Annotated in this window: 121 protein-coding genes, 1 tRNA gene and 1 pseudogene (1 of these 123 cut by a window edge); 88 read left to right on the forward strand and 35 right to left on the reverse strand. The window is 44.7% G+C overall.

Going from position 1 to position 114880, the window contains the following annotated elements:
* The first annotated feature begins 1 nt into the window (after position 1).
* The 4 genes from R7040_RS17610 to nspC all read left to right on the forward strand — a co-directional run bounded on the left by R7040_RS17610 (position 2) and on the right by nspC (position 6353).
* Positions 2 to 77 (forward strand) — tRNA-Gly (locus R7040_RS17610).
* An 899-nt stretch (positions 78 to 976) separates the two neighbouring features.
* A complete protein-coding gene (locus R7040_RS17615; RefSeq protein ID WP_318081372.1) occupies positions 977 to 3853 on the forward strand; it encodes a pyridoxal phosphate-dependent class III aminotransferase in 2877 nt (958 codons plus the stop codon).
* 18 nt (positions 3854 to 3871) lie between these two features.
* On the forward strand, positions 3872 to 5116 hold the full coding sequence (locus R7040_RS17620) for a carboxynorspermidine synthase (protein WP_012841628.1): 1245 nt from the start codon (positions 3872 to 3874) through the stop codon (positions 5114 to 5116).
* A 103-nt stretch (positions 5117 to 5219) separates the two neighbouring features.
* Complete coding sequence (nspC, locus tag R7040_RS17625) at positions 5220 to 6353, forward strand: carboxynorspermidine decarboxylase (protein WP_318096916.1); 1134 nt, start codon at positions 5220 to 5222, stop codon at positions 6351 to 6353.
* A gap of 77 nt (positions 6354 to 6430) precedes the next feature.
* Here nspC and R7040_RS17630 read toward each other — a convergent pair whose 3' ends face one another.
* Positions 6431 to 6943: a glycine cleavage system protein R gene (locus R7040_RS17630; protein WP_064354133.1), complete on the reverse strand. Its 513-nt coding sequence runs from the start codon at positions 6941 to 6943 to the stop codon at positions 6431 to 6433.
* Between the two features lie 221 nt (positions 6944 to 7164).
* Positions 7165 to 8067: a DUF3943 domain-containing protein gene (locus R7040_RS17635; protein WP_064354132.1), complete on the reverse strand. Its 903-nt coding sequence runs from the start codon at positions 8065 to 8067 to the stop codon at positions 7165 to 7167.
* A gap of 191 nt (positions 8068 to 8258) precedes the next feature.
* On the opposite strand from R7040_RS17635, the gene R7040_RS17640 reads away from it, so the two are divergent.
* On the forward strand, positions 8259 to 9491 hold the full coding sequence (locus R7040_RS17640; RefSeq protein WP_213913655.1) for a CinA family nicotinamide mononucleotide deamidase-related protein: 1233 nt from the start codon (positions 8259 to 8261) through the stop codon (positions 9489 to 9491).
* A gap of 96 nt (positions 9492 to 9587) precedes the next feature.
* Here the strand turns inward: R7040_RS17640 and yfaE are convergent, their stop codons facing one another.
* The 4 genes from yfaE to ubiG form a co-directional block, all read right to left on the reverse strand.
* Entirely contained in the window at positions 9588 to 9869 is a 282-nt protein-coding gene (gene yfaE / locus R7040_RS17645; protein ID WP_005376817.1) for a class I ribonucleotide reductase maintenance protein YfaE, read from the reverse strand.
* Positions 9869 to 11002, reverse strand: coding sequence for a class Ia ribonucleoside-diphosphate reductase subunit beta (gene nrdB, locus R7040_RS17650; RefSeq protein WP_005376818.1), 1134 nt, complete (start codon positions 11000 to 11002; stop codon positions 9869 to 9871). Before nrdB ends, yfaE begins: the two co-directional genes overlap by 1 nt.
* Before the next feature lie 83 nt (positions 11003 to 11085).
* Entirely contained in the window at positions 11086 to 13368 is a 2283-nt protein-coding gene (nrdA, locus tag R7040_RS17655) for a class 1a ribonucleoside-diphosphate reductase subunit alpha (RefSeq protein WP_005376819.1), read from the reverse strand.
* 501 nt (positions 13369 to 13869) lie between these two features.
* Positions 13870 to 14577 (reverse strand): bifunctional 2-polyprenyl-6-hydroxyphenol methylase/3-demethylubiquinol 3-O-methyltransferase UbiG, encoded by a 708-nt coding sequence (ubiG, locus tag R7040_RS17660; protein ID WP_054577035.1) that lies wholly within the window; start codon positions 14575 to 14577, stop codon positions 13870 to 13872.
* A 475-nt stretch (positions 14578 to 15052) separates the two neighbouring features.
* On the opposite strand from ubiG, the gene gyrA reads away from it, so the two are divergent.
* The 3 genes from gyrA to R7040_RS17675 all read left to right on the forward strand — a co-directional run bounded on the left by gyrA (position 15053) and on the right by R7040_RS17675 (position 19117).
* Positions 15053 to 17773 (forward strand): DNA topoisomerase (ATP-hydrolyzing) subunit A, encoded by a 2721-nt coding sequence (gene gyrA / locus R7040_RS17665; RefSeq protein ID WP_053306578.1) that lies wholly within the window; start codon positions 15053 to 15055, stop codon positions 17771 to 17773.
* Between the two features lie 123 nt (positions 17774 to 17896).
* Complete coding sequence (locus R7040_RS17670) at positions 17897 to 18520, forward strand: tetratricopeptide repeat protein (protein ID WP_053306577.1); 624 nt, start codon at positions 17897 to 17899, stop codon at positions 18518 to 18520.
* Positions 18521 to 18562: 42 nt separating this feature from the next.
* Entirely contained in the window at positions 18563 to 19117 is a 555-nt protein-coding gene (locus R7040_RS17675) for a hypothetical protein (RefSeq protein ID WP_009706900.1), read from the forward strand.
* A 121-nt stretch (positions 19118 to 19238) separates the two neighbouring features.
* Here the strand turns inward: R7040_RS17675 and nrfA are convergent, their stop codons facing one another.
* Positions 19239 to 20666 (reverse strand): ammonia-forming nitrite reductase cytochrome c552 subunit, encoded by a 1428-nt coding sequence (gene nrfA, locus R7040_RS17680; RefSeq protein WP_182039491.1) that lies wholly within the window; start codon positions 20664 to 20666, stop codon positions 19239 to 19241.
* A 450-nt stretch (positions 20667 to 21116) separates the two neighbouring features.
* Between nrfA and nrfB the strand changes: the two genes are divergently transcribed.
* From nrfB to R7040_RS17755, 15 genes are all read left to right on the forward strand, one after another.
* The gene (gene nrfB / locus R7040_RS17685; protein ID WP_064354129.1) at positions 21117 to 21719 is read left to right on the forward strand and encodes a cytochrome c nitrite reductase pentaheme subunit; all 603 of its coding nucleotides are present in this window, start codon (positions 21117 to 21119) and stop codon (positions 21717 to 21719) included.
* Position 21720: 1 nt separating this feature from the next.
* Positions 21721 to 22407: a cytochrome c nitrite reductase Fe-S protein gene (gene nrfC / locus R7040_RS17690; RefSeq protein WP_017636123.1), complete on the forward strand. Its 687-nt coding sequence runs from the start codon at positions 21721 to 21723 to the stop codon at positions 22405 to 22407.
* Positions 22404 to 23375, forward strand: a complete 972-nt coding sequence (gene nrfD / locus R7040_RS17695) for a cytochrome c nitrite reductase subunit NrfD (RefSeq protein WP_042522790.1) — start codon at positions 22404 to 22406, stop codon at positions 23373 to 23375. The genes nrfC and nrfD overlap by 4 nt, the downstream gene beginning before the upstream one ends.
* A gap of 9 nt (positions 23376 to 23384) precedes the next feature.
* Entirely contained in the window at positions 23385 to 25292 is a 1908-nt protein-coding gene (locus tag R7040_RS17700; RefSeq protein ID WP_213891802.1) for a heme lyase CcmF/NrfE family subunit, read from the forward strand.
* On the forward strand, positions 25270 to 25803 hold the full coding sequence (locus tag R7040_RS17705; RefSeq protein WP_064354127.1) for a DsbE family thiol:disulfide interchange protein: 534 nt from the start codon (positions 25270 to 25272) through the stop codon (positions 25801 to 25803). Before R7040_RS17700 ends, R7040_RS17705 begins: the two co-directional genes overlap by 23 nt.
* On the forward strand, positions 25790 to 26200 hold the full coding sequence (locus R7040_RS17710) for a cytochrome c-type biogenesis protein CcmH (protein WP_318096917.1): 411 nt from the start codon (positions 25790 to 25792) through the stop codon (positions 26198 to 26200). Before R7040_RS17705 ends, R7040_RS17710 begins: the two co-directional genes overlap by 14 nt.
* 146 nt (positions 26201 to 26346) lie before the next feature.
* On the forward strand, positions 26347 to 26523 hold the full coding sequence (locus R7040_RS17715; RefSeq protein ID WP_020480909.1) for a hypothetical protein: 177 nt from the start codon (positions 26347 to 26349) through the stop codon (positions 26521 to 26523).
* A gap of 271 nt (positions 26524 to 26794) precedes the next feature.
* Complete coding sequence (locus R7040_RS17720) at positions 26795 to 27391, forward strand: GTP cyclohydrolase II (RefSeq protein WP_025767283.1); 597 nt, start codon at positions 26795 to 26797, stop codon at positions 27389 to 27391.
* 174 nt (positions 27392 to 27565) lie between these two features.
* On the forward strand, positions 27566 to 28828 hold the full coding sequence (locus R7040_RS17725) for an imelysin family protein (protein WP_005376847.1): 1263 nt from the start codon (positions 27566 to 27568) through the stop codon (positions 28826 to 28828).
* 92 nt (positions 28829 to 28920) lie between these two features.
* Positions 28921 to 30303 carry a di-heme oxidoredictase family protein gene (locus R7040_RS17730; protein WP_005376848.1) on the forward strand — a complete coding sequence of 461 codons (1383 nt, stop codon included), beginning with the start codon at positions 28921 to 28923 and terminating at the stop codon, positions 30301 to 30303.
* Positions 30304 to 30313: 10 nt separating this feature from the next.
* Entirely contained in the window at positions 30314 to 31351 is a 1038-nt protein-coding gene (locus R7040_RS17735; protein WP_054866138.1) for an imelysin family protein, read from the forward strand.
* Complete coding sequence (locus R7040_RS17740) at positions 31332 to 32414, forward strand: DUF1513 domain-containing protein (RefSeq protein WP_213963906.1); 1083 nt, start codon at positions 31332 to 31334, stop codon at positions 32412 to 32414. Before R7040_RS17735 ends, R7040_RS17740 begins: the two co-directional genes overlap by 20 nt.
* 153 nt (positions 32415 to 32567) lie before the next feature.
* Positions 32568 to 34109, forward strand: a complete 1542-nt coding sequence (locus R7040_RS17745; RefSeq protein ID WP_005376852.1) for a L,D-transpeptidase family protein — start codon at positions 32568 to 32570, stop codon at positions 34107 to 34109.
* Positions 34110 to 34275: 166 nt separating this feature from the next.
* Positions 34276 to 34824, forward strand: a complete 549-nt coding sequence (locus R7040_RS17750) for a DUF882 domain-containing protein (protein WP_025998732.1) — start codon at positions 34276 to 34278, stop codon at positions 34822 to 34824.
* A gap of 129 nt (positions 34825 to 34953) precedes the next feature.
* Positions 34954 to 35610, forward strand: coding sequence for an MBL fold metallo-hydrolase (locus R7040_RS17755; RefSeq protein WP_005376855.1), 657 nt, complete (start codon positions 34954 to 34956; stop codon positions 35608 to 35610).
* A gap of 18 nt (positions 35611 to 35628) precedes the next feature.
* Here the strand turns inward: R7040_RS17755 and R7040_RS17760 are convergent, their stop codons facing one another.
* The gene (locus tag R7040_RS17760; RefSeq protein ID WP_005376857.1) at positions 35629 to 36294 is read right to left on the reverse strand and encodes a DUF2982 domain-containing protein; all 666 of its coding nucleotides are present in this window, start codon (positions 36292 to 36294) and stop codon (positions 35629 to 35631) included.
* Positions 36295 to 36567: 273 nt separating this feature from the next.
* On the opposite strand from R7040_RS17760, the gene R7040_RS17765 reads away from it, so the two are divergent.
* From R7040_RS17765 to R7040_RS17790, 6 genes are all read left to right on the forward strand, one after another.
* Positions 36568 to 36972 carry a MarR family transcriptional regulator gene (locus R7040_RS17765; RefSeq protein WP_318096918.1) on the forward strand — a complete coding sequence of 135 codons (405 nt, stop codon included), beginning with the start codon at positions 36568 to 36570 and terminating at the stop codon, positions 36970 to 36972.
* A 414-nt stretch (positions 36973 to 37386) separates the two neighbouring features.
* A complete protein-coding gene (locus R7040_RS17770) occupies positions 37387 to 38478 on the forward strand; it encodes a TRAP transporter substrate-binding protein (protein WP_017636112.1) in 1092 nt (363 codons plus the stop codon).
* A 115-nt stretch (positions 38479 to 38593) separates the two neighbouring features.
* Positions 38594 to 39133: a TRAP transporter small permease subunit gene (locus tag R7040_RS17775; RefSeq protein ID WP_258469851.1), complete on the forward strand. Its 540-nt coding sequence runs from the start codon at positions 38594 to 38596 to the stop codon at positions 39131 to 39133.
* 12 nt (positions 39134 to 39145) lie between these two features.
* The gene (locus R7040_RS17780) at positions 39146 to 40432 is read left to right on the forward strand and encodes a TRAP transporter large permease (RefSeq protein WP_005376871.1); all 1287 of its coding nucleotides are present in this window, start codon (positions 39146 to 39148) and stop codon (positions 40430 to 40432) included.
* Between the two features lie 151 nt (positions 40433 to 40583).
* Positions 40584 to 41939 (forward strand): cache domain-containing protein, encoded by a 1356-nt coding sequence (locus R7040_RS17785; protein ID WP_053306569.1) that lies wholly within the window; start codon positions 40584 to 40586, stop codon positions 41937 to 41939.
* The gene (locus tag R7040_RS17790) at positions 41932 to 42570 is read left to right on the forward strand and encodes a response regulator (protein WP_005376875.1); all 639 of its coding nucleotides are present in this window, start codon (positions 41932 to 41934) and stop codon (positions 42568 to 42570) included. Before R7040_RS17785 ends, R7040_RS17790 begins: the two co-directional genes overlap by 8 nt.
* A gap of 40 nt (positions 42571 to 42610) precedes the next feature.
* Here R7040_RS17790 and R7040_RS17795 read toward each other — a convergent pair whose 3' ends face one another.
* Positions 42611 to 43087, reverse strand: coding sequence for a MarR family winged helix-turn-helix transcriptional regulator (locus R7040_RS17795; protein WP_005376877.1), 477 nt, complete (start codon positions 43085 to 43087; stop codon positions 42611 to 42613).
* Positions 43088 to 43474: 387 nt separating this feature from the next.
* On the opposite strand from R7040_RS17795, the gene R7040_RS17800 reads away from it, so the two are divergent.
* A complete protein-coding gene (locus R7040_RS17800) occupies positions 43475 to 45046 on the forward strand; it encodes a BCCT family transporter (protein WP_005376879.1) in 1572 nt (523 codons plus the stop codon).
* A gap of 231 nt (positions 45047 to 45277) precedes the next feature.
* On the forward strand, positions 45278 to 47161 hold the full coding sequence (locus tag R7040_RS17805) for a methyl-accepting chemotaxis protein (RefSeq protein ID WP_005376880.1): 1884 nt from the start codon (positions 45278 to 45280) through the stop codon (positions 47159 to 47161).
* Positions 47162 to 47230: 69 nt separating this feature from the next.
* On the opposite strand, the gene R7040_RS17810 is transcribed toward R7040_RS17805, so the two are convergent.
* Both R7040_RS17810 and R7040_RS17815 read right to left on the reverse strand, forming a co-directional pair.
* Positions 47231 to 47950, reverse strand: coding sequence for a 3'-5' exonuclease (locus tag R7040_RS17810; RefSeq protein ID WP_213961915.1), 720 nt, complete (start codon positions 47948 to 47950; stop codon positions 47231 to 47233).
* Between the two features lie 8 nt (positions 47951 to 47958).
* Positions 47959 to 49848 carry a DUF294 nucleotidyltransferase-like domain-containing protein gene (locus R7040_RS17815; RefSeq protein ID WP_033905640.1) on the reverse strand — a complete coding sequence of 630 codons (1890 nt, stop codon included), beginning with the start codon at positions 49846 to 49848 and terminating at the stop codon, positions 47959 to 47961.
* Positions 49849 to 50162: 314 nt separating this feature from the next.
* Between R7040_RS17815 and R7040_RS17820 the strand changes: the two genes are divergently transcribed.
* Complete coding sequence (locus R7040_RS17820; RefSeq protein WP_138940460.1) at positions 50163 to 50804, forward strand: outer membrane beta-barrel protein; 642 nt, start codon at positions 50163 to 50165, stop codon at positions 50802 to 50804.
* Positions 50805 to 50893: 89 nt separating this feature from the next.
* Here the strand turns inward: R7040_RS17820 and R7040_RS17825 are convergent, their stop codons facing one another.
* The 3 genes from R7040_RS17825 to R7040_RS17835 all read right to left on the reverse strand — a co-directional run bounded on the left by R7040_RS17825 (position 50894) and on the right by R7040_RS17835 (position 53192).
* Positions 50894 to 52084 (reverse strand): amino acid aminotransferase, encoded by a 1191-nt coding sequence (locus R7040_RS17825; RefSeq protein WP_017636105.1) that lies wholly within the window; start codon positions 52082 to 52084, stop codon positions 50894 to 50896.
* A gap of 332 nt (positions 52085 to 52416) precedes the next feature.
* Complete coding sequence (locus R7040_RS17830; RefSeq protein WP_005376885.1) at positions 52417 to 52716, reverse strand: hypothetical protein; 300 nt, start codon at positions 52714 to 52716, stop codon at positions 52417 to 52419.
* A gap of 245 nt (positions 52717 to 52961) precedes the next feature.
* The gene (locus R7040_RS17835; RefSeq protein WP_017636104.1) at positions 52962 to 53192 is read right to left on the reverse strand and encodes a hypothetical protein; all 231 of its coding nucleotides are present in this window, start codon (positions 53190 to 53192) and stop codon (positions 52962 to 52964) included.
* Positions 53193 to 53451: 259 nt separating this feature from the next.
* Here R7040_RS17835 and R7040_RS17840 point away from each other — a divergent pair, with 259 nt between their 5' ends.
* Entirely contained in the window at positions 53452 to 54843 is a 1392-nt protein-coding gene (locus R7040_RS17840; protein WP_115386143.1) for a PLP-dependent aminotransferase family protein, read from the forward strand.
* A 98-nt stretch (positions 54844 to 54941) separates the two neighbouring features.
* Complete coding sequence (locus R7040_RS17845; RefSeq protein ID WP_017636102.1) at positions 54942 to 55166, forward strand: hypothetical protein; 225 nt, start codon at positions 54942 to 54944, stop codon at positions 55164 to 55166.
* A 90-nt stretch (positions 55167 to 55256) separates the two neighbouring features.
* Here R7040_RS17845 and asnS read toward each other — a convergent pair whose 3' ends face one another.
* Positions 55257 to 56657 carry an asparagine--tRNA ligase gene (asnS, locus tag R7040_RS17850; RefSeq protein WP_017636101.1) on the reverse strand — a complete coding sequence of 467 codons (1401 nt, stop codon included), beginning with the start codon at positions 56655 to 56657 and terminating at the stop codon, positions 55257 to 55259.
* 189 nt (positions 56658 to 56846) lie between these two features.
* Positions 56847 to 58472, reverse strand: coding sequence for a methyl-accepting chemotaxis protein (locus R7040_RS17855; protein ID WP_005389247.1), 1626 nt, complete (start codon positions 58470 to 58472; stop codon positions 56847 to 56849).
* A 293-nt stretch (positions 58473 to 58765) separates the two neighbouring features.
* Between R7040_RS17855 and queD the strand changes: the two genes are divergently transcribed.
* Positions 58766 to 59128 carry a 6-carboxytetrahydropterin synthase QueD gene (gene queD / locus R7040_RS17860; RefSeq protein ID WP_054577701.1) on the forward strand — a complete coding sequence of 121 codons (363 nt, stop codon included), beginning with the start codon at positions 58766 to 58768 and terminating at the stop codon, positions 59126 to 59128.
* An 89-nt stretch (positions 59129 to 59217) separates the two neighbouring features.
* Here the strand turns inward: queD and R7040_RS17865 are convergent, their stop codons facing one another.
* From R7040_RS17865 to R7040_RS17885, 5 genes are all read right to left on the reverse strand, one after another.
* Complete coding sequence (locus R7040_RS17865; protein ID WP_025767296.1) at positions 59218 to 59685, reverse strand: GNAT family N-acetyltransferase; 468 nt, start codon at positions 59683 to 59685, stop codon at positions 59218 to 59220.
* Between the two features lie 94 nt (positions 59686 to 59779).
* The gene (locus tag R7040_RS17870) at positions 59780 to 61495 is read right to left on the reverse strand and encodes an EAL domain-containing protein (protein WP_031778938.1); all 1716 of its coding nucleotides are present in this window, start codon (positions 61493 to 61495) and stop codon (positions 59780 to 59782) included.
* Between the two features lie 211 nt (positions 61496 to 61706).
* Entirely contained in the window at positions 61707 to 63068 is a 1362-nt protein-coding gene (locus R7040_RS17875) for an L-serine ammonia-lyase (RefSeq protein ID WP_258461332.1), read from the reverse strand.
* Between the two features lie 97 nt (positions 63069 to 63165).
* Positions 63166 to 64419, reverse strand: a complete 1254-nt coding sequence (locus R7040_RS17880) for an aromatic amino acid transport family protein (RefSeq protein WP_005388284.1) — start codon at positions 64417 to 64419, stop codon at positions 63166 to 63168.
* A gap of 345 nt (positions 64420 to 64764) precedes the next feature.
* Positions 64765 to 65364, reverse strand: coding sequence for a CoA pyrophosphatase (locus R7040_RS17885; protein WP_005376901.1), 600 nt, complete (start codon positions 65362 to 65364; stop codon positions 64765 to 64767).
* A 231-nt stretch (positions 65365 to 65595) separates the two neighbouring features.
* Between R7040_RS17885 and R7040_RS17890 the strand changes: the two genes are divergently transcribed.
* Both R7040_RS17890 and R7040_RS17895 read left to right on the forward strand, forming a co-directional pair.
* Positions 65596 to 66135, forward strand: a complete 540-nt coding sequence (locus tag R7040_RS17890) for a heme NO-binding domain-containing protein (protein WP_005388282.1) — start codon at positions 65596 to 65598, stop codon at positions 66133 to 66135.
* A 7-nt stretch (positions 66136 to 66142) separates the two neighbouring features.
* Positions 66143 to 67843, forward strand: coding sequence for an ATP-binding protein (locus R7040_RS17895; RefSeq protein ID WP_005388280.1), 1701 nt, complete (start codon positions 66143 to 66145; stop codon positions 67841 to 67843).
* Between the two features lie 364 nt (positions 67844 to 68207).
* Here R7040_RS17895 and pabB read toward each other — a convergent pair whose 3' ends face one another.
* On the reverse strand, positions 68208 to 69572 hold the full coding sequence (gene pabB / locus R7040_RS17900) for an aminodeoxychorismate synthase component I (RefSeq protein ID WP_258469911.1): 1365 nt from the start codon (positions 69570 to 69572) through the stop codon (positions 68208 to 68210).
* A gap of 270 nt (positions 69573 to 69842) precedes the next feature.
* On the opposite strand from pabB, the gene R7040_RS17905 reads away from it, so the two are divergent.
* The 9 genes from R7040_RS17905 (at position 69843) to R7040_RS17950 (ending at position 79137) form a co-directional block, all read left to right on the forward strand.
* The gene (locus tag R7040_RS17905; protein ID WP_258469910.1) at positions 69843 to 71360 is read left to right on the forward strand and encodes a fumarate hydratase; all 1518 of its coding nucleotides are present in this window, start codon (positions 69843 to 69845) and stop codon (positions 71358 to 71360) included.
* A 174-nt stretch (positions 71361 to 71534) separates the two neighbouring features.
* Entirely contained in the window at positions 71535 to 71720 is a 186-nt protein-coding gene (locus tag R7040_RS17910; RefSeq protein ID WP_005376906.1) for a hypothetical protein, read from the forward strand.
* 255 nt (positions 71721 to 71975) lie between these two features.
* A complete protein-coding gene (locus R7040_RS17915) occupies positions 71976 to 73352 on the forward strand; it encodes a YcjX family protein (RefSeq protein ID WP_318081361.1) in 1377 nt (458 codons plus the stop codon).
* A complete protein-coding gene (locus tag R7040_RS17920; RefSeq protein WP_005388274.1) occupies positions 73349 to 74389 on the forward strand; it encodes a YcjF family protein in 1041 nt (346 codons plus the stop codon). Before R7040_RS17915 ends, R7040_RS17920 begins: the two co-directional genes overlap by 4 nt.
* Before the next feature lie 100 nt (positions 74390 to 74489).
* A complete protein-coding gene (gene tyrR / locus R7040_RS17925; protein WP_017820442.1) occupies positions 74490 to 76034 on the forward strand; it encodes a transcriptional regulator TyrR in 1545 nt (514 codons plus the stop codon).
* A 36-nt stretch (positions 76035 to 76070) separates the two neighbouring features.
* Positions 76071 to 76655 carry a ribosomal protein S5-alanine N-acetyltransferase gene (gene rimJ / locus R7040_RS17930; protein WP_005376916.1) on the forward strand — a complete coding sequence of 195 codons (585 nt, stop codon included), beginning with the start codon at positions 76071 to 76073 and terminating at the stop codon, positions 76653 to 76655.
* A gap of 1 nt (position 76656) precedes the next feature.
* Positions 76657 to 77244 (forward strand): HD domain-containing protein, encoded by a 588-nt coding sequence (locus R7040_RS17935; protein WP_005376917.1) that lies wholly within the window; start codon positions 76657 to 76659, stop codon positions 77242 to 77244.
* Positions 77245 to 77257: 13 nt separating this feature from the next.
* On the forward strand, positions 77258 to 77731 hold the full coding sequence (locus R7040_RS17940; RefSeq protein WP_064354115.1) for a DUF2947 domain-containing protein: 474 nt from the start codon (positions 77258 to 77260) through the stop codon (positions 77729 to 77731).
* 746 nt (positions 77732 to 78477) lie between these two features.
* Positions 78478 to 79137 (forward strand): hypothetical protein, encoded by a 660-nt coding sequence (locus tag R7040_RS17950; protein ID WP_318081360.1) that lies wholly within the window; start codon positions 78478 to 78480, stop codon positions 79135 to 79137.
* Between the two features lie 266 nt (positions 79138 to 79403).
* Here the strand turns inward: R7040_RS17950 and R7040_RS17955 are convergent, their stop codons facing one another.
* The 9 genes from R7040_RS17955 to R7040_RS17995 all read right to left on the reverse strand — a co-directional run bounded on the left by R7040_RS17955 (position 79404) and on the right by R7040_RS17995 (position 85353).
* Entirely contained in the window at positions 79404 to 80639 is a 1236-nt protein-coding gene (locus tag R7040_RS17955) for a site-specific integrase (RefSeq protein ID WP_318096919.1), read from the reverse strand.
* Positions 80639 to 80869 (reverse strand): excisionase family protein, encoded by a 231-nt coding sequence (gene xisR / locus R7040_RS17960; protein ID WP_140144377.1) that lies wholly within the window; start codon positions 80867 to 80869, stop codon positions 80639 to 80641. Before xisR ends, R7040_RS17955 begins: the two co-directional genes overlap by 1 nt.
* 124 nt (positions 80870 to 80993) lie before the next feature.
* Complete coding sequence (locus R7040_RS17965) at positions 80994 to 81257, reverse strand: hypothetical protein (RefSeq protein ID WP_140333105.1); 264 nt, start codon at positions 81255 to 81257, stop codon at positions 80994 to 80996.
* A 10-nt stretch (positions 81258 to 81267) separates the two neighbouring features.
* A complete protein-coding gene (locus R7040_RS17970; protein WP_005376930.1) occupies positions 81268 to 81480 on the reverse strand; it encodes a hypothetical protein in 213 nt (70 codons plus the stop codon).
* 52 nt (positions 81481 to 81532) lie between these two features.
* Positions 81533 to 82351: a DUF2303 family protein gene (locus R7040_RS17975; RefSeq protein WP_318081358.1), complete on the reverse strand. Its 819-nt coding sequence runs from the start codon at positions 82349 to 82351 to the stop codon at positions 81533 to 81535.
* Between the two features lie 40 nt (positions 82352 to 82391).
* Positions 82392 to 82787 carry a hypothetical protein gene (locus R7040_RS17980; protein WP_005376932.1) on the reverse strand — a complete coding sequence of 132 codons (396 nt, stop codon included), beginning with the start codon at positions 82785 to 82787 and terminating at the stop codon, positions 82392 to 82394.
* A 136-nt stretch (positions 82788 to 82923) separates the two neighbouring features.
* Positions 82924 to 83718 carry a hypothetical protein gene (locus R7040_RS17985; protein WP_213907193.1) on the reverse strand — a complete coding sequence of 265 codons (795 nt, stop codon included), beginning with the start codon at positions 83716 to 83718 and terminating at the stop codon, positions 82924 to 82926.
* The gene (locus R7040_RS17990) at positions 83711 to 84607 is read right to left on the reverse strand and encodes a DUF4747 family protein (RefSeq protein WP_213907194.1); all 897 of its coding nucleotides are present in this window, start codon (positions 84605 to 84607) and stop codon (positions 83711 to 83713) included. Before R7040_RS17990 ends, R7040_RS17985 begins: the two co-directional genes overlap by 8 nt.
* A 23-nt stretch (positions 84608 to 84630) precedes the next feature.
* Positions 84631 to 85353 (reverse strand): XRE family transcriptional regulator, encoded by a 723-nt coding sequence (locus tag R7040_RS17995; RefSeq protein ID WP_213907195.1) that lies wholly within the window; start codon positions 85351 to 85353, stop codon positions 84631 to 84633.
* 97 nt (positions 85354 to 85450) lie between these two features.
* Here R7040_RS17995 and R7040_RS18000 point away from each other — a divergent pair, with 97 nt between their 5' ends.
* The 10 genes from R7040_RS18000 (at position 85451) to R7040_RS18045 (ending at position 90213) form a co-directional block, all read left to right on the forward strand.
* Positions 85451 to 85717, forward strand: coding sequence for a helix-turn-helix transcriptional regulator (locus tag R7040_RS18000; protein ID WP_318081357.1), 267 nt, complete (start codon positions 85451 to 85453; stop codon positions 85715 to 85717).
* Positions 85707 to 86159 carry a YmfL family putative regulatory protein gene (locus R7040_RS18005; protein WP_213907197.1) on the forward strand — a complete coding sequence of 151 codons (453 nt, stop codon included), beginning with the start codon at positions 85707 to 85709 and terminating at the stop codon, positions 86157 to 86159. Before R7040_RS18000 ends, R7040_RS18005 begins: the two co-directional genes overlap by 11 nt.
* Entirely contained in the window at positions 86156 to 86425 is a 270-nt protein-coding gene (locus R7040_RS18010) for a hypothetical protein (protein ID WP_193278548.1), read from the forward strand. The genes R7040_RS18005 and R7040_RS18010 overlap by 4 nt, the downstream gene beginning before the upstream one ends.
* Before the next feature lie 157 nt (positions 86426 to 86582).
* Positions 86583 to 86783 carry a hypothetical protein gene (locus tag R7040_RS18015; RefSeq protein ID WP_318096920.1) on the forward strand — a complete coding sequence of 67 codons (201 nt, stop codon included), beginning with the start codon at positions 86583 to 86585 and terminating at the stop codon, positions 86781 to 86783.
* On the forward strand, positions 86780 to 87073 hold the full coding sequence (locus R7040_RS18020; protein WP_047104228.1) for a hypothetical protein: 294 nt from the start codon (positions 86780 to 86782) through the stop codon (positions 87071 to 87073). Before R7040_RS18015 ends, R7040_RS18020 begins: the two co-directional genes overlap by 4 nt.
* On the forward strand, positions 87073 to 88029 hold the full coding sequence (locus tag R7040_RS18025) for a helix-turn-helix domain-containing protein (protein ID WP_315868509.1): 957 nt from the start codon (positions 87073 to 87075) through the stop codon (positions 88027 to 88029). The genes R7040_RS18020 and R7040_RS18025 overlap by 1 nt, the downstream gene beginning before the upstream one ends.
* Before the next feature lie 10 nt (positions 88030 to 88039).
* Entirely contained in the window at positions 88040 to 88252 is a 213-nt protein-coding gene (locus tag R7040_RS18030) for a hypothetical protein (protein ID WP_005376941.1), read from the forward strand.
* Complete coding sequence (locus R7040_RS18035; RefSeq protein ID WP_005376942.1) at positions 88246 to 88941, forward strand: phage antirepressor KilAC domain-containing protein; 696 nt, start codon at positions 88246 to 88248, stop codon at positions 88939 to 88941. The genes R7040_RS18030 and R7040_RS18035 overlap by 7 nt, the downstream gene beginning before the upstream one ends.
* Positions 88938 to 89249 (forward strand): endonuclease domain-containing protein, encoded by a 312-nt coding sequence (locus R7040_RS18040; RefSeq protein ID WP_005376943.1) that lies wholly within the window; start codon positions 88938 to 88940, stop codon positions 89247 to 89249. Before R7040_RS18035 ends, R7040_RS18040 begins: the two co-directional genes overlap by 4 nt.
* Positions 89242 to 90213, forward strand: a complete 972-nt coding sequence (locus tag R7040_RS18045) for a DUF968 domain-containing protein (RefSeq protein WP_318081356.1) — start codon at positions 89242 to 89244, stop codon at positions 90211 to 90213. The genes R7040_RS18040 and R7040_RS18045 overlap by 8 nt, the downstream gene beginning before the upstream one ends.
* A 520-nt stretch (positions 90214 to 90733) precedes the next feature.
* Here the strand turns inward: R7040_RS18045 and R7040_RS18050 are convergent.
* The 3 genes and pseudogenes from R7040_RS18050 to R7040_RS18060 form a co-directional block, all read right to left on the reverse strand.
* Complete coding sequence (locus R7040_RS18050) at positions 90734 to 91210, reverse strand: immunity protein YezG family protein (protein WP_256899471.1); 477 nt, start codon at positions 91208 to 91210, stop codon at positions 90734 to 90736.
* A 9-nt stretch (positions 91211 to 91219) separates the two neighbouring features.
* Positions 91220 to 91888, reverse strand: coding sequence for a DNA/RNA non-specific endonuclease (locus R7040_RS18055; RefSeq protein WP_318096926.1), 669 nt, complete (start codon positions 91886 to 91888; stop codon positions 91220 to 91222).
* Positions 91877 to 92161, reverse strand: a pseudogene (locus R7040_RS18060) (PAAR domain-containing protein); the annotation flags it as partial. The gene R7040_RS18055 and the pseudogene R7040_RS18060, both read right to left, overlap by 12 nt.
* A 489-nt stretch (positions 92162 to 92650) precedes the next feature.
* Between R7040_RS18060 and R7040_RS18065 the strand changes: the two are divergent.
* The 3 genes from R7040_RS18065 to R7040_RS18075 all read left to right on the forward strand — a co-directional run bounded on the left by R7040_RS18065 (position 92651) and on the right by R7040_RS18075 (position 94828).
* Positions 92651 to 93310 (forward strand): hypothetical protein, encoded by a 660-nt coding sequence (locus R7040_RS18065; RefSeq protein ID WP_270049869.1) that lies wholly within the window; start codon positions 92651 to 92653, stop codon positions 93308 to 93310.
* A gap of 156 nt (positions 93311 to 93466) precedes the next feature.
* Entirely contained in the window at positions 93467 to 93952 is a 486-nt protein-coding gene (locus R7040_RS18070; protein ID WP_270049870.1) for a hypothetical protein, read from the forward strand.
* A 159-nt stretch (positions 93953 to 94111) separates the two neighbouring features.
* A complete protein-coding gene (locus tag R7040_RS18075) occupies positions 94112 to 94828 on the forward strand; it encodes a hypothetical protein (protein WP_270049871.1) in 717 nt (238 codons plus the stop codon).
* Positions 94829 to 95375: 547 nt separating this feature from the next.
* Here R7040_RS18075 and R7040_RS18080 read toward each other — a convergent pair.
* On the reverse strand, positions 95376 to 95750 hold the full coding sequence (locus R7040_RS18080) for a hypothetical protein (RefSeq protein ID WP_256899466.1): 375 nt from the start codon (positions 95748 to 95750) through the stop codon (positions 95376 to 95378).
* Positions 95751 to 95831: 81 nt separating this feature from the next.
* Here R7040_RS18080 and R7040_RS18085 point away from each other — a divergent pair, with 81 nt between their 5' ends.
* The 29 genes from R7040_RS18085 to R7040_RS18225 form a co-directional block, all read left to right on the forward strand.
* Positions 95832 to 96503, forward strand: a complete 672-nt coding sequence (locus R7040_RS18085; RefSeq protein WP_318096921.1) for a hypothetical protein — start codon at positions 95832 to 95834, stop codon at positions 96501 to 96503.
* A gap of 155 nt (positions 96504 to 96658) precedes the next feature.
* Positions 96659 to 96850 carry a hypothetical protein gene (locus tag R7040_RS18090; protein WP_005376950.1) on the forward strand — a complete coding sequence of 64 codons (192 nt, stop codon included), beginning with the start codon at positions 96659 to 96661 and terminating at the stop codon, positions 96848 to 96850.
* Positions 96837 to 97316, forward strand: coding sequence for a lysozyme (locus tag R7040_RS18095; protein ID WP_256899464.1), 480 nt, complete (start codon positions 96837 to 96839; stop codon positions 97314 to 97316). The genes R7040_RS18090 and R7040_RS18095 overlap by 14 nt, the downstream gene beginning before the upstream one ends.
* On the forward strand, positions 97298 to 97780 hold the full coding sequence (locus tag R7040_RS18100) for a lysis protein (RefSeq protein WP_140087556.1): 483 nt from the start codon (positions 97298 to 97300) through the stop codon (positions 97778 to 97780). The genes R7040_RS18095 and R7040_RS18100 overlap by 19 nt, the downstream gene beginning before the upstream one ends.
* A 114-nt stretch (positions 97781 to 97894) precedes the next feature.
* On the forward strand, positions 97895 to 98497 hold the full coding sequence (locus tag R7040_RS18105; RefSeq protein WP_045545276.1) for a hypothetical protein: 603 nt from the start codon (positions 97895 to 97897) through the stop codon (positions 98495 to 98497).
* The gene (locus tag R7040_RS18110) at positions 98385 to 100361 is read left to right on the forward strand and encodes a terminase gpA endonuclease subunit (RefSeq protein ID WP_318081348.1); all 1977 of its coding nucleotides are present in this window, start codon (positions 98385 to 98387) and stop codon (positions 100359 to 100361) included. The genes R7040_RS18105 and R7040_RS18110 overlap by 113 nt, the downstream gene beginning before the upstream one ends.
* Positions 100358 to 100567, forward strand: coding sequence for a gpW family head-tail joining protein (gene gpW, locus R7040_RS18115; protein WP_318081347.1), 210 nt, complete (start codon positions 100358 to 100360; stop codon positions 100565 to 100567). The genes R7040_RS18110 and gpW overlap by 4 nt, the downstream gene beginning before the upstream one ends.
* Positions 100567 to 102123, forward strand: a complete 1557-nt coding sequence (locus R7040_RS18120) for a phage portal protein (protein ID WP_318081346.1) — start codon at positions 100567 to 100569, stop codon at positions 102121 to 102123. Before gpW ends, R7040_RS18120 begins: the two co-directional genes overlap by 1 nt.
* Positions 102116 to 103468, forward strand: a complete 1353-nt coding sequence (locus R7040_RS18125; RefSeq protein WP_318081345.1) for a S49 family peptidase — start codon at positions 102116 to 102118, stop codon at positions 103466 to 103468. Before R7040_RS18120 ends, R7040_RS18125 begins: the two co-directional genes overlap by 8 nt.
* A gap of 13 nt (positions 103469 to 103481) precedes the next feature.
* Complete coding sequence (locus R7040_RS18130) at positions 103482 to 103823, forward strand: head decoration protein (RefSeq protein ID WP_318096922.1); 342 nt, start codon at positions 103482 to 103484, stop codon at positions 103821 to 103823.
* A 39-nt stretch (positions 103824 to 103862) separates the two neighbouring features.
* Entirely contained in the window at positions 103863 to 104900 is a 1038-nt protein-coding gene (locus tag R7040_RS18135) for a major capsid protein (protein ID WP_025500506.1), read from the forward strand.
* A 64-nt stretch (positions 104901 to 104964) separates the two neighbouring features.
* On the forward strand, positions 104965 to 105456 hold the full coding sequence (locus tag R7040_RS18140; RefSeq protein ID WP_318081342.1) for a hypothetical protein: 492 nt from the start codon (positions 104965 to 104967) through the stop codon (positions 105454 to 105456).
* A gap of 49 nt (positions 105457 to 105505) precedes the next feature.
* A complete protein-coding gene (locus R7040_RS18145; RefSeq protein ID WP_257888593.1) occupies positions 105506 to 105874 on the forward strand; it encodes a head-tail joining protein in 369 nt (122 codons plus the stop codon).
* Positions 105858 to 106523, forward strand: coding sequence for a hypothetical protein (locus tag R7040_RS18150; protein ID WP_140087565.1), 666 nt, complete (start codon positions 105858 to 105860; stop codon positions 106521 to 106523). Before R7040_RS18145 ends, R7040_RS18150 begins: the two co-directional genes overlap by 17 nt.
* Complete coding sequence (locus R7040_RS18155) at positions 106495 to 107061, forward strand: hypothetical protein (protein WP_257888591.1); 567 nt, start codon at positions 106495 to 106497, stop codon at positions 107059 to 107061. The genes R7040_RS18150 and R7040_RS18155 overlap by 29 nt, the downstream gene beginning before the upstream one ends.
* The gene (locus R7040_RS18160; protein WP_318081341.1) at positions 107027 to 107668 is read left to right on the forward strand and encodes a phage baseplate assembly protein V; all 642 of its coding nucleotides are present in this window, start codon (positions 107027 to 107029) and stop codon (positions 107666 to 107668) included. The genes R7040_RS18155 and R7040_RS18160 overlap by 35 nt, the downstream gene beginning before the upstream one ends.
* Positions 107668 to 107865: a hypothetical protein gene (locus R7040_RS18165; RefSeq protein WP_318081340.1), complete on the forward strand. Its 198-nt coding sequence runs from the start codon at positions 107668 to 107670 to the stop codon at positions 107863 to 107865. Before R7040_RS18160 ends, R7040_RS18165 begins: the two co-directional genes overlap by 1 nt.
* Positions 107865 to 108212, forward strand: coding sequence for a phage baseplate protein (locus tag R7040_RS18170; RefSeq protein WP_318081339.1), 348 nt, complete (start codon positions 107865 to 107867; stop codon positions 108210 to 108212). The genes R7040_RS18165 and R7040_RS18170 overlap by 1 nt, the downstream gene beginning before the upstream one ends.
* Before the next feature lie 18 nt (positions 108213 to 108230).
* Positions 108231 to 109244 (forward strand): baseplate J/gp47 family protein, encoded by a 1014-nt coding sequence (locus tag R7040_RS18175; protein WP_318081338.1) that lies wholly within the window; start codon positions 108231 to 108233, stop codon positions 109242 to 109244.
* Complete coding sequence (locus tag R7040_RS18180; protein WP_318081337.1) at positions 109210 to 109965, forward strand: phage tail protein I; 756 nt, start codon at positions 109210 to 109212, stop codon at positions 109963 to 109965. Before R7040_RS18175 ends, R7040_RS18180 begins: the two co-directional genes overlap by 35 nt.
* Positions 109962 to 110495, forward strand: a complete 534-nt coding sequence (locus tag R7040_RS18185; protein WP_318081336.1) for a phage tail protein — start codon at positions 109962 to 109964, stop codon at positions 110493 to 110495. Before R7040_RS18180 ends, R7040_RS18185 begins: the two co-directional genes overlap by 4 nt.
* 11 nt (positions 110496 to 110506) lie before the next feature.
* The gene (locus R7040_RS18190; protein WP_318081335.1) at positions 110507 to 110881 is read left to right on the forward strand and encodes a hypothetical protein; all 375 of its coding nucleotides are present in this window, start codon (positions 110507 to 110509) and stop codon (positions 110879 to 110881) included.
* 8 nt (positions 110882 to 110889) lie between these two features.
* A complete protein-coding gene (locus R7040_RS18195) occupies positions 110890 to 111189 on the forward strand; it encodes a hypothetical protein (RefSeq protein WP_318081334.1) in 300 nt (99 codons plus the stop codon).
* A 2-nt stretch (positions 111190 to 111191) separates the two neighbouring features.
* Entirely contained in the window at positions 111192 to 111845 is a 654-nt protein-coding gene (locus R7040_RS18200) for a hypothetical protein (protein ID WP_318081333.1), read from the forward strand.
* 12 nt (positions 111846 to 111857) lie between these two features.
* The gene (locus tag R7040_RS18205; protein WP_318081332.1) at positions 111858 to 112703 is read left to right on the forward strand and encodes a hypothetical protein; all 846 of its coding nucleotides are present in this window, start codon (positions 111858 to 111860) and stop codon (positions 112701 to 112703) included.
* Positions 112704 to 112713: 10 nt separating this feature from the next.
* Positions 112714 to 112968 (forward strand): hypothetical protein, encoded by a 255-nt coding sequence (locus R7040_RS18210; RefSeq protein WP_318081331.1) that lies wholly within the window; start codon positions 112714 to 112716, stop codon positions 112966 to 112968.
* Between the two features lie 93 nt (positions 112969 to 113061).
* A complete protein-coding gene (locus R7040_RS18215; RefSeq protein ID WP_140087573.1) occupies positions 113062 to 113259 on the forward strand; it encodes a hypothetical protein in 198 nt (65 codons plus the stop codon).
* Positions 113260 to 113262: 3 nt separating this feature from the next.
* The gene (locus tag R7040_RS18220) at positions 113263 to 114426 is read left to right on the forward strand and encodes a phage tail protein (RefSeq protein WP_318081330.1); all 1164 of its coding nucleotides are present in this window, start codon (positions 113263 to 113265) and stop codon (positions 114424 to 114426) included.
* Positions 114426 to 114880: the 5' portion of a phage major tail tube protein gene (locus tag R7040_RS18225; RefSeq protein WP_140087575.1), read on the forward strand. The gene runs 52 nt beyond the window's last position; the window shows 455 of its 507 coding nt (coding positions 1-455); the start codon lies at positions 114426 to 114428; the stop codon falls past the right edge of the window. Before R7040_RS18220 ends, R7040_RS18225 begins: the two co-directional genes overlap by 1 nt.

Here is a 114880-nt window from a genome sequence, read left to right on the forward strand (position 1 = left end):
TGCGACACTAGCTCAGTTGGTAGAGCGCAACCTTGCCAAGGTTGAGGTCACGAGTTCGAACCTCGTGTGTCGCTCCAGATTTAAGGCCTAACATGAAAATGTTAGGCCTTTTTCGTATTTTTTTGAAAATCTCAAACTTCTTTTCTGTCACAGACTTCGTTAAGTAGCGAACCCTTTGTCTCATTGACTCAAGTGATTGTTAATTCTGCCATTGCAAAACATCTTAGCTATTCCTACTAGTCTATGTCTAAACCATCACTTGTGGTGAATAACCACTCTTACTCCAGGCAAAGCTGTGACGAGAATGCTATCTTTTTAAATGTTCCGGATATAGAAAGGAATGTTTTACGATTAAGCAGCACAACCTTACATCTCTGTTTAGATGAGGTGATGATATCTCAAGAATATTTGTTTAAATAACAGGTGTTTGAGAGAAGCAGAAAAGCATAGATCATGAATATGAACATGCGAGTTGCGATGGGGTATGTTTTGTTGTGATTTACATCACTGTTACTAATATGAAAAATCGTTGCCAGAAGATTTTATTTTGTGATAAATTCGCGCGCAATCTCGGAGCGTAATTAACAACGTTTGATCTCTGGGGGATACGCGTAGTGACCATTCAAGCTGATTGTGACACTGCGTAGGGTAGGTATCGGCAAAGCCTTTTGTCGATAGACGGGATACTAATGCTGTAAACGCGGCATATTAATGGGAAACCCAACATTGAAACCTTTGAATAAACACACACTAATCAGCTTCATACTGCCGAAATGTCCTGTTTTACAAAACGGGTGCATTACAGAACCTTGATTAATCCCTTTTACATATAAAGTCGCGAGTATCGTGGCGGATGATCTGTATTTGTCATTTATGCACTGACAAATGCGGAGGGGTATTCACACCTCCTGTAATTTCATTCTAATGATTATTAATACAGGATACAGAATTATTATAATTCAAGGGATTATGTAGTATGAGCACTGCCTTTGAAGTCGATAGCAATATCGCAAACATTTTTTCGTCTCAGGTTCCTATCGTTGAGGGAACGTATGACTTAACGCCAGATCAAGTATTGATTGATCAGGCTGAGCATGAATCTGAAGTACGTTCTTATCCACGTCGTTTGCCGATCGCAATTAAACAAGCCTTTGGGTGCTTGGTTGAAGATACGCGTGGACAGATCTTTCTAGACTGCCTTGCGGGGGCAGGCACTCTAGCTTTGGGGTATAACCATCCTGAAATAAACCAAGCTCTGAAAGAGCAATTAGATTCAGGACTGCCATATCAGACGCTAGATATTGCAACATCAGCAAAAACGACGTTTATTCAATCTGTTAAGTCTTTTCTTCCTCAAGAGTTAAGCGAGAACAGCGTTATCCAATTTTGTGGCCCGTCTGGAGCTGATGCGGTTGAAGCTGCTATCAAGCTCGCGAAACAGACTACCGGTCGCAACACTATGTTTGCCTTCCGTGGCGCATACCATGGTATGACTAATGGTACGATGGGGATGATGGGTAACTTAGGCACCAAAGCTCGTCGAACTGGTTTGATGTCGGATGTGCACTTTATGCCTTTCCCATACAACCTGCGTTGTCCTTTTGGGCTTGGCGGTGATGAAGGTGCAAAAGCAAGTATTCGCTATATCGATCGTCTTTTAAACGATGATGAGTCAGGCATTATGAAGCCTGCCGCGATTATCGTGGAGCCAGTGCAAGGTGAGGGTGGTGTTGTTCCTGCGCCAGCATTCTGGCTACGAGAGTTACGTCGTATTTGTGATGAACACGGTATCTTACTGATCTTCGATGAGATCCAGTGTGGTGTTGGTAAAACTGGCTACAATTTCGCGTTCGAAGAGTCGGGCATTGTTCCAGATATTCTGTGTTTATCAAAAGCAATTGGCGGTGGATTACCAATGTCGCTATTGGTTATCAACAAGCAACATGATACATGGAAGCCGGGCGAGCACACAGGTACATTTCGTGGTAACCAGTTAGCCATGGTCTCTGGTGCGAAAGCATTAGAAATTATCCAGCGTGATAATCTTGTTGAGCATGCCAATATTGCGGGTCAGTACTTGCGCTACGGCCTTGAAAGTATTCAAAAGCGTGTGAACTGTATCGCAGAGGTTCGTGGCAAAGGTTTGATGCTAGGCGTGGAGATTAAAAATCCAGAAGGTGAGCTCAATAAATTTGGTGAACCTCAAGCGGATAGTGAACTCACACTTTCCATTCAACGCGCAGCACTCGAGCGTGGCTTGATCGTTGAGAAAGGTGGACGCGAAGGCGCAGTAATTCGTTTCCTTCCTCCTCTTATCATCTCGTTTGAGCAAATCGACTTTGTTTTACGTGTATTTGAAGACGCGATTTTAGCCGCTGGCGGTAGTCACATCGAAACTCAGCCACAAGATGAATGGAAGAAGCATTTCATCCACACTGGAGAGATGGGCAGCAATGAATTTGCTTCGGTGATGAATCACACTACTACGGCAATGAAGTCAGTGTTTGAACAAGTGACTGCACCGTATTCAGGTATGGATCCAAAAGCATTGGAAGCAGCGATTCACGACGTTGATCTTGATAATGGAAATGCACCTCTTAAATCCGTTATCGACGATGCTGCTGAGCTGGTCGCGAAAAACGCAATTTTTACTCAACATCCAGATTGTATTGCTCACCTACATACTCCACCGTTGATGCCAGCGATCGCGGCAGAGGCAATGATTGCGGCTTTGAACCAGTCGATGGACTCATGGGATCAAGCTTCATCAGCGACTTATGTTGAACAGAAAGTTGTGAACTGGCTATGCGATAAATATGAGTTAGGTGCAAAAGCGGACGGTATCTTCACGAGCGGCGGCACGCAAAGTAACCAAATGGGTTTGATGCTTGCGCGAGATTGGATTGCTGACAAACTCAGTGCACACTCAATTCAAAAGCTTGGCCTTCCTGAATACGCAGACAAGCTACGTATTGTATGTTCGAAAAAATCCCACTTCACGGTTCAAAAATCAGCGTCTTGGATGGGATTGGGTGAAAAAGCGGTCATGACCGTCGATGCTAATGCCGATGGAACGATGGATGTCACTAAGTTAGACGAAGTTCTCAATCAGGCCAAAGCAGAAGGTTTAATCCCATTTGCCATTGTTGGCACAGCGGGTACAACGGATCACGGTGCTATTGATGACTTAGACTTTATCGCCGATATGGCAGCGAAACATGACATGTGGATGCACGTCGACGGTGCATACGGTGGAGCTCTGATTCTAAGTAGCCAAAAAACACGTCTGAAAGGTTGTGAGCGTGCACATTCCATCAGCGTAGACTTCCATAAGCTGTTTTACCAAACCATCAGTTGTGGTGCGCTATTGGTAAACGACAAGTCTAACTTTAAATTCCTGCTTCACCATGCAGACTACTTGAACCGCGAACACGACGAACTACCGAACTTGGTGGATAAGTCTATTGCGACAACTAAGCGTTTTGATGCGCTCAAAGTGTTTATGACGATGCAAAGCGTAGGGCCAAAAGCACTAGGCGATATGTATGATCATTTGCTTGAACAGACGCTTGAAGTGGCGGACATGATTCGAGATAACAAACACTTTGAGTTGTTGGCTGAACCATCACTATCTACGGTTCTGTTCCGAGCGACACATGAATCAGCGGATCTTGATGAACTGAACAAAACGTTGCGCTTAGAAGCGTTAACACGCGGTATCGCGGTATTGGGTGAAACCATTGTCGACGATAAAACTGCATTGAAATTTACGATTTTGAACCCGTGTCTGACGACGGCGGACTTTGAATCTTTGCTCTCAAAAATCAATACGCTAGCGGCAGAGCTAGTTTAACAAAGGTAACGGAAAACTATGGCAATTCTACAGATTGGTGCAGGCGGCGTTGGCTGGGTAGTTGCACATAAAGCAGCACAAAACAACGACGTTCTGGGTGATATCACAATCGCATCACGTACCGTAGGTAAGTGTGAGAAAATCATCGAATCGATTCAGAAGAAAAACAATCTGAAAGATTCAACTAAGAAATTAGAAGCGCGAGCGGTAAACGCGGACGACGTAGATTCTTTAGTTGCTTTAATTAAAGAAGTACAACCTGACTTAGTGATCAACGCAGGTCCTCCTTGGGTGAACATGTCTATTATGGAAGCATGTTACCAAGCTAAAGTGTCATACCTTGATACATCTGTTGCGGTTGACTTGTGCTCTGAAGGCCAACAAGTACCTCAAGCTTACGATTGGCAGTGGGGCTACCGTGAGAAGTTTGAAGAAGCGGGCATTACAGGTATTCTTGGTGCTGGTTTCGATCCGGGCGTAGTATCGGTGTTTGCCGCATACGCAGTGAAGCATCTGTTCGATGAAATCGATACTATCGACGTAATGGATGTAAACGCAGGCGACCACGGTAAGAAGTTCGCAACTAACTTTGATCCAGAAACGAACATGCTTGAGATTCAAGGCGATTCGTTCTACTGGGAAAACGGCGAGTGGAAACAAGTACCTTGTCACTCACGTATGCTTGAGTTCGAATTCCCGAATTGTGGCTCACACAAAGTGTACTCAATGGCGCACGACGAAGTTCGATCTATGCAAGAGTTCATCCCGGCGAAACGCATCGAATTCTGGATGGGCTTTGGTGACCGTTACCTAAACTACTTCAATGTGATGCGCGACATCGGTCTACTCAGCCCAGATCCACTAACGCTTCACGACGGTACGGTTGTTCAACCTTTGCACGTGCTAAAAGCACTACTACCAGATCCAACATCTCTCGCACCAGGCTACACTGGCCTAACGTGTATCGGTACTTGGGTTCAAGGTAAAAAAGATGGTAAAGAGCGCAGTGTATTTATTTACAACAACGCTGATCACGAAGTCGCATACGAAGATGTTGAACACCAAGCTATCTCATACACCACTGGCGTACCTGCGATCACTGCTGCTTTGCAGTTCTTCCGTGGCAAATGGGCAGACAAAGGCGTGTTCAACATGGAGCAGCTAGATCCTGACCCATTCCTAGAAACCATGCCATCTATTGGTCTAGATTGGCATGTTCAAGAACTGGAGCCAGGACAACCTGTTATCCATAAATTGAAGTAAGAATTTAGCGACTCTTATTTGTACGTTTAAGCCGATGCACTTGCGTCGGCTTTGTTCGATTTTATAGTGTCTTTGCTAAGGCGAAGGGACGTAAGGTATCAAAATGCAACAAAACGAACTAAAAACGCCATACTTCATGATCAATGAAGACAAGCTGATTGAGAATCTAGAGAAAGCAAAACAGCTAAAAGACATCTCTGGTGTGAAGCTTGTATTAGCACTGAAGTGCTTCTCAACATGGGGTGTATTCGACATCATCAAGCCTTACCTAGACGGAACAACAAGTTCTGGCCCGTTTGAAGTGAAGCTTGGCTACGAAACGTTCGGTGGTGAGACACACGCATACAGTGTGGGTTACAGCGAAGATGACGTTCGCGATGTGGCGGACATCTGTGACAAGATGATCTTTAACTCTCAGTTACAGCTAGCGGCTTATCGTCATATTGTCGAAGGTAAAGCATCGATTGGCTTGCGCCTAAACCCAGGTGTGAGCTATGCAGGGCAAGACTTAGCAAACCCAGCGCGTCAATTCTCTCGTCTTGGGGTTCAGGCTGATCACATCAAACCGGAAATTTTTGATGGTATTGATGGCGTAATGTTCCACATGAACTGTGAGAACAAAGACGTAGATGCGTTTATCGGCTTACTCGATGCTATTTCAGATCAGTTTGGCGAGTACCTAGATAAGCTGGACTGGGTGAGCATGGGCGGCGGCGTGTTCTTCACATGGCCGGGGTACGATATCGAGAAGTTGGGGTTAGCACTTAAAGCGTTCTCAGAGAAACACGGCGTACAAATGTATTTAGAGCCGGGTGAAGCGATAATTACTAAGACCACTGATCTCGTTGTAACAGTGGTTGATATTGTAGAGAACGTAAAGAAGACGGCGATTGTCGATTCGGCCACAGAAGCTCACCGCTTAGATACGTTGATCTACAATGAGCCAGCGTCAATCCTTGAAGCATCTGAAAATGGTGAACATGAGTATGTGATCGGCTCGTGCTCTTGTTTGGCTGGTGACCAGTTCTGCGTGGCGAACTTCGAACAGCCTCTAGAGATAGGACAGCGTCTGCATATTCTAGATAGTGCCGGTTACACCATGGTGAAACTAAACTGGTTTAACGGTCTACGTATGCCGTCGGTCTACTGTGAACGCTCGAATGGTGACATTCAAAAACTGAATGAATTTGACTACTCTGATTTCAAACGTTCACTGTCTCAGTGGTCAGTGAAATAAAACGTATTGAGTATTAGAACGACAAAGAGCAGCTGAATTGCTGCTCTTTTTATTGGGGAAGCGTTAAAGGTATGCAGTTAGCTTTCTACAATTACACGAGTGTCTTCACTCAGAGATTCTAACTCATTGGCTATGTCTTCAATTTCTAGCTCGCTAGGTAGTTTTATCGCCATTTTAGCGCTGAATAAGCTAGAGCTTACCCCTCCGCCTCCAGCAATGAATACACGCTGACAATCCATATCTAAAATTGAGATACCTTGATTATCGAGAACGTGAGTAATTTCATTCACAATACCCGCTCTATCGTTGGCATCTAAACGAAGTTGGAAGATAGTCTCTTCACGATATGAATGAGGTTCAGAGTCGACGAACCTAACAACAAGAGTCTGACAAGAAGAGAACGCCTGTTTAACGATGTCGGCATTTTCTCTTGGAAGCTCTACTTTGATGACACCTGCAACTTGGTCTTCGATAAAGTTTACTTTGCTGATCAGCCATTTCCCGCCGTTTTCGTGTGTGATTGCAGCGAGCTCTTTAATCGTGGCGGGTGACGCTTGTCCGACAAAATTAACAATAAATACGGTGTTCATAATGTCCCCTCCTGGAATCAAGGTTTGGACGCAGTACGAATAAACGTGCTACTTAAGTTATTGGAATAAATCCTTTTATTTAGTGTAGGTGCTAAGGGCAGGTAATGTTTGATGAAAGTCAATTTTTAACACTAATTCGTGATGGAAATAATTAAAATAATGTTCAGAGCACAAAAAAGCAGCCATCGTAAGGCTGCTTTTTACCGAGTATCAACTTAGGATTAGAACGTTACTTTTAACTCGACACCATAAAATTGACTGTCATAGTTTGCGCCTGCGTCCATGGCGAATTTTGCAACATCTTGGTTTCCAAACCAAGGTGATGAATTGAATTGTAGTTCTGCACTACCGCCCCATGCATCAGTTACCCAATAATGAATATGTCCAACAGGGTTTAAGAAGAAGAGCGAAACATCACCTGCGGTTTCAGAGCCCATAACTTCGCCGCCGTTGGCAATAATGTCTTGCTCAGCCGTTAACATCATTTCACCAACAACAGCACCAAAGAATGGTGTGATAAAAATATCCTGCCAAGATGGTACTTCTGCGAACGCCTCCACGCCATACTCCCAAAAGAACGTCGACATAGTTGCGGAGTACAAAAACGACTGAAATTCATTATAGCCAGCGTGACGTGCTGCCGTGTAGTAAACGCCGCCAAAATATGGGTGCATGATGTAGTTGAGGACATGTTCATCGCGATCCCAAACGGGGCCGTCAGAGACATTATCTTTCCACTTTTGCCCCAACTTACTCATGTCTCGGTCTTCTTCGTCCCATTTGGTGATACTTTCTGGAAGAAAAGTCATCATGCCTACGGTCGCGATACTGAGACCTAGAATGGTGTAGGTTTGACCCATCAGGTAATCCCAGTCTTTATCTTGAGGGATGATGAGATGTTTAGGCTGAAGCCCTGCGTCAAGGTTTAGCGAATCATCATTATTCTGTTCATACATAACACCGCGATTTTGAGCCTCGAAGGTGTACAGAGTCGTCGTTTCGCAGTAACCTGACAAGCAATCAGGTGTGTAAGAAAACTCTGTATGACGGTTTAGGTCATAGCGACTTGCGTGTGCAAGCGCTGACGAAGCCAAGCAAAGGCCTGTTAGAGTCGTCTTGAGCATGGATGATTTTGACACAAAGGTCTCCGAGTTAATGGTGTATGTTCGGGCTCGTAATTATCCCTCAAAACATCAATCATTTAAACACTTGACCCTTATTTAGTCCCAACAAACCTCGGCGAGATTTGTCCAAATAAAAAGAAAAATAAGCGCTATAACGAAAATAGGATTGTGCTTACGTTCAGGAGTCAGTTGTGAAAATAGCAATGCTTAGTACTGGTGAGGAAGTCCTCCACGGTGATATTGTTGATACTAATGCGGCATGGTTGTCTAGCCTGTTTTATCAACATGGATTTGGCTTAACAAAGCGCTCAACGGTTGGTGATAGCCTATCGAGTTTGGTTGAAGAGTTTTTAATGCTCAGCTTTAACAACGATGTGGTTATTGTTAATGGTGGTTTAGGCCCTACAACGGATGACATGAGTGCTGCCGCCGCCGCGAGAGCCGCCGATTGTAAACTGGTGCTATTCAAAGAGTGGTTGCAGCATCTAGAAAGTTTGTATGCTCGACGTGGCATCCCTATGCCGGACAGTAATTTAAAGCAAGCAATGCTGCCAGAAACGGCAGGGATATTGGACAACCCGATAGGCACTGCTTGCGGTTTCAAAATGCTGATTAATGATGCCATTTTTTATTTCACACCGGGTGTACCAAGTGAATTTAAGCTCATGGCAGAGACGCAAATTCTTCCCGATCTGAGAAGAGTGTTTCCCGATGTTCAAGGTTCATGTTGTAGTCGAATCTACACGTTTGGTCTATCTGAATCCGGTATTTCAGATAAGCTAGATCAGCTAAAACTTCCTCAAGGCTATGAGCTAGGGTATCGCTCTTACTTGCCTTTTATTGAAGTGAAACTTTTTGGTCCTTCAGATCAGCTTGAACAGCGTTTGAAACTCGTACAGATAATTAATAAACACCTTGAGAGTAATACCGTTAGTATTGATTTACCTATGGTTGAAAATGTCGGCCAGTTGTTGGTCGATAAAGGACTAACAGTGTCGACCTCCGAAAAAAGTAGCGGAGGATACTTAACGTACTGGCTAAACGGTGATGAAAACGCTGAAAAGCAACTAGGGCATGGTTGGATACTACCGAGCCTGACTCAAGCGATGGCCAACAGCGGAGATCCATTAGCAGAAACGTTTGCTCTGGCTGGTGCTACGCGAGAGAAGTGTGGGACGGATTTATCACTCGTTACTGGCCATATTGAAGAGGGTTTTTTTTCCGTCGCTTTATCGACACCGTCAGGCGAGTGGGGAGCGTTATATAAACTCTCGAAAAAGTATCAGCGCAGTGATCAAGTTAAAGTGATCAGCACGGCAGCTCTAGACTTGTTGCGTCGCTACCTAGAACGTAAACCGATGTTTGCGCATTATGCATTTTTAGAGAAAGTTAAAGAGATGCACCTCCCGAGCAGTGCTTTATAACCAAAGCTCTATACAGTAGTCTGAGAGACAAAACACAGAGACAAAAAAGCCAAGGTGATTGCCTTGGCTTTTGCATTTTATACCGTCGAGTCAACGTTATGCGCGCTGCTTTTCTTTCATCGCGTAGTTAACGCCGCTAAGTGACAAATCTGATTTTGCTTTACAGATACAAGGTAATATTTCATCACTTTGTGTGTAAGCCATGGCAAAACCAACATACTCCACTTCACCAGACTCCAATTTGCAGCGACAGGCGCCGCAGTGCCCATCACGGCAGTTGTATTCTGGTAATAGGCCAGCTTGCTCCATTGTTTCCAAAATCGTATTGGAAGGGTTGGATTCAATGCTGATCAGTTTGTTGATTTTGAGTGTTGCCATTACAGCTCGAATCCTTCGAAGTCATCTGCGCGAACTTCATTGTCAATTTGACCCACAAGGTAAGAAGAGATTTCTGCTTCTTGAGGCGCAACTTGAACGTTATCTGAAGACAACCAAGCGTTAATCCATGGAATTGGGTTGGTTGTTGCTTCTGGATACGCTGCTGGTAGACCTACCGCTTGCATACGAATATTTGTGATGTATTCAACGTATTGGCTTAGGATGTCTTTGTTTAGACCGATCATAGAGCCATCTTTGAATAGATACTCTGCCCACTCTTTTTCTTGCTCAGCCGCTTCTTTGAATAGGTCAAAACAGTCCTGTTTTGCCTCTTCTGCGATTTGCATGAAAGTGAAGTCATCTTGACCGTTACGTAGCAGGTTGATCATGTGCTGCGTGCCGTTTAAGTGAAGTGCTTCGTCACGAGCGATCAGCTTGATGATTTTCGCGTTACCTTCCATTAGTTCGCGTTCTGCGAAAGCGAAAGAACATGCGAAACTTACGTAAAAACGAATGGCTTCTAATGCGTTAACAGACATCAGACAGATGTACAGCTTCTTCTTAAGATCGTACAGACTAACCTTAACCGTTTCACCGTTAAGGACATGCTCACCTTCACCGTAGCGATGGTAATCATTCGTCGCTTGAATCAAATCGTCGTAGTAGTGCGCGATGTCTTTTGCACGCTTCAGAATGTGCTCGTTCTCAACGATATCATCAAACACTACAGCAGGGTCGTTCACGATGTTACGAATAATGTGTGTGTAAGAACGAGAGTGAATCGTTTCAGAGAAAGACCAAGTCTCAATCCAAGTCTCTAGTTCTGGCAGAGACACAAGCGGCAGCAGTGCCACGTTAGGGCTGCGGCCTTGGATAGAGTCAAGAAGCGTTTGGTACTTCAAGTTAGAGATGAAGATGTGCTTCTCGTGATCTGGCAGTTTGTTGTAATCGATACGGTCGCTAGATACGTCTACTTCTTCTGGACGCCAGAAGAAAGAAAGTTGTTTCTCGATAAGTTTTTCGAAAATCTCAAACTTTTGTTGGTCGTAACGTGCAACGTTTACTGATTGACCTAGGAACATTGGTTCCTTCAATTGGTCATTCTTTTTTTGGTTAAAAGTACTGTAAGCCATAATGCCTCAATTCCTTTTAAACCTCCCCGTAAGGGGGAGGTTATCGATAGTCTGTCTTTACGGGTTCGCTAGGTACGGGAAGATTAAATCTTACAACCGCCGCCAGCACAATCGTCATCTTGTGGTTGAACAGCGTCTTTCTGTTCATCTTTCGCGCCATCACGAGTGTTGTGGTAGTAAAGCGTTTTCACACCAAACTTATACGCTGTTAGCAGGTCTTGAAGTAGTTTCTTCATTGGAACCTTGCCAGTCTCGTAACGTGACGGGTCGTAGTTAGTATTAGCAGAGATAGCTTGGTCAACAAACTTCTGCATAATACCCACAAGGTGTAGATAACCGTCGTTCGAACCGATATTCCAAAGCAGTTCATAGCTGTCTTTAAGTTCTGTGAACTCTGGTACAACTTGCTTCAGGATACCGTCTTTCGAAGCTTTTACTGAAACGTAACCACGTGGTGGCTCAATACCGTTAGTTGCGTTTGAAATCTGAGAAGAAGTCTCAGAAGGCATTAGCGCAGTCAGTGTTGAGTTACGTAGGCCGTGCTCCATAATTTCTTTACGTAGGCTGTCCCAGTCGTAGTGCAGCGCTTCGTCACAAATTAGGTCGATATCTTTCTTATACGTATCAATCGGCAGTAAGCCTTTCGCGTAGTTCGTCTCGTCGAATGAAGGGCACTTACCTTGTTCTTTCGCCAGTGCTACAGATGCTTTCAATAGGTAGTACTGCATTGCTTCGAACGTACGGTGAGTTAGGCCGTTCGCGCTACCGTCAGAGTATTTCACGCCATTCTTCGCTAAGTAGTAAGCAAAGTTAATCACACCAACACCTAGCGTACGACGGTTCATAGTCGATTTGTATGCCGCTGGTAGAGGGTAATCTTGGTAATCAAGCAGTGCATCTAACGCACGAACAACAAGATCGGATAGCTCTTCGAAATCATCTAGAGACTTGATAGCACCTAAGTTGAATGCAGAAAGCGTACACAGTGCGATCTCGCCTGAGTCATCTTCAACGTTAGTTAATGGTTTCGTTGGTAGTGCGATTTCTAAACATAGGTTCGACTGACGAACTGGAGCAACTTCAGAATCAAATGGGCTGTGAGTATTACAGTGGTCCACGTTCTGGATGTAGATACGACCCGTTGATGCACGCTCTTGCATTAGCAGAGTGAACATTTCAATCGCTTTAACCGTTTCTTTCTTGATTGAAGGATCGTTCTCGTACTTCACGTATAGACGCTCAAACTCTTCTTGGTTTTCGAAGAATGCGTCGTACAGACCAGGTACATCAGATGGTGAGAATAGCGTAATATTGCCGCCTTCAACTAAACGTTGGTACATCAGTTTGTTTAACTGAACACCGTAGTCCATGTGACGAACACGGTTTTCTTCAACACCACGGTTGTTCTTAAGTACCATTAGTGAGCGTGCTTCACCGTGCCACATTGGGTAGAACACAGTAGCTGCGCCACCACGTACACCACCTTGTGAACAACATTTTACTGCTGTTTGGAAGTACTTGTAGAACGGAATACAACCAGTGTGGAATGCTTCACCACCGCGAATCTCTGAGCCTAATGCACGGATACGACCTGCGTTGATACCAATACCAGCGCGCTGAGATACGTAACGAACAATTGAGCTTGCTGTTGCGTTAATAGAATCAAGACTATCGCCACACTCGATCAGAACACATGAGCTGAACTGGCGAGTAGGGGTACGCACGCCAGACATAATTGGCGTAGGTAGAGAAATCTTAAATGTCGATGTCGCATCGTAGAAACGTTTGATGTAATCAAGACGCGTCGCTTTTGGATATTTCGCAAATAAGCACGCTGCTACAAGGATGTATAAGAACTGAGCACTTTCGTAAATTTGGCCCGTAACACGGTTCTGTACGAAGTACTTACCCTCTAGCTGCTTAACTGCCGCGTATGAGAAGTTTAGGTCGCGTTTATGGTCGAGGTACGCATCAAGTTCGTCGAGTTCTGCTTTTGTGTAGTCTTCTAGAATATGTTGATCGTACTTACCCATATCGACGAGGCGAGACACGTGATCATAAAGCGTTGGTGGCTCGTATTGGCCATACGCTTTTTTACGCAGATGGAATACCGCTAGGCGAGCAGCTAGGTATTGGTAATCCGGAGTCTCTTCAGAGATCAGGTCTGCCGCAGACTTGATGATTGTCTCGTGAATATCTGTCGTTGTGATGCCGTCGTAAAACTGGATGTGAGCGCGAAGTTCTACTTGAGAAACCGAAACATTATCTAGACCTTCTGCAGCCCAAGTGATAACGCGATGGATTTTATCCAGATCGATACTTTCTTTACGGCCATCACGCTTGGTGACGGTAAGTTGTTGGTTCATTCTGCTTTATTTCCCTAAGAAAACTGATAAAAGCCGTATTTTTGTTTGTTTATGTGCAATATGAGTAAAGCTTGCGGCGGCTTTGTGATCAAAGTCTATCTATATATTGTCGCTTAAACACAACATATAGGGGTTCATTTGTTTGCGGGTTACAAGATAGTGCTATTACACTGATTTATCAAGGTACAGATCGGGGATGACTTGTGGATAACTGACAAAATGAAAAAAATCAGTAAGTGAACACTAACCGATGAGAAAAGGGCAGACTTGAATGGTTAAAAGTACGGTTTCGAGATCGGTTTAGAAATAACCGCATGCAAAAATATTTTCCTTGATCTTTGGCCGTTTTTATCTACGAAAAATGGCTTGGTCAAAATGGAATCTAGAGCACGAATTTTAGCCATAAAAAGACAAAAAAAGCGGCAACTTTGTGCTACCGCTTCCGATTCATTTTCTTTAAAAAATGTCAATCACAAAACTCATTTTTTAACTTAATAGCGTTCAGTATTTTTTAGTATGAACGATGTAGTTTACATCTACATTACGACCGAGTTTGTAGCTATCATTTAGAAGGTTGTAATGAAGCCCAGTAATGCCCATTTCCGTCAGGTCAGTTTGGTCTATCATCTTCATCATTTCGGCTGGCTTGATAAACTTATCGTGCTCATGAGTGCCTTCAGGAACAATCTTAAGAAGCTTCTCAGCACCGACAATAGCAAATAAGTACGACTTAATGTTTCGGTTCAAAGTTGAGAAAAACACGTGACCACCGGGTTTGACTAGCGCAGCACAAGAGCGGATAACGGAGAGAGGATCTGGAACGTGTTCAAGCATCTCCATACAAGTCACGACATCGTAAGTTCCTGCGTTTTCTATAGCGTGGTCTTCTATTGTGCTCTGAATGTAGGTCAGTTGAGTACCTGTTTCTAATGCATGTAGTCGCGCGACTTCTAATGGTTCTTTACCCATATCAAGTCCAGTCACAATAGCGCCTTCTTTTGCCATGCTTTCAGCAAGAATGCCACCACCACAGCCGACATCAAGTGCGCGCTTGCCAAACAAGCCATTTGCTTTTTCAAGTACATAGTTCAAACGAAGTGGGTTAATTTGATGAAGCGGCTTAAACTCGCCTTCTAAATCCCACCATCGAGAAGCCATGTCCTCGAATTTCTTAATTTCACTTGGGTCGACGTTTTGTGCTTTAGTCATAATTGGTTTTATTGCATTCAATCTGAGTCCTTTAGAGGGCGCCAGTATACTCCAACGTTTTACACCCAAACAACCTCGATGTGCTTAGTTAAGGGACAATGACAGAGTTCACTGGCGCGGCAATCGAGACAGGTGCCTGTAATTTGTAAAGCGCTAACTATTGTTTTTGGTTCATCCTTGAACTGGTGCCAGTGATAATAACTCTAAAACCTGCATTTTCGCGTTGTGTGGTTAAAGGAATTTACCTCGCTTTTCCGCGTAAAGGGTCCGATTTTGCTCAATGTTGACCGAAATATAACCACTAATCAGAAAGATATGGGATGAGTGTGCAAATTCTCGACATTTGATTCATAACCAAGCTCACAACCTGATAAAAGGAGAGGGAAAGTGATGCCGAAGTGATGAATTGTGTGTTATATTTTTGCACCTTACACGTATCGTAATTACGATCAGATAATAGAGGGATAATGGCTCTATGAGCGATTTAGCTAAAGAGATCACGCCCGTAAACATTGAAGATGAGCTTAGAGGTTCATACCTAGACTATGCGATGTCAGTCATCGTGGGTCGTGCTCTTCCAGATGTGCGTGATGGCCTAAAACCAGTACACCGCCGCGTTTTATTCGCGATGAACGTACTAGGCAACGATTGGAACAAACCATATAAAAAATCAGCCCGTGTTGTCGGCGACGTAATCGGTAAATACCACCCACATGGTGATAGTGCTGTGTACGACACAATCGTACGTATGGCTCAGCCGTTCTCGCTTCGTTACATGCTGGTCGATGGTCAAGGTAACTTTGGCTCGATCGATGGCGACTCTGCTGCGGCAATGCGTTACACCGAAGTTCGAATGGCAAAAATTGCCCATGAACTATTGGCTGACCTAGACAAAGAAACCGTAGACTACGTACCAAACTACGACGGTACTGAGCAGATCCCAGCGGTTCTTCCAACTAAAATTCCAAACCTATTGGTTAACGGTGCTTCTGGTATCGCAGTAGGTATGGCAACCAACATCCCGCCTCATAACCTTGGCGAAGTGATTGATGGCTGTCTTGCATACATCAATAATGAAGAAATCACTATTGATGAACTAATGGATTACATTCCTGGTCCTGATTTCCCAACGGCGGCGCTTATCAGCGGTCGTAAAGGCATTGTAGACGCGTACAAAACAGGTCGTGGCAAAATCTACATGCGTTCGAAAGCGGACATCGAAGTGGAGAAGAATGGTAAAGAGACCATTATCGTCACTGAAATTCCTTACCAGGTGAACAAAGCTCGCTTGATCGAAAAGATCGCTGAGCTAGTTAAAGATAAGAAAGTAGAAGGTATCAGTGCACTGCGCGACGAGTCAGATAAAGACGGTATGCGCATTGTTATTGAGTGTAAGCGCGATGCTGTGGGCGAAGTAGTTCTAAACAACCTTTACGCTCAGACTCAGCTGCAAACCACTTTCGGTATCAACATGGTGGCCCTAAACAATGGCCAGCCACAGCTATTCAACCTAAAAGATATGTTGAAGTGCTTTGTTGATCACCGTCGTGAAGTTGTGACACGTCGTACTATCTTCGAACTGCGTAAAGCGCGTGAACGTGCTCATATCCTTGAAGGTTTAGCTCTAGCGCTTGCTAACATTGATGAAATCATTGAGCTTATCCGTAAGGCACCTACACCGGCTGAAGCAAAAGCGGGTCTTATCGCTCGTGGTTGGGATTTAGGCAACGTTTCAGCAATGCTAGAGCGTGCTGGTACAGATGCTGCGCGCCCTGAATGGCTAGAGCCTGAATATGGTATTCGTGATGGTCAGTACTTCCTGACTGAGCAACAAGCACAAGCTATCCTAGATCTACGTTTACATAAACTAACAGGTCTAGAACACGAGAAGATTCTTGGCGAATACAAAACACTTCTAGAAGAAATCGCTGAACTCATGCATATCCTTGCGAGCACTGAGCGTTTGATGGAAGTGATCCGTGAAGAACTTGAAGCGGTTCGTGACGGCTTTGGTGACGCTCGTCGTACAGAAATCACAGCTGCGAGCCATGATATTGACATGGAAGAGCTGATCGCACGTGAAGACGTTGTGGTTACTCTATCTCACGGTGGTTACGTTAAGTACCAAGTACTGAGCGACTACGAGTCACAGCGCCGTGGTGGTAAAGGTAAGAGTGCGACTAAGATGAAAGATGAAGACCATATCGAGCGTCTTCTAGTGGCGAATACCCACGATAACATCTTGTGTTTCTCTACTCGTGGTAAAACATACCGCCTGAAAGTTTACCAATTGCCTCTAGCGAGCCGTACTGCGCGTGGTAAGCCAATCGTAAACATCCTTCCACTCGAAGAAGGTGAGCGCATTACCGCGATTCTACGTGTTGATGAATTCTCTGAAGACAAATTCATCTTCATGGCAACAGGTGACGGTACGGTTAAGAAAACGCCGTTGAACCAGTTTGCAAACGTACGTTCAAACGGCCTAATCGCTGTGAACCTACGTGAAGACGATTCGTTAATCGGTGTGGATATCACTAACGGCGAAAATGAAATCATGCTGTTCTCTAAAGCGGGTAAAGTGGTTCGCTTTAAAGAAGCAGAAGAGATTCCAGTACTTGATAAAAATGGTAAACCAGTTCTTGATGAGAATGGTCAGCCAGAGATCAAGTTTAAAGGTGTTCGTCCTATGGGTCGTACCGCCTCTGGTGTTCGTGGTATGAAACTGGCTGAAAATGACCAAGTTGTATCACTTATTGTTCCTTCGCACGAAGGCGACATCCTAACGGTTACAGAAAACGGTTATGGTAAACGCACAGCACTTAGCGAGTACCCGACAAAAGGTCGTGGCACTCAAGGTGTAGTTTCTATCAAAGTTTCTGAGCGAAATGGCCCGGTAGTTGGTGCTATCCAGGTTGTTGAAGGTGATGAAATGATGATGATCACCGACGCTGGCACGTTAGTACGTACTCGTGTGGGTGAAGTTAGCCAAGTTGGTCGTAACACACAAGGTGTAACGCTTATCCGTACTGCGGAAGATGAATCAGTTGTTGGTTTGCAACGTATTGAAGAAGTTGATGATGAAGAGCTGCCTGCTGATGAAGATGCAGAAGCGTTAGAGTCAACAGACGAAAATACGCAGCAAGACGCTTCAGAAGCTCCAGCTGCTGATGATGCAGAGGAAGGTAACGAAGAGTAATCTTACACCGTTATCTTGATATGAAAAGCCGAGCCTTAGTTGCTCGGCTTTTTTGTATCTGTATCAACGCATTTAAAGTAAGAAATGCGTACACTGACGTTATCTTTGTTTACAGGACGTGTTATGTCTGTTTGGTTTTTCGCTGCCATCACTCTGATGGGGTTGTTTATCGTACTCTTATCACTGAGTGCATCAAAAGCTAAACCTACTCAATGGTTTGGCTTTTGCCTGTTAGTACTTGTCGTGACGAGTGCCAGTTTCTTATTGCTGCATCAAACTCCGCCTAAACCAATACAAGCGGAAATGTCACGAATGATGACTGCTCGTGACATCATGAAAGAGATTCAAGACCAGTTGCGTGAAGATCCGAACAACGCTGAATTGTGGTTCCAACTCGGGCAGGGCTACCTGCTAGAGGGGGAATTTGATGGCGCGCTGATTTGTTTTGATTACGCGATCCAGCTGACTGAGCCAGTCAGTGCCACGCAACTTGCCGCAAAAGCGACGACCTTGTACTACATTCACCAGCAATCAATGACGCAAGAAGTTAGCTTGCTTTTGGAGCAAGCTTTGCAGATAGAACCGCACAATGAAGCCGCTTTGTCTTTGATCGCAAATGATCATTTTCTGTCATTCCGATTTCAGGAAGCGATTGATGCCTGGGTACTATTATTAGATTCTAATGATCCAAATTTAGATAGGGTGCAAATCATTAACTCTATTAACAAAGCAAAAGAGCTGTTGTAAGCGTACAATTTAATAAGCAGTAGAGGGAAAGGTGGGCAACGAATGAAAAATAAGGCACTAAGCATATTGGTTTTGCTGTGCGGCTCTGTATTAGCGGGTTGTAGCTCTTCCGATCATTCTGGTTCTTCCTCTTCGGTTTATTATTCTTCAGGTTATTACGATCCGTGGTGGTACGATCATGACGACTACTGGATTTATTACTATCCGGGTTGTTGCGACAACGACGACGAATACAAAGAGAAACTGGAAGAGTGGTGGAATGGTTTAGATGAAGACCAACAGCAATCCATCAAAGACAAAGTCGAGGATTGGAAGGACGATGATATGTCCGCCAATATCGATAACATGAAACGCCAACTCGACGATCATTGGCAATCATTGCCTGACGAGCAAAAGCAAGAGATTCAAACCAAATGGGAGAATCGTCCGGAGCGTATTGAGCCAGCGGCTTTACAAGACAAAGCGGTAAAAGAAAAGGTTCAACAAAGAAAAGCATTACCGGAAACGAAGATCCAACGCCCAGTTGCTCGTCCAAATGTGCAGATGCCTAAAGCACGTCCAAATATTCAACCGAGACCTAGGCTTCCTCGTCGCTAGTACATTCGATTTTCACTCTCGATAGAATCGGGGATGAAGAAATAAAGATAACAAAGAAACAAAAAAAGGGGCGTTCAGTACGCCCCTTGTTGTATCTATAGATTAATCTCTGCTTGTTAGATTAATACGTGGCTTCGCGTTCAGCGGCTGCTTTATCCCACTCTGGCGCTACTGTTTCTAGGAAGTGTTTCTTGTCTGCGTTCATCTTATCCATATCCATGCCCAGTGCTTGTTGTGCTTTCGCTTTGGTAGAGATATCTGGAATTTGAACAGGGTCAGTGATGCCTTTGGCTGCTAGTAAACGAACCAACTTGGTACGAGCGTCAGCGGCGCGATCAACTGCAGTACCTAGTACTTCAAGCGCTACCTCAGGAGCATGCATGTGAACACCGTGAGAAGCAATCGCGTAGTCCCAACGCCATTGTGCATGGCGAATATCTTGTAGGATAGGCTCCATTTCTGCTTCTGTTGCACCTGCTTTCCACGCTGCGCCTGCTTCAAAGTGTGCCGCTACGATTTGCTTCTCGGCGGTTAGCTTCATGTTCAGTACTTGCGCTTTGCGAGTCGAGACGATGCCTTGTAGCTGCTCTTTAGTTTGGGTATGGCATTGCGCACAGGTGTCTTCAAAACGATCAAATGGGTTACCCACTTTGTGGTCTGTGTACACCGTACCGTCTTCTTTGGTCACTTTAGGCATGTGGCAGTCCACACACACCACTTTGTTTTTACCATGAATACCCGCTCTCCAAGTTTCGAAACCTGGGTGTTGTGCTTTTAGCATCGGCGCTTTAGATACGGCATGCGTCCAATCTTTGAAATTCAACGCGTCGTAGTATTTCTCCATGTCATTAACGGTGGTGCCCATATCCCATGGGAATTTAACCGCTTTAGTTGGGCCGGTGAAGTAGTATTCAACGTGACATTGAGCGCAGACCGATGCTTGCTTATCTAGGCGAGACTGTTCATCAAAGTTTTTACCGATAGTATCAAAAGCACGCTCGACGTATGGGCGAGTCAGTGCCAGCGCGGGTTCGCCTTTCTTGAAGGCTTCAGAGCCCGTGTTGTGGCAATCGGAACAACCGATAGGGTTGACGATTTCTGAGCCTAAGCGTGCCCATTTACCTTCGAAATAACCGTCTTCACCACGTTCACCAATCACGCGAGCAACGTCTGGGCTTTTACAGCTCCAGCACGCCATCGGCATAGGCCCGGATTTTTCATCAGTCGGTGCGCCGGTACGTAAGGTTTGGCGAACATCATCAAGTGCGTAAAAGTGGCCGCGCGCTTTGTTGTAGTCTTTAGCAAAACCATAACCTGCCCACAGGATAACCATGTTTGGGTCTTCACTTAGAGCATCTTCAATGTGCTCACTTTCGGATGTTGCTTTCCAAGAATGGTATTGATCAGGGTGGTTCTGTTCAAAGACATCGTTACGAGGATCGATAAAATCCTTCTCTTCTGCCGCTAACGGAGCGCCAACCAAAAATAATTGGCTGGCGAATAAGGTCGCAACCGCAATAGGTGCGCTCATCCAGTGTTTTATGCTCACAGTGTTATCTCCATATTCGTTTTTATTAGCAGCGTTGTGAGGAGCTATTCCAAATAAGAACTGGAGATCTACGATTAATAATATTGCTTAATTGGACAGATGAAATAGTGAGTGATTCTTGTCTTGTTTTAGATCAATTTACACCAGTGATCTCAGTCATGTTTGAATTTGTATACCCCTAAAGTGGTAGTTGTTAAGTCGTTGTTCTACAATGCTTTGGGTTTTTAACCTTTTTTAAAATAGGGTGATTTAGTTCGCTTTTTGAGCAGGTGTTTCTACCCCTTATGAATAATAGAGGTATTATAAATATAGGTTTAGCGTTGTGGCTTTCCGAAATAAGAATTGATGTCATTTGAAGATCTAAAAAATATCTTCAGAGGAAATTAATTGTCGCTCAAATAAATAATTGAGAATAGTTATCAATTATTATCGAGCTAAGGAAAGAACAATATGGGCAATATAAAATTGACCATAGAGACAATGCTGAAACTTCTCTTCGTCTTTGCCATCTATGGTTTCTCCATCGCCGCCCATGCGACTTCTTCAGAGCCGATTGAAGGTGCTCAAGCTGAGCGTCATCAAGTCGAGTTGATCCGTGACCGAGACTACAAGTGTCTGCAATGTCATAAGGATGCAAAAGAGACTCTGAACCTATCGCATGATTCGCAAGCGTTATTGAGTCAAGGGAAGCAACTTAATTGCACCAATTGCCATAGCAACATTGGTCCCGACCATCGTGAAGGTGCGCCTGATGTGATTAAGTTTTCTGCAGCGCAATCGAAAGAAGTACACGACAAAGTGTTCCTTGATCCAAGCATGATTCTTAAAGCTAACAGCCAATGTGTGGATTGCCACGCACCGACACAGCTGAGAGAAAGCCACTGGACGCACGATGTGCACGCCAAAAACCTCACTTGTTCAAATTGCCACGATGTACACGCAGCGAAAACCAAAGCGTTGTCGTACGACAGAAAACAACTGATCAAGCAGTGTGTGGATTGTCACTCTGAATTTGCCGTCGAACCTGAACTTGCCAAAGAAGAGGAGAGATAGCATGAAATGTTCGAGAAGAAACTTTTTAGCCGGCAGCGGCGCGTTGATTTTAACTACAGGCGTTGCAGGCACTTCCGTTGTTAGCTCCTCTCTCTATGCCAGCAACAGTGAACAAGCGAAACGCATGGGTATGGTTCATGATGAAAATGCCTGTATTGGCTGTACCGCTTGTACCGATGCTTGTCGCGAAGTAAATAAAGTCCCTGAAGGCGTAACGCGACTTAAAATTCATCGCAGTGAACCGATTGGCGAATTTCCAGATGTGGAATACCAGTTTACTCGCGAATCCTGTCAGCACTGTGATAACCCACCATGTGTGTACGTTTGTCCAACAGGCGCTGCATACAAAGATGAAGCGACCGGCATCGTGGATGTGCACAAAGAGAAATGTGTCGGATGTGGTTATTGCCTTGCCGCTTGCCCTTACCAAGTGCGCTTCTTTAATCCAGTCGATCACTCTGCGGATAAATGTAACTTCTGCCGTGATACCAACCTAGCGCAAGGTAAACAGCCAGCTTGCGTGGAATCTTGCCCAACAAAAGCACTCATCTTTGGTGATTTGAATGACCCAACTAGCGAGGTGAGCAAAGCTATCGAAAGCCATGTTGTCTATCGCGATAAATCGCATTTAGGTACGCAACCTAAACTGTACAAAATTCCGCATAGCAAAGGGGAGGTGTCATCATGAACGGCTTCGAAAGTGCATTCCACTTTGACTCGTTAGTCTGGGATTGGATCATCGCGATTTACTTATTCCTTGCTGGGATGTCAGCAGGTGCGGTGATGATTTCTATCTATTTAAAACGCAAAGTGATTGAAGGTGATCCCGCAAAAAACGGCATCATGAAAGCGATGGCTTGGCTCGCACCATTTGGCATCATTGCTGGGTTGGTAATTTTGATTTTCCATTTAACCAAGCCTTTAGAGTTTTGGAAGATCATGATCTACTACAACCCAACGTCTGTGATGTCGATGGGCGTGATCTTGTTCCAAGTGTACATGCTAGTGCTGTTTGTTTGGATTGGCGTTATCTTCCGCCATCAAATCATCAGCTTCTGTGAAGGGAAGTTACCAAGCAAACTGCTGGATTTTGCCGATGGCATTTTGATTAAGGCGGGGAAAGCCAACAACGCAATTGAATTGTTCTTGGGCTTCTTAGCCATCGTGCTTGCAGCGTACACTGGCTTTCTATTGTCTGCATTGAAGACTTACCCAATGCTAAACAATCCAGTACTGCCAATCTTGTTCCTGTTCTCTAGTTTGTCCTCGGGTGCAGCGGCATGCTTGATGTTCGGCATCTTGGTGTTTAAAGAGTCGACCAGCAGCCCAAGTGTGTCTTGGGTGCACGGATTTGAACGCCCAGTAGTGTTGTTTGAGTTGTTTGTCTTAGTGACATTCTTTACTGGACTGATCTTCAGCGGTGGTCAGAACGAAGTCGCGGCTTGGAATGCTATTTCGAGTGGATTCTGGGCTCAATGGTTCTGGGTTGGCGTAGTGTTCATCGGCATGATTACGCCTTTGACTCTCAATTGGTTAACGCCTTCAGAAGTGCGCCACAAAGGCAGTTACGTTTTTGTGGTCACGACGTTGAGCTTGGTTGGCGTACTTATGCTGCGTACTTTCATTCTCTATGCCGGTCAAATGACCGTAGTGTAAGGGGGATAAATGGAAGCTGAGCTAGGGTTCTTCTTACTGATATTGGTGGCTGTAACATCGACTTGTGCATCGTTGCTGCATTGGCTACGTCTTGCTATGGGTAAGAAGGCGACATTGCCGCATCAAGTCGCGATGACCCACATCATTAGCTTAGCTTCCATCATTTGTTTAGCACTTCTGATCGTCTGCTTCGTGCAAGACAACTTCGCGTTGGAATATGTTGTTACGCATTCCAACAGTCAACTTCCCGTGGCGTTCAAAATTGCTGCCGCTTGGGGTGGGCACCAAGGCTCCATGTTGTTTTGGGTCGTCACCCTAAGTTTATGGGCGTCATTTATTGCATTTAAGTCACCGCTCAACGCCAAATATACTTGTGACTGTCTAGGAATCATGAACGTTCTGATTGGGACGTTTGCATGGTTCACGTTAAGGACCTCTAACCCGTTCGAATATGCCCAATTATTGGCTTCGGGAGGGCGAGATCTAAATCCAATGTTGCAAGACGTTGGGCTTATCATTCATCCACCATTGCTTTATCTCGGTTATGTTGGTTACGCAGCAATATTAGCTTTTGCATTAGCAGCGCTATTGGGTAAACAACGGATGAGCGATTGGTATGTGGTCGCTCGTAGCGCAGCGTTTTTTGCGTGGGGAACGCTTACGTTGGGTATCTTGGTGGGATCATGGTGGGCGTACAATGAATTAGGGTGGGGCGGCTGGTGGTTTTGGGACCCTGTGGAGAACGCTTCTTTACTGCCTTGGCTTACGGGTACCGCTTTATTGCACAGCGGTGTTGTCGCAACACGTAACAGAGGCGCAATTTGGAGCACCTATGCACTGGCGTTTGCTACGTTCAGCCTAAGCATTTTAGGGACATTCGTGGTGCGCTCTGGCGTGCTGACTTCAGTGCACGCTTTTGCGGTGGACCCAACTAAAGGTTTGGTGCTGATTGGTGTATTGAGCTTGCTTGTCATTATCACTTTTGGCGTACTGATTTTGCGAGGAGAACAACTCCCTCGTTTCAAACTTCAATCTCTAGCGAGCCGAGCTTACACTGCTTATATCGCCAAAGGGCTGCTGGTTATTGCGACTGCCATCGTTTTTCTTGGCACTTTTTATCCGATGGTTTATCAACTGCTCGGTTTAGGAAACATTTCAGTTGGCGCACCTTATTTTAATAGTCTGATCTTCCCATTAAGCATACTGGCTCTGATTGCCTTAGCTTTCATGCCGCTGCTGAAATGGACAAAAGGCACAGTGCCGAGTGTAAGCGCTGATATTGCGATCAGTATTGCGTTATCTCTTGTCTCTGGGATCGGGTTTATCTTCTTAGTGCACGCACTGCATTTCGAAGTATTGCTAACCATAATATTGGCTACTTGGGTGATTGTGGCGCATCTCGTTATGCTGTTTCGTTGTTCCAATAAGCGCAAACTCATGCCAATCGTGATGGCACATATCGGTTTTGCGCTGGCGGTGAGTGGAGCTGTATTCAACAGTCACTACTCATATGAACATAATTTACGTGTCGAACCCGGCAGTTCTCAACAAAGGGCGGGGATCACTATCGATTATCATGGTATCGAATGGCTGGTGGGGCCAAACTACACCGCTGAACAAGGACAGATCACCTTGCACTTGGAAGATGGCCGCATGTTCAATTTCAACCCGCAAAAGCGCCATTACCCTGTGCGAGTGATGAATATGACCGAGCCTGCGATTCGTTCACTATGGCATGGCGATTATTACGTGACATTGGGTGACAAAGTCGACACTCATGCTTATGCGATTAAAGTTCAGTACCGAGCAGGTATTTGGTGGATATGGTCTGGTGGGTTATTAGCTGTGTTTGGTGCGCTGTTAACCGGCCTAAAGAAAAAGAGAGAGGCTATCAATGCGATCGAGAAATACGCTTAAACTCGCAGGTCTCGTTTTGGCTGTTGCCGTGTTTACTGTAGTAACTGCGATGGCCTTGTCTGAGCGACCGCATGTTGAATTGTCCCCACAACGAAATTTAGAGACACCTAATTTTCGCTCTACTTCTCTGATCTCTGATGACATGGTTTCTGAGCAGTTGTTCAAAAGCGACGGATATAAATTATTGAATGTTTGGGCATCTTGGTGCGGAGTGTGCAAACGAGAGCATGAAGAATTATTGCAGTTAGCAGAACTCGGTGTGCCTATTATTGGGCTGAATTATAGAGATCAAAAACAAGCCGCTCGTGAATATTTGAGCTCTAAACGAAATCCATATATTGAAGTAATTAGTGACCCTAATGGAAAGCTCGCTGTGGAGCTAGGTGTTATCGGAACGCCGGAAACTTACTTGATTGATCCAAATGGTCGTATATTGATCAAATATCGTGGAGAGCTAACGGCAGATAAATGGAACGATATATTTTCAGGATACTTGAATGTTTCGATTTAATAATCTTCTCCTCACTTTCATCCTATTTATACTATTTTCTCCTTTCACGAGAAGTGCGGATATAGAACAGAATGTTGATCTGTTTGAATTTCATTCCGTTGAAGTGCAACAGCGTGCAACCTCGTTAGCCAAGGCATTACACTGCCCGCAGTGTCAAAACCAAAACCTTGTCGAGTCTAATGCACAAGCGGCTAAAGACCTGAGGTTGAAAGTGTATACGATGGCCAATGAAGGCAGCTCAGATCAAGAAATAAAGGACTATCTAGTTGCTCGTTATGGGAATATTGTTCTGTACCAACCACCATTAAATTATTCCACGGCGCTGTTGTGGATCTTTCCTGTGCTATTTTTGATCTTTTTTGTCTTATATTCGATCCGAATGGTGAAGCGTAATTAATGTGACCGTTATTCCACTATTAAAAATAAATTGTGCACTTAACAAGCAGAATGTTATCATTTTTCCGAATTTATGAAGTTTCCAGTATAAAGAAAATAAAAATTTTGAGCTGGATAAGTAATAAAAGAACGAAATAGGTGCACGCAGTGGATTCAGTTATATTACAACTTAAAAAAGACTTCTATTCGCAGATTCGTGCATTGCAATCACCGAACCTGCCTCAAGTTACTTCAACGCTCGCCGTGTTGACCGACGAGGAAATCCAAGAACTCGAAGCAGTTTGGATTGAACTCGCCGTTTGGAAGCGCAGTCAGACCCATTAAAAGATAGACCAAACGACCTTCTTGAAACCCCAGACAAAATTTGTCTGGGGTTTTTTATTGTAGTTTTTTTAAATTGTTATAATATAACAATTGTTCAGTTGGAGAGTGTTTCTCTTTTGCTGTCTTGAGTGGATAACTGCCCTCAATTGTGATCTCTATATTGCAAAATGCGGTATCAGTCCCCATAGTTGAAGAGCAACGAGTAAATCCCATGAATGCAATAACGAAAACGCATCAAGCGCATCAAGCAATAAATCGAGTGAGTATAGATATGGCGGAAGTACGTGCCAGAGTAGATTTTAAAGTCGGGGCAAAAAGTAACATTGATGCCGAAATTCTGTCTTTCCATGGTCTGAAGACAGACAAAGAGCATGTTGCTATTATCTTTAAACAAGCGGACCAAACTCAGGACATGCCTTTAGTTCGTATGCACTCTGAGTGTTTGACAGGCGATGTGTTTCACTCTTCACGCTGTGACTGTGGTGAGCAACTAGAAGAGACGATCAATCGCATGGGCGAGTCCGGTGGTATCATCTTGTATCTCCGTCAGGAAGGTCGTGGTATTGGTTTGTACAATAAGATCGATGCATACCGCTTACAAAGCCAAGGCATGAACACGTACGAAGCTAACAACCATTTGGGCTTTGATGATGACCTGCGTGATTTCACAGAAGCAGCACAAATGCTAGAAGCTTTAGGCGTGAATAAGATCCGCCTCGTGACGAACAACCCTAAGAAAATTCGTGAGTTATCTGAGTACGGAATTGAAATTGGCGAGGTTGTCAATACCTCTGCACATATCAAAGATGGCAACGAAAATTATCTGAAGGCAAAAGTCTCTCACGGAAAACATGACCTAAAGGTTTAATCCTAAAGATAAAACTGACAATAAAGCCTGTGAAAAACCTCATTTTTATGAGGTTTTTTTGTATCTGGAGTTGCAAATAAATTGTAAATTTGTATTATCTCGAGACTAAAGTGCAAATAAGAATAATTAGCACTACCAATACGATAATTGAAAAGCTCAACAAGGATGCTTCAGATGAATGCAAAAAAAGTTTTAGTCCAATCTATTGCTGCATCACTCCTCATTGCCAGTGGTTCTACCGTTGCTGCCACAGTAACTAAACAACAAGTAGTCGAACATTACGCAGACGTTGCCCATGCTGTGTTTGCTGATTCAGTAACAACAGCGAAAGCGCTTGACGTAAAAATCGACGAATTTCTACAATCACCATCAGCGAAAAAGCTTGAAGAAGTAAAACAAGCTTGGCTCGATTCTCGCGTTCCTTACCAACAGTCTGAAGTTTTCCGTTTTGGTAACGCGATTGTTGACGATTGGGAAGGTCAGTTAAACGCATGGCCACTTGATGAAGGTCTGATCGACTACGTAGCGGCTGATTACCAATACGAATTGGGTAACGAAGGCGCGGCTGCAAACATCATCGCAAACACTAGCTTACAGATTGGTGCTTCTAAACTGGACGTTTCAAAGATTACGCCAGAATTACTAGCAGATTTAAACGAAGTAGGTGGTTCTGAGGCAAACGTTGCGTCAGGTTACCACGCGATTGAATTCTTGCTTTGGGGTCAAGACCTAAACGGCACTAACGCAGGCGCAGGTCAACGCGCTTACACTGATTTCGTTGTGGGTTCTGAGTGTACGAATGGCCATTGTGATCGTCGTGGAGAGTACCTAAAAGCAGCCGCTGATCTACTGGTTCAAGACCTTGAGTGGATGGAAAAGCAGTGGTCTGCTGAAGTAAAAGGTAACTACCGTGAAGAGCTACTGAACGACTCAGCGGACAATGGTCTTCGTAAGATGCTATTCGGCATGGGTTCTCTTTCTCTAGGTGAGCTAGCGGGCGAGCGCATGAAGGTGGCACTAGAAGCGAACTCAACTGAAGACGAGCACGATTGTTTCTCAGACAACACGCACAACTCTCACTACTACAATGAGCAAGGCATCTACAACGTTTACACAGGTACATACAAAGGTGTAAACGGCAAAGAGCTATCTGGTCCAAGTATCGCTGACCTTGTTGCTCAAAAAGACAAGAAAGCAGCGACCGAAATTCAAAAGCAGTTTGATACAACACGTAGCCAAGTTGGTGAGCTAGTGACTTCTGCAGAGAAGAACAACCAGCACTTTGACCAACTTATTGCAGCGGGTAACGCACAAGGCAACGCGCTAGTAAACGACACCATCATGTCGTTGGTAGCACAAACCGGTGCGATTGAGCGCGCGGCAAGCATTGTCGGCATCGACAGCCTAAGCCCTGATACTGCTGACCACGAGTTTTAATAAGAAAACCATAATAAATAAGGGCTCTTTGTGAGCCCTTTTGACGTTTGAGCTCGTTGTTATCACCCTTGTTGTCTATGTAGAGCAATGATATGAAGCCATACCTAATTTCTGCGCTAGCCGCGATCCTTTCTTCTTCTGCCATGGCTTATGATGTTAAGTCTGGTGGCAAAACCAGTGTTAAAAAAGACGGCGCGAATGCCTATTCTCTTCCTGCTGCTAACTTGCCAATGAGCAAACGCCTCGATTTTAGCGTCGGTAACAGCTTTTTCCGCAACCCTTGGGTACAAGCGCCAGCGTCAACAGACGCTCGTGATGGCTTAGGCCCGCTTTTTAACACCAATGGTTGTCAGAATTGTCACATCAAAGACGGTCGTGGTCATCCGCCAGAGAAAGATGATTTACATGCAGTGTCTATGTTAGTGCGCTTAAGCATTCCTGCGATGACGCCAGAACAAAAGAAAGCTTACATCAAAGATGGCGGCATACCTGAGCCGACTTATGGTGGCCAGCTTCAAGATTTCGCCCTGCAAGATCAAACGCCAGAAGGCAAAATCGAAATCACTTACACCGATGTCCCAGTGAAATTTAAAGACGGTACGACGGTGACGCTAAGAAAACCTCATTTGAACATTACCGATCTGGGTTACGGCGATATGCACCCTGATACCGAGTTCTCAGCACGCGTGGCACCGCCAATGATCGGCCTTGGTTTGTTAGAGAGTATTCCCGACGAAACGCTACTTGCTTGGGCTGATGAACAAGATGCCGACAAAGACGGTATCTCAGGCAAAGTCAATAAGGTGTGGGATATTGAGAAGGACGACTTCTCGATTGGTCGTTTTGGCTGGAAAGCAGGACAACCGACGCTAATGCAGCAAAATGCAGCAGCATTTAATGGTGATGTGGGTCTTACGAGCCATTTATTCCCAAATGAAAACTGTACCTCGAAACAAAGCATTTGTGACGACATGCCAAATGGCGGCAAACCAGAGGTGAGTGAAAATATTCTCGACTTCGTAGAGTTTTACAGCCAACACTTAGCCGTACCTATTCGCCGTAACGTCAATGATCCTAACGTGAAACTTGGTCAGCAAATCTTTGCTGCGTCTGGCTGTGAAAGCTGCCACAAGACCAGTGTTAAAACGGCGAAACGACCAGAGTTACCAGCGCTTTCTGAGCAGCTTATCCACCCATACACAGACATGCTTTTGCATGACATGGGTAAAGGCTTAGCCGATAACCGTCCGGAATACTTAGCAAACGGCCGTGAATGGCGAACGGCACCGCTATGGGGCATTGGTTATACCGAAGAAGTAAACGGACACACTTACTTTCTACATGATGGCCGCGCTCGTAACCTGATGGAAGCGGTGTTGTGGCACGGCGGCGAAGCTGAAACGGCGAAACAAAATGTTTTAGCTCTGAACAAAAAAGAACGTGATGCTCTCATTGCGTTTCTGAACTCTCTATAAGGAAGCAACCATGAAAAAAACACTGTTAGTGAGTGCGATTGCCGCAACGTTAAGTTTGGTTGGTTGCCAATCGACCATCGGTTCGAGCTCAGCCAAGCCTGAGAGTACAAGTCATATTTCTCAAAGCGTGTACGAGGTTGAGTTTCAATCAGCTCAGACGTTTTTAGCGCAAACCACAGAACTTGAACAGCGCTTCGCGGATTACTGCGCATCAGAGTCGAAAGATGATGCACAAGTAAAACAGCAATGGCATCAAACGATGCTTGCGTGGATGGCATTACAAGGTCAAGAACGTGGCCCTGCTACGGCGTTGGAGCAAAGCTGGAATGTTCAGTTTTGGCCAGATAAAAAGAATACCACTGGTCGTAAAATGTCTGTACTGACGAAATCTGATCAAGCTTGGAGTGCAGAAGATATCTCCACCCAAAGTGTCACCGTGCAAGGTTTAGGTGCATTGGAATGGCTGCTTTACGATAAAGCGTCGACCTTATCTAGCAACGGCAATACTTGTGTGACAGGCGTAGCGATTGCAGAAAACCTCGATAACAAAGCGCAGATCATCGCGGATTCTTGGGCAGAGAACCCTTGGAAATCGCTAGAGATGACGGAATGGGAGTCTGAGTACATTTCACTGCTCTCGAATCAGCTTGAATACAGCATGAAGAAGTTGAGCCGACCGCTAGCGAAGATTGGTAAGCCTCGCCCGTATTTCTCAGAATCGTGGCGTTCAGAGACCTCGCTTTCAAACTTAAAAGCCAACCTTCAAGGGATGGAAGCGTTGTACTTTGCTAACGGGAATGGTCTAGATGCGCTACTTAGAGAGCAAGGCCATGCAGATCTCGCAGACCGTGTCGTTCATCAGTTTGAAATGGCGTTAGAAACTTGGCCAGAGGATAAGAGCTTGTTTGCTGCACTACAAACAAAAGAAGGCTATCGCATGGTGCTCGCTCAATACAATAAGCTAGAGCAATTGAAGTACCTGATTCACGAAGAAGTGGCGATCGAGCTTGGCGTAGTTATAGGATTTAATGCAACCGATGGTGACTGATCAAACCCGCCGAACCTTGCTGAAAGCCGCTCTATTCGGGGCGGCTACACCTATGATGCCATTTGGTTGTTCTTCAACAAGCTCACGTGAGCCTGCGTTGATCGGCTGCTCTATCATTGGCCGAGACAAATTCGCAGCGGTGGTGGCGGATGAGCATGGTATGCCGCTATCTTCATTGCCGATTCCTGAACGTGGTCATGGTGTAGCAACGAACCAACAAGGCCACGCCGTAGTCTTTGGTCGACGACCTGGTACTTTCTTCATGGTATTTGATTTTCGCTCAGGGCAGATGATCAAACTGCAACTAGCAAAGTCAAATCGTCATTTCTATGGGCATGGCGTTTACTCCCATGACGGCACATTACTATTTGCCACAGAAGGTGAGAGGGGGACAAGCCGTGGGATCATTGGTGTTTATGATGTACAGAAGCAATATCAAAAGGTCGATGAGTTAACGGGTTTTGGTCTTGGTCCTCATGAAGTGATCATGATGCCTGATGGTGTATTGGCGATTGGCGTCGGTGGCGTACACACTAACGGTCGTGAACCTCTCAATCTTGATAGCATGAAACCCAGCCTGAGTTACCTTTCACAGAAGGGTGAGCTACTGGATCAAGTGTCTTTACCGGATCATAAGTTGAGTATTCGCCACTTAGCTCATGATGGTGCGGAAACCGTGCTTTGTGGTCAGCAATATCGTGGTGAGCCGGACGAGTATCCAGCCTTGATCGCCATGCACACGCGTGGTGGTGAAATGCAAGATCTTCAAGCTGAGCCTGAAGAGTGGGCGCGTTTCAATCACTACGTTGCGAGTATTGCAGCAACCGATGAATGGATCTTAGCCACTTCGCCTCCGGGCAGTTGCTATGGTATATGGTCTAAATCTATGGGCAAATTGGTCGAGTTAAGTGCGTTACCAGACGCCTCTGGTGTTGTGGTCTATGGCGATGAGTTCCGAGTCAGCTCTGGGGCGGGAAAAGTGGTAGAGCAAAGGCCTGAAGAGTCAAAAAGTACCTTCGCAAGCGGTGTGCAATGGGATAACCATTGGTCGAGAATTATCTAGAAAGATCATTGAGTAATTACTTATAGAGAGTTTTGTTGTCGTTTTCGGCATCAGATTCTTAATTTTAAACCTGCAAGCTGTGAGATATTTGCCATACTTTTTATTATGGCAAGTAGCGCAAGGATCATTTCAGTGTTTGCTAGGGTTTTAATCATGACGGCACTTCTGGTGCCGTTTTGCAGCTTTTCCACCGTCGTTTCTCTCGAAGCTTCAGCGCAAGTCGAGCAAGAGGGAGCGGTACAAAAGCTGTCTGTAGAAAAAATGATCCATTATCCAGAGGTGATTGATCAACTGTATCAAAGCACCAATTACCGTTTGAACTGGGAAAATGAAAGTGATATTGAGCAGTTTCTTTTTCAAGTAAACCTGGTTGCACTTGCGGATGTCACCGATGAATTCGAAAATCAACTTCACCGGATAAACCAAGTAAGGTGGCAGGGAGATAATCTCGACTTCGATTTAGTGATGACAGATTCACTCTTGATGTACCTTAGTTATCTTGAGCAACTCCCCGAAGAAGGGATTAATTGGCTATTTACAGACAAAGCCCATGTTACGTTACCCGCTCCTAGCATCGATACTTTATCGGTTCTGAGTAATGAGATTACGGTTGGCAAACTTGGTCAGTTTTTGGCAAGTCTCCGGTCTCCATTACAAACAGATGATGCTTTCTACTCCGCCTATTCTTCGCTATCGGAACATTCTCAGTACCAATATCCTGCCTATCAACAAACTGGGCTAGCACGTGTTGGCGATATATTAGAAAACAGACCCCTATTGATTGAGCGAATGGAGATCGTAGGCGTAGATGTTTCTTACTTGGATTTAGTCACTGAAGAATATGACGAACAATTAGAGCTTGCGATAAAAGAGTTCCAGCGTATTCATGGTTTGAAAGAAGATGGCGTTATCGGCCCGAATACCATTCGATGGATCAACTTTTCTCCTCAAGAGCGATTGCATCTGCTGGCGTTGAATTCTGAGCGTTCAAGAATTTGGTCGAAAGAAAGGGATAATGTTGTCTTTGTTAACGTGCCTGGATACGAAGTCACGTATTGGCATGACGGTCAACCCTTGTTTGAGTCTAAAGTCGTGGTAGGGAGAGCATCAAGAAAAACGCCCATCATGTCGGTAGCACTGGATTCAGTTATTCTCAACCCAACTTGGAACGTGCCTTGGACTATCATGGTTAAAGACATTATTCCTAAAGTAAAACGTAATCCGATGTATTTGATTAACCATAACATTCAAATCATTCGGTCTTGGACTTCGAACGAAATTATTGACCCTACAACCATCAATTGGGCAACGGTGAATCCGAGAACATTTCCTTATCGTATGCGACAGGCGTCGGGCTTACAAAATGCACTGGGATTGTACAAGTTCAATATGCCTAACCCACAAGCTATTTATTTGCATGACACGCCAAGTAAGAACTTGTTTGAACAGGACAGACGCGCATTCAGCTCAGGATGTGTTCGTGTAGAACATGCAGACCAGTTAGCAGAACTTCTGTTCAAAACTCAGGGGTTGGAAGAACGTTTAGCGAAAAAGCGAGAAAGTTCTCGTCGGTCTAACACGTCAGTTCCTTTGGGAGAGCGCATTCAAGTACACATCATTTATCAAACAGCATGGTTGGAAGAGGGAACGCTTTACTACCGTGATGATATCTATAAGTACGATCACCGCAGTTGAAATCTTTAAGGAAAATTTACAAAACGAAGAATTCTCTTTTCGTTCAATAATTAATCAATAATTACTGCATCTGAAAATCAAGATGGAGCATTTTATGCATTTGACGTGACAAATGTGTTTGGTTAATGTCCACGACTTGTCTAGTTGTTGAGCACTGTATTTTGAAATGGTAAGTCGTAACTTTTCCCGCCGAGATTTCCTTAAAATGACCGCTGGTGGTGTGGTGTTGGTGTCTGCCCTGCCATCATTTTCTTGGGCTTCACTCCCTGACGAGCCACGTGCGCTGGCGATGAACAATCTTAATACTGGAGAGATCCTCGAAACATGCTATTTCGATGGAAAACGATACATTAATGATGAACTTCAAAGGCTGAATGAGTTTTGTCGAGACCATCGACGGAATGAGGTTCATCCGATGGATCGACGCTTGTTCGATCAAATAAGCCAAATTCAAAAGTTAATTGGTACAGAAGCAGAGGTGATCGTCATTTCAGGTTACCGTTCTCCTGCCACTAACGCCTCGCTGCGCAACGGGTCTTCTCGTGTAGCGAAAAAGAGCATGCACATGGAAGGAAAGGCCATTGATTTTCGTTTAGACGGCGTGAAGCTTTCAACGGTTCGTGATGCTGCATTAAGCCTAAAAGCCGGTGGCGTGGGTTATTATCCAGGTAGTAACTTTGTTCATATCGATACGGGAGCTGTTCGTTCCTGGTAGTGCTAGTTGAGACAAGGTTTCTAGTCTCAGAACGTCGTCGATTACCCACAGTTCAAAGCTTGAAGTCGCTAGGCCTTAGTGTCATAGTTGCGGCAGTTTTCATGCAAATTTATTCGGTATAGGTTATCTATGGCTCTGAAATACCAAGTTGTTCCAGTAACATCTTTCTCTCAAAACTGTTCTATTGTCTGGTGTGACGAAACCATGAAAGGTATTGTGGTTGACCCAGGCGGCGATGAAAAGCAGCTCGCTATGCTTATCAAAGAGCTGGGTGTTGACGTGGTAAACCTAGTGCTAACACACGGCCACTTGGACCACGTAGGTGGCACGGAGCCGCTGTCTGCACTGCTTGGCGGTACAGAGATTGTTGGTCCTCACAAGGCAGATAACTTCTGGTTGCAAGGTTTGGAAGGTCAGAGCCAAATGTTTGGTTTCCCGCTGACAGAAGCGTTTGAACCGCACCAATGGCTAAATGAGGGTGACACTGTCACTTTCGGTAATCAAGTGCTGAACGTATTCCACACACCTGGTCATACACCTGGTCACGTTGTGCTTTACAGTGAAGAAGCGCGTTTAGCGTTTGTGGGTGACGTTTTGTTTAACGGTAGCATTGGTCGAACTGACTTCCCACAAGGTGATTTCAATACGTTGATTAGCTCTATCAAAGAGAAATTGTGGCCTTTAGGCAATGATGTCACGTTTGTCCCTGGTCACGGCCCTCAATCGACTTTCGGTCATGAGCGTAAAACTAACCCGTTCGTTGCTGACGAGATGCCGCTTTACTAAAAGTGCGTGTACTAAGCATTATTCTGGCTCGGCGGCAGCTAAGTATCGCCGAGTCAGTCCCACAAAATCCTCAGCCTCACGATCTAGATCACTTGCTGATATAAATAGATCGTAGCCGTAGAAACCTCTCTGATACTTCATCCGGTTGGCGAGCATCGCTAACAAACCTTTGTACTCAATCCCATCTCTGTTTATATACGGTTTAGGGTCAAGCACCATATCCTCAAACTTATCTTCACACTGATTTTGTTTCGCGCCTAAGTAAAGCAGTGCTCGCTGGCTGAGGAGAATTTCTGTCGCTATACGAGGGCAGATTGAATTTAAGTAGGGTGAGTAGTGTTTTAGACGAATACCGATCCAAGGTAGCGGTTGGTGCCACCCTTCCTGTTGGTAGCTACAAATACCGATTGACTCAATATTTCGCCATCGGACGACCCAACCTCCTTTAAAAAGGTGTTGCTGAAAGTGAGAAGCTGTCAGCGTAAAAGTGACTTGGCTTTTCTTAATCATCAAGATGGCGAAACCAACGATTGCAGACATCAAAATGACCGACAACATGGCTTGCTTCCATCCCGGAGAAATGGCAACCAAAAACAAAGTGATGAGTGCAACGAGCAACAAAAGTATTCTGTTGATAGGGGAGTCGGGTTTGAAATGTGAATTTGTTAGGTGCAGCGTTTCCATGCTTATAACCTCATCGAATACTTGTCCAAAAATAAGTGGGTAGCTTTATGTGCATTGATTTGCATTTAAAATAAAACAAACCTCTGTTTTTATACCCAGTATTCAATAAATCCGTTCATAAAATATCTGATTAAATAGTAGACGTTCTATGCTTTGAGCGCATTTTTCATCGCGTTTCGCCGCTAAAACCTACAAATTGCTTGTGAATTTTGGTATAAAACGCGCTTCAAATTTTCATCCCTGCTGAGATGCAGTGAACTGGAGAAATATTCAATGAGACTTGCTCATAAGCGTAAAGTGCAGATGAAACTGCAAAAACGCATTAAAGCGACAGTAGCAAACTTAGCTGCAGCACCTAAAGCAGTGAAGCCTGTTGCGGAAAAAGCAGTAGCACTTTCTGTTGCTGAAAAAGCTGTTGCGGAGAAAGTAGTAGCTGATAAAAAAGTAGCTGCAGTGAAAACAGTTGATGTTGCCCTTACTCCTAAGCAACAACAAGTATTAGACATCGTTATGGCGAATGCTGAAGGTATTAACCCTAAAGGCATCGGTCTAGCTGCAGGTCAAGAAGATACTAAAGCGGCATCATGGGCTACTGGCGCACTAAAGAAGCTTCTTGAAGAAAACCTAGTTCAAAAAGAGCAGTTAGCAGGTAACAAAGTTATCTACAAAGCAGTTTAATTACCGCTACCGTTCTGGATTGAATACCTCGGCCGATGCCGAGGTATTTTTTTATCTTGGTATTGGAAATAATGCATTAAGTACTGACTTTAACACTACCAATAAGTGGTTTGTCACATTTTCTTAAATACTATGTAAATTTTTTGGCAGAAAAATACGTACGTATTGTCTTTTATTTTTATTCATAGATAAAAATATAATTTATTGATTTTGCTATTAACAGTCTTTTGTCATGACGATTGTCCTACGTACTTGTACGTAATACCTTAGGCTAATGCCTTATTGATGAATTACTCGCTTCCGTGTTCATGCCCATTTCGCATTAGACAACATTGTTACATCTTTTATACCGAATACAGCCAATCCTAATGAAATGGATGACAACAATAACCTTGGTGATAAAGGACGTGAACGATGAGTCTAATCCAAAAATCTTTAAAACGAGTGCTCAAAACAACCGCTGTCGCTGCCGCGATGGCACTTGCAGCGACTTCTGTAAACGCTGCTGAAAAAGTCTATCGTTTAAAGCTTGCTGAAACTTGGGGGCCTAATTTCCCAATTTTTGGTGATACCACAAAAAACATGGCCAAAATGGCGGAAGAGATGTCCAACGGACGTTTGCAAATCCGCATTGATTCCGCAAACAAGCATAAAGCGCCTTTTGGGGTGTTTGATATGGTTAAGTCGGGTCAGTATGACATGGGTCACTCAGCGTCTTATTACTGGAAGGGTAAGGTTCCAAACACACTTTACTTCACTTCTATGCCCTTCGGTATGTTGCCAACTGAGCAGTATGCATGGTTTTACTACGGCGGTGGTATGGAGCTGATGGAAAAAGTGTACTCTCCACATAACTTGATGTCTTTCCCTGGCGGTAATACCGATACTCAGATGGGCGGGTGGTTCCAAAAAGAGATCAAGTCCGTCGAGGACTTACAGGGTTTGAAAATGCGTATCCCAGGGTTTGCTGGTGAGATTTTGGCTGAGTTAGGTGCCAAGCCAACGAATATCGCCCCTGGTGAGCTATATACTTCTCTAGAGCGTCGCACAATTGATGCCTTGGAATGGGTTGGTCCATCGCTGGATCTACGTATGGGCTTCCACAAAATCGCGCCTTACTACTACACAGGTTGGCATGAGCCAGCGACTGAGCTTCAGTTCCTCGTTAACAAGCGTACCTGGAATCGTTTACCTGATGATCTAAAAGCGATTTTGCAAGTAGCCATGAAAACGGCCGCTTACGATATGTACACGCAATCGAAACACGAAAGCGGCAAAAACTGGGCATCTATTAAGTCTGAATACCCAAATGTTGAAGTAAAAGATTTCCCACCTGAAGTAGTAGCTGCGTTGCGAGAAGCAAACGATCGTTTGTTGAAAGAACATGCAGAAAAAGATGCTTTGGCGAAAGAGATTCAAGAGTCGCAAGCGAACTATATGAATCAAGTTCGACCATGGTCAGATATTTCGCACCGAGCGTACTTAAACAGTCAAGCTCAACAATAACGTTATGAAGCAGGCGATGCCGAGAGGTTTAGCCTGCTATCGAAGCCCAAGAAAACTTCATAATGAATGCTCCGCACCATAGCGGAGCGCATCTAAACGTTCCACGGAGTTCGGAATGAGAAGTCTTATTTATATTGAGCGATTATTTAACCGCTTTAGCGATTTCCTCGGATGGTTATCCAGCATCCTGTTTATTTTGTTGTTAGCAAACGTTGTGTACGACGTTGTCATGCGTTACGTGTTTAATGATGTGTCTATCGCATTCCAAGAAATAGAATGGCATCTATTCTCTGCCGTGTTCTTGCTTGGTGTGCCTTACGCAATTAAGTCCGGTGGCCATGTTCGCGTCGACATTTTTTATGAACGCTTATCTTACAAAGCACAATCCATCATCGACATCATAGGCACACTATTTTTCTTATTCCCTTTTTGCCTACTGGTAGCTTGGTTTGGTGTTGATTTCGCTAAGGAAAGTTACGCGTTAGGCGAGACGTCTGGTGACCCAGGTGGCTTACCATATCGTTGGATTATCAAAGCGATGATTCCGCTGTCATTTTTCTTTATGGCGGTGAGTGGTATTGGATTGTTACTTCATTCAATCAACAAAATTGTCAACCCTCATCTCATCTATGCCGGTAATAACGGTAAGTCGTAAAAGGAAGTCATTATGATCGGTATAGTGATGTTTTTTGTTGCGCTCTTTGCGCTTCTATTGGGATTTCCCGTTGCCTTTACTTTTGGTGGTATCGCGCTGATTTTTGGTGTTTGGGCTGAAGGCATCGAGATGTTTGCTTTTATGCCATATCGAATTCAGTCCATTATGGAAAATACGGTGCTAATGGCCGTACCGCTGTTCGTTTTTATGGGGCTAGTGCTACAGAAAACGAAGCTTGCTGAACAGCTACTAGAATCAATGGGGCGTTTGTTCGGTGGCGTTCGCGGTGGTATCGCTATTTCTACCGTGTTAGTTGGCGCATTGCTTGCGGCTTCAACGGGTGTGGTAGGCGCATCAGTTGTTGCGATGGGCTTAATATCTCTTCCTGTGATGCTCAAGTACAATTACGACAAAGGTTTAGCGTGTGGGACTATTTGTGCGTCTGGCACGTTGGGCCAAATTATCCCACCTTCTATCGTGTTGATCTTGTTGGGTGATGTACTTGGCGTACCGGTAGGGGACCTATTTCAAGCTGCGATCTGGCCCGGTATTACACTTGTTGGCGCCTATGTGATCTATATTCTCATCTACGCGAAGTTGAACCCTCAAGCCGCACAGGCGATAGAGCGCGATGAGTCGATCAGTCGTAAACAAGAAGTGCTCACCGCACTGAAAGCTGTATTGCCACCTTTAGCATTGATCATCGTGGTATTGGGCTCCATCTTTGCAGGGATTGCAACACCAACAGAGTCAGCGGCACTGGGCGGTGCAGGTGCGATAATTTTATCACTATTGTATAAACAGTTTAGTTGGTCGATGATTTATGATGCATCAAAAGAGACAGTTAAAGTAACCGCAATGGTCTTTGCGATCTTACTTGGTGCGACCGCCTTTTCAATGGCATTTACCTACACTGGTGGTGATTATTTAGTTGAAGAGTGGATGTTAGAACTGCCGGGTGAAAAGTGGGGATTCCTTATTATTACCATGGTGGTGATTCTGATTTTAGGTTTCTTTATCGACTTCGTTGAAATCTGTTTTATCATCGTGCCAATTATTGCGCCAGTCGCTGAATTGATGGGCATTAATATGACGTGGTTTGCGATTCTTATTGCGATGAACTTACAGACGTCGTTCCTCACACCGCCATTTGGCTTTAGTTTGTTCTATCTAAAAGGTGTCGCTCCAGCAGGGGTTACTACGCGAGATATCTACAAAGGTGTGATGCCATTCATCGCGATTCAGATTGTTGTGTTGGCGTCTTTGCTGTTTTTCCCAGGTTTTTACGGTATGAGTTAATCACTCGATAATAAAGAGATTTTGTGAACTGAGAGTTTTTACCTTTTGAGACAAGTTGTTAAGCTGTTAATTATGTCTATGCAGACACAATCGATTCGTTTGTACTGCTAAGATAGTAAGCTGTAAAGGCAGCGTTTCATGGAGGGAAGGGATGCCTCTCAAAGCAAAGTTAATTCTGCTGACACTGATACCCGTGGTATTGGTGTCAGCGAGTATCAGCTGGATCTCTATCTATCAAACCAAGACCCTTGGCAAAAGGGAGGTAGAGATCTTTCATCAAAACCTGATCCAATCAAAAGAAGCGGCGCTGAAAGATACGGTCGACGTCGCTTTTGACTCCATTTCTTACATCTACAACGATCCGACTTTAGAAGAGAGTGTTGCCAAAACGCGTGTGAAAGCGATTTTAAATCGTTTGAGTTATGGGTCGGACGGCTATTTTTTTGCTTATGATAAATATGGTACCAACCTTGTACACCCAGTTCTTCCGGAGCTTGTCGGGGAAAACTTACTCTATCTTGAAGACGAAAATGGCGATCGCTTAATCGAAGCTTTATTGTATCAAGCGCAATCTGGTGGTGGATTTCATCAGTACCTGTGGCAAAAGCCATCTACGGGTGAAGTTGTCCCTAAGCTTAGTTACGCTGCATGGCTCGATAAGTGGGAATGGATGATAGGGACTGGGCTGTATATTGAGGATGTAAGCCGAGAAGTCGCCAATATGCGCGCGGCGGTGAACAAAAATATCGAAACGACATTTTTCTCAGTCGTCGTGATCTTAGCGGTGACCGTTGCTGTAATCATTGTTCTCACTTTGGCGATCAATCTGCACGAGCATCGCCTCGCTGATAAGAACCTGAAAGAACTGGCACATAAAACCGTGATGTTCCAAGAAGATGAGAAAAAGCATTTAGCGCGAGAACTGCACGATGGAATCAATCAGTTGTTAGTCTCCAGTAAATGTCATTTAGACTTAATGAGTCATAGACTGGAAGACGAAAAACTCAAATCCCACTTAGATAAATCACAACGATCGCTCGTTACCGCGATAAACGAGGTGCGGCATATTTCTCATCAGCTCCGTCCAAGCGCCCTCGATGATATCGGTTTAGAAGCAGCACTGACGACCTTGCTACAGGACTTTCATTCCCATTCCGGGATTGATATCGAGAGCAATTTCGATACTCAGCAGCATAAACTGACTTCGGAAGTCGCAACGACACTATATCGCGTCGCTCAGGAGTCTTTGAATAACATTGAAAAACATGCGCGAGCGAAAAAAGTAACGGTTACTTTGCAAAAAATGGGCAATATGCTGCAATTACTCATACGTGACGATGGGCTTGGATTTGTGGTTAACCATGCAGTGCACCAACAAGGGATTGGGTTAAGGAACATGCAAGAGCGTGTAGAGTTCATCGGTGGTGAATTTGAGCTAATGAGTGAGCTTGGCTTGGGAACAGAGATTACCGTGCTGCTTAATTTGGATGAAATAGTTTATGGATAAACCGATTAGTGTAGTGATTGTCGATGATCATCAAGTGGTATTGGATGGCTTCATGGCTCGTTTGGAGTTAGAGCCTGACATCGAAGTGGTGGGTACAGCAAGTAATGGTTTGGAAGCGATAGAGGTCGCAAAGCACTTGCAACCGGACGTCATATTGATGGATATCAGCATGCCAATAATGAACGGTATTGAAGCGACTGGTGTGATTAAAGAAGCTCGCCCAGAGAGCAAAATACTTATGTTGACCATGCACGATAATCGCGAGTACATCATGAAGGTCATGCAAGCTGGTGCCGTAGGATATATGCTCAAGGAAATCTCGGCCGAGAAAATGGTGCAAGCAATAAAAACGGTGAACCAAGGCTCGACGTATTTCTGTGAATCCGTCACACAAACACTCTTTACCCAAGAAGTGGTGCCTGCCACGCAAAAAACGAATCCTCTCAGCCGCAGGGAAGAAGCGGTACTTAAATTAGTTGCTCAAGGAAACAGCAGCAAGAAAATCGCCACTTTACTCAATATTAGTTATCGAACGGTAGAGACGCATCGCCATAACATTAAGCACAAGTTGGACTTACATTCGACGGCAGAGTTAGCAAAATATGCGTTTGAAACTGGGTTGACTGAGTAGGAGAGTAGTGCCCGCAAAAAGCGAGCACGTGGGAGCGAAACTAATCGGCTTTGGTAATGCTACCAAGCTCTAGCATTGGAGCAACATCGATGTCCTCTGCATTCATCATCGTCGAGATGCGTTGAACGGAAGATAGTAGAAGGGATTGCTCCCATTCTTCCAATTTTTGGAATCGATTAATGAAGTGCTCTTGCAGCGGCGTTGGTGCTTGTTTTAAGGCTTCTTGGCCCTTGCTCGTAAGTACAGCATGCACTTTACGCTTGTCTTGAACACTGCGCTGACGCTCAACAAACTGGCCTCGTTCTAGTCTATCTAGAATGGTCGTTGCGGTCGCTTGGCTCATGTTAGTGTGGCTAGACAACTGTTTAATCGTCACGTTATCTAAGTCATTGATAGCGCGCATCAAAATCAACTGTGGAGCAGTCAATCCAGACTCTTTGCTCAGCTTTTTAGAATGTAAATCAATAGCGCGGATGATCTGACGAATCGAGACCAATACTTCTTCGTACTTTTCCAATTTATTCATCCAGTCTGTAGGGAACATTTATCGAGGCGACACTAACTTAAATGCGCCCTTATTTAAAGGGGGGAAATCAAAAATTACCTCTACAATTTTACGCCGTGTCCTCAATACCATTTTGTCGCGCCTTTTCGACAAAATAAGAAGAGCTAAAATTATTATAGCAATAAATGTTTGTGGTCTAACTATTGTAGTAGTGATTTGTTCTATCAAAGGCCGTAACCACACAGTGAAAAGTAAGTTATTGGATTTTTTAATAGCAAAAAGATAGACAAAAACGTGTCAAATGATAGGATCTTGCGCCTTCACGGAATGCAAAACGTATCGTGTTCGAAAGATTTTTTTGTTTGGTACGTAAAAACACTACAAAAATAGAGAGGAACGATGACAAAGGGTATAGATAAGTACAGTATCGATAGTACCGACTATACGGTAGGTCAGGACAACGTTCAAAAATGGGGTTTTGATGTTCATAACCCAGTTTTTGGTATTAGTGCAGGTTTAATTGCGCTGTTTCTTGTCGCTGCATTAGTTCTAGATGCACATACCGCAAAGACGGCACTTGATGGGCTGAAGTGGAAAATTATTGGTTCATTCGATTGGTTGTTCATTATTGCAGGTAACATTTTCGTTATTTTCTGTTTGGCGCTTATCGTCTCACCAATGGGTAAGATCCGACTAGGTGGTAAAGACGCTGTTGCCGATTACTCGTTTATGTCATGGCTTGCAATGCTATTTGCAGCTGGTATGGGTATCGGTTTAATGTTCTGGAGTGTTGCAGAACCTGTCGCTTACTTCACCGGTTGGTATGAAACGCCACTTGGTGTTGAGGCAAATACACCAGAAGCCGCGAGATTGGCACTGGGTGCAACGATGTTCCACTGGGGCCTTCACCCATGGGCAATTTACGGTGTTGTAGCACTTTCTTTAGCATTCTTTGCCTACAACAAAGGTTTACCGCTATCTATGCGTTCGATCTTCTACCCACTTCTGGGTGATCGTGCATGGGGTTGGGCTGGCCACATTGTGGACATTCTGGCTGTGCTTGCGACTTTATTTGGTCTTGCTACATCCCTAGGTCTAGGTGCGCAGCAAGCAGCAAGTGGTATTCATCACGTATTTGGTGTTGAGCCAGGCCTAGGTCTGCAAATCGTCGTTATTACCGTGGTGACTTTACTTGCTGTTGTTTCAGTCGTACGCGGCATCGATGGTGGTGTTAAAGTCATTAGTAACATCAACATGGTTGTGGCGTTCTTGCTACTTCTCCTTGTTGGTCTTATCGGTTGGGCGGCGAGCCTAGGCTCGATTCCAACCACACTTATGGCATATGTAGAGAATATCATCCCACTAAGTAACCCGTTTGGTCGTACGGACGAAGCTTGGTTCCAAGGCTGGACAGTGTTCTACTGGGCTTGGTGGATTTCATGGTCGCCATTCGTAGGCATGTTCATCGCGCGTGTTTCTCGTGGCCGTACCGTTCGCGAGTTCATCACAGCAGTTCTGCTGGTTCCAACGGCGGTTACCGTTGTTTGGATGTCTGTATTTGGTGGCCTGGCGATCGAGCAAGTTGTTGATAAAGTAGGTGAGCTGGGCACAAATGGCTTGACTGACGTATCACTTGCTATGTTCCAAATGTTTGATGTTCTTCCATTTGGTAGCATGCTTTCTATCATCGCTGTTGTGCTGGTACTTGTGTTCTTCATTACGTCTTCTGACTCTGGTTCACTTGTTATCGACAGTATCACGGCAGGTGGTAAAGTCGATGCACCTGTACTTCAACGTGTCTTCTGGGCATTCATGGAAGGTGCAATTGCGGTTGCTCTGCTATGGATTGGTGGCTCCGAGGCGGTTCAAGCTCTTCAGGCCGGTGCCATTTCTACAGCATTGCCATTTACCTTCATTCTGCTTGCAATGTGTGTGAGCTTATTGATGGGTATGCGAACTGAGCGTCAGTAATTCGGCATTTTATAAAACCGTCTGACTAACAATTAATCAAAAGGCCAGCAATTTGCTGGCTTTTTTTGTGCGGTTTTTATGACGCTCGAGACAAAAAAATGACACATGAAAGTTCATATTTTACAAAGAGTTAATGTGCTATTTTGTTTTTTAAAAATTAGTGAATAGTCGTAAAAAAGTGTGTAATATTCATGCACCTTAACTGTTCTCCCAACTCAAAAAACTATAAATATGAAATTATCATTAAAACAAAAGCTTATAGGCGCAAGCCTTTCTGCTGTTGTTGTGATGGCAACAGCACTTACTTGGTTGTCGGCTGGTCAATTATTTGATCAGACTCGTTCAGGTGTCTATTCACGTGCGCAAAGTCTTAGTACTACTGCGTCAGAGGGAATTTCTGATTGGGTCAATATCCGTAAAGATATTGCCACTGCGTTCAACGACTACTCGACCGAGCAAGACGTTGTTCCTTTCCTACAACAAGCTCGCAAGGCTGGTGGCTTCGATGACATCTTCCTTGGTACACCAAACGGTGATATGTACCGCTCTCATCCGGAGCGTAACCGTGCTGATTATGACCCTCGCACACGTCCTTGGTACAAGGATGCTGATGCCGCGGGTAAGCAAATCATTACAGCCGCATATCAAGACGCAATCACGAATGCACTACTTGTGACCATTGCTGAGCCAGTAATGAAAAATGGTCAGTTTGTTGGTGTTGTTGGTGCGGACGTACTGATCGATCAGCTTATCAGCGATGTGATTAACTTAGATGCAGGTGAAAACGCGCATGCGATGCTAATCGACATGAATGAAGGCACCTTCTTAGCGCATCCAGATAAAAGCTTGACGCTTAAGCCTATCACCAGTGTTCTAAAAGATTTTTCAGAAGAGGCAATTGAGCGTGCCGCCGATGAAGGTCGTATCGAAGATACGGTAATCAAAGGAAAAGAGAAGCTTTACTACTTCAATAAAGTTCCTGGCACGCATTGGATGTTTGCGATTGAAATGGATCGCGCAACAGAAGAAGCAGGTCATGCGGTATTGCTACGAGATCTATTGTTCACTGCTGTGGCGATCACGATTGTGGTTATTCTTGCAGTTTCTTGGCTAGTTGGTTTCTTGTTCCGTGACTTGAACCGCGTATCAAATGCACTGGAAGAAATTGCATCTGGCGAAGGTGACTTAACGCAACGCCTAGAACCACGCAGTGATGATGAAGTAGGTAAACTGGCGGAAAACTTCAACCGTTTTGTTGGCAACATGCACACAATGGTTACTAAGCTTAGCCACGTATCTTCTGCGCTTTCAGAGCAAGCACGCACGACAGCACAGCAAGCTGAGGAGCGTAGTCAGCGTATCTCTTACCAGCAAGATGAAATCAACATGGTGGCGACGGCTGTGAACGAAATGGCAGCAGCGACACAAGAAATTGCAGGTAATGCTGATAGCACGGCAAGTAACTCAGAAGAAGCGGTTCAAGCTTGTTCACACGGCTCAAGCCAAGTAACTCAAACGCAAGGCTCTATTCAGAACTTAGCGCAAGAAGTTCAAGTTGCTACTGATGTGATTCAAGAGCTAGAAGCACACGGAAATAGCATCAATACGATTCTATCAACGATTCAAGGCATTGCAGAACAAACGAACTTACTTGCACTGAACGCGGCGATCGAAGCGGCACGTGCAGGTGAGCAAGGCCGTGGTTTTGCTGTGGTTGCAGATGAAGTCCGCGTATTGAGCCAGCGTACTCATGCTTCAACGCAAGAGATTCAAGAAACTATCGAGATGCTACAAGGCACAACGGCCAAAGCGGTCGGTATTATGGGTGACAGTCGTCGTCTAGCTGATACCAGTGTTGACGATGCCAATGCGGCTGCAGCGAGCTTGACGCAAATCCACACTGCTGTTGAGCGTATCAGTGATATGGCAACGCAGATTGCTTCAGCAGCAGAAGAGCAAGCATCGGTAACCACTGAGATCACTCGTAACACTGAAGGTATTCGTGACGTGTCTAACGAGTTGTCAGTCGAAGCTCATCAAGCAGCAGAACAAGCTGCTCACCTGTCTGAGCTATCACACGAACTTGAACAAGAGATTCAACGCTTTAAGCTGTAATCTTGTCTCAACCTAAGTAAAAAGGAGCCATCTGGCTCCTTTTTTGATCGCTATTAAGCGTGAAGTATATTACAGCCAGAACTCACTGATGGGTTGCTCTTCACTGTAATGATGGGCGATTTGCGCTTGCAGTAGCTCTGCGGTAGCAATTGCATCGGTTAATGCATGGTGAGGCGTATAGTCTGGCAGCCCATAACGGCGTCGAGATTGCGCTAGCCGAACCGATTCTGGTTTTTTCCCTTTTAAACGCTCCCAGAGAGAGCCTGAACGTTTCTGTTGAATCGTTTCTTCAAGGTGCAGCGTATCTAAAACAGGAAACTCAATACCTTCCCCTAAACGGCTTTTGAGCGCTTTATCCAGAAACTCTCTCTCGATACGACGGTAATGAACAACAATGATTTTCCCGCTTAAGCATGGTAGCAGCTCGCTTAAGATATCGCCTAAGTCAGGCGCATCGATCAATTCGCTGTGAGTAATACCGTGTATAATGACTGAGTCTTCATCGAGTGCACGCTGTGGACGTACCTTCCAATGACGCGAGTTACGTAGGAAAATTCGCTTCAGGTTAAACGGCACCAAACCAATAGTAATGATGTCATGTTTTTCAGGATTCAAACCCGTCGTTTCGAAATCTAACGCCACGAACTCCACCTCAGATAACGGTGTTTCTGGAGCAGGCGGCTTGTTGCTATAGAACGCAATTAAATTCTCATCCTTCGCCATCTCCAGCTTGTGTTCAAACTTCGTTGGCCACTGAATGGTTGGCTTTTGAAAGAGCTTTTTAATCATGCTAAACCTCACTTAAAGCTCTTGTTCGCTTGGTAGCGGAACTTAAGGAAATTTTGACCATTGCTTAGGATCTGGAATGCATCCTTTAGGTTGCGACGTTCAAACTCAGAGAGGTTTTCCGGTTCGATATTGTTATCAGGCTCAATGCCTAGTTCCACATCCGTCGCTTGGTGACGAATACGTACCATGGAAATAAATTCTAACGCGTCTTTTAAGTCTTGTGCTCGACCTTTTGGCAAAATGCCAGCATCAATAATGTCGTCAAGACGCTCAAACGAGTTCTGTGCACGTGAACCAACCGCCAGAGAGTGAACACGAATTAAGTCGACCAGAGGAGCAGTACCGCGACGTTTGAGGTTGATGGAGTTGTTGTGTCTGCCATCTTTTTCCATCACGAAGTCTTTAAAGAAGCCCAGAGGTGGTGTTCTGTTTAGTGCGTTACGAGCCAAACACGCTAAGAAGCGGTTGTTCTTTCGAGCGCGACGAACAATAAAGCTAGTTAACTGTTCTGCCCATTTTAAGCGGCCATAGACGCCATCCAAGTCGAAAAAGATGGAGGCGTTGAGTAGTGCTTTCGGGTTCGGGTTATCAATCCAGTCAGCAAAACACTCTTCCCACTCTGAACGAGTCATGCGCCATAGTGGGTTGGTTGCCATAATATCGCCTGTGCAATATTTGTAGCCACAGGCATCTAACCCATCGCTGACGTATTTTGCTAGGGCTTCGAAGTATTTACCATGTTTCTCTTCTTGATAAGTCTCATCTAGAATGATGGCGTTATCTTGGTCAGTTACCAACAGTTGCTCATCTCGCCCCATTGAGCCAAGTGCAAGGAAACAATAAGGAATTGGCGGTGGGCCAAGCTCTTCTTCTGCCATTTCTAGCAGACGCTGTTTGAAGCTTCGGCCAATGACCGACATCGCGCTACCCACCATGTGAGAGTTGGCATCTTCATTGACCAAACGCACGAAGCTGCTTTTCACTTCTTCGGCAACAACTGCTAAATCTTCGATAGTCTGTTGTTGGAAAATACTACTCACCAACAACAACGAATTCTGAGATTCATAACGAACAATGTCGGTTGTTTCGATAATACCGATTGGTAATTGGTTTTTTACCACTGGTAGGTGATGTACGTTGTAACGCAGCATCGTTAACATTGCTTCATAGATGTAAGCGTTGTGGTCAAGAGACATGACCTCCGTGGTCATCACACTGGACACATCGTCCTGTGGGGACAAACCTTCAGCTAACACACGGGTACACAAGTCACGGTCGGTAATGATACCAAGTACTGGGGACTGTGGATCGTCTTCGTCACGAACGAAATCTGGGTCGACGATAAGTAAAGCCGATACGTTGTCATTCGCCATTTGCTGCGCGGCTTGCTGGATTGTCTGACCACGATCAATCGTATGAGCATCGCCAGTCAGCAAGGTTTTCACTTTCGACGTCGTCAGGTCATTGGCGTCTTTGTTTTCTGAAATGGCTTGGCGTAAACGAGCGCTATTTTCAACTTCAACAAAATCCGCAAAGGAATCAAAGTTATCGTAAATTTCTTGGAAAATGTCACCAGGAATACAGTAGAGCAGGGTATCCTCAATGGCTTTTACCGGAAAGCGGACTTTGTTATTGGTGAGCATGCCCATCTGGCCAAATAGGTCACCTTCGTCAAGGCGGTTATACAGCTCACCTTTGCGTCGATAAACTTCAACAACACCGCTTCGCACCACGTATAAATCTTGGATATAGTCTCCAAAATGGATGATGGGGGTATCTTCTCGGTAGTACGAGATTTCGACACTCTCTGTCACCTTGTTTAGTGTTTCTTCAGGGAGTTCATTGAACGGGGGATACTTGGCGAGAAAGTTGTAAATCTCGAGAAGTTCTGCATCCATCGAAGGCGCCTTTTAGTTCGCAAATAATAAAGTAATCTTAACTTAGTTTTAAAACAGAGTCTTATCTGAACCGCGATTTTCGTGCTCAGTCATAAGATTCTGACATATCGCACGATAAGGGAGCTTCATTTTTACTACTATATGGTCACCTCAATTGAAAAAGACGTCGTCGATATGTTTTCTTCGTGATGACTGATTAGATCTTTGGCTGTTTCAGATCGTTATCACGTCTTTAGATGAAGCTATTCTTCTTGAGCCAAGTAGCTCAGGCGATGGAATACAGTGTTTAGATAATTCTCATGAAAGGAAGTCGAATGGTGAGAAATTTATTGCTTGTTTCTTTAGCTGCTTTGCCGGCGATATCAAGCGCAGCGGTCATGGACCAAGCAGAAAAATTTGGGTACGAACACATTCATTTGGATGTTGGTGCCGGAACGACAAACGAAGAATGGTTAGATAACTCTAATGCGACCACAGTTGGACTCGGTGGTAACTATTTGTTTACTGAGAACTGGTTGTTTAATGTTGATTACTCAGCGCAGTTTTTCCATCCGGATGATTTTACTCTTCGCATTGACCGCCTTTTGTTTGGTGGTGGTTACCGTTATGGAGTTACTGAGCAATTCGATATCTACGGGATATATGGAATAGGCGCAATCAAAGCGAAAGCGACGGACGACAAAACGGATAATACGTTGTCTTCCGATAGCGAATTGATTCAAGCTGTAACTGTTGGGGTGAATTACTTGCTCAGTGAAAAGCTTATTGCGACAGCTGAAGTGGAGTTGAACCGTAGTGATATCGCTGATGAGAACAATTTTAAGATCGGTTTTAACTACCAATGGCATAAAGTCATCGGCACTGGTCTTTTTTATCAGTTTAGAGATACTGATTACAGCGGTGAAAGCTCAGATTACGTCAATGAAGTAGGGCTGAGTTTGAAGTTTGTCTACTAGATCGGACGGGTTCGTTTTTGGCGTTAAGTTAAAACAAAAAAGGTCAGCTTATGCTGACCTTTCCTTTTAATAAAGTATGCGACAGTCGATTATAAAACCGCTGCAATGCCTTTACACAGAGGGCCCATATTTGACTTCGTCATACCAGCAACACTGATTCGGCCAGAACCGACAATGTAAATACCGAACTCTTCTTTAAGGCGGTTAACTTGCTCTTTAGAAAGACCTGAGAAAGAGAACATACCATTTTGACGTTCGATGAAACTAAAGTCTGCGTCCACACCCTCTGCTTTTAGTGTCGCTACAAATAGTTCACGCATTTCTTGAATACGGTCACGCATTTCTGCTACTTCAGCTTCCCATTCCGCACGCATTTCGGCGTTGCCAAGAATGTGAGTCACGACAGCGCTTCCGTGTGCAGGTGGGTTAGAGTAGATAGAGCGAATAATGGCTTTAACTTGAGAAAATGCGGTTGTTGCGACTTCTTCTGACTCAGCTACTAACGTGAAGGCACCTACGCGTTCATTGTATAGGCCAAAGTTTTTCGAGAAAGAGCTCGCGACTAGGATTTCTTTGTTGTATTTAGCAAAAGTACGAAGACCTGCAGCATCTTCTTCCACACCTTTAGCAAAGCCTTGGTAGGCGAAGTCGAACAGAGGAAGCAATTTCTTCTCTGCGACAAGTTTCGCCAATGTTTCCCACTCTTCAGCCGTAGGATCGATCCCTGTAGGGTTGTGACAGCAGCCGTGTAGAAGCACGATGTCTCCTTCAGATGCAGATTGCAGATCATTTAGCATCGCATCGAAGTCTTTGTCTTTTGTTTCAGCATTGTAGTAGCTGTATTGTGCCGTTTCGATACCAGCAGCAGTAAATACGCCGTTGTGGTTCGCCCATGTTGGGTTGCTGATCCAGATCTTTACATCGCCTAGTTGACGTTTAATAAACTCGCCGGCAACACGTAGTGCACCAGTACCACCCGGAGCTTGAGCTGTTTTAGCGCGTTTTTCGTTTACAATTTCTGCATCAGAGCCGAAAAGCAGTTTTTGCACTGCAATGCCGTACTCTGCTGTGCCTTCGATGGTTAGGTAAGATTTGGTTTTTTCAGTTTCAACAAGTGCTGCTTCAGCTTTCTTTACTGTCGCAAGAACGGGAGTTTCGCCTTGCTCGTTTTTGTAAATACCTACGCCAAGGTTAATTTTGTCTGCGCGAGCATCTTTTTTAAACTCTTCAGTAAGGCCAAGAATAGGGTCAGCCGGAGCGGCAACTACTTTTTCAAACATAATCTTCATCCATGTTAATCGAAGGGGTGTGCTAACATTTATACCTTTCAGCAATATTGGTTACAACCGTTACTGAAAAGAAAACCTAAAAAAGTTGCGATTTGAAACAGAATTCTAACATAACTAAAGTTTTTGCCATGAAAACGTTTGGTAGGCACAGAGTTTGAAGGGCATTTATGCCATGGTTGGAGAAGTTTTGCACACATCCCAATCGTTTCAATTCAGTGCTTTGCGTTAACGCGTTTATAATTGTCTAGTGAGGATTTGTTGAGACAAAAACGCCCCACCAAAGGTGGAGCGTTTACTGTTAGAAGTATGGATATCGGTTGGGGTTATTTCTTCAGATTGATTTCCGACTCAACCGCATTGGTTTCGATGTCAGGGTTAGAAGAAAGTTTTTCAGTCGCCCAGTCGTTCATATGCTTTAAGATCGCTTTTAATGCGTGCTTTTCGGTTGGTACTTCTGTCTTTTCAACTTCAAGTTTTTGCTTCGGATGCGTACCCGTCGCATCTTCCGCAACGTGTAGCCAATCTGGGTGCCAGTAATAAGGTTGGCCGGAAGGAGAGCTCCAAGAATGTACGCCGTTGGATTCACCTTTGTATTTAATATCTTCTTCGTTGTATTTCGCCATTATTGTTTTCTCTCATAATTCATGAGTTGAGGTGTGCATCACCATTACTATTTAAATGTAACAGATGTAATGAAAATTAATGTGATAACAATCGACTTATTTTGCCCTTTGAACGCTATAGAAGATGCGTACTTCTCATTCAGAAGAATTTACTATTTGGCAGGTTTTAGCTTTATTTGTGTTTAAAGCATACAACGATGGATTCGCCTACCTAATGCTATTCTTGAACGGTGATAGAGCCTAAACTACTCGTCATTCAAGTGTTTGAGAATCGCCGCTTTTGCATGCTCTTCTGTCGCTGTTTCTCCATCAGGGACTTCAAGGTCAGCCTTTTTGTGTTCACCCAAAGCATCTTCAGCGATATGCAGCCAATCAGGATGCCAATAATAAGGGGTGGTACTGCCAGGATGGTCCCAACTATGTACACCTTTATGTTTTCCGCGATACGAGAGATCGTCCATTGTAAAAACTTTCATCGCTTCCTCCTGATTTAAAGACCGTAGCTCGAAGTGAGTTTAACGCACTCAGTCCAACGTAAAACCTTGGCTTTTAGGTATTGCAAAGATGTGAGGCAATATGTGTGTAACAGTCAAAGTATGGGATATAAACGCTCACTTCGTGGCTGAAATATCTATTGATAAGCTTGATAAATTACGTTGCTAAATTGAATACTCCCATATCAGAATGCTGGCGCGAAGTATGCTATGGTGCGGCTGTAAGTGAAATGAGGGAAACATGAACCGATACCGTCAACTGGCTGAGCTGTTCAAAACGCAGATTCAGCAAAATACATGGAGAGCAGGGGAAAAGCTGCCATCAGTGCGTGTAACAAGCCGAAACCATTCTGTCAGCGCAGGTACGGTGTTACAAGCTTATCAGCTGCTCGAAGCACAAGGTTGGGTCGCAGCGAAACCTCAGTCTGGATACTTTGTTACTGCGGAGTTGGACCGCTTCGAACCGAGTTCTCCAGCCACTTCCGTTTATCGCTCTAGCATCAACGATGAACTTTACGACTACCTCAAAAATCAGGCCTCACCGAATGCGGTGAAGTTTGGCTCCGCGTTTCCAGACCCAGCATTGTTCCCATTAGAAGCGCTAAACCGCAACCTAGCCAGCTCAGGCAGGAAGATGGGGGCAGAGACGTTATTGGATAACTTGCCGCCGGGCTGTGAGTCTCTACGCCGTTTGATTGCTCAACGGTACATCCAACAAGGTATGGTGTTTACCCATGATGATATTGTCGTTACTTCTGGCGCATTAGAAGCGTTGAATTTGAGCCTTCAGGCCGTGACCCAGCCTGGAGATACTGTTGTAGTTGAATCACCGACGTTTTATGGCGCACTTCAAGCGATTGAACGTTTAGGTCTAAAGGCGATAGAAATAACGGTGGATCCGTTAACTGGACATTCAGTGGATCAAATTGAAGCGACTTTTGCCGGCAATGATGTTCGCGCATGTTGGTTAATGACTAACTTTCACAATCCAACAGGAACTTTATTAAGTGACGGGCAGAAGCAACGTATCGTCGAACTGGCTGACAAATACGATGTGTACTTGATCGAAGATGATGTGTATTCAGAGCTTTATTTTTCTGAAAAAAAGCCAAGCTCACTTAAAGCTTTTGATACACAAGAGCGCGTGTTGCATTGTGGATCATTTTCAAAAAGCCTTTGCCCTGGCTATAGGCTGGGCTGGGTGGTAAACAAACGCTTCAATGAGCAACTTCAAAAGCTGCAACTTATCTCGACGTTGTCAGGCAGTGCACCAATCCAGCAGGGTATCGCGCATTACTTGCAAAACGATAGTTATGATAGCCGTCTTAGAAAACTGCGAAAGAATCTTGAGCAGCGGCAATTGGCGTTTATTGAACTGGTTGATAAGTACTTTCCCCAATCGATTCGTTACACGCAACCGAAAGGCGGCTATTTTCTTTGGATAGAACTGCCGAAAACAAAGTGCGGAAAAGCGATTTATCAAAAGTTATTGGAAGCGAACATCACTGTAGCATTTGGTCAGTTGTTTTCTATCACTCCAAATTATGAGAACTACCTGAGGCTTAATACATCGTTACCTGTAAATGATGAATTAGAACAAGCCGTGAAGACGGTCGGAGAATTACTTCATTAGCCAACTGTTTACCTGTTTTTTGCTCAAACTGTATCAGTGGACGATACCGAAGCTGTGTTTCAATCATGGGCAGACAACCATTTAGGTTAGGAGCCGTAATGAAAAAGCAGTTGGTAAAGCATGAACTTAGGTTGATGGGTGTTGCTATTTTTAGCGCATTTTTGTTGGTGTTTGCACACTTGATATTGGCGAAATCTTTCTCTCATATGGTTTGGACGGAATACACTGCTGCCGTTATCCCATTTGTGATGTTTGGCTTGTGTGTGGTTGGAGTAAAATACGCAGCGCGAGCAGATGAGGATGACGACGAAAATAACAACTAGAGTGCATACACCGGTTGCTAGAAAATCATTCGTACAAATAAAAGACCTCCACATGGGAGGTCTTTTTAATTCGATATCACTAAAAAGTGATTAGAAGTTCGCAGAGCGAGGAGTACGTGGGAATGGGATCACGTCACGAACGTTGCCCATACCAGTTACGTAAGATACTAGGCGCTCGAAGCCTAGACCGAAGCCTGCGTGTGGCACTGTACCGTATTTACGTAGGTCGCGGTACCAGCTCATGTGTTCAGGATCGATACCCACTTCACGCATACGTGCATCTAGAATGTCTAGGCGCTCTTCACGCTGAGAACCACCGATGATTTCGCCGATGCCCGGTGCTAGAACGTCCATCGCTGCAACTGTTTTACCGTCATCGTTAGCACGCATGTAGAATGCTTTGATGTCTTTCGGGTAGTTCTTAACGATTACAGGTGCTTTGAAGTGTTCTTCAGCAAGGAAACGCTCGTGCTCAGAAGACATATCGATACCCCATTCAACTGGGAATTCGAACTCACGACCTGAATCAAGAAGGATCTGGATTGCGTCAGTGTAGTCAACCTGCGCGAAGTCAGAAGAAACGAACTGCTCTAAACGAGTGATTGCTTCTTTGTCGATGCGTTGAGCGAAGAATTCAAGGTCATCACGACACTCTGCAAGCACTGCTTTAAACACGTACTTGAGCATGTCTTCAGCCAGTTTCGCTACATCGTCCAGTTCTGCGAACGCAACTTCAGGCTCAACCATCCAGAACTCTGCTAGGTGGCGGCTTGTATTTGAGTTTTCAGCACGGAAAGTAGGGCCGAAAGTGTAAACTTTGCTTAGCGCACAAGCGTAAGCTTCTGCGTTTAGCTGACCAGATACGGTTAGGAACGTCTCTTTACCGAAGAAGTCTTCGTTGTAGTCCACTTTACCAGCATCAGTGCGAGGAAGGTTTTCCATGTCTAGCGTAGATACGCGGAACATTTCACCAGCGCCTTCAGCATCTGAAGCCGTGATCAACGGCGCAGATACCCAGAAGTAACCTTGCTCGTGGTAGAAGCGGTGGATTGCTTGAGATAGGCAGTTACGTACACGTGCTACTGCACCGATTACGTTTGTGCGCGGACGTAGGTGCGCAACTTCACGTAGGTACTCGATTGAGTGACGAGTTTTTGCCATTGGGTAAGTTTCAGCATCTTCAACCCAACCAACCACTTTAACGTCAGTGGCAGCAAGTTCGAAGTCTTGACCCTTTGCAGGAGATTCAACAATCTTACCAGTTACTTCAACAGAGCAGCCAGTCGTTAGCTTTAATACTTCGTCTTCGTAATTATTAAGATTATTTGGGACCACGGCCTGAATCGGGTCGAAACAAGAGCCGTCATATATGGCAAGGAAAGAGATTCCAGCTTTGGAATCACGACGTGAACGGATCCAGCCACGAACAGTCACTTCGCTGTCTACTGCTAGCTGACCTTTCAATACGTCTGATACAGGCGCGTAAGTCATGTTTTCAATATTCTCCATTGAGGTAAAAATTCAACTCAACGCTTACTTAAAGTACTTGTCTAATAACATTTTTGTTCAAAAAACAAGCTAAGCGCTGAGTTGGGTAACATTTTACAGATTCAACGAGACATATTACCTGTCAATTCGCTCGCATCAACCTTTATATTCGTTTTGATGGGGAGAATCTCTCTATTTATTCACTCTTTTGTGCTCTGAAAGTGTGAATTGGTTTAGTAATTGCTCTAAACGTTCGGATAGATGCTCTAAATCAACACTAATATCACGCGTGTGCGATGCTGATTGCGATGTGTCGTTAGCATGCAGTGTGATCACATCTATTTTAGATTGAATATGCTGACTTACATCAGATGTGGTTTGCGTCTGGTTTTGGATATCTTCTGCATGTCTGAGCACTTGGCGCATTTCGTCAACAACGTTATGCATTGTGGCTGATAGTGCCTCGACATCGACAGAGCGTTGATGAGCAAACTGGCAGACGGTATCAACAGAAGTTAATGACTCTTCACTTCCTTGCTGGAATTGAGAAATGATATGTTCAATATTACCAGTGGCCTCAGCCGTCCTAGAAGCCAGGTTACGCACTTCTTCCGCGACGACCGCAAAACCGCGCCCTTGCTCTCCGGCTCGGGCGGCTTCAATAGCAGCATTCAACGCGAGCAGATTGGTTTGTTCTGCAATACCCTTAATAACCACAAGAATGGACGACACTTCTTCGGTTCTTTGATTTAGAGAGCTGATTTTTTCCCGTACGGTATCAATGTTACTTACTAGTTGTTTGATGTCTTCACTGACGTTGTGTGCTTGGCTTGCACTATGAGTGGCGACATCAACGGTGTGATTGACCAAAACAGTAGCGTTGTTAGTCGAGTCCTCAACAGCAGTTTGTTGCTGCAACATATCGGTGATATTACTTTGTACTTCGTTGGTCTCTAGCTGTTGGTTATTGGCCGCTTTATCTGTGGACTGCGCGACAGCAGTTAGTTTACTCGCGGAGTCGGCAAGTGAGTGAGAGGTGTCTTGCACACGTTCTAAGCTTTCGGAGACCGTATCCATGAATGAACTGATGGCTGTAGAAAGTTGGCCCACTTCATCCTGTTGGTGATGCATAAGTCGTTGAGATAGATCTTTGCTATGGCTCACATTCGACATGAATTTCGACGTTCTTTGAATTGGTCGTACAATGATTTTCTGAATCAAACTCATCGTTATGATGAAGCCCACAAATGCGATTACGGCCATTATTCCCATCGCAAACATTGCCTGTTTACTGATCATTGAATTGACATGATTCATGTTGTATTCCAAGCGAATCGCGCCCAACACTTCTCCTGCTGGTGCAACGTGGCAAGAAACGCAGTTGGTGCCACGGTAATTTTCGCTCGATTTCATTGGTAGCGCGACTACTAACCCTTTGCCCCAATCGGCTGAGATTGGTTCAATCACCAGTTCACCATTCAACGCTCGTTGATCAATATCATCGACAGGCTGCTGGTTTTGTTGCCCAGGTCCGTAAAGTTTGGTCACAGTATCAGCTCGCAACACGCGAACTGCTTCAATGCCTTCTTGGGCCAGGGCTTTTTGACGTAAGGTCTCTTTTTGCGACATGGTGCCCGTAAGCATCATCATATTTAGGCTATCGAAATAATTACTAGCCTTATCATGGAGTTGTTCACTAAGAACATCATTGATTAAGGTTTTTTGTTGATGGTATTGGTAAGCCGTAGAGGCAGCTAGAACGCAGCTGAAGACAGCAATTAACGCCAGTAAGAGCTTAAAAGTGATAGTTGAGCGCATAAATTTATAAGTGTAATTGGAACGAACTGCACAATATTAATGTGCACAAATGCGCACTGCGAACAACGAAATGAATGATTGTGACCCCACACATGTTGGGGGTATGTAATTGTGATGTGAGTGCTGTGTAATCAAATGTTTGGCGCGTGACAGAAATACGGCGCTTTGGTGTGAGTGATAGCAAAGAAGCCGGGAACCAGCGGAAGTTTTTGCTACGCTTGTATGGGGTAACGCTTGTCTCTTGGCAGCGAATTCCTTAGTATTGCCTGTCTTTTTAAAGCCTGAGAATCAAGATGAAAACAGAATTATACAAAGAGTTTATGTTCGAAGCAGCACACCATTTGCCACACGTACCAGAAGGTCACAAGTGTGGTCGTTTGCACGGACACTCTTTCCTTGTTCGTCTTTATGTAGAAGGTGAAGTTGATCCACATACAGGTTGGGTAGTGGATTTTGCAGAGATCAAAGCTGCATTTAAACCAATTTACAATCGCTTAGACCATTACTACCTAAACGACATTGAAGGGTTAGAGAACCCGACTAGCGAAGTGTTAGCAAAATGGATTTGGCAGCAGCTTAAGCCAAGCTTACCACAGCTAAGTAAAGTAGAAATCAAAGAAACGTGCACAGCGGGTTGTATTTACAAAGGCGAATAAGTCACTTTCTATTGAGCATTAAACAAAGGCCAGCGAGAAGCTTGCCTTTGTTGTATCTGAATGGCCCAATTTTGATTATGCTTCACCAGCTAGCTTAATGGGTGTCGTAGAATCCATTCTTTTTCATTATCACCCAATGTTGTTTCCTCTGTATTAATGAATCCGCACGCATCAAGAAAACTTATAGCGTATTGCTGACTTTGTGGGACAGTGGCGCAAAGAGAGGTGCTTTTAGGGTTAATGGTATACGCATAAAGGAACAGTTTACGCAATGCCTCACTCCCAACCCTTTGACGTTGAAAACGTTGATCAATCATCAAGTATTTAAGCTCCAGTTCGTATCGTTTAGCAAACGGCGCATGTTGGGAGAAACCTTTATCGATAACAAGATAGCCTACTAATAGGTCATCAGAATAAATCGTAAAGAACGCCTCTGACTTACTACGTTTTTGATAAGCCATTTCAAACGGCGTAAAAAATCCTTTTTGCTCTTCTTGCACATCCAATTGCATCAAACTTGAAAAATCTTTCAGTTTGGTGGGTTTAATCGCAATCATCGCTCAATCACAAATTGGCGGCATACCTTTATGCCACCACGAGTTTTTATAGAGTATTAAATCTATTTTAAGTAACTAACCGAGTGAAGAAAAGCTAGCAATGAAGAGGGTAATAATAACCTTGGTGAATATAGGCGCCCAATGTTGTGAGTAAGTGAGCACTGTCTGCCGTTTCTACGCCTTCAACAATGACCGTGCAGCGATACGTATTGCCCATAGCAATTAACTGACGCAAGGTTTCTATCTTTTTATCATCAGATTTTAGGCCAATAACAAATTCTCGGTCGATTTTGAGGTAGTCCGGATTCAGCTTGCTGATAAGCGCCACATTATTATTGCCGGTGCCAAAGTCATCAATACTGATTTTACAATCCAGAGCTTTTAGTTTCGCGACATTGCCATAAATCTCAGAGGTATAGTACATCGATGCATTTTCTGTGATTTCGATTGTCAGCAAACGGCAATCCCGATTAGATAGCTCTCTATATAGGATTGAAAAGTTACGCCCTCGCAGCAAAGAAGGACAAACGTTAATGCTGATAGGGATGGGCAACGCTTTTTGTTTGGTGTAGATGGAATCAATCACCAGTAAGGTATGAGTTAGCAGCAATCCATTGCGGATCAGTGTTTCAATAAACCGTTGCGTATTTTTTACCTTAAACCGGGAGAGGGCTTCGTAGTGCACAATCTTTTGTGCCGAAGTGTTATAAATCGGCTCCAGTTTTATTTTGAATTGTCGAATTGCGCACAAGTAAGCCATAAAGGCTTGTAGGGAGCGGTGACGCAGTATAATGAGAAAAAGTAAGCTCAGTAGAATGATACTTTGAAACGGTCCAGAGATGTAATACACCTCTTTATAGCCACTATTCTTTACGTGATAATTGAAAAAGCGTTCATTGGTGTTACCAATCTCTAACGACGTTCCGGTATTCGTTGATAGCTTCATACCGGAAAGAAAAAAACGTGAAATATGATTTTCAACATTGTCGGATAAGTTAATGTTTTTAACACGAACCAAAACAGTTGCGTTATTTAAGTCAAATGATTGGGTCGTGTAATTGTTATTGTTACTCCACTCTTCAAAGGCTTTTTTGCTGACAGGGACAACGGTTTCTGGAGTGACTAAGCATCGAATATTGAAACGATCTAGCATCATGCTCGATTCCACCAACTTCACATTATCAAATAGCGACTTCAGTTCGCTTTCATTAGCAAAGCAACTCCTGCGGGAAAGGCTCTCTGCAATTTCGAAGGCGTTATCCAGATAATTATGTTTAACGATGCTGTTTATCGCGTAGTAACAGATAGCAAAGAAAATGATCGCAGTGATCAACACAACCCACATTGCTTCTGAATAGATCTTTTTATTACGCAGGCAAATACGAAGTGCTTTTCGAAGACTATTGGTTGTGTATTGATTGATCTTCTGTTGATGTTCGATGCCATTCTGGTGGTTGTTTTGCATAGTAAAAGGGATGAAGTATCCGGTCCGGTGAATGTTTTCGATAATGTTTTTGTTAGTGGTTAAGTGTTCTTCCGTGAGCTTGCGAAATTTCTTTCTTAGAGCGGCCACCGCGTTTTTAAAGCCATTTTCAGGCAGTGTCATTTTGTATTGTTGAGTGATTTTGCTTTCTATTAACCGCTGACTAATCGGCGTATTTAAACTGCCGTATGTGGCGATAGTTGACAGAATGGCGTACTCATTTGGGTTGACAGGAATGGAGTGGTGGAGTGACTGATTGAGCTCTAGAGATATTTCGTTTTCGGACAAGCAAACGCAGATTTGGTTTCCAATTTCAAACCTAATCATGTGTTGATGTGCTCCAAGTTTAATTTTTGGCTACGTTATCAATAAAGCTAGGGAAGAGATGTGATTTTTTACTGAGATATCCATAATATTTGGATATATTCAACGTTTTAGGTTTTTTTTACTTGTCCTGATAACGCATTTCCCTGGGTTTTTTAGGTATAAAAAAACCCGAGCACAGACTCGGGTTTTGATTGGTATTCAGAAAGGCGTGTTAGCAAATCACTTTGATTGCTAGACCACCTTGAGATGTTTCGCGGTATTTCGCGTTCATGTCTTTACCTGTTTCTAGCATGGTTTCGATAACCTTATCTAGAGAAACAGTTGGAGCTGAAGAGCGACGTAGTGCCATGCGAGTAGAGTTGATTGCTTTTACTGCCGCAATACCGTTACGCTCAATACATGGAACCTGAACCTGACCTGCAACTGGGTCACACGTTAGACCTAAGTTGTGCTCCATCGCGATTTCTGCTGCCATACATACTTGCTCTGGGCTACCACCCATAAGCTCAGCAAGGCCTGCTGCTGCCATAGAACATGCCACGCCAACTTCACCCTGACAACCAACCTCTGCACCAGAGATAGACGCGTTGCGCTTGTAAAGACCACCGATTGCGCCAGAAGCCGCAAAGTAACGGATGTAATCTTTTTCAGTCACAGTTTGGATGAACTTATCGTAGTAAGCCAGTACCGCAGGGATGATGCCACACGCACCGTTAGTTGGTGCTGTAACAACGCGGCCACCTGCTGCGTTCTCTTCGTTTACTGCGAAAGCAAACATGTTTACCCAATCAACAACAGACATTGGGTCGTTTGTTGTCTTTTCTGAAGTAAGTAGCTGCTGGCGAAGTGCTGCTGCACGGCGAGGCACGCGTAGTGGACCAGGCAAAATACCTTCTTCATTCATACCGCGATCCATACACTCGCGCATTGTGCGCCAGATGTTCGCGAAATAAGTACGAGTTTCTTCATCTGAATGAAGCGCATGCTCATTCTTCATGGTTAGCGCGCTGATGGACAATCCACTTTCGTGGCATTGGTTAACCAGTTCCTCTGCCGTTGTAAACGGGTAAGGTACTTTTACTGGGTTCTCAGCTTCTTTACCGAAATTTTCTTCATCAACGATGAAACCACCGCCGATAGAGTAGTAAGTTTTTGAGTACGCTTTTTCGTCATCAATCCAAGCGTGGATCTGCATGCCGTTTTCGTGTAGCTCTAGGTTTGTTTTGCGGAAGTTCATTCCACCTTCACGTGGGAACGATACTGTGTGACAGTGCATGCCAACAGGAAGGCGTTCAGTTTCTTCTATACGAGCGATAAAGCCCGGGATAGAATCGATATCAACTTTCTCAGGAGTGTTGCCTGCAAGACCCATGATGATAGCAATATCTGTGTGGTGACCTTTCCCTGTCAGTGATAGTGATCCATAAACGTCAACGGTGATTTTAGTGATGTCGCGCAGTTTTCCCATTGCACGAAGATCATCAATAAACTCTTTACCCGCTTTCATTGGGCCTACAGTGTGTGAGCTTGAAGGTCCAACACCGATTTTATAGATATCAAAAACACTAATCATATCGATTACCTCAGAAGAAAGCCTCCCAAGGGGAGTTGGGAGGCTTAATTTTATCGTTATATTTTTGGATTAATCATACTGCACTGGGCAGAGATGATTAAAGAGCGCCGTAGATTACAGAACTAATTGCAGCAAGACCACAGATTGCTGTGAAAATTTGCACAGGTGCTGAAGTTTTGTACTTAGCCATCGCAGGAACTTTTTGCATTGCGAAGATTGGCATCAAGAATAGGATTGCCGCAATCATCGGTGCACCCATTGTTTCAATCATACCTAGGATGCTTGGGTTAACGATAGCAACGATCCAAGTTGTGATTACAATGAAGATTAGAGACATCTTCTCGATCTTACTTACTGGTGATTTTGAACGAGATTTCACTAGACCAACTAGACCTTCGTGCGCACCCAAGAAGTGGCCAAAGTAGCTAGAGGTGATCGCTGCGAAAGCAACCAATGGACCCATGTAAGAGATCAGTGGAGATTCATGCACGTTTGCTAGGTAAGAGAGAACAGAGATGTTTTGCTCTTGCGCCGTTGCTAGTTGCTCTGGAGACAGAGAAAGTACAACAGAGAAAACGAAGAACATAACAAAGCCCATCAGCATCATTGCTGCGCCACCGGTGATAGCGTCAGTTTTCTTAACTGCGTCATCACCGTATACACGACGTTGCTCTTTAGAGAACTGAGAAATGATTGGGCTGTGGTTGAAAGAGAACACAATAACAGGGATTGCTAGCCAAACGATAGCTGGCATTGCACCCCAGTCAGGTGACACTTCCATCATTGAAGTGTTCCAACCAGGAATTAGGTATACAGACAGTGCTAGTAGGATGAACACGAGAGGGTAAACCATTGCTGAAGTTGCTTTCAGCATAAGCTCTTTACCGAATACTACGCCTGCTGTCATTGCAGCAATAAGTGCACCAGAAAGTAGCCAGCGAGGAATAGATTCCATGCCCATTTGGTTAACTAGGAAAGAGTCAACTGTGTTTGTGATACCAACACCGTAGATAAGTACGATTGGGTAGATAGCGAAGAAGTAAGCGAACGTAATAAGGTTTGCGCCAGTCTTACCAAAGTGCTCTTCTACTGTGTCGGTGATGTCCGCTTCAGGGTTTTTCGCAGAAAGAACGAAACGAGCTAAAGATTTGTGTGCGAACCAAGTCATTGGTGCTGCGATTAGGGCTAGGATTACTAATGGCCAAAAGCCACCTGCACCTGCTTTAATAGGAAGGAACAGTACACCTGCACCTACTGCCGTACCAAAAAGGGACAGACACCAGGTAAAGTCTTTGTAAGAAAACTTACTAGACGATTGTGCGGTAGAAACCGCAGAAGTAGTTGTATTCATTTTTTAGTTACTCATTTTGGGAACAGGAAATAAGTCGGGAGTAATTTTGCAAGATTTTACACTAGGAAAATTAGATCTAAATCATTTATTGCTTACGCTTATTGAATGATATGTCAAAAACCTGCTTTTTATCACGAAAATGATGTGCTACTCGTGATTTCTGCTAATGAGTAAAATTAGAAAAACTTATCAATAGGGCTGTTTGTATAAATTTATTTCACCGCAAGCGTTTGCGGTGAAAATGGAAAATTAATCTAATGTGAATGAATGTTTATGAAGCAACGTTTTATTAATATTGATGCGCATAATGATCGCGCCTGTAAAAGCACCGATATCAACAACTGTTTAATGTGAAATAATATGTTTTTGCATTGATTCGATAATTTGTGCCGTCATGCCCCAGATGAAATGCTGTCTATATGGGATAGCAAATACACGATGACTGCTTCTTTTTAGGTCAAATTTGGTGCTATACAATTTTTTGGGGTTCAGAATATGGTTGGCAGGAACCTCAAAAACTGACTCTACTTCATTTGGGTCAATATGCGTTTTATATTCCGGAGAAACAAAAGCCAAAAAAGGTGTCACATTAAACTGACTAATCGTTGGTAGTGTAGGCAGTTGACCAAACACATGAATATGCTCATCTTCTATCCCAACTTCTTCTTTGGTTTCTCTTAAAGCGGTATTCACGAGCTGAATATCTTCCTGCTCATATTTGCCACCGGGAAAGCTGATTTGTCCCGGATGATGGCGTAAGTGGGCTGCACGCTTAGTCAGAATGACTTGTAACCCGTCATCGCGTTCCACAAAACCGATTAAGACTGCCGCATCTCTCAGGGACTTTTCTTTCATCCATTTCAGTCGTGCAAGGGACTCTTTGTGGTAGCCCGTTGGAAGCCGAAATTGAAAGTTCTGTAGTAAATGAGTTTTGTCGATAACCAAACTGAGTCCTTATTTATCGTGCCTAACCATTATTTATTATACTCAAAGACGGCAAAGCGTATGGCGTTATCGTTACTGGTTGCCAAATAAAGCATTCACATTAAAACACTCGCCAGCACTTTCCCTCTTTGTGTTGTGTGTCTCACTCTGCTTGAACATATTAATTTGAAACTTATAAGGTTATACACCATTCTTTATTTTAGGACGTCACTATAGGGCAAGTATTGGCCAATGAAAGGGATTATTTTCACCGAGTTCATGGAGTTAGTAGAAGAGAAATTCGGTCTTGATGTGTTAGACCAAGTTCTCGATCTTTCTAACGATGAAGGTGTTTACACCGCTGTTGGTAGTTACGATCACAAAGACTTAGTTAAGTTGATCGTGAATCTCAGTAAAGTATCTGGTGTTCCGCCCGAGCAACTACAAGAGGTGTTTGGAGAGTGCGTCTTTTTGAATTTACTTCGCTCCATTCCTAGTCACGCCAGTTTACAACAGTGTGAAACGACGTTTCAATTTGTTCGCCATGTTGAAGACTTTATTCATGTCGAAGTTAAGAAGCTTTATCCTGATGCTAACCCTCCGCAATTTGATTTCATTAGTGAAAACCAATCCCAATTGGTATTTGACTACCACAGCGCAAGATGTATGTCTCACGTATGCTTAGGATTGATAAAAGGCTGTGCTGCACATTTTGGTGAGGTAGTTCATATCAAACATCAAAACCAGTCAGAAGATGGCAGCAAAGTACGTTTTTGGTTAGAGGCTCAATAAGAACGATATGACGGGAAGTTCCTCATTAGAAAGGAAACTCAAACGAGAAGTTGCATCAAGAAAAGCAGCTGAGCAGCTGTTGGAACAGAAAAGCTTAGAGTTATATGAATCCAACCAGCAACTCAGTGTTGCATTGAAAAAGCTAGAGCTGAAATCTAAAAAGGATCTTCGTAAGTTTGAGTTTGAAGAGCAAATTGATGCCACGTTGATTAAGTTCGGTCGTACTTTTTTATCGAGCACGTTCGATGAAGCAATGATAGCGAGCTTTATTGAGCAGCTCACTTCTAACTCGATCATTTCTGCGGCTTACTTGTTTCTTGACGCTACAAAGCTGAGCTCATTGCGTCGTCATCACTTTGGTCACTTACAGCTTCGTCATAACAACGAGATTTTAACCTCTCCTAATTGGCAGGGAGAGAATTTGCATTTGCCAGTTATCATTGATGGGGAAACGGTTGGGGAGTTGATTTTCTCTGTGTTGCAAGATCAAATCGATCAGTCTTTTATTTCCAAACAGATGGAGCTCGTGTCTGACTTAGTTCATGGTGTTATTGGTCGACACTTAAGTTTAGAGCGAGAGGTCGAGCTGAGAAAGCGGGCTGAGGAATCAGAAAAAGCGACGAAGGAGTTTGTCGCCATGATTAACCATGAGCTGCGAACTCCTCTCAATGGCGTATTGGGTAGTGCGGAGTTATTGAGTCGAACCCAATTAGAAGAAGAGCAGCGTCAATACTTGAGCAATCTGACTCAATCAGGGGACTTATTGAGAGTTATCATTAATGATCTTCTTGATTTCAGTAAGATGAATGCCGGTATGATGGAAATCATACATAAAGTCTTTGCCTGGGAGGAACTTGAAAAAGCCATCATGGGTGTATTTGCAGCTAAGGCTGCTGAAAAACGCATCCATTTCTCTATCGACAAAAAGCTGGGGATTCCAGAATTTTTAGTCGGTGACTTAGAGCGCATTACACAAATTTTGGTTAACTTGGTGGGAAACGCGATTAAGTTTACTCACTTGGGTGGTGTCGTGTTACGGGTGGAATGGCTTAACGGCACGGCTTATTTTGAGGTTGAAGACACTGGTATTGGCATCCCAATAAAAGCACAGCCGTCACTCTTTGATCCATTTGTCCAAGTTGATCGCTCGGCGAAACGCAGCTTTGAAGGCTCAGGTTTAGGTCTCGCGATTTGTAAAAACCTTGTGGATTTGATGCAAGGTCAAATTAGCTTTGAAAGTGAAGAGCGCAAAGGGACAACTTTTAAAGTTGCTATTCCTCTTGAGGAAGGGCAAGCACAAGGCACAGCAGAGGGGGAGTTGGTCACCATAGAGCGAAGCGATTTAGCAGGACGCTCAATATTAGTGGTTGATGACATCAGAATGAATCAAGTCATTGTTACTCAAATGCTGAAAAAACTCGACATTACACCTGATTTAAAAGCCAACGGCAAAGAAGCATTAGAAGCGGTGAAAAGTAAAGACTACGAACTGATATTCATGGACTGCCGAATGCCAGAAATGGATGGTTATGAGGCGACGATGTATCTGAGAGAGCGTGGCTTTACTCATCCTATTATTGCATTAACCGCTGGCACTACCATCGAAGAGCGTCAAAAGTGCATTGATTCAGGCATGGACGACATCCTCACTAAGCCGTACACCGCAACCGATATCGAACAGATTATGTGTAAGTGGCTTGAGCAGTAGACGCTGCCTCTTAAAAAGTATGTTTGTTGGCCAACGGCTAAAAGCTAAAGTACATGCAAATAAAACACACAAAAAAACGCACCACACTGGATAATGCCGATCATTTAACGATGTTTTTTGGGTCATTCTAGCGAGCCTTGGCGAGACTGAGAATCTAGTAGCAGCACGATGAGCGGGTAATGAAACAAATTTGACCACAAAGTGCTTGAATAGAAGAACCTGTATCACGCTCCTTCGTCGCTGTGCAGGGTGATGAGATACAGAAATATGCCACTCGCTGTTAAATGAGCGGCATTACCGTTCTGGAGGCGTTTTAGATTGTTTTCGTCAATAGCATTAAAGCGACGTTGTCCACGGTTGAAATCTACGATTGCAGCGCTGGCAAAATCTTTGAAAGTTTATCCAACGTTTCTTGATACTCAGAGGCGCAATCGCTATCTGCCACGACGCCGCCGCCAGCCCAAGCGTAAAGTTTGTTTTTTTCCGCTACAAGAGTTCGGATAGTAATGCTGGTGTCCATACGACCATGGCGTGAAATATAGCCAATACTGCCGCAATACGCGCTGCGTCGATGCGGCTCCAGTTCTTCAATGATCTGCATTGCGCGAACTTTAGGTGCGCCCGTGATTGAACCACCTGGAAAACACGCTCGCAGCAAATCCGCAGGAGCGTATTGTTCATCCAAATTTGCACGAATGGTGCTCACCAAATGATGCACGGCAGGGAAGCTTTCAATATCGAACAACTTTGGCACGTGAACGCTACCCGGTGATGCAACCCGACCAATATCATTACGCAGCAAATCGACAATCATCAGGTTTTCTGCCTGATCTTTTTCCGCTGTCTGCAAGTCATGGGCATTAGCGTTATCTTTCTTTGGATCTTCGCTGCGTGGTCGAGTACCTTTGATTGGTTTCGTTTCAATGACGCGATCTTTGAGCTCTAAAAAGCGCTCTGGAGAGATACTCAAAATCGAAGACTCAGGCATACGGATAAACGCTGAGAATGGCGCTTGGTTGGCGGACTCCAATTTCAGATACGCTTGCCACTCGCTGCCTTGATACGGTGCGTTAAAGCGCTGCGCCAAATTGATCTGATAACAGTCACCGCTCAACAAGTATTCTTGCACCTTGTCAAAGCGAGTGGCGTAGCTCTCTTTCGTCATGTTTGACTGCCAAGCACCAGACAAAGCGAAGTCAACGGTTTGTTCTGCTTTTTGCTCGTTTAACCACTGCCAAGCTTGCTCGATATTCTGACCAACTAAGCATGCTTTTTTAAGCTTGTGGTCAACAACGACGGCCCATTCATACAGACCTACCGCCATATCCGGCGTGTTGAGATCTTTTTCTGCCACTTCTGGCATCGTTTCTACGCGGCGACCTAAATCGTAACTGAAGTAACCGAGCGCACCACCAACAAAAGGCAAATCCAACTCCTTATTTAACTCTACGTGAGGAAGCCACTGTTCTTGCAACTGATGAAGCAGCGCAAATGGGTCATCTTGAGTTGAATAGGCATTCGATGGCGTTTCAACTTGTGTGTTGTCGGCAGTGGTTTCTAACGTTGCAATTGGGTTGGAGACCAACACATCGAAGCGGCTATCGATATGCGTTTCTGATGCAGAACGCAGCAACATCGCCCAAGGTAGGTGTTGAATGCGAGAAAAAAGGTGAAGAGTAAACTCTGGTGCGTATTCCAGCGCTTTAAAATCAATGAATTGATTGTCCATGTTGTTCATTTGTGTAATTTGTGACAAAGAGATCGTTCACTGCATGGCATGTCATGGGCAGCAAGAGTATCATATTCCTCTGTATAGCCAAACTCCCTCTATTCATAGGGTTTTGAGATGGTTTACAAGTAGGCAACTTCAGCATTTCGTGTGTCGATATCAGCCGTTCGACAATTGTTTATAAAAAACGAAGCTCAAAAGAGCAATAAGCTCAACAAACACGATTGAAGCCAAGCCAATAATGGAAGCATAACTATAACGAGGCATGTAATGACGGTAATACGCAAGCAGGATGTGATCAGCAGTGTCGCTGATGCGCTACAGTATATTTCTTACTACCACCCGCTAGACTTTGTTCAAGCTCTTGAAAAAGCCTATCACCGCGAAGAGAGCCAAGCCGCTAAAGACGCGATTGCTCAGATCTTAATTAACTCCCGAATGTCCGCAGAAGGTCACCGTCCAATTTGTCAGGATACTGGTATTGTGACGTGTTTCGTCAACATCGGTATGGGCGTGCAATGGGATTCGAGCGACATGACGGTTCAGCAGATGGTAGATGAAGGTGTTCGACAAGCGTACACGAACCCTGATAACCCGTTGCGTGCGTCAGTACTTATGGACCCTGCTGGTAAACGTATTAATACCAAAGACAACACGCCTGCCGTCGTACATATCAACATGGTTCCGGGCGATAAAGTTGAAATTCAGATCGCTGCGAAGGGCGGCGGTAGCGAAAACAAAACTAAGATGGTGATGCTAAACCCATCTGACGATATTGCTGAGTGGGTAGAAAAAACGCTACCAACAATGGGGGCAGGCTGGTGTCCTCCTGGCATGCTTGGCATTGGTATCGGCGGTACGGCTGAAAAAGCAGCGGTATTGGCAAAAGAATCTCTAATGGAACACATCGATATTCAAGAGCTTATTGACCGTGGCCCACAAAACGCAGAAGAAGAGCTTCGTTTGGATATCTTCAATCGCGTGAACAAACTTGGTATCGGTGCGCAAGGTCTTGGCGGTTTGACGACTGTTGTCGACGTTAAAATCAAAACTGCGCCAACGCACGCGGCTTCTAAGCCTGTTTGTTTGATCCCGAACTGTGCGGCGACTCGTCACGTACACTTCACGCTTGATGGTAGCGGCCCAGCAGAGCTAACACCACCTAAACTAGAAGATTGGCCAGACATTACTTGGGAAGCGGGCGAAAATACGCGTCGCGTAAACTTAGACACAATTACTAAAGAAGAAGTACAAGAGTGGAAGACAGGCGAAACCGTTCTTCTATCAGGTAAAATTCTGACTGGTCGTGATGCTGCGCATAAACGTATTCAAGGCATGCTAGATAATGGTGAAGGTCTACCTGAAGGTGTAGATCTAAACGGTAAGTTCATTTACTACGTAGGCCCTGTTGATGCAGTTGGTGATGAAGTCGTTGGTCCTGCTGGCCCAACAACATCAACGCGTATGGATAAATTCACCGATATGATGCTAGAAAAAACAGGCATCATGGGCATGATCGGTAAAGCTGAGCGTGGCCCTGCAACGGTTGAATCTATCAAGAATCAAAAAGCGGTTTACCTAATGGCTGTCGGTGGCGCTGCGTACTTGGTGGCGAAAGCGATCAAGAAAGCTCGCGTTGTCGCATTTGAAGATTTAGGTATGGAAGCGATTTACGAATTTGAAGTTGAAGATATGCCAGTAACAGTGGCTGTCGACTCAAATGGTGTTAACGCGCACCAAATTGGTCCAGACACTTGGAAAGTGAAAATTCAAGAGATGGAAGCATAAGGCAAAGGGCAATCTTGCTGCGTCTCAGTAGAGAGAATGTGACAAGGTGCTGATTTACCTAGCAAACAATTGACAAAAGTGCAGCGAAACCTGCACTTTTTGTCTATATAATTAAGGATATAAACCTTTAGGCATAGCAATCAAACGTTATGCGAACAATAATTAGGAGACGGCATGCCTCGTTTTATTCAGATTCTACAAATTATTCTTGCTGTAGTGATAGGTGGCTTTGTTGGCTATGACTTGATTCTTCACGGTATCAGCATCTTTGATGAAAAGTACGTGACCATCACATGTGTGTTGTGGCTGATTTTAGAAATCGCTCTATTTGTTATCTATAAGTTGATCGAAGACGACTAGGCTTAAAGAAAGCGAGTTCCTGTTTAACATAGTAATCAGCGCATATAGAGTAACTAATGCTGTAGATTAAGTAAGCCTCTGAACCACTCAGGGGCTTTTCTTTTTTGATACAGCATTAAGCCGGATGTTTTGTTCATCTTTTATTAAGGTATATAAAGTTAAACTCATAGAATTCGGGATAGAACAGTATTCATAGCTCGAAATTCGAAGTCGCTGACAACGTTGTTTTAAAGTGGAGTAAGATAAAGAAGCGTAATGAAGAGAATAAAGAAAGAAGTTAATGACTTTATCAACAGAGGTATGGACTCTAATGTTCGAATTGCTGTCACCGGACTTTCTCGTGCCGGTAAGACGGCATTCATCACGTCATTAGTGAATCAGCTTCTTCATACTGCAACCCATGACAATTTGCCTCTTTTGACTGTGGCTAGAGATAAGCGCCTTATTGGGGCGAAGCGTGAGCCTCAATCGAATATGATGGTGCCACGCTTTGCTTACGATGAGGCGATGAGCCAAATTCATGCGACTCCACCTCAGTGGCCAGTACCGACACGTGATGTGAGTGAGATTCGCTTAGCGCTCAAGTACAAACCAAATAAAACTACGAAAAAGCTGTTGAGTAAAACCGCAATTTTAAATGTTGATATTATCGACTATCCAGGAGAGTGGTTGCTCGACCTGCCTTTATTGGACATGGACTTTGCAACGTGGTCGCAAACTCAGTTTGATGCACTTAAAGGCCAGCGTGGCGATTTAGCCAAAGCTTGGCTTTCTGAACTGGAGAAAGTGGATCTCTTTGCAGAAGTGAATGATAAACTACTTGAGAAAGTTGCACACACATACACAGAGTACCTTCATTCTTGTAAAGACTCTGGCCTTCATTGGGTTCAGCCTGGCCGCTTTGTATTACCTGGTGAGCTAGCAGGCGCGCCGGTGCTACAGTTTTTTCCGTGTCGTGCTGATTCGGAAAGCAAAGCGCCCAAGGGCAGTAACTTAGCGATGCTAGAAGCCCGTTTTCAGGAATACCAACAGAAAGTCGTGAAAGCGTTTTATAAGCATCATTTTGCGACCTTCGATCGCCAGATTGTACTGGTGGATTGTTTGCAGCCTCTCAATGCTGGTGATGAAGCGTTTTACGACATGCGCCAAGCGCTAGAACAGATCATGCATAGCTTCCGTTATGGTCGTAGTAGCTTTTTGCGTCGTTTGTTCTCACCAAAAATCGACAAAGTGTTGTTTGCTGCTACAAAAGCGGATCATATCACGCCCGATCAGCACCCAAATTTGGTGTCTCTGCTCCAACAAATGGTGCATCCAGCGTGGCAAACGGCAGCCTACGAGAATATTGAGATGAGCTGCATGAGTATCGCTTCCATCCAAGCAACCACGACGGGGTTTATTTCCTCTGGAGATAAGACCATCCCGGCGTTACAAGGAACAACATTGGGTGGTGAGCCGATGACTATGTTTCCCGGAGAGGTGCCGAAAAAGCTACCAAATGCAGCGTATTGGCAAAACAACGGGTTTGATTTTACGTCGTTTCGTCCGATGCCCTCACCGAATGATGAGCCAATGAAGCACATACGCTTAGACAAAGCATTGGATTACCTGATTGGAGATAAATTGAAATGAGTGAGTTGAAGCAAAAACAAGTTTTCTCTGAAAAGGTAATGGAAAAAGAGCAGCAATCGAATCAACCGGAGTTGACGGCGCAGCAAACATTCGGCGAAAAAGAAACATTTGTACCTGTTGAAGTTAAAGAAGCGCACCAGGAGACCGAACAGGAATTGCAACTCGAGCATGTCATTCGTCCAAAATCGGGCAGAAAATGGCTCGCGACTGGCGCATTTGCAACTTTTGCTGGTCTGGTTGGCTGGCAAGCGGTGGACTCGGTTATAACCGCAATTCAGGCTTCTGATTGGCTAGCCTTAAGCTGGACGGGGTTTATTGCTGCGATCGCTTCGCTTGGTTTAGGAGCTATGGGTAAAGAGCTTTGGAAACTGCGAAAACTACGAAATCATTTTAGTGTTCAAGAAGAAGCAGAAGCACTTGTTAATAGTGAGAGCGTTGGGAAAGGGAAAGCCTTTTGCGAAACCGTAGCAGAACAAAGTGGTGTGATGGCAGAGAATCCGGGCTTTGATCGTTGGCAGAACAGTATTAACCCTGCTCATAGTGACGCTGAAATTCTTGATATGTATGACTCGATGGTGGTGAGCCAACAAGACAAGTTGGCAACGAAAATCGTATCACAGCACGCAACCGAGTGTGCGGCCCTAGTCGCCGTGAGCCCTCTGGCTGCCGCTGATATGTTGCTGGTGGCGTGGCGAAATTTCAAAATGATCGACAACCTCTCCAAAGTATATGGGGTAGAGCTAGGTTATGCCTCTCGCATCAAGTTACTAAGAGCGGTATTTGTCAATATGGCGGCGGCTGGAGCCAGTGAGCTCGCTATTGATGCCAGTATGGATTTGATGTCGATGGATCTTGCTGGCAAAGTTTCTGCTCGTGCAGGGCAGGGACTAGGTGTTGGTATTCTAACGGCACGTTTGGGCTTGAAAGCGATGACCTTATTGCGTCCACTACCCTGGTATCCTGACCGTCAGGTTAAGTTGGGCACCATACGCAAGGCAGTGGCGGCGAAAGTTGCATCAATTACGATGAAACCGTAACGAATATCAACTTTGATGGATAGGATTGCTTGACGCCATTCCAAGCATGATAGAAACTACTGTCAACTTTTCCTGACAGTTGTGAATTGGGATATTTTAAGTGCGTCTTGAAGTCTTATGTGAAGATCGACTCGGCTTGACCCGAGAACTGCTCGATATTTTAGCGTCTAAAAGCATCGACTTGCGTGGTATCGAAATCGATATTAGCGGTATTATCTATTTGAATTGCCCGGATATTGATTTTGATACGTTTAGTGAGCTGATGGCTGAAATCCGCCGTATTCCGGGGGTGAAAGATGTACGTAAAATCCAGTTTATGCCGATGGAGCGCCACAATACGGAGCTGCTCTCGTTAGTTGATAACTTGCCCGATCCGGTTTTTGCCATTGATCTTAAAGGTGCCGTAGACATGGCAAACATGTCTGCACTTTCATTGCTTGGCCTTCACAAGCAAGAAGTGATTGGTACTCAAATCGGTGCTTTGTTACCAAGTGTTCGTTTCTCTCGTTGGTCTGAAGGTGTTAATGGTCGAACGCGGGAAAACCTTGTGATTGATGGCTTGGACTATGTTCTAGAGTTGATGCCCGTTTATATCCGAGACGAAGCGCAAAACTCGACTCTAGCGAGTACTCTAATGACGATTCGCTCTAGTCAGCAAGTTGCCAGAATTGAAGAAGCACTACCGCTGCATAATCCTCTGGGTTTTGAGCACTTTGTTGGTATATCGAACCGTCATAAAGCACTAATGAACCAAGCTAAGAAGCTGTCTGTGCTTGACCAACCATTGTTGATTGAGGGCGAAACGGGGACTGGCAAAGAAATGCTTGCTAAAGCTTGCCACAGCCGTTCTAGCCGCGCGAGCAAGCCATTCCTAGTTTTGAGTTGTGCTTCTATGCCTGACGATGTAGCAGAAACCGAACTTTTTGGTCATGCGCCGGGTTCATTCAATCATGAACAAGGCCACAAAGGCATCTTTGAGCAAGCAAATGGCGGCACGGTATTTCTTGATGAAATCGGTGAAATGAGTTCGCACCTTCAAATCAAGCTGTTACGTTTTCTACAGGATGGTAATTTCCGTCGTGTCGGTGCAGAAGATGAGATGCATGTCGATGTTCGTATCATCGCTTCAACAAAACATAACCTTGCCGAGCTTTCTGAAGCAGGAATGTTCCGTGAAGATTTGTATTATCGTCTCAACGTACTTACGCTCAGCATTCCTCCGTTACGTAAGCGCTCAAACGACGTTGCACCATTGCTTGAGTTGTTTGTGGCGAAACATGCTCAACAGCTTGGGATTGATAAGCCAGAGTTTGATGATGGTCTAGTTGATGCCCTTGCAAATTATCAGTGGCCAGGAAACATGCGCCAGCTGGATAACATGGTTCTTCGAGCGCTCACGGAAATGGATGGTGATATACTAAACGCGGATCACTTCAATTTACCTCAGCCTCAGTCAGTCGGCGCTGGTAGTGCAACGCTTAACATCGACGGTTCTTTGGATGAGATCATGCGTGATTATGAATCTCAAGTTCTGGAACGTTTGTATCAGTCATTCCCATCAAGCCGCAAGCTTGCTAAGCGCTTGAATGTATCGCATACCTCAATCGCTAATAAACTGCGTGATTACGGTATACGTAAGAATTAATCGAATTGAACGAAAAGACGGAATTAATCATTTGTAATGGAAGATAACAGCTCATCTATCGCCGTTCATAAGTTGGACGGTGACTTGCTTCTTCGTACCGCTGAAATCGGTGACGCAGATATGATTGCCGAATATTTTCAAGCGAACCGAGAATACCTGAAACCGTTTGAACCGAAACGTGAAGAGGCTTTTTTCTCAGTGAACGGTTGGTTGCAAAAGCTTATCAAGCTCAATGAGCTGCATCGAATGGGATTGGGGTATTATTGCCTTTTAGTCAGAGCCTCTTCGGGTGAAATGCTAGGTACGATATCCTTTAGTAGTTTGAGTCGTTTTCCTTTTTATTCTTGTAACGTCGGATATTCTCTCGCTGAAAAAGCGCAAGGGCATGGTTATATGCGTCGTGGATTAACCATGGCTTGCGACTACATGTTTAACGTTCAGAAACTGCATCGTATTCAAGCTGGCTACATGCCTCACAATAAACGCAGTGAAGCTGTGCTAGAGCATGTAGGTTTCAACCGAGAAGGGTATGCAAAAGATTACCTTTTGATTAATGGTGAGTGGCAAGACCACGTTCTAACGTCGCTTATTAATCCGAATTGGCAGCCAGAAGGGCGATAGTATGGAACGATTGGAAAAGCAGTTAGCACTTGTAATCGAGCTCGATAAACTCAAAAGCATTTTGCGCCGAACTCGAGTTAAAAGTGCTGAAGGGCGCCTCGAAAATAGTGGTGAGCATAGTTGGCATGTCGCACTGATGGCAATATTGATGGAAGAGCATGCGAATGCACCTGTTGATATTTGCCGAGTGATGAAAATGTTATTGATACATGACGTAGTAGAGATCGACGCGGGCGATACCTTTGTTTATGATACTGCTGCGTCTCAAGAGCAAGCAGAAAAAGAAATTAGAGCTGCAGAGCGCTTGTTTGGTATGTTACCCAGCGATCAGGAGCAAGAGCTATTGGCGCTTTGGCATGAATTTGAAGCCGCGCAGACCGATGATGCTAAGTATGCAAAAGCACTCGATCGGTTAATTCCAATGCTCTTGAACTACCATAATAATGGTCAGAGTTGGAAGGAACATGGTGTCTCACGCGAACAAGCACTTACCATTAATAAACGAATTGAATTTGGCTCTGTTACCTTATGGGACAAAGCGAAAGAGTTGATTGAAGAAGCCACAGAGAAAGGTTGGCTGAAATCGTAATAAAGGAGACTGAATGTCTTATTTGCCTTTGGATGAATACCAAAGAAAATGGATTTTTACGCATCAGTCGATGCCTGTGCCAGAAGAAGATTTGGCTTTTATTAAGCCGATGAGCCAAGCCCGTTCAGCACAATTTTGGAAAGAAAATATCAGTGCTCAAAGCCCTGATATGGATAGACTTAGTTCCCAAGACTGGCCAATGAATGAGGCGAATTGGTCTGAAACTGTGGATTGGATGGCTGCCTGGGAGTCGGATGATCCTGACATGCTAGCGGAAGTTGAGGCACATATCGATTGGCAAGACGATGTGACCGTTTACTTTTGCTACGAGAAGTACAATGTCATCGAAACGAAATGGTCTATTTTTAAAAAGCACTGGAAGAACTTTCTCTTTTATGACGATGGTCCGATACTAATAGGACGTCGCCGTTCACAAGCACTTTGGTTTGATTCAAAAGGCAATGTGAAACTCGGTGTTCGTCAATAACGAGTTATAAAGCAAAGCCACCTTTCGAGGTGGCTTTGTTTTTCTAAAGGCTGGATAATGGACTCAACACACCGCCAGCCCCGCGCTCGATAACGTGAGTATAGATTTGCGTGGTATATACACCCACGCTATAAGTGATTGTTTTTATTGGTTGGTATCACGCCCCGACTGAAGTGGGGCGCTGGTGGGACAATTCAGAATTATTTATGGTTATACGGATTAAAATTCACGTGTGAAGATTTGAGCGTTAATTGTAGTAATTCATACTTGATCTTACACATCCGCTGGTTAGTCACGACTAGGTCGTACTGCCGAACTGTTGGTATTGTGACTCACAATTGGACAAAAATGAGTCAGCTCAGATCAAGCTGACTCGAAGATGGACAGAGCTAATCCAGAACAACCTGCTAAGTCTATTTACAACGTTGCTTCGCTGCCACAAAGTGGCTCCTTACTGCTGCTCATCTTGTAGCTATGCCAATTGTTCTTCGTAAGCGGCAAGGTCTCGCTTACAATTGGCAATGTAGGCCACGGTGTGATTTAGCCTGGTTGATGGTGTGTTTCTGCAGGCGGATGTACTATTTAAGTTTTTCAACATGCGTAATGATTTGTCCTGCAATTAGTTTTATTTTTTCTAATGTGATCGTTCTCTTATATGTCAGTCTCTAAAATTTTAGCCAACGTCTTGACTTTATTGATAATAGTGTTTGAATATTGGCCATCTAACTGTCTTAGAAAAGAATAAAATGGAACTAGCAATTAAAATGTCTGCTGCCAGCAAAGGCGCATATAAAGGTGAATATTCAGTAAGCAGCGGCGAAGTCATCGACTCAGATGTATTGACTCAAACTCACATCCACACAAACCGAGTGATGACCAGTAACGGGCCTGAGATTGCCGAAATTACCAGTAGCTCATCTGCTAAAACGGTTTTTTGGGTACGCTTTGATAGTGGACGTGAACTCAAGTACACTATCAATTCTGAAATTGACCTATTGAAAGGCCAGCGAGTTAGCCTACTATTCATCAACAGTAAAGCGAACACACGGCTAGTGGGCATTGCGAATCATAACTCCAACGAATATACAGATTTGTCTACTAAAGAGCGATACGCTTCTTGTTTAAGACCTAACAAAGATAAACTTCAATACACGTTTGCCTTTGGTGCGGGGCTGTTAACTGCCATTGCATATATGTTTGATGAATTTGCTAAAGGTCCAGGTGTAATTGGATGGATTGTCCTATCTGGCATTATTTTCATCGGTTGTGTTCTTACCGCATTTCTTGTTTATGGCCCAATCGCTGTATTGTTTGGCTGGCTGACAGACTTGGGTAATTTTGGGAAATTCAAAAGTGAAGTTAAGCAGAACCTAATCAAGCTCCTGACAGATGGTGCTAATCAGTAAGCCCAACTGCATTGCGAAGCCCAAAAGTTTTTTTAACTTACAGGATAGAATACATTTCAACAGACAGTTGCGCTTTTCGAGTTAAGTACATTTCTAATTAGCTTTGACATAGAGAGCATACATCGTCTGGATGAATGAAAGTTTCTGAAAAATTTGGGAAATTAGTTTTCCCAAATTGATCTTATTAATCCAAGTATTGGATTAACAAGGAAAGGGGCAGAACCTATTAAGGGTAACCTGTCAGATCAGGTCTGAATTAGTGCACCTTATTTATTTGTAGCCATAAGCCCATTTAAGTATTCGATCTGTTCGTGCGAGTGTGATTTCATGAACCTGCCGTAGACACGTTCCAACATCATCGTGCTCTTGTGCCCCATCTGTTCCGCGATAAAAGATAGGTTTGCGCCTTTGGTGATCAACCAACAAGCGTAGGTATGTCGAGATTGATATGAGCACCGATGGCGAATACCAGCTCGTTTAAGTGCGCGTGACCATAGTCTATTGTATGTTGTCGTCTTGTAGGTTTCACTCGGTGCTTGACCGTTACGACGTTCTGGAATAAATACGAAACGAACGCTTTCCTGGCGATAGGTGTTTGAACCTTTTACTTCCACAAAAATATCTCTCACCGGGCTAAACATAGTTAGCTCTCTTTGAGATTTAAGGGCAAGGAGAGCAGGTTCAAGTAAGTGAATAGTTCGCTCTGACTTCTTATTCTTGGGTGTTGTGAATTTGCGTTCAATCGTGACGTTGCGAGTAACCTCGATCGTACCTTTCTCAAGATCGACGTCTTCCCATGCTAACGCACAGAGCTCACCAGTTCGCATGCCCGTGTAAATGGCTAAGGTGAACATATTCAGCTGCTGTAAGTTTGTCGTTGACTCTATTAGCTGGTGGAACTCTTCTAGTTCTAGTGGATCCGGTTCACCAGAGCCACCACTTAGTAACTCAACATGCAGAAATGGGTTGTCATCGATAAATTTTGATTTCACTGCTAAATCAAAACATCGGCGCATTAGTTTGATCATATTATTGATCGTCTTTGCGCTTCGTGGTCTTCCATTGCGAGTAGGGGAGTCGACCATTAACTTTTGGCACTTTAGTGCATCCATAATCGTGATGGTGGAGATAGTACGTTCCTCTCCAACAAACAAGCAGCATGCTCTTGCGGTAGTACTCAATACATAGAGTGACTGCGAAGCCATAGTCGTTTTCTTCAATTGAATATAGTCATCAAACAACTCGCGAACGGTCAGGTTCTTACCACGCTGTTCTGGAGTCGCAAAGAGTTGCGCTTTCTTTGATGTTGGAAATCGAGATAAGTAATCAAATGTGCCTAATGAAATTTCAGAAAGTATAGAAGCGCGTAGATGGCTAGCTTTTTTTAAATTACCTTTGGTGACTTCCCAGCCTTTTAGGGTCTCTCGACAACGCATCTCGCGGTAAGTAAAACTAATGCGGATAGACTTACCGCGAATTTCTACACCTTCAGGTGTGTTCATTATGCAACCCTTTCTCTTGCTGAAAACTCATCAATGGCAACACGGTCATACTTATAGCCTTTACCACCATCACTACTCTTACCGGACGACCTTTTAAAATGAACGCCTTCAATCCAACGAAACTGACGATAGTCTTTGATTTCATTGGTCGACATGCCTGTTAAATCAATTAAAAGATCCTCTTTCACCCAACGGCTAGGTTCTAATTGAATCACCGTAAATGTTCTCATCGGTAAACTCCTATATAGTTGAATTGAGAGAAGAGCAGGGCAACCACCTTACTCTTCTTAATTGGGTGGTTGACGTGTTAATAGCAGCGAAGTAGTGATAGATAATGTAAGTTAATGAGGGCCATTACTTCACTCCACCAGGATATCGATTGAAGTTCAGGTTCTTACGACCACCTTTCGTTACGTCCTGATTACAAAAATAGAAAGCGGAACCTAACACGGGTTCATTTTCCATAATTGCTGCTAGTTCCTGCTCAAACTGCACATCATTCATTCGTTGTTTAACGGCTGAGTCCTTGGGTTGCTCTTTTGGTAAACGCGCATCAGTTGGGCGAAGTTCCATCACACCATCAACCGCTCTATTGATCTCTTCTTGTGTCATGCTCATCGCGAAATCCTTACATTACTTGTGCTGCATCTCTGGCGAACATGTTTAGAAATTGATTGGTGAGCGATACATTAGAAGGACATTCTTTGCTGATGCCCCAGCCGTTGCTCTCGTTCTCTGGTTTAATCAGAGTTAGGTTGATCACTTCACAACCTAGTTGGTGACTAAAGTAAGGGGCCGATGTCGTGACCTGCCCGAATTGAGTATCGATGGTTGCCGCCATAGATATTTCCTCGCAAGATACACCCCCTTTAAGAAGAGGGCGCCAATATTAGTTAAGAGCTGAATAAGCCAATGAAGGTATCAATTTCGATCTCACCGTTTTTAAAGCACGCTTGAAGCTTGGTTTGGAACTCTTCGCCCATCTCTTCTTCGTGTTGTTCGAGCTTCTTGATACGAAGGACTAGAGTTTCATTACCTATCGTGCTCATGCGCAGTTCAAAGGTGCGTTCAGCCAAACCTAAGTAAGGCACACACATGAACTTAAACACCGCAGGCATTGGGAACTCTTCCTTAGTGCGAACCGCAACAGACTCGTATTCAGATTGATGGTGGCTGAAGTCATCTACATTGGATTCACGCCCTGCTTTCGCTTCAAACTTCATGTTGCGAATAGCTGCAGACGCGACGGAGTTTTCGATGACTTCCCCAGTCGTAGAGAAGACCTGAACGAACTCGCTGTAGTCTTCTACCCACTCAGCCAGTTTCTTTTGTCCAAGGCGTTCTTCGTTAATGTTTAACAGGGCATTAAACGCTGCGGTGCGGCGTAGAATCAAGTTTGCTTGATGCTTACAGTGTCCAGGAAAGTTATGAGTGCCAAGGTCAAAAATAGTCACAGCAGCCATACGCTCAGCATTAATAAAGCACTGGTTACCTTCGGTTTGATATTCTTCGTGGTAACGCACAAACTCGTCGATATTGGCCGTCTTCATCGTGCCGCGGAATTGATTACGGTTTGGCATGAACTTTTCCAAGTCATGCAAATCGAAGGACTCAGGTAGGGCGGCAACAGGGAATCCCGCTTTCTCTAACTGTTTTAAAAACTGCGGTGCATTCGATGATTCTTGGATCTGCTGGATTGCTGATTTATCCATTTATTTATTCTCTCTTTGAGTGAGTTGCTGGTGGAGTGGGTTAGCCGCGTACTTCGCGCAGCATGCCTTCTTCAATAACGGCTTGGCCGTGAATATCTTCTTTTGGTCGGTCGTAGGTAAGTTTGCCGCCTTTGCCTACGTACGCGATTGAGGTGTATTGGAAGTCTTCTGACTTGGTACCGAATCCGGCTTTTGGCTCTTTTACCGACATGTTAACGGTGATTTCGACCATTTCGTTGTTGGTACCCATTGGTTTGAGCTTTAGATCCATCTTCACATTTCCCTGCTTATCGCTGTAGGACACAGCTCGGGCTACGTTAGATAACGCTAAACCGACGACATTGGAGACAACTCCGCCGTCCAGTTCCTGCATCAGTTTTGGGAAGTTAGTAGTGCGGTCCTCAAGACTGAGGTTTCCTGCTTCTTGGTTAGACATGTGATTTCCTCGCTGTCCACATTTTGTGTATCAATAAAATACACAAAATGTGTTTGTTGTGTCAACACGTTTTGTGTATCCATTTTGTGCGGACGAAAAAAAACCGCCATTTGGCGGTTGTACAATTTCTTATTTCTTAGCTTATCTGGAAGTGATAGGTGTCGGTGAGTTGTCGGAGTAACCTTATTCGTTCCATATCATCTGTGCATTTAAGTAGTAATGATTCATTATCACCTGAAAGTTCAACGACCATTACGTGGATTACAGTTTTCTCTGATGGATGTTCAACCCATTTCAGAGGGACGTTTTTGATCGTTCTTGCTGCGTCAATTGGTGAGTGAGCTGTGACCACGTTATAGCTATTCCAGTCTGAGGTTGCGAATGTGGCCATCAAGCCTTTTCTGTCTTGATTTGCAAAAGAACGATATTCGTCGTACCACTTTGCTACTTTTAAGATCGCAAATACTGCTGCGATAGTAGTTAGAAGAGCGTATACAAATACAAAGTGCGCACTAAACGCATATATCCTTGCGGCAATCGCCATATATGGATTGTTAATAACAATAGCGTCAAAACTTTTAGCTATGATTGCTAATATCAGTGCGAGGATCTGTAAGAGAAGAAAGTGAGTAAACGTTGCGTTGACTTCCATGTAGGGAGATATTTCGTCTTCTTCATCTGCACCTGCGATTAGTCCTTTAAACTTTTCGTCTCCTATTGCTACCCACATAGCAAAGCCGCCCAGTGTAAAGCCTAAGAAGTTGGGAGTTATGGACAGAACCATTTCCCACCACTTACTTTCAACTGGGTACCATGAATTGAATAATAGAGAATTTAAAGCAGCAGCTCCCCAAAAGTACTTGCTAGAGAACAGAGCTTTCCATCCACCATATGCTAGCCAGTATTCTTTTAAAGGGGAGGTGTTAGTCATTATTTATCCAGTCCTGAATCTTTTGAATAATTTTTGGTGCTTGCTGTTTCAATTGTGAAAACGCATCCGTTGTCTCAGGGTTGTAAACAACAGTTTGAGACAAATGATGCGCTTTAGTTGACCGAGTTTCAACTCTATTCATCTCGTTGTTTACCTTGGCTTCAACATAACCATTTTTTGCCGCTACCTTGGCAATCGTCTTTTCTTCTTCATCCAGTTCAATCACTTCTCCCTTTGGAGGAGTTAGTATTGTTTCTTGCTTTTCTACATTTAAACGAGCAAGACGTTTTTTAAACTTACTCTCTGCAGATTTTACATCGTCTGGGTTGGGACGGTTGATAACCATTGCAAAGTAAGAAATGCTCTTATCGTTAAGGATCTCATTAACTTTGTTAGTTTCTGGAATTATGTGAACGTGTACTTTGCCATACTTATCAAACAGCTCGGGAGTGTTTAGTAAATTGGAAAGAACCTTTTGTGCATAATTTGACGAAAAGGTTTTGTTATCGTACTGCTGCTCGAAAACTAAAGTGTGACTTTTTGGGTAAAAAATAAAGGAAAATCGAGACATGTTTGGCTTGAGATGTTCTGGGAGCTCTTTGATTTTCTTTAACTCATCTTCAGTCGCCACGTCTTTACTCGCGATGCTGTACCATTCTGAATTTCGATCTATCTCCGTATATTTAACGAACTCTCCAGCTACAGGGCCTGGTTCTTTTTGATCTTTTTCAAGTTTTCTAATAAAAGAGATATTTGCCCAAGTGTCTCCTCTCATATTGAAAGGACGGTCAAGTTTCTCCGCTTGTTTCAGTAGCTTGAGGTAGTTTTGCGGAGAGTGCGGATGAGTAACAATACTTATCGCACCTAATTTAAGAGTTTTATGTGCCATTGACGTTTTATTTCCATTTTTATTTATAACAACACCGAATACCAAAAAACACGACCAACGATAGTGATTTTTTGTTCAAGTACTTGTTCTTCTGTGTACTCTCTTGGTGGATACTCTATCTCATTAAAGCTGTATATTCTGAGTCCGCCACCAGGTAAACGGTATAACTTCTTGATAAAAAGCTCACCATTGTGGTTGATAGCAAAAATTTTGCCTTCCATTAGAGTTTTGTTTCCACAATCAATACCCACAGTGGAGCCATCCGGCAGAACGGGCTCCATACTGTTTCCATGGACGGCTACGCAGACCGCGTTCTCTGGCGCTACGTTGTAGCGACGAAGGGTGGATTTAGCAAAACGTAAGCGGAAACCGTTGTCATGTTCTAGGTCGTTTACGAATCCATTTCCGGCGGAAAGCTTTATTTCAGATAAGAATGGCACAGCTACTTCGTCATCCCCAATTGGAGTGCTGCTGTCCCATGCTTGCATATTGCCCAGAACTTTTGCATTTCCTTGAGGTGGTTTGTTGGTAATCAAACTTTCACCAAACAGTAGGGTTTTCGGTGAAATATTCAGTGCGTTGGAAATGATTTCAGCGTCATCCAAGCTGATGCTTCTTATCCCAGACTCATAATTACTTATACGTGAAGGCCCCCACCCACATTTAGTGGCTAGGGCTCTTTGGCTAAGGCCGCTATTTTCTCGGATCTGCTTAAGTCGCAGTCCTACTTCAACTTTTTTTGTCATAACAAAAAATTTAACACGCTCCGTGTGTGCTGTATGCACACTTTTCGTGTTTACTTGTGAACACGAATCGTGTACTTTTGTTGGTGGAGGAAACAGAATGAACAAAATCTCAGAACATCGAAATAAAGCAAAAGTTAGCCAAGCTGGCTTAGCTAGAACTATCGGAGTAACACCATCTACTATCGGCAACTACGAATCAGGTATCCGGAACATAAACGTTGAGATGTGTTGGAAGATAGTTAAAGCACTTAATCAACTGGGAACCGAATGTACGTTTGACGACGTATTCCCTGATCCGCAAGAAGAGTGTGGAACAGAAGGGCAAGAAGTTAAACCACCAATCAAAGGAGCAAATGGTGAATAAGAAAGAGATGGTGAATAAAACCATTGCAGGCGTCACTGGTGGTAAAGAGGCAGTTGCTGCAGTTCTTGGTATGTCGATAGACAGTTTTAACAACCACTTATACGAGAAGAAGGGTTCTCGCTTTTTTAGTGTTGATGAGCTGGTGGAAATGGCAGAGCTTACAAACACCCCATACGTAGCAGCGTATTTTGCTAACCGTGTTAGTTGCTTGGTGGTAGAGCAGCCTGATGTCGCTGAGCTGGATACCGTGGATATGTTCGATTGCCACTTACACCTTAATGCGGTGAAAGGACTTTTGGATAAAACCATTGAAGAAGCGAAAGCGGATGGTGTGTTTGATGCTCGCGAACGTGCGCTCATCGCTCAATTAAAAGCGGAATATCACGCGACTTTCGAAGCCTTCATGCTGAAGCTCGATGCGCTATATGCGGAGGTTGTATGAAAACAGAAATATTTTGGCAAACCGTTTCACAGATGGCAGACATCACCTGCAGCTCGGCAAAGCTAATGGTGGCGCAAGGCCAATCGTCAGAAGCCTACGAACGTGAGCAAATTCAGCTGTTGAAAGCAAAGTGCGAACGTCGATTACGAGTAATAGATGAGGAAGTGGCTTTAAACCGCGGCAACGGTTTAAAGCCGGGTTGTGATGATTCTTGCGAGGAACAATCACATCTCACTCTGTCACCAGCAAAGATCACGGAGGAGTGATGGAAAGAATAACACTCAATTATTCATTGTGGTACCACCAAAACCAGTTTTACAAGGTGGAGAAGGGCCAGAGCACCATGCTCACTCATGATGAATTAGCAGACTTGTTTGAAGCAAAGCGCATTTACGTAACTGCTGTTTATAAGGGGAGGGCTATTTGATGCTAAAGGCTACGTTTTTTGACTATGACGGCCAAGAGCTAACAACAGGCTGCTTCTCCCTGCTCACTCGTTCTCTATATAAGGCTTTGCTGGACACTCAGACGATAACTGGCTTCGTGCTGATTTTATTTGCGAACAACTTTGCTGTGTTTGGAAAAGGTAAGGCGCGTTTGGTCGTAGGGAAGGTGGAAGTATGAATCTGTTGGCGTTTGATAAAAGGTGCGCGCTTGAGCGCATCAAGCAATTAGATGTTAAGCCGTTCTTGACCAGTGAAGAACAACGGGACTACCAAAACAGAGTTGAAATTGTCGAAGAATACGACAGACAGTTTCGGAAGAACTGGAAGTCGGATCGCCGTGATTGGATAAAAGTTCAGTTACGCAAAGGGTACTTAACAATTGAGCAATCGGAAGAAAAGTTTTCACAGCTTGATAATGACGCTGATTTGATTCTTGGAAAGCCAAAATACCCATGGGGGAGCGCATAATGTCAGTCAAAGTAATGAGCTACGTTTGGGACATTCCGAGTTTTAAAGGTTCTGATAAGTTGGTGATGCTTTGCCTAGCTGACCATGCGGATGATAGCGGCCTTTGTTGGCCGTCTATCGATACCATTGCTCGTAAGTCTGGTGTTTCACCTACCACCGTTAAATCGACACTTAAGAAACTGGAAGCTGCCGGGTGGTTATTCAAAAAGAACCAATTCAAAAAGGCGGATACAGGTCGCTTAGTCCGTTCAAATAATCAGTACCAGTTGCCTGTGATGCTTTTGAAGAAGAAAGCAGATGAACAGACAGATTTTGAACAGTCGAATTTCGTCTGTTCAAAAGTCGAACGTTCGAAACTCGAACAGACGAAACAACCTGAGGGGGTAGGTCAAATTCCGGCTGGGGGTAGGTCGGAATCCGGCTATAAACCACCAATAGATCCACCAATAGAACCATCAAGTAAAGATCTTGCTCCAAGCGAAACGCTCGAAGCCGAACCTGCGCTGTTTGAAATTCCTTTGAACAGGAAAGGGCAGTTTCATGGAGTAACTCAACCGGACATCGACCGCTATTCGGATTTGTTTGGTGCAGTGAATGTTCGTGCTGAGCTGAAAAAAATGATTGGTTGGTGCGATGCCAATCCTCGTAAGCGAAAGACCAAACAGGGTATCGAGAAGTTTATTCAAGGCTGGCTTGGCAGAGAACAGGACAAAGGTCGTTACCTACCACCACAGCAAGGCAGCACCTCAGTGGATACTCAGGACGAAGTGACCGTGATTCAGCGAGAAGTCGCTTTGCTAGAGAGCTCTATCAACTCAGAAAATCAGCGCATGTTGTACTTGATTGACGCTAAGCGACCTCAGCATGAAGTGGAACCATCAAAGCGAAAGATCGCAGATTTGTCGGCTAAGCGCAGAGAGTTACTGGAGCGTGTTGCGAACCTAGAGGCGGTGTAGGGGGGCGAGAATGGCAAGTAAAAAGGATTTGGTTGATGTAATGAAATCTCGTCGTCGGCTTTGGTCTCCGAGCGAGCTGTGTGATGAATTAGGTATTCACGTTTGTGACTTAGTTAGATTGGTTAAGGCGGCTCGCCGTTCTGGTGTGGATGTCCGGCATGAGAGTAGTGAACTGACGGGGTTCTCGAGTAAATACTGGTTAGCGGAGGGAGTCGAATGTTAAGTATCAGCGCCCAAACAGAGATGACAATGAGTAGTCGAGAGATTGCGGAACTGACAGGTAAGCAACACTCGCACGTTAAACGAGATATTGAACGAATGGTGGCTGAGTTGAACCATCCAAATTTGGAGGGTTCCCAGTTTTGGCATAAAGGTAATCAGTACACTCAATATCACTTGAATCGCGAGCTAACGTTGACGTTGGTTTCTGGTTACAACATCAAGTTACGTCATTCCATTATTAAGCGTTGGGATGAGTTGGAAAGCGCAGGTAAACCATCTATACCGACAACGTATGCTGAAGCATTGCAGCTAGCCGCTAACCAAGCTAAGGAACTGGAAGAAAAGAACCAAGCATTAGCAATCGCAGCGCCAAAAGCCGAGTTTGCAGATGCTATTGCTGGAGCGGATAAAGGTGTGAAACTCGGTCAGTTTGCTAAAACAGTAGGTTTGGGGCCTGTCACTATTTTCCGTGTACTTCGAGAGTTAAAAATCTTTATGAGCCGTGGAGACTCTTACAACTTGCCGTATCAGGAGTTTGTAGAACGTGGTTACTTTACGGTGAAGCAGGGCACTTACGAAACAAACTCCCAAACTCGGATCAGCCACACAGCATTGATCACCGGAAAGGGGGAAATCTGGCTTCGTAAAAAGTTGCTGGAAACAGGTCATTTGAAGGCGGTGGCAGCGTGAGTCAGTTAGAGAAGTTGTTATTGCAGCATATAAGAGCGTTAAAGTTGGAAGTCCCCGTGTCTGAATATCGATTTCATGAGACTCGCAGGTGGCGCTTTGATTTTGCCTATCCCGAACTGCAACTGGCTATCGAAGTGGAAGGTGGAACCTGGAGTAATGGTCGCCATAATCGAGCGAAAGGTTATGAAGCGGATTGTGAGAAATATAACACGGCAGCATTGAGAGGTTGGACGGTTTTGCGCTTTACCGGAGATATGATTAAAAAGGGGTTAGCAATACAGATGATTGAGGAGGCACTACGTGATTAAGGTAGATATCGATATTGTACCCACTCTTAACGCTGCAGTGATCGCGCTGACACCGAATACTCAATCGTTAAAATCATTGCTAGTGGACGGTAAGATTGGTTTAGTTTCTCCCAATCAGCGTTTGGCCACAAAGACCGCGGGAGGGTTGTATTCGGATGACCTCTCTTTGGTGGCGTTCTTCGCTCATGAACACGTGCAACTGCTTATCGGTAGTACGGCTAAGTACGTTGATACGATTTCCGAGTGTCAGTTGAAGGATGGAGGCTACTGCAATCATAATTTGAAAACTCGAGTAACCGGCGAGGGAGCTATTCGTTTGTGTTGGCACCATGACAATATGGCCGACGATAGTCACCAGGCGTATTCAATCGCCCGAAAGAATACGGTTCGTCACGGCTTGATGGTTGTCTCTCGCCAGCTGCATGGTGAAGTAAGGCGTATTACAGATGTAGACCTATGCTGGTGGGCGGTACGAAATGGTGTGTATGATCTGCTTCCTCAATCCGTTATAGATCGTCAGTTCAAACGAGAGGCTACGGCTAAGCGAGTAGGTGTTAAGGGCAGAGTGGACACTGATGCCAGGTACGTTGTCGAAAGTCAGCGTGACCAGCTCAAACGACTAGCAAAGCCAGTTCTAAAGCTGGTCATCGATGACGATCCACCAGCGATGTACTTAAGAAAACCTAAGCCAATTCGATGGGAGAGCGAGAAGTACCTTTCGTTCGTCCGAAAGTTACCCTGTCGCGTATGTAGTAAGACTGCAGGAATTGCTCACCACCTAATCGGCCACGGAGAAGGGAAAATGGGAAGTAAGGCTTCGGACATGTTTACCTTCCCGTTATGTAATGAACACCATCAAGAACTGCATCGCGATATGAATGCCTGGGAATGTAAGCACGGCGATCAACTCTGGCATGTTAAGGAAACGATTAATAGAGCGCTGATGGTTGGGGCTGTGGGGTAAGTTAAGAGAAATGAGTTAGAACTCAATCCGTCAGGCACTAAACAAGGATACGATTAAAGACGACTGTTGTACTAAATACGTTACATTATAGGAGAATAAAAGTTGATAAAACGTTGAAAAATCAGTGGGTAAAGATTCAAAGGAAGGCTTTTTGATACATTGTCTCACTTATGGATTAGCGTGTATTATTCCAATCATATTAATTAATGCATTTGTCCAAAACGACTTCTATTTCGGCTTCTCTCCCACTGTCTCATATCGAGTTTATTTAATGACTGTCTTTTGGGCCGTGTTTATAGCTGGTTGGGACTGTTTTTTTAAAGTAGGGGGTATAAAAACACAAAGAGAAGCTATCGCCAAAATGTCTCATAACAAATCGTTCAAGAGGGATTCAGCACGCGTGGCATTGTGTGCTTCGTCCTTAACAAGGCGTTAGGTGGTAAGTTAGACCTTTTAGGTTGAAGCCCACAACCAGTTACTTCATTTCGTAACTGGTTGTGGGGGTTATTAAAAGTTTTCGTTAATCTTTTTTAAACATGGCTGAATCCGGATCAAACCAAGGGCGGTACGCATTTTCACCAAGACCATCCCATGAGCGGATAGTTCTAACTGTATCACCATCAGGATATATATCTTTATCTGGGTTTAATGAACTTAACCATGCCCAATCCTCATCCCATTTAAACTCAATTTCAAAATCACCATCAGGATGAACAATAAAGCGAGCTTTGTTCCAAGGCTTGCTCTGCTCTTTGCTAGACATTAAATCAAATAAGTCACTAAAGGCATCGTCAAGTTCAATGTTGTCAGAACTGTAGATGTCGAGATCCTTCACATCATCTGAGTTAGCATCTACCAAGTAACGATCTTGAAAATACACCGCTCTAGTAGAAAGGTTCATAGCAATATCAACCCAAGCTACACACCACTGTTCGGGAGCCACCTCCAAGATAGCTCCTCCAACATGGTTATAAATTTCTTCTGCTGTTGAAAACATAAATTTACCTTAATTCTTAAATACCAAACGATTGGTGGAACCACCATCTACAGTCCACATAGCAATAAGCCTAGAAGGCGTCGAACCCTTACTATATTTGATACGAATATCCACTTCTACGTCTTTTCCCTCATCTAGGTCTGCAGCCCATTCCCTTTCCATCTGCCGCCACTCACCATGCCGATTCTGCTCCTTCAGTTGAGGCACTAGATTCACTTTTTCAGCTGGTCCTTGGAATAGAGTGGCAATGAGGTGACCACCATCATAGTTTGGGTCATCCCCTCCATACTTTGATTGAGTAGATGAATTACGGTGTAGTTTATCACGCATAGCTTGACTTTTAATGGGAGACTTTTGCAGTTTCCCCGTTACTCGTATTGTTCTACCATGTGCATCGGTTTCGTAGGTGTACGTTACTGGGCTTCCTTGATGCGTTGAGGTTACCTCATATAAGGTATTTGGTGCAGGAGGTTCTAGTTCGCTCGCCCACGATCCTGGTTTTCCTTTTATGCCAGAAGCTTGTCCTGCACTAGCCTTAACAATCGGCTTCTCCTCACGGGGAATATTTCCCGCTGAATCATTAGTTAAACGGTTCTTTGAGTCAGTTTGTACCACAGAACCTGTAGCACTTTTAGGTTTTGGCGTAGAAACTTGACTGCCACTGTCTCCTATGAGCACTGTTGGGTTTCCAATCACTATTTTACCGCCGTGAGCCGTTCCGTCCCCCATACGAGCTGCGGGCTTTCCATTGATAAACACCGAACTAGAGCCTTGGCTTATGGAATCTGGTGGACCAACACAAACAAGACGGTCCCCTTTTCGAGCCGCAGGTAAGCCACCAATTTTAACATTGGGTGAGCCAACGACTACAGGGCCGCCCACATGCGGAACTTTAGCGGTGACTTTGGGGCAGATGTGCATTGATGTTATTGTTGCTGCGGGTTTTCCCATGACAACTCCTTATTGTGGATTGAGTTGCATATGTTATTCCTGATAAGGCATCTATATTCTGTGGCTAGTGTAATATTTGGAGTCAGATCACCTAACAAACTGTTTAATAGTGATTCGTAACACGTGGTATTGCATTGCTCACACCTTAATGTTGCGTTACTTTTCCATGTTTCAGCCAATCAGTTATATGTAATATAACTGACAAGGTTCTGTCCAAAGACGTGCGGGTGCAGTGCTTCGCAAACACACCTTTGCCCCCAAACAATTCAGAGCAAAAGATCTTGCTCACTTCGAATCTAGTAATTTGCCCCTATCAAAAGTTATCCGAAGGAGTTTGGGTAACAGCATTTTTCTGAAATCATAAGGCATCATAAAATCTAATCTCTGTTAACTTTCATTAACCTATTGATTACACGTTGATGTGGTATTAAAAAGGTTACATGATAGGCGGCTAAAAGCCGCATAGAAAGCGTTATACGTTGGTGGAATATGTGGAATATCAAACAATTAAAGTTGCATCTAGAGACGAATAGTGAAATATCCGAAAAGAATGCCGATTACCTCGATTCTCTATCTCGTTGTATTGAAATTTTTGACTATCACAAAGAAGAAGCGTACTCAGTAATTGAGAAGTTTGATTCGTCAGATCTTAAGTTCGGATTGAAATTTGTTCTATCTACTGGAGACCAACGTGCTGAGCATGAATATTCGACATTGGTTGCTCAAGCTCACATACATGCAGCTCTTCAAAGTTCGAGAGCAATGTATGACATTTTCGCACAATTGCTGAATTCTTTGTTGGCTAAAGAGCCTATAGAAATTCATCGGTGCGATATTAGTAAAGTGTTCAAGTTGTTACCTGATGGGGTTTTAAAAAGTCAACTTGAGGCTACCTTGAATGGTTATGACTATTCTTACGTTAGTGGGTTTGTAAATACTATAAAACACCGTAACTTAGTCCAATGTGGAAGGCAGCTAGACTTTATAGAAAACCGCGCTTCGATACGGATAAAGTCGTTTTCATATTGTGGTGATACTTATGACCCAAAATGGGCTGTAGATGTTTTGCAATATGGACTCAATATAAGAAACAACATAGTTGAGTTAGGCAGGCTTTTAAGTCTTGAGTGCGGAGCTAACAACGTATAACAAAGCATTTAAGACGGATTCGCTACGCTTGGCGGCGTTATGTTTCACTTACGACTAGTGTTTGTTAAAGGGGGCTAGGTTATTAATATTAGGTATGTTATTGCATTTATTTCTAACGTAATTGCTATCGTAATTTCAGCTTACTGGTGCTTCGAAATGAACAGTGTGTCGGATTCTATTCACTATGAATCCGTCCTGAGTACTATCACTCTTTTAATAACTTTTGCAGGACTTAATTTTATAAATGATAGGCTTGGAAAGCCAACGGTTAAGCTAGCATTGAGAAATATATTAGTTTGTTCAACTTATGAACCGACAGTTAAAGCGGTCGCTTTGGATATTGTAAACCATTCAATAGTTAAAGTTTTTATAGGTCACATTCAGGTAGAGTACTACCGAGGCAAAGAAAAAGTATTAGCTAATATGCTTGTTGATGGCAGTAGTGGTCAGGCATTCGTTCGGCGACCTATAGAGCCCGGTGAAAAGTTCAGGTTTACTATTACGTTAGAGCAATTTGAGTTGTCACAGCCGAATTATGATAGTCGACATATTGGCCGTGTTATTGTTAAGACAGAGACGGGGCATAGGTTTTATGTTGGTAAAAAACTTGTGCAACATGCGTTCAAGCAGCTAGAAACATAACAAACGCTTCAAGACGGATTCGCGACGCGTGGCATTTGGGGTTCGCGGTAACTTTAGTGATTTAGGTGGTGTGCGGAAACATCGTATTGCGTTGCTCACCAATTAAGCGGGCGTTAGCCAACATCTCGAGTTACCAGATAAATCAAGAGGAATCAGTTGATGTCTGAAATAGCAGACAAAATAAATTATTTTGCAATTCGCTCGTTTAGAGATACGGCAGATAGAGATTATATTAATGCTCGGATGGCTTTTCGTGCTGAGCTGTTGCCACAGTTTAGATGGAGTGCTCTGCATGCATTAGAGAAATATGCTAAGTGTTTACTCATTCTCCAGCGTGTTCCGAAGTCTAACCAAGGCAGAATCCAACATGAAGTAATAAAGTCGATTAACCTACTTCCCAAAAAAGAAGAGTTAAAATTATCTAGAGAAGTAGCTTCTTTTCTATCTGATCTCGAAGAATATGGTGCAAGGTATCGCTACTTTGAGGTTTCTTGGTGGAGTAAAGGACATAAAGAATTACTTCTACTAGATCGTGCAGTAAACGAGATTAGGCGTTTTTGTCGATATGATCTGTATTCTTACAATTTATGCAACGAACTGATTTCTATGGACTCAAATCTATTACGCACAGAGAATGCTTCGGAAATCGAGGATGGCTATTTAGAAAAAGTTTTTGCTGATCAAGAAAGTTACTGCCGAGATGCATTGGTATGGAAGAATTCATATTTCTCTATAGATGAGCAAGATGATATCGATTGTTCAGCGTGGGAATATGGTTCAAACTCACCATTGTATTTATACCCTGAAATAGTCGATGAGGCGTCTAAATACTGCTTTGTTCCAAAAGAAATAATTAAACAATGCAAAGTTGGCTAACAAAGCGTTTAAGGTTTCAAGATACTTTTTCTAATCCAAATCTCGAACGTTAGAACCCATACTCTAACGTGCTTTTGTCCAGAAACGAGTTTAGTGGTGCTGGGGTAGCTTGTACGATTAGGTCAAGATAAACAACCGAGAGTCAGATCTCCTTGGTTCATTCCTATTAAGTAGTGATATCGGCTGTGGTATTTGAAAGATACGGCTAATATTGCGCTGGTGGTAGGCGTGATTTGAACCCAAAGAAGTATCTTGACAACGGAAGGGTATACATCATCAGTATATTGAGATATGTGAGTCGAGGCCTGTAGCCGATTTGGGGCTCCTGCAGTTAACACTAACGGTTGGTATGTTTCGGGTTTAATCACATGAACCGAATTTGTAATGTCCGCTACAGTACTTTGCTCAATGTCATTGTAAGTAATGTATACCGCTCGATCCCTTTCATTTTGAGCGGCGAGCTTAAGTTGGTAAAGCATAAGCTCGCCACCGTGAGTAGGAAGAATCACTATTTTAAAGGGCTAAGTTAGGAAACTTGAACTTTAATTCACAGCCAAACCACGTTGTTCTTAGTATCTTGGTCAGCGTTTTTGTCTAGGTAGTGTTTCACTTCACCATCATAAAGCAAGATGAAACACTTCCCGTTTAGGTAAGTCCCCACGAGGTAGTGGTTTCTCGGAATGGTATAAACGATTTTGTGACCGTCATCATCAGAACACAGCGCACACACATCCATTATCTTCAGGCGCCTTACACCTATAACGTTGCCCACTTCCATAAAACCGCCAAAAGGGATGGCTTTCCAGTCGCCATTAGTTATTAGCACCGATACGTTATCCTCAGTGCTATCGCAACCGCATGGACCATCAGGACCGATTCGGCAGATGTGATGTCCTACTAGGCGTTGAATCGTTTTGTACATACTTCAAATTAAGAGTTATACTGTGTTTATGTACAGTATAACTCTATGTAATCATGTTTCCAAACTCGTACAGGGAATATTATGGGATTAGCGACAAACATTGAAACGTGGCCGATGCCAGCGGCAATTGGTATGGCTACGGAAGGAATCAAAGCAAAGTATAATGACGGTTCTGGTGGTGGTGGTGGTGGTTTCGGGGCTGCTGACTACCAAATGGCATCTCTCATTGATGGTGCAAAAGTGCTTTTAACGATTGATAGAATGCAGAAGAAAGCAGCGCATTTGGCCGATTGGAGCCTGTACGCCTACGCCTCACCACTTTGGAACTCGAAAGAAAACAAGACGCGTCTGGTTGAAAGTGTGTTGAATGATTGGGTCGTTCATTCATCTGAGCAAGGCGTGATTGTTCAGAAGCGAACCTATCTCAAAGTTAAAGCTCTCATTAGTACTATCGCTGGTAATATTGCGCTTGAGCAATTGGCTGGGGCTCAGACTTACTTCGATCATGATGGTATTCAATATAGGCCCAGCGTTAGCCGTCAGTTCCTAATCAAAGCGCTGGTGGAAGTAGATTGTAAAGACAAGAATATTGAGTCCGATGCGTTCAGAAAGAAACGTACTCGCTACTACCAAAACCACTGGTCTGAATGGGAAAAGCACAGTGAAGTGATTCGTACCTTGCTGGTTAACTACGACAAGTCTGCGCGAAAATTATTCAAAAAAGAGCTTGAAAATAAAAACGGGGCAATTTAATGTATATATATCCATTATGGATAAGTACACAGTATTGAAAATGACCGCCACTTAGGCGGTTTTTTTGTGTCTATCATAAATTCTCGAAAACCTCGCCTTGGCGGGGTTTTTTCATTTTCATCCAAGCAAAAGGGCACTCCAGTAAGGGGGTGAGTATGCGTATGAACGAAAAGATATCCAGCGCCCTATCTTATTTTTGGAATGGGGTAATAGGAGTGTTTGGATCTATATCTGCAGACGGTTATACGGTTCTGATTGCTTTGGCTGGCATGCTCATTACTGCCTGGATTAACAACTACTGGCAGAAAAAGCGTTTCGAAAAGGACTATGGCGATGAAGCACCTTAATTCTGCAGTCAAGATGTTAGCAGCCGCAGGAGCTTCGGCTCTTATTATGGCGACAGCAATGGTAAAGCCAATGGAAGGTGTTCGGTATACTCCTTACATCGATGTCGCTGGCGTTCAAACTGTTTGTTACGGACATACAGGAACAGACATCATTCCAGACAAAGTCTACTCACAAGCGGAGTGTGATGAATTGCTTGAGTCTGATCTGGCTGATGTTAAGCGAATGGTCGACCCAATGATTCACGTTGATATCCCTGAGACGACACGAGCTGCTCTCTACTCTTTCACGTTTAACGTTGGTATAGGCTCATTCTCACGCTCGACGTTACTAAAGCTACTCAACAAAGGTGAGTGGTATGCAGCATGTGACCAGCTTAAACGATGGGTATATGCAGCAGGCAAACCGTGGAAAGGATTGATGAACCGACGAGATATCGAGAGGGAAGTATGCCTAATGCAAAGCTGACAGCATGGGCGACAGCTATTGCGGTAGTAGTGGTTGCGACACTCTCGGCAGCATTGTTTGTGGAAAGCAGTCGGGCTGATATCGCTGAAAGCCAGCTAACCTTGGTAAAGAGCGAGATTCAGGGCTATATCGCAGCGTTACACCAGCAGCGAGTTCAAATTCAATCCTTCAACCAATTGGGAGAGAAGCATGCAGCAGAGTTATCCGCAGCAAAAGAAGAGATTGATCGTCTTAGCGATAGTCTCAGCAATGGCCCTGAGCGGGTGTATGTCCAGGCAGATTGTCCAGCAGTGTCCGAAGCCGCCAGCACCAGAAGCGTGGGCAATGCAAACACCCCAAGACTTGGAGCAGCAGCTGAGCGAGATTATCTACGTCTCAGACGAATGATGATTGAGAACGAGCAGCAGACAAAGTATTTGCAAGATTACATCAGGACTCAATGCCTAGCAGAAGATCAATCATGAGCGCGGGTCCTTTTGGGCACCCTGAGCGACCACGGGGGCATGACCTCGCAGAAAAGCTCTCGTTAAAAATTTTTTTTATTTTGGAGGTTTCCGGTTTCCGGTCAAAAACCATGAATGAGCGAACTATTCAACCCGAGCAAAAAGTTCACGCAGTTGGACATAGCGACGCTCCTTGGCATTTCATCTAGACAGGTCCGAAACCTTACGCAACAAGGGGTTCTGCCTGTCGCCAAAGGGCGAAATGGTATCGATCCTCTTGCGTGTATCCATGCTTACATTACCTATAAATCGCAATCAAAAGCCTCCGATTCAAAACCGGAAACCGAGCAAGAAGATGAGGAAGCGTTTGCGAAATTAGAACGCGATCTCAAGATAGAGGAACGGCGCGAAAAGTTGGCGATGCTAAAAGCCAAGCGCGTACTGTTTGAAAAAAGTTACGCACCAATAGACATCATCGTCGACACCTTAGAACAGGTATGCGCCAGAGTGGGCACACGCCTCGACACCCTCCTTCCGAAACTAAAGAACGCATGGCCCGACATGCCACCCGAAGCGGTGGAAGTTTTAGAGGCCGTGATTGCTGCTGTATTAAATGAGTGTGCCGATGTTCAACCAAACCTCTCCGATTACATTGACAGCGATCCAGACGAAAGTCCGTCGTGGCTTGATGGGGATGAGGAGAACAATCGCAATCAAGGGAGCGGAGTGGGCCAATAAGCATTTCCGGTTAGCCGCTGGTTCTTCTCAGGAAGAAGGCTTTTGGGAAACACTGCCTTTGCAGGTTGTGCCACTCAACATGATGTGCAACCGCGCTATATCCGAGCTGACCATGCAAAAGTCGGCTCGTGTTGGCTGGTCCAAGTTGGTCATAGCAGCAAACTCTTGTCTGCATGCTCAGTTCAAAACCAACACCGTGATTTACGTACCGACAGAGAACGACGCAAAAAACATCTCTGTCACCGAAATTGATGCTGCTTGGCAGGAAATGCCAATCATGCACCAAATCTTCCCAGCCTTATTCGCTAAGGACCACCGAAACACCGTTTCCTACAAACAGGGAACAGGCTGGTCGCTGCATGTTCTCGGCACATCCACACCGCGAAACATGCGCGCTCTGACTAAAGGCGCATTGTTCGGTGATGAGATAGATGGCTGGGACTGGGAGGTTGGTAAAGAAGGTAACCCTATCGATCTTGCGCGAATGCGTTTGGAAGGCGCCGCTTTCCCGATGGCCAGGTGGGGAACCACACCGACGAATACAGGCGAGTCGCACGTAGAACGCCTGATGAAAAAGATGGAGCTGACTTTCCGCTTTTATCTGCCATGCCCACACTGCGGAACCGAGCAGGTTTTAGAGTGGGGCAGTAAAGAAGATAAACACGGCTTCAAGTGGGACAACACTCAGCCAAGTATCGAGAAAAAATCAAAGACGGTTTATTACAGCTGCGTGCATTGTGACGACCCTATCTACTACAAGCACCTCTACAAGATGGAGCTTGCAGGTCGTTGGATTGCTGAAGATGGCACATGGACACGCGATGGCCATGAGTTCTTTGATATAGACGACAACCCAGCGCCAACGCCTAGCAGCGTCGGTATTTATATTTGGTCAGGATACAACACCAAATTGAGTGCAGGTTGGCGCGGCATAGTGCGTGACTTCCTCAACAAGAAAGACGACCCAAGTCAGCTCAAAACGTTCGTCAATCTAACGCTCGGTGAGCTTTGGGATGGTGAGAACGGAGAGAAGCTAGATTGGGAGCATCTCAAGTCGCGCCGTGAAATATGGTGGGCCGAGAGTCGCACCAGTAACCCAGTGCCTGAGCGAGCCGTGGTTTTGACCGGAGGCATTGACACTCAGGATGACCGCATCGAGCTCTTTGTGTGGGCGTGGGGACCAGGTGAGGAATGTTGGCTTGTTGAGCACATCGTTCTTCTCGGGGATTTATCGAGCCAAGTATTAAAGGATGCCGCCGGAAAAGCGCTGTATCGGACCTACAAAAAGCGCAGTGGCCAAGTGATGGACGTTCAGCTTTGGTGTTGGGACGCCATGGGCCATAAAACCGATGACGTTTACCAGATGAGTCGAACGCACGGCGTGATGTGGGTGATCCCAATTCAAGGTGAGAACCAATACGGCAAGCCGATACAAAACTTCCCTCGCAAGAAAAACAATAAAAAAGTCTACCTCACTAGGTTAGGTACCGATGGTATCAAGCAACGACTTTACAGCCGTTTAGGTTTAACCCCGAAAGGTGATGAACCTGTGCCTGGATGTGTTCACTTTCCATTGGATGATGACATAGCCAGTGATGAGTTTTTCAAGCAGCTCTCCTCAGCCAATAAAAAGTTAGAGCATGACAAGTCAGGGCGACAAGTTTGGCGATGGGTGAAGCAATACCACCCATTTGATGAAGCGTTGGACGGATGGGTGTATGCGTATGCGGCACTCAACATTCTCACTCAACGGTTCGGTCTCGAACTGGAAGAGCCGCACCCCCAACAACCTCAAGAACAACCACAAACATCCGGTCTCAGCATCGCTGAATTGGCCGCGAGATTGAAAGGTGGATCAAGATGACAAAAAAAGAAATGTTGCAACAGGCCGAAGCCGCCTTTCATAGTTTGCAAACAGGAAAGATGGCGGTTTCCGTACAGAAAGGAGACCGCAAAGTTGAATTCAGTCGAGCCAACATCCATGAACTTCGCGCCTACATTGATAACTTGCGTGCTCAGTTAGGATTGAACTCTGTTCGTCGTCGCGGCCCAGCAGGAGTTTCATTCTAATGATAAACACCGGACTACTGGCTGCAGATGGTCAAACACCATTGAGAGATGCGGTGTATCGAGCTGGCGGTTCAGGGTTTGGTGGCCAGATGAGCGATTGGAACCCTCCGTCAAAATCGGTAGACGCTGCTTTCTTGCCTGTCATGAGACAGGCGAACGCGAGAACAGACGATGTCACGCGCAATAATGGTATTGCTGCAAACGGCATCCAACTGCACAAAGACCACATCATTGGCTCTGAGTTTCGCCTCAGTTACAAACCGAACTGGCTATTGCTCGGCATCGCTCCAGACAAAGGGTTTGTGCGTGAAGTGGAAGCCATTTTTCGTGACATCGCCGAAGACCCGAACTGTTTTATCGACGCAGAAGGTCGCCGCACGTTCACCATGATGATGCGAGAGGGCATTGAAACGCATGCTCACACGGGCGAAATCATGGCGAAGCCCGAATGGATAGACCGTCGCCATTCGCACTTTTCAACCTGCATTCGCATGGTCGCGCCACGCAAGGTTAACAACCCCAACTACATGATGGACAAACCCCATCAGCGTGGTGGGATGCGCTTCAATCGACATGGCGAAGCCATTTCCTACTTCATTGAAGAAGGGGCCGATAACTTTGGCTCGCCAAAGAAATGGCGTGAAGTACCGAAGCGTTTACGCTCGGGGCGCATGGGGTTCTTGCATATCTTTGAGCCATCGGAAGGTGGGCAATGTCGTGGCGTGAATAAGTTCTTATCGTGTTTAGAGCAATTAAAAATGCTCGACACCCTACAGAACACCACGCTGCAGCGTGCGATTGTCAATGCGATGTATGCAGCCAGTATCGAGTCAGAGCTTGGAACGGACCAAGCGATGGAGTACTTGTTCGGTGCGCAGCAAAATGGCGCGGTTGAAAAGATGCTAATGACTTACGGCGATTACTACGCCAACAACGAGGTCAAGTTCAACGGCGTCAAACTGCCTCACCTCATGCCAGGTGACAAAATCAACCTGCACAGCGCAGGGAACGCCGATAACGGATTCGCGGCCTTGGAGCAATCCATCATCCGCTACGTTGCGGCTGGATTGGGCGTGGATTACGCGCAGCTGTCGCGCAATTACGCGCAAATGTCTTACAGCACCATTCGTGCTTCTCACAACGATTCATGGCGTTACTTCATGGGTCGACGAAAAATCATTGCTAACCGATTCGCCAGCCAAATCTTCGCACTCATGTTCGAAGAAATGATCTTGCGTGGCTACATCAAGCTGCCAAGCAAAGCGCGATTCAACTTCTACGAACGCCGCAACGCTTGGACCAAGTGTGACTGGATTGGCTCTGGTCGACTGGCCATCGATGGATTGAAAGAAGTCAAAGAAGCCGTACTGCGTATCGACTCAGGTCTATCGACGTATGAGAAAGAGCTCGCGCTACTCGGTGAAGACTATCAAGAAATCTTTGATCAACAGTTGGCAGAGATGGAAGAGCGCAAATCGAAAGGTTTACCACCGCCAAGCTGGATGAAGCTACAAGCGTTAGCACCGGATAACCCAAGCGAGAGTTCAAATGAATAATTTACAACACCTAATCAGCAACACATTCAACAGGCCGCTCGCCTTAGAAGCTGGTTACGCTCGGGTATTCTTCTCGGCGCTCAGCCAACGTCTCGGCAATGTGGTCCAGATAACCGACACCGAAGGGCAAATCCTGCGCGAGAACGACATGAAAAAAGTCGCTTCTGGCTTTTCTCGGACTCGCAGCAGTAACCGAAGCTATCAGGTCTCTCAGGGTATCGCCATCATTCCGATTGATGGTTCGTTGGTTCATAAGTATGGCCACATCAAACCCTACTCAGGGATGACAGGGTACGACGGCATTATGCACCGCTTGCGAGAAGCGGTCGCAGACCCCGAAGTCAAAGCCATTTTGCTGGATATGAACACACCAGGCGGCATGGTCGCAGGTTGTTTTGACTTGGCCGACAAAATCGCAGAGATGCGCAAAATCAAGCCTATCTGGTCCCTCGGTTACGACATGCACTGCAGTGCAGGCCAAATGATTGCGAGTGCGTGTTCAAGGCGCCTCATAACTCAAACGGGCATCGCAGGCTCGGTGGGCGTGATTATGGCGCACACCAACATCGAGAAGATGCTGGATCAGCAAGGCGTGGAAATCACCCTTGTGACGGCAGGTGACCATAAGGCCGATGGCAACCCTTACCAATCTCTGCCGAAAGAGGTGCGAGAGAAATGGCAATCCGAAGCAGAGAGCACACGTCAAATGTTCGCAGGTAAAGCCGCCGAGTACATGGGCGTCGACATTAAAACCATTCTATCGACTGAGGCGCAGGTCTACGAAGGCCAAGCCGCAGTGGATGTTGGCTTCGCAAACGAAGTCGTTAACGGTCTTGATGCCGTTCAGATCATGGCTGAACAGTTCAAGAAACAACAAACCACCTTTGATATGGGAGCCGCTATGACGGTGCAAGCAGAACAACAACCAGTCGCAACGGGTGAGCAAGGCAATCCACAACAAGCCGCCGCTCCAGCGACTCCACAAACTCCAGCTGAAGAACAGCAATACACTCCAGAACAGCCACAAGCGAGCGCGCAAAGTGATGAGTCCACGGACCCAGCCAAACAAGAGCGTGAACGCTGCATGGGCATTATTGGCCTAGAAGAAGCCAAAGGGCGTGAAGCGCTCGCGCAGCAACTTGCCAGTAACCCAAAAATTAGCGTCGATGAAGCCAAGGCCTTGCTTGCTTCAGTACCGATTAGTGCCACTGCGCAAAACGAGTCGGCATTAATGGCACTGGCCTCAGAGCACGGTGAGCCTCTTGGTGATGATGTTGGTTCCGGTGGTGTCACCGAAGAACAAAAGAACATCAAAGCGCTAGCGTCTTCATACACACGCATTTAACAAGGAAACTAGCATGTTAGAACAAACAGAATACACACCAGATGAGCTGTTTATTGGCGTACCAGTCACGGCGCGAGCAACCATCAAAACGGGCGTATCTTTTCCCGCTCGAACCCCATTAATGGTCGACGCGACTGACGCCGCCACGTTGGTGGAATGGGACGGTACACCAGGCAAAGCCATCGCTATCTCGGCTCGTGATGTGACGAATACAGGCAGCGACCAAGAATCGACAGTTTACCTACAGGGTGGCTTTCGTATCGGTTTTGTGAACTGGCCAGATACGGTCACAACCAACAAGCAAAAACGCGCTGCTTTCCTTGGCAGTCCAGTTTTCGTAGACGACGAATACTAATTCGTCGTTTTCTTTGAATTCAGAAAAAAAGAGCTTCTTATGCCTGATAATTACACCACTCGCGAACTGCTTGGAGCCATTCAAGAAGCAGGGATTCGTCGCGACAACTTCTTCATGCGCTTTTTCTTCCGTGAGATGTATACCTTCGATACGGAAAAAGTCGACCTCGACATGATCCCAAATAAAACCAAGATTGCAGCATTTTGCTCACCGATGATTGGTGCCGCAATAGACCGCAATCAAGGCTTTAAAACCTCAAGCTTTAAGCCTGCATACGTGAAGTCAAAACACGCAGTAACGGCAAACCAAAGCGTTAAGCGCCGACCAGGCGAGCCAATCACAGGCTCTATGTCGGCAGGTGATCGTCAAAACGCAATTGTGATGCAAAACCTCGACATCGAAGAGCAAGCGGTTCGTGACCGCGAAGAGCTGATGTGTGCCGAGATGGTCTACGACGGTAAAACCGTGATCGACAGCCCTTACATTGATAAGCCTTACGAAATTGATGCAGGCCGAAATGCGGACAACATGATCACGCTTCTTACGGCGGCTCAGTGGGCGAATCAAGACTTTGCTACCTACGACATCGTTGGTGACATTGAAACTTGGGCGGCGATTTCTGAAGGCCTGACGAACGTCATCATTACCGACCCTAAAACGTGGGCGTTGATGCGCAAATTCGAGAAGTTCAATGATGCGCTGGAAACTCGCCGTGGCTCTAACTCTCAGCTTGAAACCGCGCTAAAAGACTTAGGTGCAACGGTTAGCGTTAAAGGCAATCTTGGCGATGTCACCATCATCGTGGTGGATGAAGAGTACATCGACCGTGACGGCACAACGAAGAAAGTCCAACGCGACTTCACGTTGATTCTGGCGCATACCGAACTGCGCGGTGCGCGTCTGTACGGTCAAATCCAAGACTTATCCGCTCAGCGTGAAGGCTTTGATGAAGCCGAACGCTACGTGAAAGATTGGACGGAAAATGGCGATCCAGAAGTTCGCTACACCAAAACGGAAGCCGCCCCTGCGATGTACCTCATTGACGTTAACAAAGTTGTTGTCGTCAAAGTCGGTTAATCCTGACCACCACTAACGAAAAGCAAAATGGGTCCACGGACCCATTTTTACTTTGGAGCCAATCATGAGCCGAAAAGAAAACCTAAAAAAACGTGTTGATGAGCTTTGCAAAGAGCTCGGTATTACTGAACCGCAATATTCAGACAAAACGACCGAAGCCCAGCTCAATAAAGTCATTGACGATTTGGAAGCCAAGTTACCAGACATGGACGAATCCGATGATGAAGCACAGTCGCAAACGCAAGGAAATGACGCTAACCATACTGCCAGTGATCAAGGCGAACAAACCGAGAGTCAAACGAGCGAAAAATCGGAAGTGCTTATCGGTTCTGCGGTCGAATTACCCGATAATGCCACGGTTCTAGACGATGGTGAGCCGCCAGAAGTCAACGCCGATGAAAAAGGCAATGTGCAAGTTCTCGTGGATAAGCCGTTTCAGTGTTTGCAAGGCCAAAAGACGGTGCTGCTCAAACGTGGCGATAAGCCGTTTTTAGATGAAGAAACCGCGATGGAAGCGGTGGACGCAGGCTTGGCTTATTTCGTCGCTCAGTATTAACAATGAAAAATTAGAGCGAACACGTTTCGCTCTAAATTGGAATTTGAATATGGAATTTGACTCTTTATTTGATGAAGCAATGAAATGTGCGGACGTTGCAATAGAAGGGGCTATGGCATCTGAATTTCGTCTTTTACTAAAAAGCGGTTCAAGTTTGGATATCAAAGCTATCTTTGATTCCAAATTAATGCCGGAAGAAAATTCAAATGCACGCGTAGCTTTCATCGCGGAACACGGTGCCTTAACTGTTTTTAATATGCGAATAGAAAAGCAATTGGTAACGGGAGCTTCTGTTGATACACCATTAGGAACAAGGCATGTTTCTGATGTTTTATACCCAGATGAAACAACATCATTACTTATTCTTAGTATGAAGCCTAACGGGCAGAGGGTGAGCCCAAATGATAACTTCCTCTAACTTTACTCAGTCAGGTGCTCACCAAAGACGGACTAACTCTGGCGTTCTTAGCTTTGATCTCTCAAACGATGCGGCATTAATTGCGGATGAGTTTGCTGGGATGGAGAAGCAGGTTGCTAAGGCGATAGAGCGAGCGCTCAAGAAAACAGGCAGATGGTTACGAACGTACACTCTGCGACACTTGAGTAAAGCGCTCGCCATCAAACAAGCGGCTTTAAAGAATCGTTTTATCTTGGCTTATGACAAAGACAAGAAGACGGTCAACTTATGGGTTGGCCTGTTAGCTATCTCGGCAGAAAATCTTGGTGGTGTCCGGCAGAACGCTGCGGGGACAAAGGCAGGCTCCCATCAATTTGATGGTGCGTTTTACACCAAGATTTATGGTGATGATGAACGAGTTTATATCCGAGCCAGCCGAAACCGAGTGATGCAGCATGATGTGGTTCGTCAGAGTCGCAAGCCTGCCCCTTACAGACCTATTCGTGATCCAGACTTAATTGGTCGTTTCCCTGTTCAAGCTGTTGGCATTTCTATCGAAGATGAAGCGAGTCAGATATTGCTTCGCCTAGAGCAGCAGGTAAACAAGCGATTCGGTGAAATATTGAAACAAGAGCTCAACTATGCAATCAACGTTGAACAAACCAAGTGACTATTACATGGAAGTCGTTGAGGTGCTGAAGCAGCGCGTCAAAGGCGTTCCTGTTTATGAATATGCGCTTTACGGTGAGTACCAAGTGAAAGGGCTTGAATGTCATGTGGCCATAGATGAATACGGTGCATTATCGAAAGCCAACGATGGCAGGATAAAGCAGCCAGTTCGCGTGAAAGTGTATTGCTTAGTGAGCAGAGCTTACAGCGACACAGAAAACCGCAATGCTGATCTGATTGCTCAGGATTTGGCGAGTGCGGTTGGTCGCATTGCCTTTAACAACAACTTTGGTCTTGGTAAGACGGTCAGCTTTCCAGAGAAGATTGTCAGCCAGCAAGGCATGTTTAAATCTGGTACTGACGGTTATGAGTGCTGGGAAACCGAATGGTGGCAAAACATCTATTTAGGTGATTTGCCTGAAGAAGACCCAAAAGTGCTAGGGATCTTCTTAGCTATTAACCCTACGCATCCCGAAAAACCGGATGAATACAAGGAACTGGAGAATGCGAGCTTTAATCCAGCAAATCGTTCAAGCTGAGTTAGAAGAGTACGCTCAGCAGCTTTCCCAGCAAGAGAAAGACATCACAGAGCTGAATCGTCGTCTGAACAACATGATTCGAGTAGGAAAAGTCTCTGCTTGGCGTGATGACCATCAGCGAATCAAAGTCAAGTTTGGTGACAATGAAACGCCATGGGTTAAATGGTTTTCAGAGTGTGCAGGTGATGTGGCTGAATATCGTCTTCCTAGCATTGGAGAGCAGGCAGTATTGCTCAATGTCGGCGGTGGCGATAACTCCACGACCAGCATTGCTTTGATTGGCGTTCCAAGTGATCAGTTCCCACTGCCTACTGACAACCCTGATGAGATCCTGCGTGTTTACCCTGATGGCACCCGGGTTTGTTATGACAAGAAAAAGCATAAGCTGGATGTCAGAGTCGCAGGTGATGCCAATATTCAGGTTGATAAAGACGCGAATGTGAATGTTGGTGGTAAGACCTCAGTGACGTCCGGTGGCAATGCGACCGTGGACGCACCGAAGATTTTATTAAACGGTGGCATGGGCGTGGTGACTGGTGCGCATAAGTGCATGGTGACAGGTTTGCCCCATGGTGATTGTTCAAAAGTGGTAATGGCAGGTGCTTAATGGCGTTAGATAGAGAGGAGCTCGCTCAAGATATAGAAGCGGCAATGACGAAAGCAGGCTTCAAACCATTGGCTGAAGATTGTGCTGGTCATGATTGGTGGGTGGCATTTGCGGAAGGCATTGTTATTCACATACAGAAGAAAGCGGAAGTAGTCGTAACAAGTGGTTCGTCTAAAGGAACATATAAGGTGAAGTAATGGCAGGTATGGTTGGCATGTGCCGGAAAACCGGACGCACTATTACAGGCTGGGATCAATTTGTGAGCCGAGTTACTCAAGTGATGACGACTTATATTTCATCAAGAAACAAACTTCGAGGTTTTGGTAGCCAGCTTCCAGCAACGCTTTCACGCAATACCAGCAATGCCACTTTGGCATTAATACAAACCTACGCCATGGGCGCGTTCATGAATCCCTTGAATGGACTTGAAGATTTTGAGCCATCGAGAGTTGTTGCTGAACGAACGCAAAACGGAACGTCAGTGACCTTTTACGGCAAATGGAACGGTCGAGTAGTTGATCCATTTACTATCGAATTGCCTTAAGCAGCATAGAGACTCCACATGAAAAGATTTCCTCATTTGGCTCGGTTGCCTGAGCCAACGCTTTTGAGTACGCCGGATTTTTCCAGCTTATACGGAAGCATTAAAGCAGAGCTGCTTGATGCTCTAAACGAAATTGAACCCGATGATGTATCCGCTGTTGAAGAAACGCTGAACAATAATGCGGAGATACTTACCAAGTTTACGCAAGTATTCACGGTCATTCTTCAGAACCATTATCGTCGTTGGAATGAAAACGCTAAACAGATGTTTGGCATGTACGCCACCCAAGACGATATGGTGGACACGATCGCTGCTGATATGGGCTTAACTCGATTGGTTGTAGAAGAGGGCGACCTTAACGCTTTCCCTCCAGTTGAGCCTGTCATGGAGAGCAATGAGCAGCTTCTCACTCGTTATTACCTAGCGATGTTTGCACTGGCAACCACAGGAACCCGAAACGGTTATCGCTTCCATGCGTTAACACCTGGTGCCAGTCCTGATATGGAAATCCAATCACCGGACGAAAACACAGTAGTGGTGACCTATCGGTTTAAAGACCATGAGTTTGGTGGGCAGGCTAAAGATGCTCGCTTTGTTAATCGCGCTCCTGGTTCGGGAATTGTGGATGGTTACTTGCTGGCTCACGCTGGCGATGGCACGCCAAGTGATGAGTTGTTGGCTGAAACGCTCGCCTACATGCGTACTCACTCTGTAGCCCAAGAGACAGATATTCTTTACCTGCATAAAGCCAGCATCAACCGATGGACGCTAGATGCAGTGCTTTATATTCCTAGTGGACCAGACCAAGACGTCATCAAAGATGCAGCCGATGTAGCAGCAGCTCAATATGGTCAAGAACAGCATCGGTTAGAGGGCGAAATTGACCGTTCGATGATTGACCACGTTCTACTGAAAGCGACTAACGGAAGTGGCATCCGAGTTCAAATCAATTCACCAGCAGAAAGCTTTAAGTGTGATCACACAGGAGCGCCATATCTTGAGTCAGTCAACATCAGAGTCGAAACCGAGTAGCTACAGCCTACTAACGGATAATGCCAGCCCACTAGAACGAGCGCTGGAACATACATTAAGCAAACATCTAGACCAAGTCGCACCACCTCTTCCTCAGTTACGAAATGCACATCAAACACCGGAGTCAGCATTGCCGCATTTGGCTGCTGACCGAATGGTAACGTACTGGAAAAAAGAAGACTCAGTAAAAATAAAGCGGGCTCAGGTAGCCAGTGCGCAAATTGAACGAAAGCTTTCAGGCACCAAAGAGGGCATTCGGATTGCTTTGGATGCCATTGGTTATGGCTGCGAAATTAAGTCTCGGTATGAAAGTCCTGATTTGCCACCATACACATTGGATGTCATTGCTTGGAAATCAGACTCTTCACCAGTTAATAAAGACCTGATCAACCAACTTATTTTTAAGTTAGACGATATTAAGTCAACGAGAGACACCGTAGAGCTTACCTTAACCTTTGGTGTTGAAACCGAAATCGCGTTGTCTGGTGCAAAAGCGCCACCGACAAACGTCAGTTATACAGACGCCCCTGCAGAATTGTGGCCCATGCCTGATGCACTTATTTCATTTGGCATTGCAGGAGGCGCCTGTCCACCCATTAGTGTTAATCACTTGACCGTTAAGGCGAGCGTCATACCTGACGAACCAATAGCCACTGTAGCGACAGCTGCAGGTAGTTATAGCCTTTCTGTGTCACCAATTACCGCGAGAGCAATTACATGAGTGACGAAGGATTAAAGTTAGTCATCACCCGACGAGGTTTGGATGCAGCTATTAACGCCAAAGATAAGGGGTTAAAGGCTGCGCTAAAGTGGGTAAGTGTTGGGGATGCTGCCTATCACCCAAACAAAGAACAACTTGTCTTGCAAAATGAGCGAGCGCGAGTTGAGTTTGGTGAATACAAAGATACAGGTGGTAGCAGTATTCAAGCCGCCGCGAAGTTCTCTGGACCAGATGAATATGCCATTCGTGAAATTGGCTTCTGGCTGGAAGATGGCACTTTGTTCGGTGTGATTTCAGCGCCAGATACCACTTTGAACTACAAAGCGAAGAACGCGCATTGCCTTCAACCTTTCACTTTAAATCTTTCTGATCTACCAAGTGATTCCATCACGGTTATTGTCGGTACTGAAAACCTGAACATCTTGATTGATGCTGAATTTGCCATCATGGCGAAGGGCCAAGTGGATACGATGCACCTCGCAATTAAACATGAGTTTCGCCTGCTTGACCTAGAAAAAGCGGTTGGATAAAGGGGGCGGCTATGTATGAGCAAGTGCTGGAGATTACCGAAGGCCGAACCTGCGACTTTTATCTGCTTTGGGAAACCGAAGATGAAAACCGAGTTCGAGAGCCCGTTAATTTAACTGGAGCCACTATCGAACTGGAAATACGCAAGAGCAGCAATGATGAATTGTTACTTCGCCTTTCATCCGATAACGGAGAAATCAAAATCCCCGAGCCAACCAGTGGTGAAAGTGAATATCACATCGGACCGGATAAGACCGAAGGTCAATCTTGTGAGAATTGGCGTGATGCGCTTTGGGAAGTATTGGTGACCTTTCCTTCAATGGACAAGTATCCAATTGCTTGTGGTGTGGCTCAATTAAAACGAGGCATCGTGCAAAGTAGCACTTAGGGGGAGCCATGAATAACTGCATTACGATGAAAGTCGTTAAGCGTCATGTTGTCAGTATGAGAGCAGGTCGCAGCATGGTAGAGCTTAGAACGCCCAGCCGAACTCGACTCAATGTCGTGAGCCTGGGTAAACAAGGTCCGGTGGGCACGGTAGCGGAAGAGGTGCTGAAAATCGCCACGGAAGCTCAAACCGTCGCAAATGAAGCCAAAGCTCAGTCCTCTCAGGTAGCACAAGAACAAACCTTAATGGTCGATGGCATGACAATGACTATTGATCACTATATCGGCGTGATAGGCGTCCAGGAGTAATAATGGCAGAACCTCAAACCCCTATTGAAATCATGATAGCCAAGCTCGGCGAATTGCTTGGTGTGATTGACGGTAAGCTGCGAAATAAACTGGATAAGTCCGGTGGCACAGTTGATCACCTCACTGTCACCAATCGCTTAACCGCGACAGCAGACCATGCGAAAGCGTTGAAAATCGCTCGATTGATTGCGTTAACAGGTCATGCAACCGGACAGGTTAGTTTTGACGGTACTGATGATGTGACGATTAACGTCACTATCTCAGAGCTTGCTAACAAGGCCGACAAATCGGTGACCTACACCAAGTCAGAAGTTGATCAGCTTTTTCAAAACCTGATTGGTTTGTCTCCAGAAGAGCTCGATACCATCTATGAACTCGCTCAGGCACTAAAAGATAACCAAGACAGTATTGGCGTTATCTTGACCGAGTTAGCCAAGAAAGCGAATACAGCGGATGTGTATGACAAAGTCACAGCAGATGCTCGCTTTCTACTTGCTGGCGCTCAAGCCGAAAACTCAAAGCTTTTGGCTGGCAAAGGCCCAGCGTATTTTGCAACGCAAACAGGGCTGGATACTACCAACCAAGAGCTTAGCACTGTGATCACCCAACTCACCGCCGCGTTTACCAGTGGTGCAGATTTAATTAGAAATTCATAAGGAGCTCATTTCATGAGTACACAAGAAATTGGCGCGTTGATCGAATCGGTCAATGACCTTACACAAACCGTCGCTGGTAAGATGGGCGAAATTGATCAAAAGGTAGACCAAGCTACGGCTAGCGTACCAAATACTATTCGTTTAATGTCATCGGTTAATTATCACGTTAGTAATGATGGAAGCGATGAAGTTGGTGATGGCACATCAGGCAAACCGTTCAAAACAATTCTTCATGCAATCAAACAAGCTATTCCTGGCTCTTTGGTTACCATCGCTTTAAAAGATAACCAAGAATATATTTGTGAAAGTAATCAACATCATAATTCAAGCAATGGTAAAGATATCCTGATTACATCATATGGTTCTACAGGAATTAAACCCACATTACGATTTAGAATGACTAAAGATTCAAATGGTGGCTTTGGTGAATCATACATATGTAATTACTTTGAAGGTTCATCATTTTCAATATCTTTCCATAAAGTAAATTTGATTCACGAGCCGATTGCAGATGGTGGCACTCCATACACTTCTGATAGTTTTGGAGGGGTAATCACCAGAGGAACGTCAGGCGGAGGTGGTATGGATATTTCAGTTCGTTTCTCTGATAGCCCTGTGACAACGGGGGACCACCCCTTTATCACAGGACAGATGGGATATGTAAACCTGCACATGAATTACAGTCCTATAACAAAAGGTGGTGAAGTAGAAAGATTTATGCCTGGTTCAGGATTGCCTTTAGCACGAATGATAGGTTTGAAAAACACTGCTATTTCAGGGTTTTCAAGTAATCTACCTAAAGATTTGTTTGGGTATGATGAAACAAGAGTATCTGAGGTTGTAGGTCAAGGTATTTAAAGGGGGGAATATGTCACTAACTATTGTAAATGCAGATGAAGATTTCGATGTAACAGAGCTTCTAAATTCTTATTCTCAAGAAGAAGTCAATCAAGCTTTAAATGAAGATTTAATTCGTCGAATGACAGCAGCTAGAAAAGCTGCCTATAAAGCAGAATCAGATCCACTTTATATGGAATGGCAATACGACCAAGCACCAGAATCAGAAGCTGCTTGGCGCGATAAAGTAGCAGAAATCAAAGCCCGTTATCCACTTCCATCCTAATCTTAAATAACCGCCTAAAAATCAGGCGTTTTTTTATACCTAAATTTCGTCATTAGCCCTGCCTTTGTGCAGGGCTTTTTGTTAGGAGCAGTTATGCACCAAGTAAAACCGACGTCTAAGGCGAAGCGCGAAACCTACATCGTAGAGCTTCCGTTCCCTTGGCATAAAGGTCATTGGACTACCAAAGGCCAAGAGCTAGACCTTCTTCCTCAAGAAGCCAAAGCACTACTCACTAACGGTCGTATTTCAAAGAAAGCGACTGCCACTAAAACCACCGTTAAGAGCAAGTAATTTATGGAAATCACTTCATTTGAACACAATGGTATTTCCATTGTGAAGAAAGCCTTGCCAGCTCCAATGGGGCCTTTAGGTAAGCATATCGTTTGTTGGGTAGGTACAGCGCCGGACAAGCATGCCGATGTTCCTTTCAATGTGCCATTTCGCGTAGCTAACACGACTGATGCTGCCAAGCTGGATACTACTGGCGAAGAAGAAGGTTGGTTGTGGTATGCGGTGACGGAAACCTTGAAGAAGGTTCAAGTGCCTCAGTATGTCATCGTGGTACCAGAAGGTGCAGATGCAACAGAAACGCTTAACAACGTGATCGGCGGTATTGATGCGGCTACTGGTCAACGCACAGGCATTGCGGCTATTTCGCTGTGTACTGAATCGCCGACAATTATCGCGGCTCCAGGTTACACCCATCAAAAACCAGCCTCTGATGCGCTTGTAGCGGAAGCCTTGAAACTGATGGCGTTCCCACACTTGGATGGTCTATCAACCAGCACTAAAGCGGTGATTGATTATTCATTGACGTTGTCCACTCAAGATACGGGTTACGACATCGCAACCTTGATTGATCCACAGCCAAGCATCTACTCGAAAGCAGCAGGTGCGAACGTCTACGTACCACCTTCAGTGTTATCGGTTGGCTGTCATGCTGGCGTGGCTCTGCATGAATCTCCAGGCAATAAAGGCACCTATGCGCAATGCGTACAGCGTGACATTACTTACGACATCATGGATACCACCACGGAAGGCGATTTACTTAACCGTCATGGCATTTGTTATTTCGGTCGCACTGACTTGGGTGGCATTTCGCTTTTGGGTAACCGCACGCTTTCAGGTCGCTTTATCAACCAGGTGTGTTTGGAGCAGGCAATTTGTCGCAAGCTGAAAAAGTCAGCGCAAAAGGTGATGGCAGAAAACCTCGACAAGTCATTCATGGAGCAAGAAATTGCGAAGTTAAATGCTTGGGGTGCACAGCTTAAAGCGAACGAAGAAGTGATTGGTATGGAAGTCTCACTTCACCCAGAACTAAACACAGCTGAAACCTTCCGCAATGGTACTTGGTACATCGCAATTCGCTACGCTGGATTCCCACCAAATGAGCACATGGTTTACCACCTCATTGAGGACATCGGCATTATCGACAACTTTATTTCGGAGATCTTGTAATGGCAGGTCAACGCGCATTAATTTTAGCTGAAGTCGTGATCGAAGGTCACAAGTTCTTCGGTGAGTTAGAAGAACATACGCCGCCAGTGGTTGAGCGTAAAACAGAAGATGCCAAAGGTGGGCGCTATGCGTCCACTAAAAAGCGTGTAGGCGTAACGGTAGGCAATGCCACCTTGAAGTTGAAAGGTGCAACTGTTGAAGCGCTGCAAGCTTATGGTGTGGAAGAAGATACTCGCGTTCAAATTGATGTTAAAGCATCGTATCAAGATGAAGATGGCAATACGTTTGCTGAGCATTGCTCATACACGGGTGACATCAACAAGGTTGATGACGGTTCTCGTGGTTCTCAGTCAGTTCCAGAAACCACTATCGAAATCGCGCCTCGTATCTATAAGCACACCGAAGATGGTAAGACTCGCTACAACATCAACCTTGATACTCAAGAAATTGATCT

This window comes from Vibrio sp. 1069, from assembly GCF_033340555.1.

Coding starts and splice junctions, on each gene's coding strand:
- R7040_RS17725 (WP_005376847.1), top strand. CDS start 27,566: ATGAATGCAAAAAAAGTTTTAGTCCAATCTATTGCTGCATCACTCCTC.
- R7040_RS17770 (WP_017636112.1), top strand. CDS start 37,387: ATGAGTCTAATCCAAAAATCTTTAAAACGAGTGCTCAAAACAACCGCT.
- R7040_RS18020 (WP_047104228.1), top strand. CDS start 86,780: ATGAATCTGTTGGCGTTTGATAAAAGGTGCGCGCTTGAGCGCATCAAG.
- R7040_RS18220 (WP_318081330.1), top strand. CDS start 113,263: ATGGAAATCACTTCATTTGAACACAATGGTATTTCCATTGTGAAGAAA.
- R7040_RS17635 (WP_064354132.1), bottom strand. CDS start 8,067: ATGCTCAAGACGACTCTAACAGGCCTTTGCTTGGCTTCGTCAGCGCTT.
- R7040_RS17775 (WP_258469851.1), top strand. CDS start 38,594: ATGAGAAGTCTTATTTATATTGAGCGATTATTTAACCGCTTTAGCGAT.
- R7040_RS17705 (WP_064354127.1), top strand. CDS start 25,270: ATGCGATCGAGAAATACGCTTAAACTCGCAGGTCTCGTTTTGGCTGTT.
- R7040_RS17870 (WP_031778938.1), bottom strand. CDS start 61,495: ATGATTAGGTTTGAAATTGGAAACCAAATCTGCGTTTGCTTGTCCGAA.
- R7040_RS18130 (WP_318096922.1), top strand. CDS start 103,482: ATGTTAGAACAAACAGAATACACACCAGATGAGCTGTTTATTGGCGTA.
- R7040_RS17845 (WP_017636102.1), top strand. CDS start 54,942: ATGAAAAAGCAGTTGGTAAAGCATGAACTTAGGTTGATGGGTGTTGCT.
- asnS (WP_017636101.1), bottom strand. CDS start 56,657: ATGACTTACGCGCCTGTATCAGACGTATTGAAAGGTCAGCTAGCAGTA.
- pabB (WP_258469911.1), bottom strand. CDS start 69,572: ATGGACAATCAATTCATTGATTTTAAAGCGCTGGAATACGCACCAGAG.
- R7040_RS17920 (WP_005388274.1), top strand. CDS start 73,349: ATGAGTGAGTTGAAGCAAAAACAAGTTTTCTCTGAAAAGGTAATGGAA.
- R7040_RS17995 (WP_213907195.1), bottom strand. CDS start 85,353: ATGACAAAAAAAGTTGAAGTAGGACTGCGACTTAAGCAGATCCGAGAA.
- R7040_RS17965 (WP_140333105.1), bottom strand. CDS start 81,257: ATGAGCATGACACAAGAAGAGATCAATAGAGCGGTTGATGGTGTGATG.
- R7040_RS17710 (WP_318096917.1), top strand. CDS start 25,790: ATGTTTCGATTTAATAATCTTCTCCTCACTTTCATCCTATTTATACTA.
- R7040_RS18215 (WP_140087573.1), top strand. CDS start 113,062: ATGCACCAAGTAAAACCGACGTCTAAGGCGAAGCGCGAAACCTACATC.
- R7040_RS17815 (WP_033905640.1), bottom strand. CDS start 49,848: ATGGATGCAGAACTTCTCGAGATTTACAACTTTCTCGCCAAGTATCCC.
- R7040_RS18105 (WP_045545276.1), top strand. CDS start 97,895: ATGAGCGAACTATTCAACCCGAGCAAAAAGTTCACGCAGTTGGACATA.
- R7040_RS18160 (WP_318081341.1), top strand. CDS start 107,027: ATGCGAGCTTTAATCCAGCAAATCGTTCAAGCTGAGTTAGAAGAGTAC.
- R7040_RS18195 (WP_318081334.1), top strand. CDS start 110,890: ATGAATAACTGCATTACGATGAAAGTCGTTAAGCGTCATGTTGTCAGT.
- R7040_RS17825 (WP_017636105.1), bottom strand. CDS start 52,084: ATGTTTGAAAAAGTAGTTGCCGCTCCGGCTGACCCTATTCTTGGCCTT.
- R7040_RS18030 (WP_005376941.1), top strand. CDS start 88,040: ATGGCAAGTAAAAAGGATTTGGTTGATGTAATGAAATCTCGTCGTCGG.
- R7040_RS18090 (WP_005376950.1), top strand. CDS start 96,659: ATGCGTATGAACGAAAAGATATCCAGCGCCCTATCTTATTTTTGGAAT.
- R7040_RS17890 (WP_005388282.1), top strand. CDS start 65,596: ATGAAAGGGATTATTTTCACCGAGTTCATGGAGTTAGTAGAAGAGAAA.
- R7040_RS17790 (WP_005376875.1), top strand. CDS start 41,932: ATGGATAAACCGATTAGTGTAGTGATTGTCGATGATCATCAAGTGGTA.
- nrfC (WP_017636123.1), top strand. CDS start 21,721: ATGAAATGTTCGAGAAGAAACTTTTTAGCCGGCAGCGGCGCGTTGATT.
- gpW (WP_318081347.1), top strand. CDS start 100,358: ATGACAAAAAAAGAAATGTTGCAACAGGCCGAAGCCGCCTTTCATAGT.
- R7040_RS18190 (WP_318081335.1), top strand. CDS start 110,507: ATGTATGAGCAAGTGCTGGAGATTACCGAAGGCCGAACCTGCGACTTT.
- R7040_RS18080 (WP_256899466.1), bottom strand. CDS start 95,750: ATGTACAAAACGATTCAACGCCTAGTAGGACATCACATCTGCCGAATC.
- nrdA (WP_005376819.1), bottom strand. CDS start 13,368: ATGAACCAACAACTTACCGTCACCAAGCGTGATGGCCGTAAAGAAAGT.
- nrfB (WP_064354129.1), top strand. CDS start 21,117: ATGGGCAATATAAAATTGACCATAGAGACAATGCTGAAACTTCTCTTC.
- R7040_RS18035 (WP_005376942.1), top strand. CDS start 88,246: ATGTTAAGTATCAGCGCCCAAACAGAGATGACAATGAGTAGTCGAGAG.
- R7040_RS18210 (WP_318081331.1), top strand. CDS start 112,714: ATGTCACTAACTATTGTAAATGCAGATGAAGATTTCGATGTAACAGAG.
- R7040_RS18000 (WP_318081357.1), top strand. CDS start 85,451: ATGAACAAAATCTCAGAACATCGAAATAAAGCAAAAGTTAGCCAAGCT.
- R7040_RS18110 (WP_318081348.1), top strand. CDS start 98,385: ATGTTCAACCAAACCTCTCCGATTACATTGACAGCGATCCAGACGAAA.
- R7040_RS17700 (WP_213891802.1), top strand. CDS start 23,385: ATGGAAGCTGAGCTAGGGTTCTTCTTACTGATATTGGTGGCTGTAACA.
- R7040_RS17915 (WP_318081361.1), top strand. CDS start 71,976: ATGAAGAGAATAAAGAAAGAAGTTAATGACTTTATCAACAGAGGTATG.
- R7040_RS18205 (WP_318081332.1), top strand. CDS start 111,858: ATGAGTACACAAGAAATTGGCGCGTTGATCGAATCGGTCAATGACCTT.
- R7040_RS18070 (WP_270049870.1), top strand. CDS start 93,467: ATGAACAGTGTGTCGGATTCTATTCACTATGAATCCGTCCTGAGTACT.
- R7040_RS17875 (WP_258461332.1), bottom strand. CDS start 63,068: ATGATTAGTGTTTTTGATATCTATAAAATCGGTGTTGGACCTTCAAGC.
- R7040_RS17905 (WP_258469910.1), top strand. CDS start 69,843: ATGACGGTAATACGCAAGCAGGATGTGATCAGCAGTGTCGCTGATGCG.
- R7040_RS17800 (WP_005376879.1), top strand. CDS start 43,475: ATGACAAAGGGTATAGATAAGTACAGTATCGATAGTACCGACTATACG.
- R7040_RS17720 (WP_025767283.1), top strand. CDS start 26,795: ATGGCGGAAGTACGTGCCAGAGTAGATTTTAAAGTCGGGGCAAAAAGT.
- nspC (WP_318096916.1), top strand. CDS start 5,220: ATGCAACAAAACGAACTAAAAACGCCATACTTCATGATCAATGAAGAC.
- R7040_RS18120 (WP_318081346.1), top strand. CDS start 100,567: ATGATAAACACCGGACTACTGGCTGCAGATGGTCAAACACCATTGAGA.
- R7040_RS18065 (WP_270049869.1), top strand. CDS start 92,651: ATGTGGAATATCAAACAATTAAAGTTGCATCTAGAGACGAATAGTGAA.
- gyrA (WP_053306578.1), top strand. CDS start 15,053: ATGAGCGATTTAGCTAAAGAGATCACGCCCGTAAACATTGAAGATGAG.
- R7040_RS17985 (WP_213907193.1), bottom strand. CDS start 83,718: ATGACTAACACCTCCCCTTTAAAAGAATACTGGCTAGCATATGGTGGA.
- R7040_RS18100 (WP_140087556.1), top strand. CDS start 97,298: ATGCCTAATGCAAAGCTGACAGCATGGGCGACAGCTATTGCGGTAGTA.
- R7040_RS17780 (WP_005376871.1), top strand. CDS start 39,146: ATGATCGGTATAGTGATGTTTTTTGTTGCGCTCTTTGCGCTTCTATTG.
- nrfD (WP_042522790.1), top strand. CDS start 22,404: ATGAACGGCTTCGAAAGTGCATTCCACTTTGACTCGTTAGTCTGGGAT.
- R7040_RS18005 (WP_213907197.1), top strand. CDS start 85,707: ATGGTGAATAAGAAAGAGATGGTGAATAAAACCATTGCAGGCGTCACT.
- R7040_RS17745 (WP_005376852.1), top strand. CDS start 32,568: ATGACGGCACTTCTGGTGCCGTTTTGCAGCTTTTCCACCGTCGTTTCT.
- R7040_RS17950 (WP_318081360.1), top strand. CDS start 78,478: ATGGAACTAGCAATTAAAATGTCTGCTGCCAGCAAAGGCGCATATAAA.
- R7040_RS17675 (WP_009706900.1), top strand. CDS start 18,563: ATGAAAAATAAGGCACTAAGCATATTGGTTTTGCTGTGCGGCTCTGTA.
- R7040_RS17760 (WP_005376857.1), bottom strand. CDS start 36,294: ATGGAAACGCTGCACCTAACAAATTCACATTTCAAACCCGACTCCCCT.
- nrdB (WP_005376818.1), bottom strand. CDS start 11,002: ATGGCTTACAGTACTTTTAACCAAAAAAAGAATGACCAATTGAAGGAA.
- R7040_RS17765 (WP_318096918.1), top strand. CDS start 36,568: ATGAGACTTGCTCATAAGCGTAAAGTGCAGATGAAACTGCAAAAACGC.
- R7040_RS17735 (WP_054866138.1), top strand. CDS start 30,314: ATGAAAAAAACACTGTTAGTGAGTGCGATTGCCGCAACGTTAAGTTTG.
- R7040_RS17970 (WP_005376930.1), bottom strand. CDS start 81,480: ATGGCGGCAACCATCGATACTCAATTCGGGCAGGTCACGACATCGGCC.
- R7040_RS18085 (WP_318096921.1), top strand. CDS start 95,832: ATGGGATTAGCGACAAACATTGAAACGTGGCCGATGCCAGCGGCAATT.
- R7040_RS18185 (WP_318081336.1), top strand. CDS start 109,962: ATGAGTGACGAAGGATTAAAGTTAGTCATCACCCGACGAGGTTTGGAT.
- R7040_RS18200 (WP_318081333.1), top strand. CDS start 111,192: ATGGCAGAACCTCAAACCCCTATTGAAATCATGATAGCCAAGCTCGGC.
- R7040_RS18140 (WP_318081342.1), top strand. CDS start 104,965: ATGAGCCGAAAAGAAAACCTAAAAAAACGTGTTGATGAGCTTTGCAAA.
- R7040_RS17975 (WP_318081358.1), bottom strand. CDS start 82,351: ATGGATAAATCAGCAATCCAGCAGATCCAAGAATCATCGAATGCACCG.
- ubiG (WP_054577035.1), bottom strand. CDS start 14,577: ATGACTAAAGCACAAAACGTCGACCCAAGTGAAATTAAGAAATTCGAG.
- R7040_RS17830 (WP_005376885.1), bottom strand. CDS start 52,716: ATGGCGAAATACAACGAAGAAGATATTAAATACAAAGGTGAATCCAAC.
- R7040_RS17940 (WP_064354115.1), top strand. CDS start 77,258: ATGTCTTATTTGCCTTTGGATGAATACCAAAGAAAATGGATTTTTACG.
- R7040_RS17955 (WP_318096919.1), bottom strand. CDS start 80,639: ATGAACACACCTGAAGGTGTAGAAATTCGCGGTAAGTCTATCCGCATT.
- R7040_RS17935 (WP_005376917.1), top strand. CDS start 76,657: ATGGAACGATTGGAAAAGCAGTTAGCACTTGTAATCGAGCTCGATAAA.
- R7040_RS17615 (WP_318081372.1), top strand. CDS start 977: ATGAGCACTGCCTTTGAAGTCGATAGCAATATCGCAAACATTTTTTCG.
- R7040_RS17620 (WP_012841628.1), top strand. CDS start 3,872: ATGGCAATTCTACAGATTGGTGCAGGCGGCGTTGGCTGGGTAGTTGCA.
- R7040_RS18095 (WP_256899464.1), top strand. CDS start 96,837: ATGAAGCACCTTAATTCTGCAGTCAAGATGTTAGCAGCCGCAGGAGCT.
- R7040_RS18150 (WP_140087565.1), top strand. CDS start 105,858: ATGATAACTTCCTCTAACTTTACTCAGTCAGGTGCTCACCAAAGACGG.
- R7040_RS17750 (WP_025998732.1), top strand. CDS start 34,276: ATGGTAAGTCGTAACTTTTCCCGCCGAGATTTCCTTAAAATGACCGCT.
- R7040_RS18135 (WP_025500506.1), top strand. CDS start 103,863: ATGCCTGATAATTACACCACTCGCGAACTGCTTGGAGCCATTCAAGAA.
- R7040_RS17865 (WP_025767296.1), bottom strand. CDS start 59,685: ATGATTGCGATTAAACCCACCAAACTGAAAGATTTTTCAAGTTTGATG.
- R7040_RS18170 (WP_318081339.1), top strand. CDS start 107,865: ATGGCAGGTATGGTTGGCATGTGCCGGAAAACCGGACGCACTATTACA.
- R7040_RS17785 (WP_053306569.1), top strand. CDS start 40,584: ATGCCTCTCAAAGCAAAGTTAATTCTGCTGACACTGATACCCGTGGTA.
- R7040_RS18125 (WP_318081345.1), top strand. CDS start 102,116: ATGAATAATTTACAACACCTAATCAGCAACACATTCAACAGGCCGCTC.
- R7040_RS17855 (WP_005389247.1), bottom strand. CDS start 58,472: ATGCGCTCAACTATCACTTTTAAGCTCTTACTGGCGTTAATTGCTGTC.
- R7040_RS17980 (WP_005376932.1), bottom strand. CDS start 82,787: ATGTCTAACCAAGAAGCAGGAAACCTCAGTCTTGAGGACCGCACTACT.
- R7040_RS17820 (WP_138940460.1), top strand. CDS start 50,163: ATGGTGAGAAATTTATTGCTTGTTTCTTTAGCTGCTTTGCCGGCGATA.
- R7040_RS17910 (WP_005376906.1), top strand. CDS start 71,535: ATGCCTCGTTTTATTCAGATTCTACAAATTATTCTTGCTGTAGTGATA.
- R7040_RS17835 (WP_017636104.1), bottom strand. CDS start 53,192: ATGAAAGTTTTTACAATGGACGATCTCTCGTATCGCGGAAAACATAAA.
- R7040_RS17805 (WP_005376880.1), top strand. CDS start 45,278: ATGAAATTATCATTAAAACAAAAGCTTATAGGCGCAAGCCTTTCTGCT.
- R7040_RS17880 (WP_005388284.1), bottom strand. CDS start 64,419: ATGAATACAACTACTTCTGCGGTTTCTACCGCACAATCGTCTAGTAAG.
- R7040_RS18175 (WP_318081338.1), top strand. CDS start 108,231: ATGAAAAGATTTCCTCATTTGGCTCGGTTGCCTGAGCCAACGCTTTTG.
- R7040_RS17730 (WP_005376848.1), top strand. CDS start 28,921: ATGAAGCCATACCTAATTTCTGCGCTAGCCGCGATCCTTTCTTCTTCT.
- R7040_RS18025 (WP_315868509.1), top strand. CDS start 87,073: ATGTCAGTCAAAGTAATGAGCTACGTTTGGGACATTCCGAGTTTTAAA.
- R7040_RS17895 (WP_005388280.1), top strand. CDS start 66,143: ATGACGGGAAGTTCCTCATTAGAAAGGAAACTCAAACGAGAAGTTGCA.
- R7040_RS18075 (WP_270049871.1), top strand. CDS start 94,112: ATGTCTGAAATAGCAGACAAAATAAATTATTTTGCAATTCGCTCGTTT.
- R7040_RS17670 (WP_053306577.1), top strand. CDS start 17,897: ATGTCTGTTTGGTTTTTCGCTGCCATCACTCTGATGGGGTTGTTTATC.
- R7040_RS17840 (WP_115386143.1), top strand. CDS start 53,452: ATGAACCGATACCGTCAACTGGCTGAGCTGTTCAAAACGCAGATTCAG.
- R7040_RS18010 (WP_193278548.1), top strand. CDS start 86,156: ATGAAAACAGAAATATTTTGGCAAACCGTTTCACAGATGGCAGACATC.
- R7040_RS18165 (WP_318081340.1), top strand. CDS start 107,668: ATGGCGTTAGATAGAGAGGAGCTCGCTCAAGATATAGAAGCGGCAATG.
- R7040_RS18145 (WP_257888593.1), top strand. CDS start 105,506: ATGGAATTTGACTCTTTATTTGATGAAGCAATGAAATGTGCGGACGTT.
- yfaE (WP_005376817.1), bottom strand. CDS start 9,869: ATGGCAACACTCAAAATCAACAAACTGATCAGCATTGAATCCAACCCT.
- R7040_RS17755 (WP_005376855.1), top strand. CDS start 34,954: ATGGCTCTGAAATACCAAGTTGTTCCAGTAACATCTTTCTCTCAAAAC.
- R7040_RS18155 (WP_257888591.1), top strand. CDS start 106,495: ATGCAATCAACGTTGAACAAACCAAGTGACTATTACATGGAAGTCGTT.
- R7040_RS18050 (WP_256899471.1), bottom strand. CDS start 91,210: ATGTTTTCAACAGCAGAAGAAATTTATAACCATGTTGGAGGAGCTATC.
- queD (WP_054577701.1), top strand. CDS start 58,766: ATGAAAACAGAATTATACAAAGAGTTTATGTTCGAAGCAGCACACCAT.
- rimJ (WP_005376916.1), top strand. CDS start 76,071: ATGGAAGATAACAGCTCATCTATCGCCGTTCATAAGTTGGACGGTGAC.
- R7040_RS17740 (WP_213963906.1), top strand. CDS start 31,332: ATGCAACCGATGGTGACTGATCAAACCCGCCGAACCTTGCTGAAAGCC.
- R7040_RS17990 (WP_213907194.1), bottom strand. CDS start 84,607: ATGGCACATAAAACTCTTAAATTAGGTGCGATAAGTATTGTTACTCAT.
- xisR (WP_140144377.1), bottom strand. CDS start 80,869: ATGAGAACATTTACGGTGATTCAATTAGAACCTAGCCGTTGGGTGAAA.
- R7040_RS17810 (WP_213961915.1), bottom strand. CDS start 47,950: ATGATTAAAAAGCTCTTTCAAAAGCCAACCATTCAGTGGCCAACGAAG.
- R7040_RS17630 (WP_064354133.1), bottom strand. CDS start 6,943: ATGAACACCGTATTTATTGTTAATTTTGTCGGACAAGCGTCACCCGCC.